At 42.8% G+C, this 115,343-nt stretch carries 94 protein-coding genes, 1 tRNA gene and 2 pseudogenes (2 of these 97 cut by a window edge); 22 read left to right on the plus strand and 75 right to left on the minus strand.

From position 1 onward, the window contains the following. The 9 genes and pseudogenes from IGJ74_RS13695 to rpoN form a co-directional block, all read right to left on the minus strand. On the minus strand, positions 1-1,776 hold the 5' portion of the coding sequence (locus IGJ74_RS13695; RefSeq protein WP_430608761.1) for an LPXTG cell wall anchor domain-containing protein. Its footprint begins 1,212 nt before the window's first position; 1,776 of the gene's 2,988 nt are visible here — the first part of the coding sequence; it begins with the start codon at positions 1,774-1,776; its stop codon lies beyond the left edge, outside the window. Positions 1,777-1,812: 36 nt separating this feature from the next. Next, positions 1,813-12,714: pseudogene (locus IGJ74_RS13700) on the minus strand (KxYKxGKxW signal peptide domain-containing protein); the annotation flags it as partial. 159 nt (positions 12,715-12,873) lie between these two features. Next, on the minus strand, positions 12,874-13,986 hold the full coding sequence (glf, locus tag IGJ74_RS13705) for a UDP-galactopyranose mutase (protein ID WP_086316476.1): 1,113 nt from the start codon (positions 13,984-13,986) through the stop codon (positions 12,874-12,876). A 230-nt stretch (positions 13,987-14,216) separates the two neighbouring features. After that, positions 14,217-15,518 carry a surface-displayed alpha-enolase gene (gene eno, locus IGJ74_RS13710; protein WP_005234360.1) on the minus strand — a complete coding sequence of 434 codons (1,302 nt, stop codon included), beginning with the start codon at positions 15,516-15,518 and terminating at the stop codon, positions 14,217-14,219. A 112-nt stretch (positions 15,519-15,630) separates the two neighbouring features. Next, positions 15,631-16,386, minus strand: a complete 756-nt coding sequence (gene tpiA / locus IGJ74_RS13715; protein WP_008380860.1) for a triose-phosphate isomerase — start codon at positions 16,384-16,386, stop codon at positions 15,631-15,633. A 63-nt stretch (positions 16,387-16,449) separates the two neighbouring features. Then, positions 16,450-17,640 carry a phosphoglycerate kinase gene (locus tag IGJ74_RS13720; RefSeq protein WP_005234355.1) on the minus strand — a complete coding sequence of 397 codons (1,191 nt, stop codon included), beginning with the start codon at positions 17,638-17,640 and terminating at the stop codon, positions 16,450-16,452. Positions 17,641-17,739: 99 nt separating this feature from the next. Further along, on the minus strand, positions 17,740-18,741 hold the full coding sequence (gap, locus tag IGJ74_RS13725) for a type I glyceraldehyde-3-phosphate dehydrogenase (RefSeq protein WP_008380858.1): 1,002 nt from the start codon (positions 18,739-18,741) through the stop codon (positions 17,740-17,742). A gap of 40 nt (positions 18,742-18,781) precedes the next feature. Continuing rightward, entirely contained in the window at positions 18,782-19,819 is a 1,038-nt protein-coding gene (locus IGJ74_RS13730; RefSeq protein ID WP_005228675.1) for a sugar-binding transcriptional regulator, read from the minus strand. Between the two features lie 247 nt (positions 19,820-20,066). Continuing rightward, on the minus strand, positions 20,067-21,386 hold the full coding sequence (gene rpoN, locus IGJ74_RS13735; RefSeq protein ID WP_176257008.1) for an RNA polymerase factor sigma-54: 1,320 nt from the start codon (positions 21,384-21,386) through the stop codon (positions 20,067-20,069). Between the two features lie 51 nt (positions 21,387-21,437). Here rpoN and IGJ74_RS13740 point away from each other — a divergent pair. Then, positions 21,438-21,509, plus strand: a tRNA-Arg gene (locus IGJ74_RS13740). Positions 21,510-21,673: 164 nt separating this feature from the next. On the opposite strand, the gene rpoE is transcribed toward IGJ74_RS13740, so the two are convergent. Both rpoE and IGJ74_RS13750 read right to left on the minus strand, forming a co-directional pair. Next, positions 21,674-22,282 (minus strand): DNA-directed RNA polymerase subunit delta, encoded by a 609-nt coding sequence (gene rpoE, locus IGJ74_RS13745; protein ID WP_005234347.1) that lies wholly within the window; start codon positions 22,280-22,282, stop codon positions 21,674-21,676. An 84-nt stretch (positions 22,283-22,366) separates the two neighbouring features. Then, positions 22,367-22,804, minus strand: a complete 438-nt coding sequence (locus IGJ74_RS13750) for a DUF1934 domain-containing protein (protein ID WP_005234346.1) — start codon at positions 22,802-22,804, stop codon at positions 22,367-22,369. Between the two features lie 221 nt (positions 22,805-23,025). Here IGJ74_RS13750 and IGJ74_RS13755 point away from each other — a divergent pair, with 221 nt between their 5' ends. Genes IGJ74_RS13755 through yidA form a run of 3 tightly spaced genes read left to right on the plus strand, consistent with a single transcriptional unit; the run spans position 23,026 to position 26,029 of the window. Further along, positions 23,026-23,847 carry a lipoate--protein ligase family protein gene (locus IGJ74_RS13755; RefSeq protein WP_430608762.1) on the plus strand — a complete coding sequence of 274 codons (822 nt, stop codon included), beginning with the start codon at positions 23,026-23,028 and terminating at the stop codon, positions 23,845-23,847. Further along, positions 23,831-25,201, plus strand: a complete 1,371-nt coding sequence (locus tag IGJ74_RS13760) for an HD domain-containing protein (RefSeq protein WP_008380856.1) — start codon at positions 23,831-23,833, stop codon at positions 25,199-25,201. The genes IGJ74_RS13755 and IGJ74_RS13760 overlap by 17 nt, the downstream gene beginning before the upstream one ends. 9 nt (positions 25,202-25,210) lie before the next feature. Next, positions 25,211-26,029: a sugar-phosphatase gene (yidA, locus tag IGJ74_RS13765; protein ID WP_016619757.1), complete on the plus strand. Its 819-nt coding sequence runs from the start codon at positions 25,211-25,213 to the stop codon at positions 26,027-26,029. Between the two features lie 42 nt (positions 26,030-26,071). On the opposite strand, the gene IGJ74_RS13770 is transcribed toward yidA, so the two are convergent. Next, positions 26,072-26,515 (minus strand): NUDIX hydrolase, encoded by a 444-nt coding sequence (locus IGJ74_RS13770; RefSeq protein ID WP_005234342.1) that lies wholly within the window; start codon positions 26,513-26,515, stop codon positions 26,072-26,074. Between the two features lie 147 nt (positions 26,516-26,662). On the opposite strand from IGJ74_RS13770, the gene gloA reads away from it, so the two are divergent. Further along, entirely contained in the window at positions 26,663-27,037 is a 375-nt protein-coding gene (gene gloA / locus IGJ74_RS13775) for a lactoylglutathione lyase (protein WP_005234340.1), read from the plus strand. 76 nt (positions 27,038-27,113) lie between these two features. Then, positions 27,114-27,827 (plus strand): gamma-glutamyl-gamma-aminobutyrate hydrolase family protein, encoded by a 714-nt coding sequence (locus tag IGJ74_RS13780; RefSeq protein WP_008380852.1) that lies wholly within the window; start codon positions 27,114-27,116, stop codon positions 27,825-27,827. Positions 27,828-27,899: 72 nt separating this feature from the next. Here IGJ74_RS13780 and IGJ74_RS13785 read toward each other — a convergent pair whose 3' ends face one another. From IGJ74_RS13785 to zapA, 9 genes are all read right to left on the minus strand, one after another. Then, positions 27,900-29,153 carry an ABC transporter permease gene (locus tag IGJ74_RS13785; protein ID WP_008380850.1) on the minus strand — a complete coding sequence of 418 codons (1,254 nt, stop codon included), beginning with the start codon at positions 29,151-29,153 and terminating at the stop codon, positions 27,900-27,902. After that, on the minus strand, positions 29,146-30,045 hold the full coding sequence (locus tag IGJ74_RS13790) for an ABC transporter ATP-binding protein (protein ID WP_005234329.1): 900 nt from the start codon (positions 30,043-30,045) through the stop codon (positions 29,146-29,148). The genes IGJ74_RS13785 and IGJ74_RS13790 overlap by 8 nt, the downstream gene beginning before the upstream one ends. Positions 30,046-30,062: 17 nt before the next feature. Further along, the gene (locus IGJ74_RS13795) at positions 30,063-30,743 is read right to left on the minus strand and encodes a DUF2812 domain-containing protein (protein ID WP_005234326.1); all 681 of its coding nucleotides are present in this window, start codon (positions 30,741-30,743) and stop codon (positions 30,063-30,065) included. Next, positions 30,730-31,056 (minus strand): PadR family transcriptional regulator, encoded by a 327-nt coding sequence (locus IGJ74_RS13800; RefSeq protein WP_005234324.1) that lies wholly within the window; start codon positions 31,054-31,056, stop codon positions 30,730-30,732. Before IGJ74_RS13800 ends, IGJ74_RS13795 begins: the two co-directional genes overlap by 14 nt. Before the next feature lie 123 nt (positions 31,057-31,179). Beyond that, the gene (locus IGJ74_RS13805) at positions 31,180-33,414 is read right to left on the minus strand and encodes a L,D-transpeptidase (protein ID WP_087665032.1); all 2,235 of its coding nucleotides are present in this window, start codon (positions 33,412-33,414) and stop codon (positions 31,180-31,182) included. Positions 33,415-33,593: 179 nt separating this feature from the next. Further along, on the minus strand, positions 33,594-33,908 hold the full coding sequence (gene trxA, locus IGJ74_RS13810) for a thioredoxin (RefSeq protein ID WP_005228645.1): 315 nt from the start codon (positions 33,906-33,908) through the stop codon (positions 33,594-33,596). A gap of 96 nt (positions 33,909-34,004) precedes the next feature. Next, the gene (locus tag IGJ74_RS13815; RefSeq protein ID WP_087665033.1) at positions 34,005-36,368 is read right to left on the minus strand and encodes an endonuclease MutS2; all 2,364 of its coding nucleotides are present in this window, start codon (positions 36,366-36,368) and stop codon (positions 34,005-34,007) included. Positions 36,369-36,446: 78 nt separating this feature from the next. Beyond that, on the minus strand, positions 36,447-37,001 hold the full coding sequence (locus tag IGJ74_RS13820) for a CvpA family protein (RefSeq protein WP_005228642.1): 555 nt from the start codon (positions 36,999-37,001) through the stop codon (positions 36,447-36,449). Positions 37,002-37,024: 23 nt separating this feature from the next. Beyond that, the gene (zapA, locus tag IGJ74_RS13825; protein WP_005228634.1) at positions 37,025-37,465 is read right to left on the minus strand and encodes a cell division protein ZapA; all 441 of its coding nucleotides are present in this window, start codon (positions 37,463-37,465) and stop codon (positions 37,025-37,027) included. 216 nt (positions 37,466-37,681) lie between these two features. On the opposite strand from zapA, the gene rnhC reads away from it, so the two are divergent. Next, entirely contained in the window at positions 37,682-38,608 is a 927-nt protein-coding gene (gene rnhC, locus IGJ74_RS13830; RefSeq protein ID WP_087665034.1) for a ribonuclease HIII, read from the plus strand. A gap of 88 nt (positions 38,609-38,696) precedes the next feature. Here the strand turns inward: rnhC and IGJ74_RS13835 are convergent, their stop codons facing one another. Further along, positions 38,697-39,677, minus strand: a complete 981-nt coding sequence (locus IGJ74_RS13835; protein WP_086297807.1) for an ROK family protein — start codon at positions 39,675-39,677, stop codon at positions 38,697-38,699. A gap of 170 nt (positions 39,678-39,847) precedes the next feature. Between IGJ74_RS13835 and IGJ74_RS13840 the strand changes: the two genes are divergently transcribed. From IGJ74_RS13840 to IGJ74_RS13850, 3 genes are read left to right on the plus strand one after another with little or no spacing between them, the layout of a single operon-like run. Then, complete coding sequence (locus IGJ74_RS13840) at positions 39,848-40,240, plus strand: VOC family protein (protein WP_016619764.1); 393 nt, start codon at positions 39,848-39,850, stop codon at positions 40,238-40,240. A 13-nt stretch (positions 40,241-40,253) separates the two neighbouring features. Continuing rightward, complete coding sequence (locus tag IGJ74_RS13845; RefSeq protein WP_086372304.1) at positions 40,254-40,895, plus strand: sugar O-acetyltransferase; 642 nt, start codon at positions 40,254-40,256, stop codon at positions 40,893-40,895. A gap of 19 nt (positions 40,896-40,914) precedes the next feature. Next, positions 40,915-41,751, plus strand: coding sequence for a histidinol-phosphatase HisJ family protein (locus IGJ74_RS13850; protein ID WP_016612656.1), 837 nt, complete (start codon positions 40,915-40,917; stop codon positions 41,749-41,751). A gap of 103 nt (positions 41,752-41,854) precedes the next feature. Here the strand turns inward: IGJ74_RS13850 and IGJ74_RS13855 are convergent, their stop codons facing one another. The 6 genes from IGJ74_RS13855 to IGJ74_RS13880 form a co-directional block, all read right to left on the minus strand. After that, positions 41,855-42,553, minus strand: coding sequence for a DUF624 domain-containing protein (locus IGJ74_RS13855; protein WP_016612657.1), 699 nt, complete (start codon positions 42,551-42,553; stop codon positions 41,855-41,857). A gap of 64 nt (positions 42,554-42,617) precedes the next feature. Further along, positions 42,618-43,487 (minus strand): carbohydrate ABC transporter permease, encoded by an 870-nt coding sequence (locus IGJ74_RS13860; protein WP_016619769.1) that lies wholly within the window; start codon positions 43,485-43,487, stop codon positions 42,618-42,620. Beyond that, the gene (locus IGJ74_RS13865; RefSeq protein WP_223347117.1) at positions 43,488-44,405 is read right to left on the minus strand and encodes a carbohydrate ABC transporter permease; all 918 of its coding nucleotides are present in this window, start codon (positions 44,403-44,405) and stop codon (positions 43,488-43,490) included. It lies immediately after the preceding gene. A gap of 71 nt (positions 44,406-44,476) precedes the next feature. After that, the gene (locus IGJ74_RS13870; protein WP_233499057.1) at positions 44,477-45,763 is read right to left on the minus strand and encodes an ABC transporter substrate-binding protein; all 1,287 of its coding nucleotides are present in this window, start codon (positions 45,761-45,763) and stop codon (positions 44,477-44,479) included. A 17-nt stretch (positions 45,764-45,780) separates the two neighbouring features. Continuing rightward, entirely contained in the window at positions 45,781-47,268 is a 1,488-nt protein-coding gene (locus IGJ74_RS13875) for a glycoside hydrolase family 30 protein (protein ID WP_087665036.1), read from the minus strand. Further along, positions 47,265-49,679, minus strand: a complete 2,415-nt coding sequence (locus tag IGJ74_RS13880) for a glycoside hydrolase family 2 TIM barrel-domain containing protein (RefSeq protein WP_087665037.1) — start codon at positions 49,677-49,679, stop codon at positions 47,265-47,267. The genes IGJ74_RS13875 and IGJ74_RS13880 overlap by 4 nt, the downstream gene beginning before the upstream one ends. Positions 49,680-49,849: 170 nt before the next feature. Here IGJ74_RS13880 and IGJ74_RS13885 point away from each other — a divergent pair, with 170 nt between their 5' ends. Beyond that, the gene (locus tag IGJ74_RS13885; RefSeq protein WP_016612664.1) at positions 49,850-50,680 is read left to right on the plus strand and encodes a helix-turn-helix transcriptional regulator; all 831 of its coding nucleotides are present in this window, start codon (positions 49,850-49,852) and stop codon (positions 50,678-50,680) included. Positions 50,681-50,724: 44 nt separating this feature from the next. On the opposite strand, the gene IGJ74_RS13890 is transcribed toward IGJ74_RS13885, so the two are convergent. The 5 genes from IGJ74_RS13890 to IGJ74_RS13910 form a co-directional block, all read right to left on the minus strand. Beyond that, positions 50,725-52,485 carry a family 43 glycosylhydrolase gene (locus tag IGJ74_RS13890; protein ID WP_087665038.1) on the minus strand — a complete coding sequence of 587 codons (1,761 nt, stop codon included), beginning with the start codon at positions 52,483-52,485 and terminating at the stop codon, positions 50,725-50,727. A 327-nt stretch (positions 52,486-52,812) separates the two neighbouring features. Then, positions 52,813-54,537: an ABC transporter permease/substrate binding protein gene (locus tag IGJ74_RS13895; RefSeq protein ID WP_087665039.1), complete on the minus strand. Its 1,725-nt coding sequence runs from the start codon at positions 54,535-54,537 to the stop codon at positions 52,813-52,815. Further along, positions 54,530-55,744, minus strand: coding sequence for a quaternary amine ABC transporter ATP-binding protein (locus IGJ74_RS13900; RefSeq protein ID WP_005228609.1), 1,215 nt, complete (start codon positions 55,742-55,744; stop codon positions 54,530-54,532). Before IGJ74_RS13900 ends, IGJ74_RS13895 begins: the two co-directional genes overlap by 8 nt. Positions 55,745-55,879: 135 nt before the next feature. Beyond that, positions 55,880-56,533, minus strand: a complete 654-nt coding sequence (locus IGJ74_RS13905) for a GntR family transcriptional regulator (RefSeq protein ID WP_005234303.1) — start codon at positions 56,531-56,533, stop codon at positions 55,880-55,882. A 54-nt stretch (positions 56,534-56,587) separates the two neighbouring features. Next, the gene (locus tag IGJ74_RS13910; RefSeq protein ID WP_218192914.1) at positions 56,588-57,781 is read right to left on the minus strand and encodes an NAD(P)-dependent oxidoreductase; all 1,194 of its coding nucleotides are present in this window, start codon (positions 57,779-57,781) and stop codon (positions 56,588-56,590) included. 94 nt (positions 57,782-57,875) lie between these two features. Here IGJ74_RS13910 and IGJ74_RS13915 point away from each other — a divergent pair, with 94 nt between their 5' ends. Next, a complete protein-coding gene (locus tag IGJ74_RS13915) occupies positions 57,876-58,499 on the plus strand; it encodes a DapH/DapD/GlmU-related protein (protein WP_218192915.1) in 624 nt (207 codons plus the stop codon). Between the two features lie 194 nt (positions 58,500-58,693). Continuing rightward, positions 58,694-60,232, plus strand: a complete 1,539-nt coding sequence (locus IGJ74_RS13920) for an AMP-binding protein (RefSeq protein WP_218192916.1) — start codon at positions 58,694-58,696, stop codon at positions 60,230-60,232. Positions 60,233-60,305: 73 nt separating this feature from the next. Here the strand turns inward: IGJ74_RS13920 and menC are convergent, their stop codons facing one another. The 6 genes from menC to menB are packed head-to-tail and all read right to left on the minus strand — an operon-like array spanning position 60,306 to position 67,646. Next, entirely contained in the window at positions 60,306-61,433 is a 1,128-nt protein-coding gene (menC, locus tag IGJ74_RS13925; RefSeq protein ID WP_218192917.1) for an o-succinylbenzoate synthase, read from the minus strand. Positions 61,434-61,448: 15 nt separating this feature from the next. Further along, complete coding sequence (menH, locus tag IGJ74_RS13930; protein WP_218192918.1) at positions 61,449-62,288, minus strand: 2-succinyl-6-hydroxy-2,4-cyclohexadiene-1-carboxylate synthase; 840 nt, start codon at positions 62,286-62,288, stop codon at positions 61,449-61,451. Beyond that, positions 62,285-63,997, minus strand: a complete 1,713-nt coding sequence (gene menD / locus IGJ74_RS13935; protein WP_218192919.1) for a 2-succinyl-5-enolpyruvyl-6-hydroxy-3-cyclohexene-1-carboxylic-acid synthase — start codon at positions 63,995-63,997, stop codon at positions 62,285-62,287. The genes menH and menD overlap by 4 nt, the downstream gene beginning before the upstream one ends. After that, complete coding sequence (locus IGJ74_RS13940; protein WP_086332646.1) at positions 63,990-65,354, minus strand: isochorismate synthase; 1,365 nt, start codon at positions 65,352-65,354, stop codon at positions 63,990-63,992. Before IGJ74_RS13940 ends, menD begins: the two co-directional genes overlap by 8 nt. Further along, on the minus strand, positions 65,332-66,831 hold the full coding sequence (gene menE, locus IGJ74_RS13945; RefSeq protein WP_218192920.1) for an o-succinylbenzoate--CoA ligase: 1,500 nt from the start codon (positions 66,829-66,831) through the stop codon (positions 65,332-65,334). Before menE ends, IGJ74_RS13940 begins: the two co-directional genes overlap by 23 nt. Continuing rightward, positions 66,831-67,646: a 1,4-dihydroxy-2-naphthoyl-CoA synthase gene (gene menB / locus IGJ74_RS13950; RefSeq protein ID WP_005228595.1), complete on the minus strand. Its 816-nt coding sequence runs from the start codon at positions 67,644-67,646 to the stop codon at positions 66,831-66,833. The genes menE and menB overlap by 1 nt, the downstream gene beginning before the upstream one ends. Before the next feature lie 188 nt (positions 67,647-67,834). On the opposite strand from menB, the gene IGJ74_RS13955 reads away from it, so the two are divergent. Together IGJ74_RS13955 and IGJ74_RS13960 are read left to right on the plus strand one after the other, a co-directional pair. Further along, positions 67,835-68,203, plus strand: coding sequence for a PaaI family thioesterase (locus IGJ74_RS13955; protein ID WP_016612672.1), 369 nt, complete (start codon positions 67,835-67,837; stop codon positions 68,201-68,203). A 201-nt stretch (positions 68,204-68,404) separates the two neighbouring features. Next, positions 68,405-69,604 (plus strand): AI-2E family transporter, encoded by a 1,200-nt coding sequence (locus tag IGJ74_RS13960; RefSeq protein ID WP_008380813.1) that lies wholly within the window; start codon positions 68,405-68,407, stop codon positions 69,602-69,604. A gap of 46 nt (positions 69,605-69,650) precedes the next feature. On the opposite strand, the gene IGJ74_RS13965 is transcribed toward IGJ74_RS13960, so the two are convergent. The 6 genes from IGJ74_RS13965 to IGJ74_RS13990 form a co-directional block, all read right to left on the minus strand. Continuing rightward, on the minus strand, positions 69,651-70,595 hold the full coding sequence (locus IGJ74_RS13965; protein WP_005234281.1) for an ROK family protein: 945 nt from the start codon (positions 70,593-70,595) through the stop codon (positions 69,651-69,653). Continuing rightward, positions 70,592-71,230, minus strand: coding sequence for a GyrI-like domain-containing protein (locus IGJ74_RS13970; protein ID WP_060792813.1), 639 nt, complete (start codon positions 71,228-71,230; stop codon positions 70,592-70,594). Before IGJ74_RS13970 ends, IGJ74_RS13965 begins: the two co-directional genes overlap by 4 nt. A gap of 146 nt (positions 71,231-71,376) precedes the next feature. Next, entirely contained in the window at positions 71,377-72,729 is a 1,353-nt protein-coding gene (celB, locus tag IGJ74_RS13975) for a PTS cellobiose transporter subunit IIC (RefSeq protein WP_087665047.1), read from the minus strand. Continuing rightward, on the minus strand, positions 72,722-73,240 hold the full coding sequence (locus IGJ74_RS13980) for a hypothetical protein (protein WP_087665048.1): 519 nt from the start codon (positions 73,238-73,240) through the stop codon (positions 72,722-72,724). Before IGJ74_RS13980 ends, celB begins: the two co-directional genes overlap by 8 nt. After that, the gene (locus IGJ74_RS13985; protein ID WP_016612677.1) at positions 73,230-73,586 is read right to left on the minus strand and encodes a PTS lactose/cellobiose transporter subunit IIA; all 357 of its coding nucleotides are present in this window, start codon (positions 73,584-73,586) and stop codon (positions 73,230-73,232) included. Before IGJ74_RS13985 ends, IGJ74_RS13980 begins: the two co-directional genes overlap by 11 nt. Positions 73,587-73,599: 13 nt before the next feature. After that, positions 73,600-73,935, minus strand: a complete 336-nt coding sequence (locus tag IGJ74_RS13990; protein WP_086316491.1) for a PTS cellobiose transporter subunit IIB — start codon at positions 73,933-73,935, stop codon at positions 73,600-73,602. Positions 73,936-74,190: 255 nt separating this feature from the next. Between IGJ74_RS13990 and IGJ74_RS13995 the strand changes: the two genes are divergently transcribed. Continuing rightward, entirely contained in the window at positions 74,191-74,511 is a 321-nt protein-coding gene (locus IGJ74_RS13995; RefSeq protein WP_005228576.1) for a helix-turn-helix domain-containing protein, read from the plus strand. Between the two features lie 126 nt (positions 74,512-74,637). On the opposite strand, the gene IGJ74_RS14000 is transcribed toward IGJ74_RS13995, so the two are convergent. The 13 genes and pseudogenes from IGJ74_RS14000 to IGJ74_RS14060 all read right to left on the minus strand — a co-directional run bounded on the left by IGJ74_RS14000 (position 74,638) and on the right by IGJ74_RS14060 (position 85,024). Further along, entirely contained in the window at positions 74,638-75,318 is a 681-nt protein-coding gene (locus IGJ74_RS14000) for an amino acid ABC transporter permease (RefSeq protein WP_086316492.1), read from the minus strand. Beyond that, positions 75,318-76,169, minus strand: a complete 852-nt coding sequence (locus IGJ74_RS14005; protein ID WP_077451842.1) for a transporter substrate-binding domain-containing protein — start codon at positions 76,167-76,169, stop codon at positions 75,318-75,320. Before IGJ74_RS14005 ends, IGJ74_RS14000 begins: the two co-directional genes overlap by 1 nt. A 12-nt stretch (positions 76,170-76,181) precedes the next feature. Beyond that, the gene (locus IGJ74_RS14010; protein WP_087665049.1) at positions 76,182-77,633 is read right to left on the minus strand and encodes an amidase; all 1,452 of its coding nucleotides are present in this window, start codon (positions 77,631-77,633) and stop codon (positions 76,182-76,184) included. Between the two features lie 258 nt (positions 77,634-77,891). Beyond that, positions 77,892-78,734, minus strand: coding sequence for a DUF368 domain-containing protein (locus IGJ74_RS14015; protein ID WP_010749839.1), 843 nt, complete (start codon positions 78,732-78,734; stop codon positions 77,892-77,894). A 122-nt stretch (positions 78,735-78,856) separates the two neighbouring features. After that, positions 78,857-79,366, minus strand: coding sequence for a GNAT family N-acetyltransferase (locus IGJ74_RS14020; RefSeq protein WP_016612680.1), 510 nt, complete (start codon positions 79,364-79,366; stop codon positions 78,857-78,859). Positions 79,367-79,478: 112 nt separating this feature from the next. Beyond that, entirely contained in the window at positions 79,479-80,105 is a 627-nt protein-coding gene (locus tag IGJ74_RS14025) for a glycosyltransferase family 32 protein (RefSeq protein WP_010749841.1), read from the minus strand. Positions 80,106-80,281: 176 nt separating this feature from the next. Beyond that, complete coding sequence (locus tag IGJ74_RS14030; RefSeq protein WP_008380802.1) at positions 80,282-81,385, minus strand: alpha-hydroxy-acid oxidizing protein; 1,104 nt, start codon at positions 81,383-81,385, stop codon at positions 80,282-80,284. A gap of 151 nt (positions 81,386-81,536) precedes the next feature. Next, a pseudogene (locus IGJ74_RS14035) lies at positions 81,537-81,953 on the minus strand (NUDIX hydrolase). 106 nt (positions 81,954-82,059) lie between these two features. Continuing rightward, positions 82,060-82,377, minus strand: coding sequence for a DUF1292 domain-containing protein (locus IGJ74_RS14040; RefSeq protein ID WP_005228559.1), 318 nt, complete (start codon positions 82,375-82,377; stop codon positions 82,060-82,062). A 22-nt stretch (positions 82,378-82,399) separates the two neighbouring features. Further along, positions 82,400-82,831 (minus strand): Holliday junction resolvase RuvX, encoded by a 432-nt coding sequence (gene ruvX, locus IGJ74_RS14045; protein ID WP_005234242.1) that lies wholly within the window; start codon positions 82,829-82,831, stop codon positions 82,400-82,402. Continuing rightward, entirely contained in the window at positions 82,831-83,097 is a 267-nt protein-coding gene (locus IGJ74_RS14050; protein ID WP_005228556.1) for an IreB family regulatory phosphoprotein, read from the minus strand. The genes ruvX and IGJ74_RS14050 overlap by 1 nt, the downstream gene beginning before the upstream one ends. Positions 83,098-83,242: 145 nt before the next feature. Then, a complete protein-coding gene (locus IGJ74_RS14055; protein WP_008380795.1) occupies positions 83,243-84,073 on the minus strand; it encodes a TIGR03943 family putative permease subunit in 831 nt (276 codons plus the stop codon). A gap of 3 nt (positions 84,074-84,076) precedes the next feature. Further along, positions 84,077-85,024 (minus strand): permease, encoded by a 948-nt coding sequence (locus IGJ74_RS14060; protein ID WP_008380792.1) that lies wholly within the window; start codon positions 85,022-85,024, stop codon positions 84,077-84,079. Positions 85,025-85,244: 220 nt separating this feature from the next. Here IGJ74_RS14060 and IGJ74_RS14065 point away from each other — a divergent pair, with 220 nt between their 5' ends. Beyond that, complete coding sequence (locus IGJ74_RS14065) at positions 85,245-85,607, plus strand: thioredoxin family protein (protein WP_008380790.1); 363 nt, start codon at positions 85,245-85,247, stop codon at positions 85,605-85,607. Between the two features lie 92 nt (positions 85,608-85,699). On the opposite strand, the gene IGJ74_RS14070 is transcribed toward IGJ74_RS14065, so the two are convergent. Then, the gene (locus IGJ74_RS14070) at positions 85,700-86,374 is read right to left on the minus strand and encodes a redox-sensing transcriptional repressor Rex (RefSeq protein ID WP_005228549.1); all 675 of its coding nucleotides are present in this window, start codon (positions 86,372-86,374) and stop codon (positions 85,700-85,702) included. Positions 86,375-86,591: 217 nt separating this feature from the next. Here IGJ74_RS14070 and IGJ74_RS14075 point away from each other — a divergent pair, with 217 nt between their 5' ends. From IGJ74_RS14075 to add, 4 genes are all read left to right on the plus strand, one after another. After that, positions 86,592-88,523 carry an ABC-F family ATP-binding cassette domain-containing protein gene (locus tag IGJ74_RS14075; protein ID WP_087665050.1) on the plus strand — a complete coding sequence of 644 codons (1,932 nt, stop codon included), beginning with the start codon at positions 86,592-86,594 and terminating at the stop codon, positions 88,521-88,523. A gap of 100 nt (positions 88,524-88,623) precedes the next feature. Further along, positions 88,624-89,346, plus strand: a complete 723-nt coding sequence (locus IGJ74_RS14080; RefSeq protein WP_087665051.1) for a C39 family peptidase — start codon at positions 88,624-88,626, stop codon at positions 89,344-89,346. A gap of 147 nt (positions 89,347-89,493) precedes the next feature. Next, positions 89,494-90,600 carry an alanine dehydrogenase gene (ald, locus tag IGJ74_RS14085; RefSeq protein ID WP_008380781.1) on the plus strand — a complete coding sequence of 369 codons (1,107 nt, stop codon included), beginning with the start codon at positions 89,494-89,496 and terminating at the stop codon, positions 90,598-90,600. Between the two features lie 151 nt (positions 90,601-90,751). Then, positions 90,752-91,768 (plus strand): adenosine deaminase, encoded by a 1,017-nt coding sequence (gene add / locus IGJ74_RS14090; protein ID WP_042890230.1) that lies wholly within the window; start codon positions 90,752-90,754, stop codon positions 91,766-91,768. 65 nt (positions 91,769-91,833) lie between these two features. On the opposite strand, the gene IGJ74_RS14095 is transcribed toward add, so the two are convergent. The 16 genes from IGJ74_RS14095 to IGJ74_RS14170 form a co-directional block, all read right to left on the minus strand. Then, positions 91,834-92,601, minus strand: a complete 768-nt coding sequence (locus tag IGJ74_RS14095; RefSeq protein ID WP_086316497.1) for a histidinol-phosphatase — start codon at positions 92,599-92,601, stop codon at positions 91,834-91,836. 273 nt (positions 92,602-92,874) lie between these two features. Further along, the gene (locus IGJ74_RS14100) at positions 92,875-93,858 is read right to left on the minus strand and encodes a LacI family DNA-binding transcriptional regulator (RefSeq protein WP_242691972.1); all 984 of its coding nucleotides are present in this window, start codon (positions 93,856-93,858) and stop codon (positions 92,875-92,877) included. Between the two features lie 284 nt (positions 93,859-94,142). Next, complete coding sequence (locus tag IGJ74_RS14105; RefSeq protein ID WP_430608533.1) at positions 94,143-94,982, minus strand: sugar phosphate isomerase/epimerase family protein; 840 nt, start codon at positions 94,980-94,982, stop codon at positions 94,143-94,145. Beyond that, entirely contained in the window at positions 94,954-97,626 is a 2,673-nt protein-coding gene (locus tag IGJ74_RS14110) for a beta-galactosidase (protein WP_087665053.1), read from the minus strand. Before IGJ74_RS14110 ends, IGJ74_RS14105 begins: the two co-directional genes overlap by 29 nt. A 193-nt stretch (positions 97,627-97,819) precedes the next feature. After that, on the minus strand, positions 97,820-100,030 hold the full coding sequence (locus IGJ74_RS14115) for a helix-turn-helix transcriptional regulator (protein ID WP_008380767.1): 2,211 nt from the start codon (positions 100,028-100,030) through the stop codon (positions 97,820-97,822). An 86-nt stretch (positions 100,031-100,116) separates the two neighbouring features. Continuing rightward, on the minus strand, positions 100,117-100,995 hold the full coding sequence (locus IGJ74_RS14120) for a carbohydrate ABC transporter permease (protein WP_086297880.1): 879 nt from the start codon (positions 100,993-100,995) through the stop codon (positions 100,117-100,119). 11 nt (positions 100,996-101,006) lie between these two features. Then, complete coding sequence (locus tag IGJ74_RS14125) at positions 101,007-101,954, minus strand: ABC transporter permease (RefSeq protein WP_005234199.1); 948 nt, start codon at positions 101,952-101,954, stop codon at positions 101,007-101,009. Next, positions 101,939-104,452, minus strand: coding sequence for a hypothetical protein (locus tag IGJ74_RS14130; protein ID WP_005234198.1), 2,514 nt, complete (start codon positions 104,450-104,452; stop codon positions 101,939-101,941). The genes IGJ74_RS14125 and IGJ74_RS14130 overlap by 16 nt, the downstream gene beginning before the upstream one ends. Beyond that, positions 104,427-105,101, minus strand: a complete 675-nt coding sequence (locus tag IGJ74_RS14135) for a YesL family protein (protein ID WP_008380762.1) — start codon at positions 105,099-105,101, stop codon at positions 104,427-104,429. Before IGJ74_RS14135 ends, IGJ74_RS14130 begins: the two co-directional genes overlap by 26 nt. Continuing rightward, positions 105,101-105,769 (minus strand): DUF1961 family protein, encoded by a 669-nt coding sequence (locus tag IGJ74_RS14140; protein ID WP_087665054.1) that lies wholly within the window; start codon positions 105,767-105,769, stop codon positions 105,101-105,103. The genes IGJ74_RS14135 and IGJ74_RS14140 overlap by 1 nt, the downstream gene beginning before the upstream one ends. A 264-nt stretch (positions 105,770-106,033) precedes the next feature. Continuing rightward, a complete protein-coding gene (locus IGJ74_RS14145) occupies positions 106,034-107,548 on the minus strand; it encodes an extracellular solute-binding protein (RefSeq protein WP_005234195.1) in 1,515 nt (504 codons plus the stop codon). 419 nt (positions 107,549-107,967) lie between these two features. After that, the gene (locus tag IGJ74_RS14150) at positions 107,968-109,221 is read right to left on the minus strand and encodes a glycoside hydrolase family 28 protein (protein WP_016612693.1); all 1,254 of its coding nucleotides are present in this window, start codon (positions 109,219-109,221) and stop codon (positions 107,968-107,970) included. A 424-nt stretch (positions 109,222-109,645) separates the two neighbouring features. Beyond that, positions 109,646-111,259 carry a glycosyl hydrolase family 28 protein gene (locus IGJ74_RS14155; RefSeq protein WP_016621591.1) on the minus strand — a complete coding sequence of 538 codons (1,614 nt, stop codon included), beginning with the start codon at positions 111,257-111,259 and terminating at the stop codon, positions 109,646-109,648. A 75-nt stretch (positions 111,260-111,334) separates the two neighbouring features. Next, positions 111,335-112,168, minus strand: coding sequence for a carbohydrate ABC transporter permease (locus tag IGJ74_RS14160; protein ID WP_005234188.1), 834 nt, complete (start codon positions 112,166-112,168; stop codon positions 111,335-111,337). Between the two features lie 3 nt (positions 112,169-112,171). Continuing rightward, positions 112,172-113,131, minus strand: a complete 960-nt coding sequence (locus tag IGJ74_RS14165) for a carbohydrate ABC transporter permease (protein WP_016621592.1) — start codon at positions 113,129-113,131, stop codon at positions 112,172-112,174. Between the two features lie 189 nt (positions 113,132-113,320). Further along, positions 113,321-114,631 (minus strand): ABC transporter substrate-binding protein, encoded by a 1,311-nt coding sequence (locus IGJ74_RS14170; protein WP_016612696.1) that lies wholly within the window; start codon positions 114,629-114,631, stop codon positions 113,321-113,323. A 264-nt stretch (positions 114,632-114,895) separates the two neighbouring features. Between IGJ74_RS14170 and IGJ74_RS14175 the strand changes: the two genes are divergently transcribed. Continuing rightward, positions 114,896-115,343 carry the 5' portion of a DUF624 domain-containing protein gene (locus IGJ74_RS14175; RefSeq protein WP_218192921.1) on the plus strand. Its footprint extends 209 nt past the window's final position, so only the first 448 of its 657 coding nucleotides appear in the window; the start codon lies at positions 114,896-114,898; the stop codon falls past the right edge of the window.

The following is a 115,343-nucleotide window of genomic DNA, read 5'->3' on the forward strand; positions in this document are numbered from 1 at the left end:
TTGACTCAAACTTGTACTGTCACTTGAACTAACCGATTCGGAATCTCGGACACTTTCACTTGTACTAATGCTTTCGCTAATGGAGGTTGATTCGCTAGGTGTAACTTCCGTACTATTCCGCTCGCTTTCGCTAGTACTGATGCTGACGCTAACTGATTCACTGGTGCTAGAGCTTTGTGAATCACTTGTCGAAGCACTCACACTTTGAGATTCAATCACTTCTTGTTTTTCGCTAAGCGATGTGCTGATTGATGCCGATTCGCTTAGACTTGTACTAGTAGATTGTGAAATGCTGGTGCTCTCACTAGCACTTGCTGAGACAGAATCATTTGTACTTGTACTGTCACTGGTTGAAAGGCTAGAACTGTTCGATCTTGAATATAGATCGCTTAAGCTATCACTTGCACTATCGCTATTGCTGAGTGATGTGCTTGCACTATCACTCGTACTGAAACTACGTGATTCGCTGGCACTTTCAGATCTAGATAGTAAATCACTTAGACTCGCGCTTAAACTTAAGCTGTTACTTACGCTCGTGCTACCGCTATAGCTTAGGCTATCACTTCTAGATTCACTTGCACTCTCTGATCTAGAAAGTAAATCACTTACACTCGTACTAGAACTTAAGCTGTCACTAGTTGATGTGCTCATGCTATTGCTTACACTATCACTCCGTGATTCGCTCGCACTGCTAGATTGAGAGTTCATTTCACTTAAACTTAAGCTAGAGCTGTTGCTGCCACTCAACGAAGTACTTGTGCTTTGGCTCAAGCTATTGCTCCGTGATTCACTGGCACTGGTTGAACGAGATAGTAATTCGCTCAAGCTAGTACTGCTACTTTCACTCGTACTAATTGATGTGCTGCTACTATAGCTTAGGCTATCACTCCGTGACTCGCTGGCACTGACTGATTGAGATAATTGTTCACTTAGACTTGTACTTGAACTCAAACTCGTGCTAGCTGAAGTACTTTGACTGAAACTATTACTTAGGCTATTACTTAAACTAATACCTTCGGAAAGTGAGTCACTTGTCAATTGGCTCAAACTATTACTCAAACTGTAGCTGTCGCTCGCACTAGTTGACGATGAATCACTTAATGAACTGCTAGTACTTGTGCTGAGACTTAGACTCGCAGAAGTACTACTACTGTAGCTTTGACTTTCACTTGCTAGTGATCTGCTTTCTGAAAGACTATCGCTATTGCTCAAGCTAGCACTGATTGACGATGAGTCGCTCATTGATGTACTGATACTCAAGCTTTCACTCATACTTTCAGAAGCACTATTACTAATACTTGTACTATCGCTAGTACTTGTACTTATGCTTGCTGAGGTGCTGCTACTGTAGCTAGTACTGTCACTAGTACTTAGACTAATACTTGCTGAGGTACTGCTGCTAAAGCTTTCACTCATACTTGAACGCGAATCACTAATTGACGTACTCAAACTATTCGATTCACTATTACTGTTGCTTGTACTAATTGAAGCAGAGTCACTAACCGAAGTACTGACACTAGTACTCATGCTCAAGCTGGCTGAAGTACTGCTGCTATAGCTTTGACTTTCACTAGTCCGTGAATCGCTCACAGACGTACTAATGCTTGTTGATTCACTATTACTTGTACTTGTGCTACCGCTGTAGCTTGCAGAGTCGCTTGCACTTTGTGACATTAAACCACTAGTACTCAATGATGATGAATCACTTAGTGAAGTACTAATACTTGCTGACTCACTGTTACTAATGCTTGTACTTACTGATAATGAGTCACTCAATGACGTACTCGTACTTGTTGACTCACTGTTGCTTACACTTGTGCTGCCACTAAAGCTTGTAGAATCGCTCGCACTTAATGACAACGAAGTACTTGTGCTTAGAGATAACGAGTCACTGATCGACGTACTTGCACTTGTCGAGTCACTGTTGCTTACACTTGTACTTAGCGATGATGAATCACTGATTGATGTGCTTGTACTTGCTGATTCACTGTTACTGATGCTTGTACTTACAGACAATGAATCGCTGATCGACGTGCTAGTGCTTGTTGACTCACTAATACTTGTAGATGTTGATTCGCTCACTGACGTACTTGCACTTGTCGATTCACTAGTACTTACGCTTGTGCTACCACTAAAGCTTGTAGAATCACTCGCACTTAGGGATGCTGAAATACTTGTGCTCAATGATGATGAATCACTGATTGATGTGCTCGTACTTGCTGATTCACTGTTACTGATGCTTGTACTTACAGACAATGAATCGCTGATCGACGTGCTCGTACTTGTCGAGTCACTGTTGCTTACACTTGTACTTAGCGATGATGAATCACTTAATGACGTACTTACACTTGTGGACTCGCTACTGCTAACACTTGTGCTTCCGCTAAAGCTTGCTGAATCACTCGCACTTAGAGATGTCGAAACACTTGTACTCAATGACAATGAATCACTGATTGATGTGCTCAGGCTTGTTGATTCACTGTTACTAATGCTTGTACTTACAGATAATGAATCGCTGATCGACGTGCTCGTACTTGTGGAATCACTGTTGCTTAGACTTGTGCTGCCACTAAAGCTTGTAGAATCGCTCGCACTTAATGATGTCGAAATGCTTGCACTTTGTGATGATGAGTCACTGATCGATGTGCTCAAGCTTGTCGACTCACTAACGCTTGTAGATGTTGATTCGCTCACTGACGTACTTGCACTTGTCGATTCACTAGTACTTACGCTTGTGCTACCACTAAAGCTTGTAGAATCACTCGCACTTAGGGATGCTGAAATACTTGTGCTCAATGATGATGAATCACTGATTGATGTGCTCGTACTTGCTGATTCACTGTTACTGATGCTTGTACTTACAGACAATGAATCGCTGATCGACGTGCTCGTACTTGTCGAGTCACTGTTGCTTACACTTGTACTTAGCGATGATGAATCACTTAATGACGTACTTACACTTGTGGACTCGCTACTGCTAACACTTGTGCTTCCGCTAAAGCTTGCTGAATCACTCGCACTTAGAGATGTCGAAACACTTGTACTCAATGACAATGAATCACTGATTGATGTGCTCAGGCTTGTTGATTCACTGTTACTAATGCTTGTACTTACAGATAATGAATCGCTGATCGACGTGCTCGTACTTGTGGAATCACTGTTGCTTAGACTTGTGCTGCCACTAAAGCTTGTAGAATCGCTCGCACTTAATGATGTCGAAATGCTTGCACTTTGTGATGATGAGTCACTGATCGATGTGCTCAAGCTTGTCGACTCACTAACGCTTGTAGATGATGATTCGCTCACTGACGTACTTGAGCTTGTCGACTCACTGTTGCTTACGCTTGTGCTACCACTAAAGCTTGCTGATTCACTCGCACTTAGGGATGTCGAAATGCTTGTGCTCAATGATGATGAATCACTGATTGACGTACTTTCACTTGCTGATTCACTGTTACTGATACTTGTACTTACAGACATTGAATCGCTAATCGACGTGCTGGTGCTTGTCGACTCACTATTACTTACACTTGTGCTACCACTAAAGCTTGCTGAATCACTCGCACTTAGAGATGTCGAAACACTTGTACTCAATGATAATGAATCACTGATTGATGTGCTCAAGCTTGTTGACTCACTAACGCTTGTAGATGTTGATTCGCTCACTGACGTACTTGCGCTTGTCGACTCACTGTTGCTTACGCTTGTGCTACCACTAAAGCTTGCTGATTCACTCGCACTTAGGGATGTCGAAATGCTTGTGCTCAATGATGATGAATCACTGATTGACGTACTTTCACTTGCTGATTCACTGTTACTGATACTTGTACTTACAGACATTGAATCGCTAATCGACGTGCTGGTGCTTGTCGACTCACTATTACTTACACTTGTGCTGCCACTGAAGCTTGCTGAATCACTCGCACTTAGAGATGTCGAAATACTTGTGCTCAATGATGATGAATCGCTGATCGACGTGCTCGTACTTGTGGACTCACTGCTGCTTACACTTGTGCTACCACTGAAGCTTGCTGATTCACTCGCACTTAGGGATGTCGAAATGCTTGTGCTCAATGATGATGAATCACTGATTGACGTACTTTCACTTGCTGATTCACTGTTACTAATACTTGTACTTACTGATAATGAATCGCTAATCGACGTGCTCGTACTTGTGGAATCACTGTTGCTTACACTTGTGCTGCCACTGAAGCTTGCAGAATCACTCGCACTTAGAGATGTCGAAATACTTGTGCTCAATGATGATGAATCACTGATTGATGTGCTTGTACTTGTCGACTCACTGTTGCTTACACTTGTGCTACCACTGAAGCTTGCAGAATCACTCGCGCTTAGAGATGTCGAAACACTTGTACTCAATGATGATGAATCACTGACTGATGTGCTCAGGCTTGCTGATTCACTGTTACTGATGCTTGTACTTACTGATAATGAATCGCTGATCGACGTGCTCGTACTTGTGGACTCACTGTTGCTTACACTTGTGCTGCCGCTAAAGCTTGCTGAATCACTCGCACTTAATGATGCCGAAATGCTTGTACTCAATGATGCAGAATCGCTGATTGACGTACTTTCACTTGCTGATTCGCTGTTACTGATGCTTGTACTTACTGATAATGAATCGCTAATCGACGTGCTCGTACTTGTGGACTCACTATTACTTACACTTGTGCTGCCACTAAAGCTTGCTGAATCACTCGCACTTAGAGATGTCGAAATACTTGTGCTCAATGATGATGAATCACTGACTGATGTGCTCAGGCTTGCTGATTCACTGTTACTGATGCTTGCACTTACTGATAATGAATCGCTGATTGACGTGCTCGTACTTGTGGACTCACTGTTGCTTACACTTGTGCTGCCGCTAAAGCTTGCTGAATCACTCGCACTTAATGATGCCGAAATGCTTGTACTCAATGATGCAGAATCGCTGATTGACGTACTTTCACTTGCTGATTCGCTGTTACTGATACTTGTACTTACTGATAACGAATCGCTGATCGATGTGCTGGTGCTTGTCGACTCACTAATACTTGTAGATGTTGAATCACTACTTGACGTACTTGCACTTGTCGAATCACTGTTACTTACACTTGTGCTACCGCTAAAGCTTGCTGAATCACTCGCACTTAGAGATGTCGAAATACTTGTGCTCAATGATGATGAATCACTGACTGATGTGCTCAGGCTTGCTGATTCACTGTTACTGATGCTTGTACTTACTGATAATGAATCGCTGATCGACGTGCTCGTACTTGTGGACTCACTGTTGCTTACACTTGTGCTGCCGCTAAAGCTTGCTGAATCACTCGCACTTAATGATGCCGAAATGCTTGTACTCAATGATGCAGAATCGCTGATCGATGTGCTGGTGCTTGTCGACTCACTAATACTTGTAGATGTTGATTCACTACTTGACGTACTTGCACTTGTCGAATCACTGTTACTTACACTTGTACTCCCACTGAAGCTTGCTGAATCACTCTCACTTAGAGATGTCGAAATACTTGTGCTCAATGATGATGAATCACTGATCGATGTGCTCAGACTTGCTGATTCGCTGTTACTGATACTTGTACTTACTGATAACGAATCGCTGATCGATGTGCTGGTGCTTGTTGACTCACTAATACTTGTAGATGTTGACTCACTACTTGACGTACTTGCACTTGTTGATTCACTTGTACTTACGCTTGTGCTTCCGCTAAAGCTTGCTGAATCACTCGCACTTAAGGATCTCGAAATGCTTGTACTCAATGATGATGAATCACTGATTGATGTGCTTGCACTTGCTGATTCACTGTTACTGATACTTGTACTTACTGATAACGAATCGCTGATCGACGTGCTGGTACTTGTCGAGTCACTGGTGCTTACACTTGTGCTGCCACTAAAGCTTGCTGAATCACTCGCACTTAGAGATGTCGAAACACTTGTGCTCAATGATGATGAATCACTGATCGATGTGCTCAGACTTGCTGATTCACTGTTACTGATACTTGTACTTACAGACATTGAATCGCTAATCGAAGTGCTGGTACTTGTTGACTCACTAACACTTGTAGATGTTGATTCGCTCGATGACGTACTTGCACTTGTCGAATCACTGTTACTTACACTTGTGCTACCGCTAAAGCTTGCTGAATCACTCGCACTTAAAGATATCGAAATACTTGTGCTCAATGATGATGAATCGCTGATTGATGCGCTTGTACTTGTTGACTCACTGATACTTGTAGATGTTGATTCGCTCGATGACGTACTTGCGCTTATGGAATCACTGTTGCTTACACTTGTGCTACCACTGAAGCTTGCTGAATCACTCGCACTTAATGATGTCGAAACACTTGTGCTCAATGATGCAGAATCGCTGATTGATGTGCTTGTACTTGCTGATTCACTGTTACTGATACTTGTACTTAATGACAATGAATCGCTAATCGATGTGCTCAGGCTTGTCGACTCACTAACACTTGTAGATGTTGATTCGCTCGATGACGTACTTGCGCTTGTGGAATCGCTGTTGCTTACACTTGTGCTACCACTAAAGCTTGCTGATTCACTCGCACTTAGGGATGTCGAAATGCTTGTACTCAATGATGCAGAATCGCTGATTGATGTGCTTGTACTTGCTGATTCACTGTTACTGATACTTGTACTTAATGATAATGAATCGCTAATCGATGTGCTCAGGCTTGTCGACTCACTAACACTTGTAGATGTTGATTCGCTCGATGACGTACTTGCGCTTGTGGAATCGCTGTTGCTTACACTTGTGCTACCACTAAAGCTTGCTGATTCACTCGCACTTAGGGATGTCGAAATGCTTGTACTCAATGATGCAGAATCGCTGATTGATGTGCTTGTACTTGCTGATTCACTGTTACTGATACTTGTACTTAATGATAATGAATCGCTAATCGATGTGCTCAGGCTTGTCGACTCACTAACACTTGTAGATGTTGATTCGCTCGATGACGTACTTGCGCTTGTGGAATCGCTGTTGCTTACACTTGTGCTACCACTAAAGCTTGCTGAATCACTCGCACTTAATGATGCAGAAATGCTTGTACTCAATGATGCAGAATCGCTGATTGACGTACTTTCACTTGCTGATTCGCTGTTACTGATACTTGTACTTACTGATAACGAATCGCTGATCGACGTGCTGGTGCTTGTTGACTCACTAATGCTTGCAGATGTTGATTCACTGCTTGACGTACTTGCGCTTGTGGAATCACTGTTGCTTACACTTGTACTACCACTAAAGCTTGCTGATTCACTCGCACTTAGGGAAGATGAAACACTTGTACTCAATGATGATGAATCACTAATTGATGTGCTTGTACTTGCTGATTCACTGTTACTGATACTTGTACTTAATGATAATGAATCGCTAATCGATGTGCTGGTGCTTGTTGACTCACTAATACTTGTAGATGTTGATTCACTACTTGACGTACTTGTACTTGTCGAATCACTGTTGCTTACACTTGTGCTGCCACTAAAGCTTGCTGATTCACTCGCACTTAGGGAAGATGAAATACTTGTACTCAATGATAATGAATCGCTGATCGAGGTGCTTGTGCTTGTGGATTCACTAATACTTACAGATGTTGATTCACTACTTGACATACTTGTACTTGTCGAATCACTGTTGCTTACACTTGTACTACCACTGTAACTTGCAGAATCACTCGCACTTAGGGATGTCGAAATGCTTGTACTCAATGATGCAGAATCGCTGATTGACGTACTTTCACTTGTTGACTCACTAATACTTACTGAAAGTGAATTACTTGCAGATATACTTTCGCTTGCCGAATCGCTATTACTTACACTCGTACTGCCGCTATAACTTGCTGAATCACTCGCACTTAGGGATGTCGAAACACTTGTGCTCAATGATGATGAATCACTGATCGAGGTGCTCAGGCTTGTTGACTCACTAATACTTACTGAAAGTGAATTACTTGCAGATATACTTTCGCTTGCCGAATCGCTATTACTTACGCTCGTACTGCCGCTATAACTTGCAGAGTCACTTGCACTTAATGATGTCGAAATGCTGGCGCTCAATGAGGATGAATCACTAAGCGAGGTACTCAAACTCATTGACTCACTGTTACTTAATGATAATGAATCGCTAACTGATGTGCTGGTACTGATTGACTCGCTAATACTTACAGATGTTGATGCACTAGCTGACGTACTTACACTTGTGGAATCACTGTTACTTACACTTGTGCTGCCACTGAAGCTTGCTGATTCGCTAGTAGACTCACTATTGCTTTCACTAATGCTCAATGACATCGACCTACTAATTGAATTTGAGATCGAGTCTGATTCCGATAAACTTTCTGATAAACTCATGCTAGCACTCAATGAATCAGAAATAGATTCGCTGAAACTAATGCTCTCACTAAGCGAAGAAGAATCAGATTCACTAATTGCGACAGATAATGATTCTGATGCTGAAATACTTTCTGATACTGAATCACTCTCTGACAATGATAGTGAAGTGGATTCACTGAGTGATTGCGAGAGTGAAACTGATACTGACTCAGATAAAGATAAACTTTCAGAATCACTTGTACTGTTGCTCAATGATCCAGAAACAGAGGCACTAAAGCTAGAACTATCACTTTCTGAATCTGACTCAGAAACACTAGCTGATATGGATAACGATTCTGATGCTGAAAGACTTTCTGACATTGAATCACTATCCGACAATGAAATCGATGTTGAAATACTTTCAGATAGGGATTCTGATAAAGATTCTGAATCACTAAGCGAAATTGAAAGAGACATTGATTCACTTTCTGAGATAGAGGTCGATGACGAGCCACTCTCTGAGTCCGACACTGAAATAGATTCACTTGTTGAAAGAGACGCTGATTCTGAGTCACTCAATGAGATCGAAACCGATTCTGAATCACTTAAAGAAGTTGAAGTAGAGATTGATGTTGATAATGATTCAGATGTCGAATCATTCATATCAGATTCACTTTCTGAAATAGACGATGACAATGAGTCACTCTCTGATTCTGAAACTGAAACAGACTCACTCATTGATGTAGACATTGATTCTGAATCACTAACAGAGATCGATTCTGATAAAGAGTCACTTTCTGAAATCGATTGAGAAAGAGAAACACTTTCTGATTCTGAAGTAGAAGTAATAATGGATTCTGATAATGATTCACTTCCCGAAACAGACTCTGAAGTAGACAAAGATACCGGATCTTGTTCATAATTGACCGTGAACATCTGAGGTGAAGAATCCATTTGAGATGCTCCATTGCTGGTGGTATCAAAAGTTTGATTGGCAGCCATAGCTTCCGCTAATGTATTGTAGACTACTCCATCTGGTCCTGTAACCGTATAAATATATCCATTTCTCTCTAAATCTGCATCTGTTACACCAAGAGTGATACTTTCGTTTGAAACGCCAGAAGTACCATATTTTCCAACAGTGACTGTTCCCGGGATTTGCTCAAATGCTTCCCCTGTAGCAGGATCTGATTCCGGTTGATTATTTCCAACGACACCGACTTCTTGATAAGACGGATAGAGAGTGATCGTAATAAACTGTTGATCACTATCTGTCGTACTACCATTATTGCTAGTATTATCAAAAACAAATGTCCCTGTTTGATCTGCATAATAACCGGTTTGAGTGAGGTAATCCGCAATTAAATCCTCATAACTTATTTCTTGGCCGGTCGTCCCATTGATGGCAACTGTGCCAGTTTGGTTTTGTAATGGACGACCATCTGAATTAACAAATGTTACATTGACTGTTTGTGTATCTGCTACAACGTAAATAGTGGTTAGACTCGCACCTGTTCCTACTGTAGTAGATCCAGGCTGTACATTGCCATTTAATACTGCACCTGTTGCATAATAGTAACCAGGAGGTAAATTCGTCGAAGTATAGTAACTATTGGTCCAATCAATAACATTCCCGTAGTTTGCAGGAACTCTATCTGTTCCTGAAGCTTCGGTACCAGCATTCATGTACTCAGAAGAAATCACTTGACCTGTCTTAACGTCAACATATTGGTACTGAACCGAATTATTAGCAACACCGTATACATAAATATTATAGGTATAATTGGTGTTTTCCATCGGAACGATCGCAACTGTCGCTTGTCCATAACTATCCCCATTATCGGCATTAGTCGTACTATCTCCGCCACTTTGGCCATCGTTTTTCGCAGAACTAGCGACTTGAGTACCAATTGCCCACATATAATTATCAGGCATTAGATCATTGGCATACTCCAACGTTTGCAAATCAAGATACTCACCAATGTAATTAACGTCTGGATCAATTGGCATATCAACAGTTTTGATAATATTGCCATACTGATCAACATAGTTTACAGTTACAGTTCCTGGTGCAATAGCAACAGTCGCTAATTCACGGGTAGAAGTATCTACAATATTAGATGTAGTAACATTTCCAGCCGTATCTTTAATGGTGGTTGTCGTACCTGAAATAGTCATCTCTACGAATTTTAAGTTACGGTTTCCTTCTGGAGCAGCGGTTTGGCTACTGCTGCCTTGCCATGTACTAATCTGAGAATTATTCATGACAAATGTTCCCGAACCTGTAATCAATCGGCCAGCCGAAACAGCTCCTGAAGAAGTTAAACGTGCTAAGTGCAATGCTCGCGGTGAAATAAAGCGAATGGTTGCGCCAGAATCAACGTTTACAACAGTATTGGCATTCCATTGTTGCAAATCAAGTACCGTTCCTGCATTAAATGTAACAACCGCTCTATTTGTGACATTCAGCGAGTTAGAACCTACTGTACGCGTAGCCGTCATTTGTAAATTTTGTCCAAAAGTTGCAGTTCGGTCATTTGATTGACTTCCTGAATAACGAGAAAAATCAAGGAGCATTTGGAAGCCGTCTTGTTTCCAGGTTACGTCATCTCCAACAGTGATTGAGTTAAATCCATAATAGACAAGGGGATAGTTGTTACTATTATAGGTACTAAGTTCGTTCCCAATAATTGTCGCTCCATCACCTACTTTAAAGGTATGGTTGAATCCTGTATCACTCGCATTGTTCCCTCGGATGGCCATATAGTAAAACATGGAATAACCAGTGGTACCAGCTGTTCGATTCAACTCTACATGGGATCCGTTAGCGATAGCTACTTCCCCAATTTGCATCAATTCTTGTTTTACATTGGCAACGATTTTGCCTGATAAAGTCACTTGACTATCCTCAGCGTCCAGTAGTCGTCGTGGTTGATAAGCAGTATCTGTTCCGCTAACACCATCTCGTCCTTCGAGAGTGACATTATCGATATTGAAGTACCAGTATCCATAACCACCTGTTGCCGACCTTGAATCGATCACAGCGTCCGCTGTACCTGTCCCACTGTCTCCTGAGTTGGTGCCTGACTGCCAATGAATCAAGTTAATATTTGTGATCGTAAAAATAGAACCGCGAACCGTAGAACTTGCCCCTACATTAAACGCTGCTCCTGCCATATTGACTGTAAAACCATTCCCGTCAATAATCACACTCGTTTCGCGCCAACCCAAATCACGAGTTGCCACATTGGTAGCCGCTGTAATATTGGCGGTTACCTCGATATAGGTAATCGAAGAATTTCCATATGCTGCTTTTAAGGTAGCCCAGTCAGTAACTGCGGCATAAGTGCCATTAGCAATAGCGGTTTGCTTATATAAATCTTTATTCTTCACTTGGTCTGGCACATCAACTGTTACCCCAGAAGGTGAATTGGTTTTATTTCCATCATTGATTGCCTGCTCAAATTCTTCTCGACCCATATCCGGATCTGCAGAAACATTGATTTTAATGATCTGCCCCGATTGGGTGGTAATTGCAAAACTTGCAATCAAATTATTGGCACTAGCATATTGTTGCGCTGCCCGTATCAAAGATGTACTTGGTGAATTGCCATCTTTGACTACTATCTCTAATGAATTCGTTGTAGTGTCAACCGACGCTTGTACTTTCTTCGGCACTAATTGATCAAAGAGATCTTGTGCTTTTTGCGATTCTACTTTATTTTTTTCGGAGACTGTTTGTTTTGGTGGGTTCTTTTGACTTACTGACGTTGAATGAGAGACGCTGGTAGATCGTGACATCGATAGACTAGTCGATTCTGATGCACTTGACGACAACGAACCACTTTCTGAAATAGAGGTACTTTCTGAGATACTCAAACTCTCTGATTCAGACACACTCTCCTCCTCGGAAAGGCTCATTGATTCAGAAGTGCTTTGGGATTCTTCAATAGTGGTAACATTGTTTTCAATTTCTGAATCACTCACACTCTGGGATTCGGTTAAACTAGTTGACTCTGTTGCACTTTGTGACTGGGTAATACTTTCGGATTCAGAAAAACTATCCGATGGCTGTGTGCTTTCAGATTGAGAAGTAGCTTCACTTTCTTGTGTCGATGAAGCCGGTATTTTGGTCGTCGTTTTATTTGCCAAGACATTCTCGGCATTTGCTTCTTTACTTGCATCTAATGGCGGTGTGATTTCTGAAGCATGTGCCACGATTGGCGCGATACTCAATCCAGCAATGCCAGTAAAAGAAGTGATCGTTGCATAGACCCAATGTTTTCCGCTTTTATACATCTTGTAGCGTTCACTTTTATTGGAGCGTAACAACTTTCGATAATTATTCTTTTTACTCATTACGTTTATTTTTCTCCCCTTTCGTAAAAATGTTTTATAAACTTCCCCAAGTCCTATTTATTTAGAAGATAGGATAACTAATTATTTCATAGCTAGTAAAAAAGTTACGTTTTGTCCCAGAATCGGGACAAAAAAAAGCAACCTCTCCAATAGAAGAGGTTACTCCACTTGAAATTCCTGTTGGACAAGCTTTAAAGCAGCTGCGATCGTATCGTCCATATCATAATAGCGATAGCTGGCTAGGCGCCCACCAAACAAACAATTTTTTTGCTGTTGCGCTAATTTTTCATACTTGCGATACAATGCATTATTGCTTTGATCGTTAATTGGGTAGTAAGGAATATCTCCTTTCTTCCACTCTTTCGGGTATTCTTTAGTGATAACTGTTCTTTTTGACACCACTGGACAAAAATGTTTATGCTCAATGATTCGCGTATAGGGCGTTTGACTGTCTGTAAAGTTCATGACGGCTGTTCCTTGGTAATTATCCGTGTTATAGACTTCAGTTTCAAAATGTAAAGACCGATAGGCCAACTCGCCATAACAATAATCGAAATATTGATCAATCATTCCAGTATAAACAATGTTCTTAGAAGAGGATTCATGTCGTGTGCGATCTGCAAAAAAATCAGTCTCTAAAGAAACATCAATCAGTGGATGTGTAAGCATTTTTTGAATCATTTGTGTATAACCCAATTTAGGTATTCCTTGAAAAATATCCGTAAAATAATTGTTGTTAAAGGTATACCGGATCGGCAGCCTTTTGATAATAAAAGAAGGAAGAAGATCACATTCTCGTCCCCACTGTTTTTCAGTGTAGCCTTTGATCAGCTTATGATAGATGTCTGGTCCGACTAAAGAAAGAGCCTGTTCTTCTAAATTTCGTGGTCTTTTTATTCTTGTCTTTTCAATTTGAGTCATTATTTTGGTACGAGCTTCAGCAGGATTTTTGGTTCCCCACAGTTGGTAAAATGTGTTCATATTAAAAGGAAGATTATATAGCTCGCCTTGATAGTTTGCAATAGGAGCATGAATGTAGGGATAGAATTCAGTAAACTGATTGATATAGTCCCAAATTTTTTTACTCGATGTATGAAAAATATGCGCACCATATTTATGTACGTCGATTCCTGCTTGTTTTTCTGTATAACAATTACCGCCAATATGTGTCCGTTTTTCCAACATTTTCACTGTATGTCCCCGTTTCGCTGCTTCATGAGCAAAAACTGAGCCAAAAAGACCTGTACCAACGATCAAATAATCATAAGCCATTTTTTTCTCCTAAAAACTATTTTCTTTTATTATAGGATTTTGATAAGTCAGAACTATAATTTCTTTTTTTTGAAAAAGAAAATATAGAAGAAATGACTACCTTCTGTTATCTTAAATGATTGGTCATTGTCTGCACTGAATGAATCGAGGCAACAAAAAAGCTCTGAAATCGCAGCAGCTGACTGTTAAATCAACCGCTGCTCTTTCAGAGCAAAGCAATAATCGAAAGATTATTTATTTTTTAAGTTGTAGAAAGCTTGCAAGCCTTTGTATTCAGCAACTTCACCAAGTTGGTCTTCGATACGTAGTAATTGGTTGTATTTTGCAATACGGTCAGTACGTGAAAGAGAACCAGTTTTGATTTGGCCAGCGTTTGTTGCAACAGCGATATCAGAGATTGTTGAATCTTCTGTTTCACCTGAACGGTGAGAAACTACTGCAGTGTAACCAGCTTCTTTCGCCATTTCGATAGCATTGAATGTTTCCGTCAATGTACCGATTTGGTTAACTTTGATAAGGATTGAGTTACCGATACCGTTTTTGATTCCTTTTTCAAGGATTTCAGTATTTGTAACAAACAAGTCATCCCCTACTAATTGAACTTTGTCGCCTAAGCGTTCAGTTAATAGTTTCCAACCATCCCAATCGTTTTCATCCATACCGTCTTCGATAGTGATGATTGGGTATTTGTTAACTAATTCTTCTAAGTAGTCAACTTGTTCAGCAGCAGTACGTTTTACGCCGTTTTCGCCTTCAAATTTAGAGTAGTCGTAAACACCGTTTTCGTAGAATTCTGATGATGCACAGTCAAATCCTAGGTATACATCTTTACCTGGTTCTAAACCAGCAGCTTTGATTGCTTCTAAGATTGTTTCAACACCGTCTTCAGTTCCTTCAAAACGAGGAGCGAAACCACCTTCGTCACCTACTGAAGTTTCTAAACCACGTTTAGACAAGATTGATTTCAAAGCGTGGAATACTTCAGTACCCCAACGTAAGCCTTCTTTGAATGTAGGTGCGCCTACAGGCAAGATCATGAATTCTTGGAAAGCGATTGGTGCGTCAGAGTGAGAACCACCGTTGATGATGTTCATCATAGGAGTTGGCAATACTTTTGTATTGAATCCGCCTAAGTAGTGGTATAAAGGTACTTCTAGGTAATCAGCAGCTGCACGAGCAACAGCGATAGAAACACCAAGAATCGCGTTTGCGCCTAATTTGCCTTTGTTAGGAGTTCCGTCTAAAGCGATCATTGCTTTATCGATAGCCATTTGGTCACGTACATCGTAGCCGATGATAGCTTCTGCAATGATGTTATTTACATTGTCAACTGCTTTCGTTACACCTTTACCGCCATAACGAGCTTTGTCGCCATCACGTAATTCAACTGCTTCGTGTTCACCTGTTGAAGCTCCTGAAGGAACCATTCCGCGGCCGAAAGCACCTGATTCTGTGTAGACTTCTACTTCGATAGTTGGGTTACCACGTGAGTCTAAGACTTCGCGTGCGTAAACATCAGTAATAATTGACATGTTTTGTCTCTCCTTTGAGTTTGTTTTATCTTAAGGGGAATGCCCCTTGCGAACAACTTAATTGTAGTGAAAAAATGACGATTCTGCAAATGTTATTTTCATGAAAATGAAATTATTTTACAGCATCTAATAATGCTAGGAATGAATCAGCTTGCAAGCTTGCTCCGCCAACTAATGCTCCGTCAACATTTTCTTTTGCCATGTATTCAGCAATGTTTTCAGGCTTTACAGAGCCGCCGTATTGAATACGTACGCTGTCTGAAACTTCTTTGCCGTATAATTTTTCAACGGTTTTGCGGACAACGCCACAAATTTCGTCTGCGATGTTTGCATCCGCAGATTTACCAGTACCGATCGCCCAGATTGGTTCGTAAGCAATCACAAGATTACTTACTTGACCGTCTGTTAAACCGTCTAAGCCAGCAGTGATTTGTCCTTCGATCCACTCCGCTGTTTTGCCAGCTTCATAGGTTTCTAAAGATTCACCACAGCATAGGATTGGGATCATGCCGTTTGCAAAGATTGCTTTGGCTTTTTTGTTGATGTCTTCATCTGTCTCATGGAAGTATTCACGACGTTCTGAATGACCAATGATGACATAGTCAACACCTAGATCTGCTAAAGCTGCTGGTGAAGTTTCGCCAGTAAAGGCACCTTCATTTTCCCAGTAGCTGTTTTGAGCAGCAATTTTTAATTCTGTTCCTTCAGCAGCATTCACTAATGTTTCTAAGAATAAAGCTGGCGAACCGATCACAGAGTCAACTGTCTCGTTGCTAGGAATTTTTGTTTTGACTGCTTCAGCAAATTCTTTTGCTTCTTTCGCAGTTTTATTCATTTTCCAGTTTCCGGCAATAATTGGTTTGCGCATGTTCTGGCACTCCTTTTCGTTATCAAGCGTGCAAAGGAGATTCTTTGCACGGCTTGTCATTGATTATTTATCGTTGATCGCAGCTAGGCCAGGAAGTGTTTTTCCTTCTAGCAATTCAAGGCTGGCACCGCCACCTGTTGAGATGTGGGTAAATTTGTCAGCAAACCCTAATTGTTCTGCTGCAGCTGCAGAGTCACCGCCACCGATGATCGTTGTTGCATCTTCAAGGTTGGCAATTGCTTCACAAACACCGATCGTACCGTTTGCGAAGTTAGACATTTCAAACACACCCATAGGTCCGTTCCAAACGACTGTTTTTGCGCCTTTTAATGTTTCAGCAAACAAAGCGATGGTTTCAGGTCCGATATCTAAGCCCATTTGTCCTTCAGGAACATCACCAGTATGTTCTTCTGTTGGGACATCATTTGAAAACTCAGCAGCAGTGATTGAATCAACTGGTAATACTAATTTATCGCCAGCTTTTTCGATCAATTCTTTTGCTAATTCTACTTTATCTGCTTCCACAAGAGAATTACCGATTTCCATGCCTTTTGCTTTGTAGAACGTATACGTCATTCCGCCGCCGATCAAGATTTTGTCTGCTTTAGGAATCAAGTTTTCGATTACGCCGATTTTGTCAGATACTTTTGCTCCACCAAGAATCGCGATCATTGGACGTTTTGGTTCTTCGACTGCTTCACCGATGAATTTGATTTCTTTTTCCATTAAGAAACCAGCAACTGTTGGGATACCTGTTGAAGCGATCCCTACGTTTGAAGCGTGTGCGCGGTGTGCGGTACCAAAGGCATCATTTACAAAAACATCGCCTAAAGAAGCCCAGTATTTTCCTAGTTCAGGATCGTTTTTGCTTTCTTTTTTGCCATCGATGTCTTCGAAACGAGTGTTTTCAAAAACAACGACATCGCCATCTTGCATGTTGTTGATCGCTGCTTCTAATTTTTCGCCGCGGGTTTCATCAACGAATGTTACTTCTTTGCCTAACAATTCGCCTAGACGTTTCGCAACTGGCGCTAAAGATTTTCCAGCTTTATCTGCTTCTTCTTTCACACGACCTAAGTGTGAGAAAAGAATTGCTTTTCCGCCGTTTTCGATCACATAATTGATTGTTGGTAATGCTGCTTTGATCCGTGTATCATCTCCGATCACTCCATCTTTCAATGGAACGTTGAAGTCCACACGTACAAGAACTTTTTTATCTTTTAAATCGATATCTTGAACTGTCATTTTAGCCATGAACAGATTCCTCCTAGCATAATTGTTAAAAAAAGCGGAGAAGCGCGATGCTTCCCCGCTTTCTCTTGCGATGGTTTAAATTAAAGTCGTTCGCAACTCTTATAGGTTAGCGAAGTATTCTAAAGTACGTACTAATTGTGCAGTGTATGACATTTCATTGTCGTACCAAGCAACAGTTTTAACTAATTGTTTGTCGCCAACAGTCATAACTTTTGTTTGAGTTGCATCAAATAATGAACCGTAAGTCATACCAACGATATCAGAAGAAACGATTTCGTCTGTGTTGTAACCGTAAGATTCGTTTGAAGCTTCTTTCATTGCTGCATTGATTTCATCAACAGTTACTTCTTTGTCAAGAACAGTAACTAATTCAGTTAATGAACCAGTTGCAACAGGAACACGTTGAGCAGCACCATCTAATTTGCCGTTCAATTCTGGGATTACTAAGCCGATCGCTTTAGCAGCACCAGTTGAGTTAGGCACGATGTTTGCAGCAGCAGCACGGGCACGGCGGAAGTCACCTTTAGGGTGTGGTCCGTCTAGAGTCATTTGGTCACCTGTGTAAGCATGGATTGTAGTCATTAATCCTTCAATCACACCAAATTTGTCGTTCAATGTTTTCGCCATAGGAGCTAAACAGTTTGTTGTACATGAAGCACCAGAGATAACTGTTTCTTCACCTGTTAAAGTTTCATGGTTTGTGTTGTAAACGATTGTTGGAACATCGTTTCCACCAGGAGCTGAGATAACTACACGTTTTGCACCAGCTGTTAAATGTTTTTCAGCAGCTGCTTTAGAAGTGAAGAATCCAGTACATTCTAACACGATTTCAACACCTAGTTCGCCCCAAGGCAATTCTTCAGGGTTGCGGTTAGCTAAAACTTTGATTTCGTTTCCGTTCACATTGAATGAACCTTCGTGAACTTCAACTGTACCGTTGAAACGTCCTTGTGTTGTATCATATTTTAACAAGTGAGCTAACATTTTAGCGTCTGTTAAGTCATTGATAGCCACAACTTCGATTCCTTCTACTTCTTGGATACGACGAAATGCTAAGCGTCCGATACGTCCAAATCCATTAATACCTACTTTAACTGTCATTTAAGATTTCCTCCTTATGAAAATCATAAAAATATTTATTTTAAAGGGTTGCCCCTTTTAAAATCTCATTTGCGCAAGCTTCATCGGTGATGAGCCAGGTTTGTTTTGGTGCATTTTTCATGTATGCATTGACCGCTTTGGCTTTTGATTGTCCGCCAGCGACCGCAAAAATGATTGGGACTTTTTGTAAATCTTTTAATTGAAGTCCGATTCGAGGAACTTTGTAAACGACCTCGCCTGCTTCGTTAAAGAAATACCCAAAGGATTCTGCAACTGCATTTTTTTGTTTCAACATCAGAATTTCTTGTTCTGACATTTTTCTTCGAGCCGCCATATGCAACGCCCGTCCAATACTATGAATAACACAATTTGCTTGACTTATCAAGTTTAAGACATCAACGATGGCGGGTTCTTTCAAGAGAAACTCGTAGGTGTTCATGCTTAATTGTTCTGGTACAAACAAGGAGCGATAATCGCCATTTGTCTGCATTGCCATCACCGAGCTGACAGAGTTTGCTTGCACGTTGACTGATTCTCCGATACCACCACGGGCTGGAACAAACAAGTTATGACGTTTGGCGGTTTCCAAATTACCCAATTCCTCGGCAACTTTCGCCATTGTCGTCCCTCCCATTACTGCGATGGTGTTTTTGCCTTCTGGCAATAAGAGATCCAACGATTCATTCAGCAACTGGCCAAATTCAGCAATAACTTTCGGTTGTCGATCACCATCGCCGCTCGCAATCAAACAACGTTCGATGCCAAAGGTCTCTGATAATCGTTTCTCGATTTGGTGCATTCCGAACAGCTGATCCATCAGTGCACCAATCTTCGTGTACACTTCTTCTCCGTAGGCGGTCAATTGCATGCCGCTTTTTGAAGAGTCGATCAGTTTCAGCTTTTTAAGGATATCTGTTTCCGTCCTCAACACGCGTTCCGTCATTGATAAACTTTCCGAAAGTGTCCGGCGGCCAACGGGCTGCATCCAATAAATATTTCTTAAGATACGGTAACGTTCCTGGAGTACAGCGAGAATATCCGGGGTGATTGCCTCAATCAATTTTAATTCATCGAGCATTTTATATCCTCCCGTTGGACAATTTTCGTCCTACAATGACTTAAAATGACCCATCGATTGCAAAAAAAATTTAAATCTGTTTCCTACACCAATAATAGTAGCACTTATCGCCTTGATACGCAACTATTTCAGTCAACAAAATCTTGCTTTTCATAAAATCGTCATAATTTGAAAAAGAGGAAAGGATCGATAAAAAAAGGAAAGGCTTTGCTGCCTTCCCTACTCATCGTTAATAGTAAGTTTTGCTTTACTCGAATCGTTTCCGCTTGGAAGAACCAGGGATATTCATGGCTTCACGATACTTTGCCACCGTTCGTCTAGAAATATCGATGCCTTGGGCTTTGAGGGCATCTGTCAACTTTTGGTCTGACAATGGTTTGTTTTTATTTTCTTCATTGATCAGTGCTTTTAGCTGCTGTTTGATCGATGCCGTCGTCAGGTCATCACCGCTTTCTTGCGTCGAAACTTTCTGTCCAAAGAATAGTTTTAATTCAAACACCCCAAAGGAGGTCTCCAAGTATTTCCCATTGACTGCCCGGCTGACCGTTGATTCATGAATTCCTAATTCTTCGGCAACTTCTCTTAAAACCAATGGCTTTAATGGTCGATCTGGTTGAGTGAAAAACTCCTTTTGCCGCGCAACGATCTGCACCCCGACACGATAGATGGTATCCCCTCGTTGCAGCAAGGTCTTCTTTAACCACTCGAACTCTTGGGCTTTATTGTCTAAATAACTTAAGACTTCTGGATCACCGCTTTGCTTCAATTGGTCAAAGTACTGCTGCTGAAAGCGAACCTCTGGTAAGGCGCGTTTGTTTGATTTCACGATCGGTTGTCCTTTTTCAACCGTCACTCGCAGGTCAGGAACGATGTAAAGCCCATCGGTCGACCCAAACGCCGCCCCTGGTGTGGGGGTCAATGTTTGAACATAATCAAAGACCTTTTGAATCTCAGTTAATGGAATCTGCAGCGCTTTGCTGATTTTGTCCCACTTGCGCTCTGCCATTTCCGTGAAGAATTCTTCTAAAATGAGATAAGCCATTGGCGGCGCATAGTCATCTCTTTCCGTTTGCAGCATCAAACACTCTCTTAGATCACGAGCACCGACTCCTGCCGGATCCAGTTGCTGGATCAAGGTTAAAGCATCAAGCATTTGGATCGGCGTCCCCCCGACAAGCTTCCCAGCTTCTTCCAAATCAATCGTCAAAAAGCCGTTTAAATCAATGTACTCGACTAAAAATAAAACGATCGTCCGCAAAAAGGTGTCGCGGTAATTTAAATGGACTTGATCAATGAGGTGTTCGAATAAAGACGTGTGCTGATCAGGGATCTGGCTTAAGTAATCCATTATTTGTTCTGACGAGCCGCTGCTCTTGCTTGGTGTGATGGGCGAATCATATTCCCCCAGATCAATCAACGGATTTTCTAATGCCTGGTTATCTATGAAGGACAATAATTCATCTGCAGAAAATTGCAGCACTTGGATCGATTGCTGTAATTTCTGCGTCATAGCAAGCTTTTGCGTCTGTTTTTGTTGTTGTGAAAATTGCTGTTGAAATTTCATCATTCTACCTCTTGTTTTTTTCACTGAAATTGGTTAAACTAATATTTGTGCTTCGCGCCTTTAGTGTAGTGGATATCACGTAAGATTCCGGTTCTTGAGACGGGGGTTCGATTCCCTCAAGGCGCGTTTTTTCTTTTCGTTACAAGTATACTCGATTCAAATCAATAATTCAAAAGCACTTAGGGACCGCTGATGCGGTTCCTTTTTTATTTGTATCTATGTAAGAAGGCGAACTCGTCCTTCAACGATTAAAAGCTGCTTACAGCCATAAGGCGAAAAAAAGAAGAGGATTACTCCTCTTCTTCCTCTTCATCCGCAAAATCATCTTCATCATCGTCATCGATAATGGTTAGATCTTCCTCAATGCTGTCAGGTAATTCTTCTTCATCATCGGTGCTATTGTCGGCGCCGATTTCTTGCAAGTCTGAATTGTATGCCGAGATTTCTTCATCCTCGTCATCATCATCATCAAAGAGATCATCTTCTTCGTCATCTGACAAATCAGTATCCTCAGGATCATCATCGTTATAATCGATTGCATCTTCATCATCGTTGATAAAGGCATTGACTTTTTTACGTTTGCGACGACGTGGTGTATCTTCATCCTCGTCTTCGATGCCATGGTTGACTTCTTCATCGATCGAATCAATGGCGTACCATGAACGTAAGCCCCAACGATTGTCGCCTAAAGAAATAAAACTACCGTCGATATTCAAGTCTGTATAAAACTGCGCCAATGAATCACGAATCTCGCTGTCTGAAGTTTCAAGATAGTTTTGAATTTGGTTGACCAAATCAGAAAAATCCATCACGTCACCGCGCTGCTCTAAAATCGCATGGGCAACTTCAATCATCGACAATTCGTTTTTATTTACACCTTCAAATACATTAATTTCCAAACGGGACACGTCCTTTCACAGTCTACTCCTAATCATACAAAATTACGTCTCAAATTGCAATTTTTTCTTTCAATTTCCCTTTGATTAAGCGGTAAATTCTAAAGACAGTTTGTATTCGCCGACTTTGTCAGCAGCCATGAACAAGTCATAATCGATATCGATCTTTCCCGAGTATGGACGGTCTTTCAAGCTAACGTGCAAGTGATTGGTGAAGGTGTGGAACATCATCAAGCCATACGGGGTTTGATAACTCGTCTCTAAACGTTCCTTATAAGAAAATTTCAAGCGCATGCGCATTTCCCCTGAGCGAATCAATTGAATCAATCCGTCTGGCATAATTTTCATCGTAACAGGAATGTCGGTGCCGTCTGGCTGGATCTCTTTGTAACGGAGATATAAGGTATCACCGATCTTGACTGCTTGTCCTTGCAGATCAAACAGAAAGTTCTCTGTTTCCCCTGCTTGACGTACATTGGTTGTTAAATGAATCGAGATTGGGATTCCTTTTGATAATTCTTGCATGTACGAGTGCCTCCTTTGAAGATTTCAGTTTCATTCTTGCTTTTTTTCATTCGTTTGTCAATCATTTCAGTTGATTCTCCTTGGTCTATTTCTTCATTGAAAATAAAAAACGAAAACAAAAGCAAGTTTTCATTCTTTTCTCCAAGTAATTTTCCAAGAATCGTATATAATAAGGATAACAGGTATTTTAAAGGAGTTTAACCGATTTGACTATCTATGTAATGGATCAAACCTTACCACGTATCCACAATCCTTATGAGCCGTTTGCCTTCACCGATGTTGCCACCGAAGTTGCTGGCAAAAAGGAACAAGTTTATTGTCATTTTTGGCAGTTGTCCGATACGATGATTTTAGGAATGAAAGATACCCGGCTGCCTTTTTTGACAGATGGTCTGCAGGTTTTGAAAGAAGCTGGCTATGCCTCGATCATCCGCAACTCAGGGGGGCTTGGTGTAATTAATGATGCCGGTATTTTGAATGTCTCCCTCATCTTCCCTAAACATTTGGCTGCCACCACAGATGCAGCCTATGAAATGATGACGACATTGCTGCAAACCGCCTTTCCTGAGCGGACAATTTTGGCTTATGAAATTGCTGACTCGTATTGCCCAGGCACCTATGACCTGAGTATTGATGGGAAAAAAATTGCTGGTACAGCACAACGACGAATCAAAGACGGCGTGGCTGTCATGATGTATCTGAGTGTCAACGGCGACCAACCAGCCCGCGGCTCTCTCGTTCGTCGTTTTTACCAAGCAGGTTTGAAAGAGCGCTTTGGTACAGATGGCTATCCAGTCGTCAATCCTGCGAGCATGACCACTTTAGAAGCGGCCCTCGGCCGTAAGTTTACCACACACGAGGTGACTGACCGCTTGCAAAAAGCCCTGCTTTCCTTGATCACAGACCAATCCCTATATCCGCTTGAATCACTGGATCAATGGCTGACAGAAAATAACCTTAGCGAACAAATGCAGCAACGCTTAGCTGGCATGGAGAAGCGAAACCAACCAATAAAGGAGTTTAGCGATGAGCCTACCATATAAATATCAAACCTTAGCGATAGAAAAAGTATTTCGTGATCCTGTTCATAACTATGTCCATGTACAGCACCAAGTGATTTTAGATTTGATCAATTCCAAAGAAGTGCAGCGTTTGCGGCGCATCAAACAGCTGGGAACTGCTTCCTTTACCTTTCACGGAGCAGAACATAGCCGCTTTTCTCACTCCTTGGGCGTTTATGAAATCAGCCGTCGCATTTGCGATATTTTCCAACGCAATTATTCCCTTGAAAAAGTCGGACCAAACGGCTGGGATGATAAAGAGCGTTTAGTGACCTTGTGTGCAGCATTGCTTCATGATGTGGGCCACGGACCATACTCCCACACCTTTGAGCACATTTTCCATACAGACCATGAAGCCATCACAGTGGCGATCATTACTTCTCCTGAAACGGAAGTTCATCAGATATTGAACCGAGTGGAAGCTGGATTTCCTGAGAAAGTCGCAAGTGTTATCACTAAAACTTATCCAAATCCTCAAGTCGTTCAAATGATTTCTAGTCAAATCGATGCTGATCGGATGGACTACTTGCTGCGCGATGCTTATTTTACCGGCACTGAATACGGCACGTTTGATCTGACCCGAATTTTACGAGTGATTCGTCCGTACGAAGGCGGTATTGCTTTTTCTATGAATGGCATGCACGCTGTGGAGGACTACATCGTCAGTCGTTACCAGATGTATGTGCAAGTTTATTTCCATGCGAGTTCTCGAGGGATGGAAGTGATCTTAGCCCATTTGCTGGATCGAGCTGCAGAACTGTATCAAGTGGATTCAGAATTGTTTCAAGGCCATTCGCAGCTGCTTCTCCCATTTTTAAAACAAGAATTCACCTTAGATGAATACTTGAAACTCGACGATGGCGTTCTGAATACCTACTTTACCCAATGGACGGAAGAAAATGATCCGATCCTCAGCGATTTGGCCAAGCGGTTCTTAAATCGTAAACCGTTGAAATCCGCCCGCTTTGACGATGAGACGCAGTTGCCGATGATTGAAGAAATGCAGGGACTGGTGGAAAAAGTCGGCTTCAATCCCCGCTATTATACTGCCATCAATTCAAGCTTCGATCTGCCTTATGATTTTTATCGGCCGACTTCAGGCAAACATCGGACACAAATCGAATTACAGGAAAAAGATGGTTCCCTTGTGGAATTATCCCAAGCCAGTCAGCTAGTTGCAGCTTTAGCGGGACAAACCCAAGGTGACCAACGCTTTTATTTTCCAAAAGAAATGATTGACCCCAACATCCAAAATCACTATGATTTATTTGGAGAGACGTATCAAGAGTTTGCCAAGCACATTCGCAATGGTGCTTTGATCAAACCAAGCCACTAGGAGGAACTTATGAGTATCAAATTGATCGCCATCGATATCGATGGTACCCTGTTGAACAACGACCGCAAGATCACCCCAGCCGTTTACAAGGCATTGAAAGACGCTGAAAAGCAAGGTGTACGCATCGTTTTGTGTACGGGACGCCCTTTAACTGGTGTCCAAGATTTATTAAAGGAACTAGACTTATTTACGGACAATGATTTCGTTATTACTTATAATGGCTCTTTGGTTCAAAAAACCAAAAACCAAGAGATCATCTCTGAATTCGGCTTGTCCCAAGATGACTATCTCTTTGTTGAGATGACTGCGAGAAAATTAGGGGTTCATCTTCATGTAGAAACCGAAGATACCATGTATACCGCTAACCGCGATATCAGTCCTTATACGATTTATGAAGCCTTCTTAGTCAACATGCCATTGAAATATCGGACACCAGAAGAAATGACTGCTGACTTGAATATCATCAAAATGATGATGATCGATGATCCCGAAATACTTGATCAGATCATCCCACAATTGCCGAGCAGTTTGACGGACAATTACAATGTGGTCAAAAGTGCTCCTTACTTCTTGGAAGTTCTAAATAAACAAGCCCATAAAGGGGCTGCTGTCAAAAAATTGGCGGAGCACTTAGGCATCAAACAAGAAGAAGTCATGGCGATCGGCGATAACGAAAATGATTTAACCATGGTGGAATACGCTGGTATCGGTGTGGCGATGGCCAATGCCACTGAAAACGTGAAAAATGCCGCAGATGTCCTAACTGCATCAAACGAAGAAGACGGTGTGGCAGAAGTAATCAACAAGTATGTTTTAGCAAATAACTAAGTGTAAAAGGCAGGTTTCCTTTTTATCGGAAGCCTGCCTTTTTTATTTTGCCAACCATTGTTCAACTGCCCATTTATGGCTGCCGCGTTTCAATCGCTGAATCGCTTCTTCTGGCGTATGCCATGACAACTGATTGGTTTCTTCTGTCGGTTCACAGACTTTTTTCCATTTGGTCATTAAATAGAAATAGCCGGGATGATGGTAAAATGTATCGCGATGGCGTGAATAGAAGTATTCAACTGCCTCCCCTAAATAGGCAGCGATCTCCCCTTCAAATCCAAGTTCTTCTATTAATTCTCGCTGGATCGCTTCTTCTTTGGTCTCATTTGGTTCAATTTCACCGCCTGGTAAAAAATAGGCGCCATTGGGTGCTTGTACCAAGATCACTTCATTTTTTTCATTTGGAAGAACGACATACGCGCCATATCTTGATTTGTATGGTTTCCCCGCTTCTTTTTCCCCGAACACAATTTCCTTTTCTGGCATGATTCCCTCCACCAACACTTTCTTTCCATTTTACCCTATGCCAATAGTCTGGACAAGCTGGAAATAACGCTCTGTTGTCTTTTATTCGTTATAAAATGAGAAAATATGTTATCATACAACTATCAAGATCGAAAGGATGATTTACCCATGAAAATGGCTCACACTTGTGTCCGCGTCAAAGACTTAACGGCTTCTCTAGATTTTTATCAAACTGCCTTTGGTTTTGAAGAATCTCGCCGTCGTGATTTTCCTGAACATCAATTTACTTTGGTTTACTTAACATTGCCTGGAGATGACTACGAGCTAGAGTTGACATATAACTATGACCATCCTGGCTATGAGTTAGGCGACGGCTATGGCCACATCGCCATCAGTACCGATGATCTAGAAGCGCTTCATGAGAAGCACCAAGCTGCCGGATTTGACGTCACTGACTTGAAAGGACTACCAGGGACTTCTCCATCTTACTATTTTGTGAAAGATCCTGATGGTTATAAAATCGAAGTTATTCGCGAAAAATAAAGCGAAGATGCTCGAAAAAAGGACCTCGTGTCCTTTTTTCTTTTCGTTCCATTTACTTATAGAAAGGTTTGATCAAATGAAACCCATTATCGGCATCGCTGCTAATGAACGGCCAATGATTGAAGAAGCAGAACATTGGTTGTCCTATACACCCAAAAATTTTGTCACCCATATCCAACAAGCCCAAGGCATTCCCCTAATATTACCAATGGGTGTCGTGGAAGATGCTGCGACTTACATCAGCAAAATCGATAAACTCTTGTTAGCCGGTGGTCATGATGTCTCCCCTGATCATTATGGCGAAGATCCTCATCCTTTGATTCAAGGCATTCATCCTGATCGTGATGTCTTTGAATTGGCATTGATCAAAGAAGCAGTGGCTCAAAACAAACCCATCTTTGGAATCTGCCGCGGCATGCAGTTACTAAATGTCGCATTTGGTGGGAGTTTGTACCAAGATCTCTCTTTGATCGATCACCCAACGATCAAACACGTGCAATTACCAACGTTCTTTCAATTCCCTACACATCGGGTGGAAATCAAGGCAGACAGTCGTTTGGCTGCTCTTTTAGGCACAACCTATCAAGTCAATTCTTTTCATCACCAAGCAGTCAAAACAGTTGCAGATGATTTCAATGTGACCGCCACCGCTCCTGATGGTGTTGTTGAAGCCATAGAATCCACCGCCTATGGCGCACCGATCTTAGGCATTCAGTGGCATCCTGAGCTAGCCGCTCACAAGCTGCCTTCTGAGCAATCGATCTTCGACTTTTTTGTGCAGGAATTCTAAAGGCCTGCACCTTGTTTTCTAGATTCTAGCCAATAAAAAACGCCCGATCACAAAAAGGATCGGGCGTTTTTTTTATTTCTCATTTTTCATTAACACCAGTGATTGTTTCAACGTTGCCAAGATGCCATTGTCGTTATAGATCAAGACATTTGATTTGTACATTTTTGCAGAAACCAGCATCAGGACGATCGTGGTAACAGCAAGGATCCCTACTGAAATCAACGCTCCGCCAATCCCCACTGTATCATTAGCAAGCCGTACTGGCATAATATACGAGGACAAGAATGGGATATAAGAAGTTACTCGTAAAACAACGTTATGCGGATCCATACCGCCTAGTACGATTCCTAGCATATACCCGCCCAACGAAAGATACGTCACTGGAATAATGGCTTTCGCCGTATCTTCTGCTTTGTTCACTAACGACCCGCAAAGGGCTGACAAGACAGAATAGATCAAGATTCCTAAGAAGACGAAAACGATCGCAAACACGAGGAAAGGACCAAAAATGCCATCTGATGAAAAACTTGCCAATAAGTCTTTTACCATGGAGTTGTCCTTGATCCAGAAATAACTCCCGCCAAAAATCGCAACATACGCAACTAGCTGGGTCGCTGCAACCATGATCACCCCAGTTAATTTGGCGTAGTAATGGGTTTGTGCTCGCGTACTAGACAAAATGACTTCCATAATGCGCGTTCCTTTTTCAGAAGCAATTTCTTGCGCAATGATTTGTGCGTAAGTGATGATAAAGAAAAAGAGAACGATTGTTGCGATGGTACTAACTGCTGCTTGCATCGCGGTATTATCTTCTCCATAGGTCATTTCGCCACCTTCACTGAAGGAAACTTTTTGCCGGTCAAGTGGTGCAACTTCACTAAGAACTGCCACTTGCTCAGCAGTCAAACCAAGCTCGCTAGCTCGAAAGGATGACTGCAAGCCCGTCAATAATTGTTGGATCGTCAGCTCTAAAGCTTGCCCCATCGAGGACTCGCTTAATAATTCCCCTTGCAGCGTATCCCCTGAAGCAGTAATAACTAACAAGGCATCAGCATCTTTGTCAGCCAACTGTTGTTGTCCTTGTTCTTCGCTTTCCACAACTTCAAATTCATAATCATCGCTACTTTGCTCCACAAAGGTCTGCGCAATGGCTGGTTCATTCGCATAAACGACAATTTTATCCACACTGCTCATACCATCGGCAAAGTAACTAATCAGATAAAATCCGCCCATTGCAATGAATGGAACCAATATCATAATCAAAAACGAAATTGATTTGATATTTTTCTTATAAACATCTAATGCGATTACCCAAAACTTATTCATTTGTTTTTCCTGCCTTCCGCTTAAAGATTTCTTCTAACGTTGGCGGTTGTTGATTGAACATAGGGATATAACCATCCGCCGTCGCTAAATCAAATAAGGTTTTTCCTACTGCAGGATCAGCGATCGTAATATCATAGCTGCCGTCTTCTCTGGCAATGACTTCCTCAACACCTGCCACTGCCAAAAGCTGTTCTTTCGTCAAATTAGACTCCAAATAAACTTTCGTTCGTCCAAAGGATTCACGAATTTCATGGACCTTTCCGTTTAAGACAGTTTGACCATCCCTTAGCATAATCAAGTGGTCACAGATTTTTTCTACGTTATCCATATTATGACTGGAGAAGATGACACAAGAGCCATTTTTTTTCAGTTCAATGATCCCGTTTTTCAACAGTTCCGCGTTGACTGGGTCTAAGCCACTAAACGGTTCATCTAGAATCACTAATTTTGGTTCATGGATCAACGTTGAAATTAGCTGAACTTTTTGCTGATTTCCTTTTGATAAAGATTTGACTTTATCAGTTTTCTTGCCTTTGACTTTAAACTTGTCCATCCAATAGTCGATTTTGGGTACGATGTCTTCTTTCTTTTTACCACGTAAACGCGCGAAGTAGATCAATTGATCTTCAATCGTGACTTTTGGATACAAGCCGCGTTCTTCTGGCAGATAGCCAATAAGATTGTATTCTTTTTCACTAATTTTGTGACCATCCCATAATACTTCTCCTTGATCGGCTTTCAAAAAATCCAAGATCAATCGGAATGTCGTCGTTTTTCCTGCTCCGTTTTGACCAATTAATCCCATAATCTGACCATCATTGATGGTAAAAGACAATTGATCGACTGCTGTATAATCCCCAAATGTTTTTACTAGCTGTTTTGCTTCTAACACATGCTCACCTTCCCTGTCTAATAAAATATGTCACTAAAGAAAAAACCGATAATGGCACCAACGATTGCTCCTGCAACCATCAAGATGATAGAGTCGCGGATCACCCGTTGGCGTTTCGCCAGTTTCTCTGGTTCATTGTAATAACTTGCTCGATTTTTGTATAAAAATTTCATCAAAATCGTGGTCAATCCTACCCCTATCGGAATAAATACTAGCCCAGTAATCAATCCTAGCCCAAAGGACCAAAAGGGATTTGTACGAATATTGAAATAACGAATGGAAAAATAAATCACTGCTAAAATTGCTAAACTGACCACTGAAAACAGAATCGATTTTTTCATCAAATAGCGCGTCTCATTATCGATTCGTTCTTGATAGCTTTCTTGATCGCTGAAAATCGCTGGTGTATCCGGAGATGCTTTAAAATAAAAATACCGATCTTTATAATTGCTGATATAGGTCCAGCCCCCAGCTTGATACATCGCTAGGTAATCAACGATCTCAGAAGGATCTCCTTCGAAAAAGTCCACTGCATATTTGGTCGTTTCCGATTTTCCTTTGATAAACTTCAAAAACCCTAACCGATTCATCTTCACAAAATGCCAGCCCATTGACGCTTGTTTTTGTAAACGAACCATTTCCTTTTCCGGATAATAGGCGACTCCAAGAGAAAGAAGATATTTCTTATTGATGCCCATCTTGTTCCCCTCCTAACGCTTCGAAGACCTGTTCTCCGATTTGATAAAATAGTTTGCGTCGCTGAATATCTTTCTCCAGAACCTGTCTTCCTTCTGGTGTAATCTGATAGATTTTTTTTCGATCGACGCTTTCTTCTAAATCGATCCACCCCTTTTTCGTCAGCTTTTTCAAAATCGTATACATCGTCGCGGGGCCAATCTCAAATGTTCCTTGGCTTAGCTCATGGATTTGTTTCATAATGACATACCCATGTTTTGGCTTTAAAAGCGCTAATAAAATCAAATAGGTTGAATCTGTCAATGCCTCATCCATTTGATTCCTCCATCCCACTAACTATATCACTTAATGATATATTATCGAATGATATAGCCAGCGTCAATCTTTTTTTTTGGGAAAATAAAAGCCGTCTCCGTTGACGGAAACGACTTTTGATCATTAATTAGCAATTTTGACAGGCGTATTATAAGGCATGTTATAGTAAAACCATTTGGCATCCGGCACTGCTAATCGAATACAGCCATGAGAAGCCCGAGTGCCTAATTTTCGTCCTTCAACGGAACTAAAAGCATTGGTGGACCAAGCGATACTCGTTGGGATCGTATGGAATAAATAGACCCCATGGTCTTTAAAGGAACGGTAGTAGGCGGCTCCTGAAAAAGCTAAGCCTTTTTCTGCTTGGATGCGAAAATTCCCTAAAGGTGTTGGTGTATTGAAGGCACCGGTCGAGCAAAGCATCGTATAAATCACTTTATTCCCTGATTTGATATAAACCCGCTGTTTGCTGATGGATACTTCAATATTTAAGTTTTGAACGTTTAATGAAGGATATTTTCCTCCAGTAGTATACATCCAAAAGTTACTATTTACATTTGTGGTTTGATTTTCCTTGACCCAACCGATTCGACCGGCTGGCGAAACGAGATACAGGTAGTTGCCATCACTCGTTTTTGCTAGTTTGGTCGCTTGTGCCATATACCCTTTGTAGGCACTCTTTTTCCCAAGTTTCGTACTATTTGGATCAGCTTTTTCAAAGAAATTGCCATCCCCATTCTTGACGACCACGTAGCGGCTAATGTTGCTTTGAGAGGTGATCGTATGGGCATTAGTCACCCCACTTGCATTGATGTAACCCAGCCACTTGTTATTGAGATAAAGTGAATAGTAGGTGGAGCCGTTGAAATGTTGATATTTCCCAGTAACTTGAATATTCTTGTTCATATAATCAGCGCTGCTGCCTTTTTTCTTCGCAAAAGCTAAATCTTGCCATAAGGTATAATTCTTACTTTTTAGGCGGACTGTGCGTTTTTCACTTTGCCAAGTACCGCCTTGATTGTTGGCAACCGTTGCTGCATCGGCATTTAAGTAGCCGATCCATTTTCCGTTAGCATCATAAAGGGACAAGTAGACACCGCCATTGACATGGTTATATCTTCCTTTTGCAAGATAGGTTTTTCCCGCTAATTTCGTTGTAGTATTTTTCTTACTCGACCAGCGAAAATTGCCCCAAATCGTGTAATTTTTCTTGGTCAATGTCACATATTTTCCGTAGGATTGATAGGCACCTTGTGCATCCGTCGTTAACTTAACACCCGAGGCATTGATATAGCCTAGCCATTTATTGTTATTTGTATAAAGGGAATAGTACGTCGACCCATTCAAGTGACGATATTTACCAGTAACTTTGACTGTTTTGCCATTTAAAGCGGCTGTCGTTCCTTTCTTCGCTGTCCAATTAAAATTTTGCCATAGCGTATAATTCCCGCTGATGATCGTGGCATATTTTGATTCAGACTGCCATGCACCACCAGGAGTTGTCGCTAACTTAACACCGGCGGCTTTTATCCAACCGATGAGAACATTTTTATTTGAATACAATGCGTAATAGACTACGTTATTATTCGTCGTGAATACTTCTTTGATTTCAAAGGTTTGACCATTAATGCTTGAAGAGGTGCTCGTTTTTTTATCTAAAAACACATCTTGCCAAAGCGGTTCTTTCGCACTTGTAACGGTTGCATATTTTTTCTCGGTTTTGAAGGTTCCGCTGGCAACTTTCACTGCTGCTTCTGCTACGACACCGACAACCTTTTGATCGTCACGAATTTCAAGATAGGTCCGCTTATCGGCACCTTGATACCGTTTGACACTACGGTATACCTTGCCAGCTAATTCATTGATCGTTCCTTGCTCGATCAATTGATCCTTCTCAAAACGGTAAAGGATGTTTTGCGTTTCAGGATTGGCTGCTGCAACCGGATTGATTTTTACATATTGATTTTTATCTGCAATTGATTCAACATCAATGATCCCTAGGTCTGGTTCTTCAGAAGATTCTTCCGTCGATTGAGTAGATGAGTCTTGGGTGGTCTCGGTCTGACTGGTCTCAGTCGCAGCCGTGCTAGTACTTGACGTTGTTTCTGATGAAGAGGTAGACGTTGATGAAGACTCAGTTGCCGTGCTTGACTCTGTACTCTCTGTACTTGCCTCTTGAGATGATGCTGCGCTCGCTTCTGAAAAACTTTCTGACGTCGTCTCTTGCGCAGCGACAGACGCTGCTGTCGGATCCCCTTCATTTGCTGCATAAACTTGTGTGATCGTTCCTACGATGGGTGCGACCAGTACCCCAACAATCGCAACGCCTTGAAGCAACCCACGTTTCAACTTTTTCATTTTTATTCCCCCTTTAATCCTATTTTGGTATCACTTTCTTACTATATTAACAAGATATTTTTTAGTGCCACTCCCCACTTTAAGTATACCACTGCCTAATAGAAAATTTGAAAAAAACGTCCCCAAAATAAAAAAAGCAATAGCCACTTTCGGCTATTGCTTCAAAAACGTTTCTTCTATTACATATGTTCCGCAACTAAAGCTTTCAATTGATCTTTTGTATGCACCCCAATTGCTTTATCAACGACTTGGCCGTCTTTTTTCAACAACAAAGTTGGAATAGACATGATCCCGAATGAAGCTGGTGTTTCAGGATTTTCATCCACATCCATTTTCACGATCTTCAATTCGTCTTCCTCATATTCATTCGCTAATTGTTCCAAGATCGGCGCTTGCATCCGACATGGACCACACCAAGTTGCCCAAAAATCAATAAGGACTAAGCCTTTATCGGTTTCTTCTGAAAAAGTTTTATCAGTAATTTCTTTTGCCATCGTACTTCCCCTCCATTTTTAAAACTAAAAAAAGTATACCACGTATCGGAAGTTTTTTAAAATCGTCTGCTTACAAAAGGTAAGGGTTCTTAAAGGTTAGTTAAACTTCACAATGGTCGCCCCATTGCCCCCTTGATTTGCTGGCGCAAATTCAAAACTTTTCACCGAGCGATGATTTTTTAGGTAGTCAGTGATCCCTTGACGCAATGCGCCGGTTCCTTTTCCGTGGACGATCGTCACTTGCGGATAGCCTGCCAAAATCGCTGCATCTAAATACTGATCCACTTCATTGAGGGCTTCTTCGTACCGCTTACCGCGTAAATCCAACTGATTGACCACTGGACTGCTGTCAGCAGAACGAATCGTATTGACGATACGCTGTGTAGGCTCCTTCACTGGCGCTGCTTGTTGGAGATCTGTTTCTGGCAAATTCATTTTCAAAATACCGATTTGGACTTGCCATTGATTTTTGCCTGCTTTTTTCAATAAGACCCCGCGCTGCCCATAAGATGTTACAAGCACTTCGTCTCCTTCTTTCAGCGTCTTGGCTGCTTTGGCTTTTTGCAGAACCTTGTTTTTTTGCAGATGTTCTTCTTGTTGCAGTCCTGATAACTTGGTGCGCGCGTCGATCAGCTCGTGTTCTTTGACCTTCGTTTGACCGCCGGCTAACTGCATTTTACGAATATCGGCAATGATTTTTTCAGATTCTTCTTTGGCTTCTTCAACGATCTGATTGGCTTTTTGCCGAGCTTTCGCCAATTCTTTTTCACGTTCTTCAAAGAAATAACTATAGGCTGCTTCTAGCTCTTGGTGCAAGCGGGCCGCTTCTTTTACATGATGACGGACTTCAAGATACTCGGTTTCCGTCATTTTTCTTCGATTTTCTAAATCAGCGATCATTTCATTCAGGTCTTGGCTTTCTCCATCCATGATCTCTTTGGCTTGATCAATGATCGTATCTGGCAAGCCAAGTCTTTTCGAAATCTCAAACGCATTGCTTCGTCCTGGAACCCCGATCAACAAGCGATAGGTCGGACTTAAGGTATCAACATCAAATTCCATAGAGGCATTGATCGTATTGGATCGGTTATAGCCATAAACCTTCAATTCAGGATAATGGGTCGTCGCCATGACATAAGCCGACTTAGCCCCAAGTTCGTCCAAAATCGCAATCGCTAGTGCCGCCCCTTCTTGAGGATCGGTTCCTGCGCCTAATTCATCAAAGAGAACTAAGCTTGTCTCGTCGACTTTTTTCAACACTTCAACGATCGTTGTCATATGAGAAGAAAAGGTCGATAGACTTTGCTCAATGGATTGTTCATCCCCAATGTCCGCAAAAATCTCATTGAAGACACCCATTTGGCTTTCTTCTTCTGCCAGAATTGGTAAACCAGCTTGGCCCATGATCTGCAATAGCCCTAATGTTTTTAAGGTGATGGTTTTCCCACCGGTATTCGGCCCAGTAATGACAACGGCTTGATAGTCTTTTCCAATCGTAATATCGTTAGGAACGACTTTTTCTTGATCGATCAATGGATGACGTGCTTGCTTAAAAAAGACATGGTTGTCTTGATTGATCGCTGGTACGATTGCCTTCATCTCTTTTCCAAAACGAGCCTTGGCATTCATGAAATCCATGATCCCGATCACATACGCATTATGGAGAATCTCTCTCTGATATGGGGCTAACTCTGCTGACAATTCTGCTAGAATACGTGTAATTTCATCCCGTTCCGCAATTTGATGCTGGCGCAAACGGTTATTTTGTTCCACTACTTGTTTCGGTTCGATAAACAAGGTTTGACCAGAGGAACTTTGGTCGTGGACTACCCCGCCGAAAACACCTCGGTACTCTTGTTTGACTGGAATCACATAACGCTCATTTCGCATGGTTACGATCGTATCACTTAGATACTTTGCATTGCCACCTCGGACGATGCCATCCAATGTCTCGCGAATCGTCCGTTCTGCTCGTCGGATCGATTGGCGAATTCCACGTAGTGCTGGAGAGGCATCATCTGTGACTCGGCCATCCTCATCGATAGCTTCTTTCAAGCGTCGATTCAAGGTTGGCAAAGACACCAACTGTTCTTCCCAGTGATACAAGCGGGAAAATTCAATCTCGCTTTCAGACAAATCAGCAAAAAAGCGTTTCAATTCCTGCGTAGTTGATAAGACACGGGCAACTTGTGCCAACTCAATGCCGTTTAAATCGGCGCCAATTTCGATCCGTTTCATTTGGGGACGAATATTCTCAATCTTTGGTACAGGGATTCCGCCTCTTAAACGTTGGATCTTGATCGCGTCTTCTGTTTCTGCTAGCCAAGAGGAAATGACTTGCGCATCACTTGATGGCGCAAGCTTTGCTAAGGCTTCTTTTCCTTGGGCTGTTACAATATACTGACCGATTTGACTCTTTACTTGTTCAAATCCTAAAACATCAAGGATCTTAGTATTCATTCTTTTCTCACCTGCTTTGTTTTAACTTTTTGTTCCTAAGAAAAAGGCAGAATGGCTCTGCAACCATCTGCCTGCTTTTTACCCAATCACATCTGTGATCCACAATCGATAGAAGTAATCTGAGAGAATCGGCGACCGATCAACGATGAAATTCGCAGTTCCGCTCGTTTCAAACAGATTTTGAATCGTGGCAAACGGGATCATTGAGAGAATCATGAAAAACATGTACAAATTGATATACATCAAGATAACATTCAAAACACCCGCAACTGCCCAGTCATAACCACCTAAAAAACGTAGGCGTTTGTAACGCAAACTGTCTGCAAAAATCACCACTAGTTTTGTGATCAGCCATCCAGCAAAGAGCACCATCACAAAAGCAATGGCTGCATAATAGGCTTTGTCTAAATCTAAAGCCAGTTCCATATCGTAGTATTTTAACTTTGAGTCCGCCGTTACTGACATATAAGGAACATAGAGCTCAATTTTCTTCGCAATTTCTTGGTAATTTGCAACTGCAAAGAAAAAAGAGATCAAATAGCCCAAAACTGAGACCAATTGTAAACTGGTTCCGCGCCGTGCGCCGCCGTAAAAGGCTGCCAACAACAAAACCAAGACAAATAATCCAATCATTTAGGTATCCTTTCTACGCCGCACTACCCATGGGCTGTCTTTTCTTGAATTTTTCGTTTCCTTTGTTCATTTAAGATCTGTTGTGCTTCCACATGATTATGGATCTCCACATCACTGCGACCTGTCTCATCGAGAACTTTCCGTGCTTCGGATTCAATCGCTTCGATCCGCTTAATGCGATTCTCAAGCTCCGTTGCTTTAATGGCTTGTCCTCGCAGCTCGTCCACCTTTTTTTGTAGGACCAAAAGCTGTTCTTGTTTTTTCAGCTGGTCGGAAACAGCGTTGATCGCTAATAAGATCGACGCTTGTTCTTGATCGGTTTGTGGCGATAATTGCATGATCTCAAGCAGTTGGTCATTGACCAATCTTGTCACCATATCCATGTGTTCTTTGCTTTCGCGTCCAATAATCGTGTAACTTTGATTCGCGATAACTGCTTTATAACGTTTCTTTTGCTCCGTCATAGGAATATTTCCTCCCATTGCTTACATTCTGCTCTATTCTATCACTTATTGAACATGTGTCGCAAACTCTTAACTATTATACGTGATTTTCTTATGAATTTCCATGCCAATCGTTTGTTTGCTGATCGTCTTAGTAAAAAAGAATAAGAAGTATGGTAAAATCTTAAAGTATCCTTTTGTCTACCTAAGAAAAGACAAAAAAACAGGAGGAATCAAATGAGTACGATCGTTATCAAAGTACCAACTTCAACTATCCAAAAGATGCAGCAATTTTACCAACGAGAACTGCTGGCTAAGAAAGTTCCTTATACAGTGTTTGTCGCCAAAAAAGGGCCAACGACGATCACTGCTTATACGTCTGGAAAAGTCATGTTTCAAGGAGCGACTGCTGAAAAAGAAGCTTCCTTATGGGGCGATACGGCAAGTGCTGTACCGGATAAGAAAAAAGCGACTGTTTCAACCACTGCGTTGCCAGCAGGATTTAGCGAAAAAAGCGTCGTCGGCAGTGACGAGGTCGGCAACGGCAGTTATTTCGGTCCTTTGGTGGTCTGTGCCGTCTATGCCAAAAAAGAGCAATTGCCACAGCTGAAAGCCTTAGGTGTCAAGGACTCAAAAATGCTGACAGATCCAGAGATCCGTAAGATGGCGCCGAAAATCAAAGAATTGGTTCCTTACCAATTGCTCACTGTTACACCCAGCAAATACAACGAGATCCAACCAAAATACAACACGGTCCGAATGAAAGTTGCTTTGCATAATCAAGCCATTCGTTTGCTTTTGCAAAAGATTGCTCCTGAGACACCAGATGCCATTTTGATCGATCAGTTCACAAGCGAAAAAAATTATCGCACTTATTTAAAGTCGGAACAAGCAGCGGTTACCGAAAAGCTCTATTTTGCGACGAAAGGTGAACAATATCATCTAGCAGTAGCGGCAGCCTCTATTTTATGTCGTACAGTCTTTTTGGATGAATTAGATGCAGCCTCTAAAGAAGTCGGTTTGCGCTTGCCTTCTGGCGCCCACGCAGCTGCTGACCAAGTTGCCGCAAAATTACTGCAGCAAGGTGGCATAGCACTATTGGGCAAATATGCCAAACTGCATTTTGCGAATACCGAAAAAGCACAGAAACTCGCTAAACTGTGAGTTCTCGTATTTTCAAAAAAACTGCCACTGCTTCTGATAAAGGAAGCAGTGGCAGTTTTTGTCCTCAGTACCAGTTGAATGCTGCGAATCAAAGCCCTAAGCCCGCTGCTTCGATTCCCATCGTGATCAACCCAGCCAAATAGTTTTCTGAAAACCGATCTGAAAAGTGTAACTTTGGTAAGACGCCATAATGAAACACTGCTGCCAGCTGCTTTTCCAAAAAAGAGCGCGGCACAAGCGCCTGCCACTCAGAGGGCAAAAACAAAATGACTTGATGCGGGTCCGTGACTGCCACGATCGCTTGAAGAGTGGCAGTCACTTGCTCTTGGATCGCCTCTGTTGCCAAAGGGTAAGAAACTTTGTAAAGATGCGGCAAATGCTTGATTTCGCCACTTAAATGGTTGGCTCCTTTAAAGAGCTGTTGGTCGATGACCAGTCCCGCACCTGGCGGATAATTTTTCGGAAAATAAATGCCAGCCACGATTTTTTTCTCTTCTTTGAAATGGAATACCGCTGCATTCACGTCATTCTCAATAAGCGTTTTTACCGCGATCTCCTTTTCAATCAATTCCCCTAGCGCCATGTCCTTAAATGCTGGAGCATCCATGATCTTCAGTCTTCCAGCAATTTCCACACCAGGAATTCCCACGACTGCCAAGCTGATTTTCGGGTATTCCTGTTTTATCTGACGAATCACTTGCAAGAACTGCGGCAATCGGCCCTCTGCTGACTGCTCATGATGCAAAATGTTCCCGACGAGATCGACGACTGAAAAACGAATCACGATCTGCTGGTCTTCTTCGATAAACTGAATGATCAACAACAGTGTCCGTTGCGCATTGTACTGGTAAGCCGCAGCTTGACGTCCTCCCGTTCGTTGCGGTTGATCCGTCGTCAAAAGCAACTGCTTTTCTATCAATTCAGGAAGCAGCTTGTTGATCGTTACCACGCTTAATTGAGAGGCATCTGCCAGTTGGCGCTTGGTCATAGGCGCTTGCTGCTGTTTTAGCAAATCCAGCAATACTGCCTGATTATGTAATTTAATGGTCGTTGGCTGATAAGCTTTCATTTTTCTCCCCCTCAACGCTCCTATTTTAACAGATAAAAAGCTGGGAATATACCTTTATTAATTTTGTTAACAAAGGTATAATAGAAGCAACTTATTAAACAAAGTTTACTAAGTTCAAAAAGGAACGAAGAAAGAACGACGCATGTTGCTTATTAAAGGAGTTGTCAATAATGAAAATTGAACACATCGCACTATATGTCAATGATTTAGAAAAAATGAGAACATTTTATGAAACCTACTTTCAGGCGGTCAGCAACCCAAAATACCATAATCCGAAAACAGGCTTTCAGTCCTATTTTTTGACCTTTGATTCTGGAAGTCGGTTAGAATTAACGACCAAGAAATTTTTAAGCCCTCGTGTCAGTGAGAGCTTAGGCTACACTCACCTTGCGATTGCAGTAGGTGATCAAGCTGACGTTGATCGATACGCTCAACGGTTTGTTGAAGATGGCTACCCTCTTTTAAATGGTCCTCGTACGACAGGCGATGGCTATTATGAAGCAGTTGTCCAAGACCCCGAAGGCAATTTGATTGAATTAACCACCGACGATTTACCGTCTTAGAAAGGATTTTGCAATGAAAGAAGATTTTGATTATCAAGCGATGTTGGCTGGTCAACTGTATCAAGCTGCCGGTATTCTCCCTGAGAATGGCTCAGTGGAGGGGAAAAAACGTGCCCAGGAAATCAACCTTTTACCAGTCGATGACCGAGAAGGAATCATCGCCAAAGAAAAAGCACTCTTTGGCAAATTTGGGCAGCATTGCTTTATCCAACCACCCCTTTTTGTCGACTATGGTCGCCATGTTGAGATTGGTGATCACTTTTATGCCAATATGGATTGCATTTTTTTAGATGTCAATAAGATTCTGATTGGTGATCATGTGATGGTGGGACCACGGGTCAGCTTCTATACAGCCGGCCATCCGATCGATTCTGTGATCCGCAGTCAAGATTTGGAATTTGGCCTACCGATCACCGTCGAAGATTACGTTTGGATCGGAGGCAATAGTACGATTTTACCAGGTGTCACGATCGGCAAACATGCCATCGTCGCTGCTGGTTCCGTCGTCACAAAAGATGTGCCGCCGAATACGATCGTCGGCGGCAATCCAGCCCGTCTGATCCGTGAGATTCAGCCGACTGACAAAGAGCATTGGGAAACGGCCGCCCAGCTTTATTATCAAAAACGAGCAGACTGGCAGAAGCAGCAAAAATAACGAAACAAAAGGAGACGCCATGATTTTTACAGACTATCACGTTCATAGTGATTACAGCGATGATTCTTGGTATTTGATGGAAGATGTAGTCAAAGACGCCATTAACCTAGGCTTAGCAGAAATCTGCTTTACCGATCATGTGGATTATGGGGTCAAAGAAGACTGGCAAGCGACGGATGCGTACCTCGTCGGAGCCAATAAAGTCGTAAAAAATGTCTACTACGACTTGTATTTTACCGAACTGGCACGCTTAAAGGAAACATACAGTGACCAAATCAAGCTAAAAACTGGGCTGGAATTTGGGATGCAAATGCACACGATCCCACAATTTACCCGTCTTTATCATTCGCATCCCTTTGACTTCATTTTACTTTCCGTTCATCAGGTAGACGATCAAGAATTTTGGACTGGAGAATTTCAAAAAGGACGCAGCCAACAGGAATGCTACGAGCGCTATTATGATGAAATGTATCAGCTGGTCACGACATATAAAGAGTATTCCGTCTTAGCTCATATGGATTTGATTCGTCGTTATTTAGATAAAGAGAAGGATGCTTTTGAACAAACGAAAGAACAAATCGCAGAGATCTTGAAAGTCGTGATCAAAGATGGCAAAGGCATTGAACTGAATACCTCTTCCCACCGTTACGGAATCAATGGGTATACGCCATCGATCGAGATCCTCAAGCTTTATCGTGACTTGGGGGGAAGCGTGCTAACCATCGGCAGCGACAGTCATAAACCAGAGCAGCTCAGGTTTCAAATCAAAGAGGGACAAGATCTTTTACGATCATTAGGATTTACTGAACTCTGTACGTTTGAACAGATGCAGCCGATTTTTCATCGTTTTGCTTAACCTAAAAATCACCTGATAAAACGCATACTGAAGCTACCTCGACTCGTTAGAGTTTTGGTCTAACTGTTCGAGGTTGCTCCATGATCAGGTGATTTTTTGTTGCTCAACGAACCGAATGCTTTCGCGCAAACTCCATGACTGGCGCAAAGTTCAGTAATAATAAGATGGCAATCAGCCCTACGCCAAATAATGCCAGATAAATTGGAACCAAGGCTAACAGCAGCCAACTACTAATGATGATCATAAAACTTAACATATATCGGCTGGATTTCAAAATAAATAATTGGAGATTAAGCAAAAGAGCTTCCTTGATTGAAAGAGACGGTGCCGTTGCGACCACTAAAAAATAATTGATCGCAAACGTCAAGGCGACGATCAGCAGAAACAGATTTAGCCATTTCAATTCAGTGATTTGGATCGTGACCCTCAGTAACAATAAATTTGCACTACATAACCCAATAACGACTAAAACAGGAAGCCACCCTAGAAGACTATGCTTAAATTTCCTGCGATAGGCCAATAAAAATACTTTTGGGGTACCATCTTTCTCCTTTGCTTCTTTCAAATAGATGAGTAACGCTGTAAAAGCTGGGGCTACTGGCAAGAAGGACAGGAGAAACAATGGTAAGGTGCTAAGTTTGATTTCCATTGTTAGCAATAAAAAAAGAAGGGGTAAATTGAACAACCAAAACAGCAGCGTCCCTAGAAAAGTATAGATAATATAATTTAAATAAGATAGATGATGAAACAGTTTGTAGCTATCTTTTTGATTGATCTCCGGTTGTCGAATATTTTTTTCCATCTGTCGCTCCTTGTAACTCTATTTTTCTATATGCGATCGTCAGTTTTTTCATAAGCTCTTCAACTTATTTTGTCCCGCTATTGCCAATCCCCAAATTGATTTGGAACAAATATTTTTGTCCTAAGAAATAGATAACGATCTGTGGAAGTGTCAGCAGCAATGACATTACCATTAACATCGACATATTGACGGTACCCGCTGGATTGGAGGTGGCGGACATAGATTGTGCGCCTAAAGCTAAGGTCATTTTGCTCGTATCTGATACATAGATCAAAGGACCCATGATGTCGCTCCAAGCAAAGTTAAAGGTAAAAATAGCAATGGCAGCCATCGCTGGTTTGATCAAAGGTAAGACTATTTTGGTAAAGGATCTAAATGGTCCTAAACCATCCATTTCTGCCGCTTCAAATAAGTTTCCCGGAATCGCCGTAATAAATTGGCGAGTAAAAAAGATATTATAGGCAGAGCCAAAGAATTGCGGGATGATCAGTGGCCAAAGAGTGTTATAAAGACCTAAGTTTCTAAAAATCAAAAACACAGGAATCAAGGTGATTTGACCTGGTAACATCATTGTTCCTAATACCAATAGAAACAATTTATTTTTATGTTTATACTTCATTCGGGCAAAGCCAAAAGCAACCAGTGTCGAAGAAATAATTTGTCCAACAATGCTAAGAACGACGATCAGCATCGTGTTGAAAAACCACAACAAGATTGGTCGCTCTCCTGAAAAGGAATCTCTAAACAAATTGGTGAAATTGGACAAATAGAATTCCATCGGCAGTAAAGTGAACTGTTCTTTGATATTTGACTCCGGCGAAGCTAGTGCAATCGAAATCATATAAACGAATGGAATGATCAAAATTCCCGCAAACAAAATCAAGGTCAGATAGATCAATAATTTAGATACTTTGGATAGATTTTTATCTAACACTTACTTCACCTCCTCTTCATAAAATACCCATAAGCTTGAGCTCTTCAGCACGATCAAGGATAAGACCATCACGATCATAAACAACACCCAAGCCATTGCCGAAGCATAGCCCATCCGATAAAATGAAAAGGCATTTCGATAAAGGTACGGAACAATCATTTCGCTGGCATAATCAGGCCCACCACCGGTCATCATATATACTTGAGTAAAGGTTTGAAGGGAGCCAATGACTCCGGTAATCAGGTTGAAAAATAAAATCGGCGAAATTTGGGGAATGGTTATACTAATAAACATCCTGAATCTGGATGCACCATCAAGAAGTGCCGATTCATACATTTCTTCCCCCACACTATTGATAGCAGACAACATCAAAATCATTGTTCCACCGACACCCCATAGAGAAAGGAATACGAAGCTCCAAAGCACATGGTCCTTACTCAACAGCCAAACTGGTCCGTCGATACCAAATAAGGCTAGTGCCTGGTTGACTAGTCCTTTGGAAGAAAGCAAACGGGTAAACAGCATCGTGCTCGCAACGATTGGTACAATGGAAGGTAAGTAATAGATGGTACGAAAAACACGCATCCCTTTCAAATGAAAGCTCAATAAATAAGCCATACCTAATGAAAGTAACAAATTGATTGGAACACTGATCAAGGTATATTGAAAAGTATTTGCTAAAGCTTTTAAAAAAATATCATCCTTAAAAAGACGCAGATAGTTATCAAATCCGATAAAATTAAATTCCGAAAACATATCCCAATCAGTAAAACTCATGATGATCGAAAAAATCATTGGTCCAATGGTAAAACAAACAAACCCAATGATCCAAGGTGAAACAAAGGCAAAAAACCAGCGGGACTGAGTCCGCTTACGCTTTTTTTGATTTAGTTGAAGTTGTGTCGCTGAAATGTCCAATAGGAAACCCTCCTTAACTAAGGTGCTTAAGGAAGAAAATTTTTTCTTCCCTAAGCTATCCTTTCTCTGAATTAATATTGTTCCATGATTTTTTCGCCAGATTCTTGCATTTTCTCAAGCGCTTCTTCTGGTGTTAAACGGCCAAGGAGCATTTCTTTTACTTGATTACTGAACTCACCGGTCAGTTCTCCATAGTAAGGACCTTCGAAAATACCATCGATCACAACACGTTCTGTCGAGATTCCTACGACGTCCAAGCGAAGATCTTTCCCATTTACTTGTCTATTGGTAAATTCTTCAGAGTTCAATACTTTGATATTGGCAGGAGAATCCACTAAACTTTCACCAAGAATTTTTTGTGCTTCTTCGCTCGTCATATATTCAATGAATCGAAAGGCGGCATCTTGTTTGGTCGATTGCTTAGAAATCGCTAAGGCACTTCCGAAAGGCCATGTAACTTTTTCATTGAAGAAAGGCATCGGTGCAATATCAAAATTTAAATCATCCAGTTGTGTGAAGTTGCCAATATTCCAAAATCCTGTCGTCAACATACCAATTCTACCTTGTGAGAACATTGAATCCGCACCAGACTGCGCAACAGATTCATAAAATTCATATGTGCCAACATAACCGTCTTGGTATAGATTATTAAACCAAGTAAGAACTTCTAAGTTTTCGGGAGAATTGATCACAACCTCATTATTTTCCACAAGGGAACCACCATTGGACTTGATAAATACTCCCCAGTTTGGCACCCAATCCATTCCACTAGCACCATACTGAACCGTTTCGCCGTTTTCTATTTTTGTTAATTTTTCGGCAGCAGCTGTGTATTCTTCAATCGTCCAATCATTTGTCGGGTATTCGATCCCTGCTTCATCAAATAAGTCTTTATTGTAGTAAAGAATTTCCGGGCCCCCTCTATCCGGCAAACCAAATGGTTGGCCATCATAGGTATATTGGGTTATTGCCTCCCCCCAATTGCTTTCTACGTCAATCGATGATTCCTCAATATATTCTGAAAGATCAATAAACAATCCCTTAGAAGCAAAGTTTTGCCCATTTTCTGCCACTTGGACAACGTCAGGTGCTTCATTTCCGGCATACATTGTTTGCAGTTTGGTGTCATAATCACTTGGCACTTGAACGAAGTCTACTTTTATGTCAGGATTCGCTTCCTCAAAGGCTTTGATGCGTGGCTCATAGATGGGAAGGTCACCTTCACCTCCCCACGTATAAAACTGGATCGTTGTGATTTCTCCATCCGAATCATTATTGTTGTTTTCTTGCCCACAAGCAACAAATAAGACTACTGAAGACGCCAATAAAGATGTTTTAGCAATTTTCCCAAAGTTCATAGCCATTTCCCCTTTTCTTATTCATTCGTTGTAACGCTCTTCAAGGTAACGATCGATTGCCGAGGGATTGTCAGTTCCTGAGAAGTGATGCTCTGCTCTTCTAAATCAGATTCACCATCTGTCGTATAGCTGATGATTTCACCAAATCCGACTCCTTGAAGATCAATCTCTTTTTCCTGAAAACTGTTATTGATAAGCACTGTAATAAGTTCTTCTTCGTTTGCTTCATTTTTTCCCAAAAAGCTTACGACATTCACCTCTTTGTCGTCGCTGATTGCGGAAACTCTCGTGTACCCTGGTCGAATAAACTTGCTGAAATTCCCCATTCCCCAAAGTCTTTTTGTCGGAATAATTTCTTTTGAACCTAAGTTTACATAGATCAGACCATCCCGATAATCGTAACTACTGACTGCGATCCAATATTGCCAAGCAACCACATCAAGGATCGTTAAATCATCGTGTATCTCGTTGGCTAAATTTAGGGCAGAATCCATAGTGTAGTCGCGACCATTGATCATTTCTGTCCACTCAGACATTTTTAAGGTAACATCGATTTCCTTTTCTTCTAACCACTCTTTAAAATTCATTTTCTCGACGTAAGTTGTCCAATATGAATGGACTTCCCACGTGTCAAAGTAATTCATCAATGTATCATTTTCGATGATTGCTTCGAAATATTCCTTGCTGGTGTTTGCCCATTCTCCTAATTCAGGCATCGATAGCGCTATTTGTTTCAGCTCTGGTCTTTTTTGTTTTTCTTCAATAAATACCTCTAAGAGTGCGACTACTTCAGCTGGATCGTAGTAGGTTCCCTCCTGACCACCAGTCCAATCCCATTGTGGTTCATTGATTGGCGACACATGCGTGACGGGAATGTCTTCTTTTAAGAAGTGTTCCGTTACATCATAGACGTAGTTGGCAAATGCTTGATAATTCTCAGGAGCTAGATTACTGCGTTTTTCTTCCAGCTGATCACCATACGCAGAACCATTTTTCGTTAGCCTCGTCAATGGACTATTGACGAATAAATAGATATCATCAATTCCATAATCAACCGCTGTTTTCAGCATCCATCGTGCATTTTCATCCTTCGACCAATCATAGACTTCGGGTCCTTCTTCAAAGTTTTCTGCTCGTCGCCAGGGATCTTCAATGCGAGGACTATTTTGTAACGTACTTCCGGCGCCTAAGTTGTAGCGATAAGACGTCAAGCCAATCCCTTCAAGCGGATCAAATAATAATTCTGCGATATATTCTCGCTTCGAAAGTTCTGCTGTTTCTTCTTCGATCCAGCCACCAATATCTTGACTCCACCAAGCACCACTTGCGCCAAAGCTTTCAATTGTCTGGTAGGTTTCTGCCGTATTTAAGGTGATCATCGCCGTATCAATGACTTCATCTGTCTCTGGCTCTTTTTCTTTCTGTGTATTTTCCTCGACCGTTCCACACGCTGTCAGTATACTCAATAAGACCAAAGGAATAAGGAGTGTCCGCTTTTTTATCATGTACTTCCCTCTCTATTCTCTAGAATCAATCGTGTATCTGGTAGTCCAGGTGAGCGCAGCGTCACAACTGTCTCTTTCTTGCGCTCTCCTGCTACAAAGCAAAGCAACTTTCCTTGCATCGTTCTACGGAATGACTCTGTATAAGCGGTAGTATCTGCTAGATCACCATTCTCCAAACCTAATAATGTCCCATTTTCGACTTCTAGATAGACCATCACTTCTGCTGCTATCGGATTTTCAGCATAATCCAAGACTTGGCATTCGATTTGATGAAGGGTCTTATCTAGCGTTAAATCGGTAGCAGCTAATTTCTCCCGCCATCTTTGAGGAATTTCGTAATTCATAGCTGCCAAAGCAGTTGGCGCTGCTTCGGGTTTTATTTCATCATGCAGAATCGTTTCTTCAAATACTGCTTCGACCGACAAGTTTTTTGGCTGATAGTTGATCCGTGCAACATAATAACCAAAGGTATCATCATAACGAACATCGGGTACTTCCAAGTCGCCAATCTTCAATCGAATCTCTTTTGCATTTGTATAACACCTTACTTCAATTTCTTGCTCAGCTGGGTAAGACCATTTTCGATAGGTGGGTTCCCATTCTGCTCTTCGTTTGTTTTTCTCGTAAGGAATCGTTGTCAAATAAACAGTCGGTTCTTGACTCCACCAGCTCTTTCTCTTGTAATAACTAGCCTTTTCAATACCAGCCAATGTCAATAAGCCTGCCCCAGATCCGTGAATAGGCCAGCCATGGGCTTCCCCTAAATAATCAATGCCCGTCCATAAAAATTGTCCAGCGATATACGGAAGAGTGTTTGCCGTTTGCCATTCTTTAAACCCGTGACTGTTCTCACTCCCAATAAAAGGTTTATCTGGGAATTTGCGATGATCTTCTTCGTATAGATGTTCTTTGTAGTTATAGCCAACGACATCCAAGTGATCGATCAAGCCAATTTTCGTAGATAATTCTGGAAAAGCTGCTGCCAAGGTAACTGGTCGAGTCGGATCGAGTGTTTTGCTCAAATGGACCAGCTTTTCGGCTATCGTGCGTAACCTTCTCATATCAGGTCGATGTGGATTATAGATGCGCTCAGCTTCTGGTTTGCTATTGTCATTATTCCCTGTCATTTCAGCAAACAATGGACTAGCATATGGATCATTGGGATAATCAATCTCATTGCCAATGCTCCAAGCAATGATCGATGGATGGTTTCGATTGCGTAAAATCATATTTTCCAAATCTTTTTCATACCAAGTTGGAAAATGTTCTGCTGCTCCTTCTAACTTGGGTGGATACACATTATGACCTTGCCACCATTTATTTTTAGGATTTTCCCATTCATCAAATGCTTCATCAAAGACTAAAAATCCCATGGTGTCGCACAAACGATACAAAGCAAACGAATGAGGATTGTGTGCCATTCGTATAGCATTTGCCCCCATCTCTTTTAACTTTATTAAACGCCGTACCCATACCTCGCTCGGAACAGCTGTACCGAAAGAGCCCGCATCTTCGTGCAAGCAAACACCTTTGATTTTCAGCTTTTGCCCATTTAAAGAAAAGCCCTCATTGGCATCAAAATGAAAGGATCTGATCCCGATATACTCGTTGTATACGCTCTCAATTCTATTTAAGGACGCATCTTGAAAACTCACCTTTGTTCGTAGCTGATAAAGATTCGGCGCTTCAGGTGACCATAGCTCTGGCTTTTCAATTTTTGCTTTCAATGTGACCGTGCGGCGTTCCCCTGCGTTAAGTTGGATTTCCTCACTTATGTTCATCACTTTTTCCGTTTGTAAACTTTCCAGCACTTGTTCGATCCTAACAACACGGTCTTGTTTTAAGGTATTTACTAGCCGATGTTCGATCATGATCTCCGCTTGCCCCTCTGTAACACTTGGCGTTGAAAAACTCGTTCCGTATTCGTCGATATAAATAGAATCATGAATTTCAAGAGAAACAGGACGTGTGAGTCCATTTCCGTTATACCATCTTGAATCTGCCAAATCTGTGTGCTCGACACGGACACTAATAAGCAAGCTATCATCCGAATTGTAAGTTAAAATCTCTGTCAAATCATAATAAAATGAAGCATATCCTGAAGGTCTAATCCCCATATGATAGCCATTGATCCAAACCCGTGCATTTTTATAAACACCTTCAAAATGAATTTTTACGACTTTATTCGTAAGGTCACCCAACTCTTGCAGCGGCTGTTTGGTTCGATACCAACCTATTCCTCCGGATAGATACCCTGTTCCGCTTGAAAAATGTTTTTCAAAGGGATAAGAGACACCCCAATCATGAGGAATCGTTACCTTTTCCCAAATAGAATCATCAAAATCTTTTTTCCATGCTTCTTTTTCTTCTTGTTTTGAGAATCGCCATTCATTCAAAAAACGTTTTTCCATTTAACCCCTAACCTCCCTTTTACCAATACTCACATAAAGAAATCGCTTTCTTTCACTTAATTTTACTAAAACATTTAATGAAGAACATAGTCTATCCGATTCATTTTCATGTATTATATGATATGAAGAAAAAAAAGCGCCTACTTTTTCGTAGGTAATAGGAGGGAACTATGTACCACATCCATTCGAATATATTTAATCCTGAAATTATTTATGTCGTTGACTTTTGGAATAAAAAGAAAAATCTTCGGGGCTACCACCATCATGATTTCATTGAGATCAGCATCGTATTAGAAGGAACCGTTGATTACGAATTCAATGAAACCCGCACAAGGCTATATACTGGTGACACGCTCCTTTTTAACCCTGGCCTTCCCCATACCGAAATCCATCCAGCAGGGATGGAATCCCATGAACTTCATATCGGCCTTTCTAATATTCTGATCGAAGGACTTCCTTTTAATACCTTCCCTAATGAAGATCCCCTGCTCAATTTGGGGATTTATCAAGAAGCGTTCTTCAAAAAAGCATGGCAGCTGACCCATGAGTTTAACAGCCATAATATTCATCACGATTTGATGGGCAAAGGAATCATTCTCGAAATGCTAGCTTTGATTTTAAGAAGTTTGACGCCCTCCGATCCAAACAATAGCCTGTCAGTAATTTCTGAAAAAGATAAACAAAAACAAACGCTAGTAAACCATACGATTTATTATTTGGAGAATCATCATCAAGAAGACATCACTTTGGAAATGCTAGCGGACATGCTTTATATTAGTCCTGCCCAACTTTCAAAAGTTTTTCGGAAAATCACTGGTCGTAGTCCGATTAAATATTTGATCGAGATTCGTCTCAAACATGCCTATGAGCTGTTGCTTCATACCAATTTGACCGTCAAAGAAATCGCAGAAAAAGTAGGCTATCATGATCCTTTTTATTTTAGTAAACTATTTAAAAAGCATTATGATCTTGCTCCTTCTAATGTTCGTAAAAGAAACTAACTGAATTTGCAGACAAAAAAGGATGCATCGCTGCACCCTTTTTCTTATACGACTACTTGCTTCATATAGCCTGTTTTGTCAAAATCTAATGGGGAAATGCGAACCTGTCGATGAAATCCGCGGGCTTCTTCTGGATACTTACTAAGTGGAACAGCAAAGCTGTGATAAGCAATATAATATCGATCAAAATGTTCCAAAATGCTGTGATGACCGGTTCCTAAAATGCCTTTCTCAACATTTTTTTGTAAGATAGGATAATGATACTGAATCGGTCCATACAATGAAGATGAGGTACCATAATTCACATGATAGTCTTCACTGCGGGTATCTTCTCCCGACCAGGTAAAGTGATACAAATCATCTTTTTTCAAAACAGTAATGGCTTCTCGAAAATCTTCCAGCCCTTGATATTCTGTTAGCGTATCAAGTTTGACAGTCCGCATGTCATCTCCCAACGCTACGATGGCAGCAGTCCCTCCCGCAGAATTGCCAAACAATAGATAATACTTTCCAGCTTCTACGTAAACAGATGGATCAATGACTTGACTCATGTTTAACCCATAGTCATCGATAAGATCAGGACTCAATAGCGGTTTCTCATCTGCAATAAAGGGACCTGTTGGATGATCCGCATAAGCGACACCGATTCCTGAGCGTCCATCCGCCATTTTTCCAGTAAAGTAAAAATAAAACGTTCCTTCTTTTTCTGCTATACAGGGTGCCCACGCACCACCGATCGTCCACTTCACCTGAGCGGATGCTAGATCAAGGATCGTCCCTTTATTTGTCCACTGAGTGAGATCTTCTGATTCAAATACCGAAAAGCTTGTCCCAGACCAATCCGTAAAACCATCTGATGTTGGATATAAGTAAAATTTCCCATTAAATGAAACCAAATCAGGGTCAGCATAAAGTCCCTCTAAAACCGGGTTTTTTTGTTGATAATAGGTCAGTAGTCGTTGATACTCCTCATCTGTGATCGTGATCACCCCACCATGGCGCTTGATAGATTGACCGAAGTCGAAGGCAGAAACAGGTTCGAAAACGCCTGTTGTGAGATCATCACTTACTGCGATCCCATATCCTGTGCCTTTTTTAAAGTGATCTACGATCAGCGCCCATTTGCCATCAGGTAATTGGTACACTTGCGGTCCTTCAACCCCTTCTAATTGAGCGAGGTATTCAGAAGTTACTTCCTGATAGTCTCCTGTCAGCTGTTGACTGCGATCTAAAAAAATGCGACTATTTTCTTCGTTTTTTGTAAAACGATAATAATACCCCTGACTAAAAACAATCGTTGTATCGATCACATCCATCGTTTTTTCAATAAATAGCACAGGCTCAGTAAACGTCTGAAAATCCATAGTAGAAACAGAATAAATCTTATGGTTTCCATTAACCTTTGCAGCAAAATAGACAAAAAATGTCTCTTTTTCTGCGTCATAAATTGCCTCTGGCGCCCACAAATTCCCTGCACCTTCTGGAGCAATCGTTGCGGTCCATGGGTTTGTCCAATACACAAGATCCGTTGATGACCAGATAACCATCTGGCGGCTACCATTGGTTTGAGCATGTGCCCAGCCAAGTCCCTTTTCAATACGCAAATCTGTCGCAATGAGATAATACGTGTCCTTCCCCTTAACCAGAAAAGGATCTCTGACTCCTTTTTCCCCAAGATCACTTTTCAAAACGGGATGGCCTTGATTTAAATCTGTAAAAGTCAATCCATCCTTGCTCACACTAAAGTATACTTGCTCACCATTTTTTTGCTCGCCAGTGAAATGACAAAATAAATAAGCTGTCATTCAATCCCTCCTAATTCCTTCTCTATGCACTCGACTTCCTTCTCTCTCATTTTATAGAAGTCCCCGTGAATTTGTATAAGTTGATGAACGAACTTTTATAAGATTTTGAAACACTTGCTTTCCTATTTTCTTACACGAGCGATTCCATTGACTTGCCATTTTTTGCTATCTCTTGTCAAAAATCGTCGGCCATTATTCTTTCATTTTCTTTATACCTGAAGTTTGTGCAGCAAATAAACGATCAAAAAAAGCACACATCCACTTTCGGATGTGTGCTAACTCAACATTAAAATCGATTGAAGATTTAATACACTTATTTGAAAGAAGTTAGTTCGTCCATGCAGCAACTTCTTCTGGGTGATTGGCTACCCAATCTTTGGCTGCATCTTCGGCTGATGTTCCGTCATTGATTGCTAACATGACTTCTTCCATATCTTCTTGTGTCCAGTTGAAACGATCAAGTACTTCGTAAACTTCTGGCATGTCATCTGCTAATCCTTGACGTACAACAGTATTGATGCTTTCTGCTTCACCCATTGTTCCTTCTGGATCATCCAGATATTTCAGATCATATTTCGCAAACATCCAATGTGGAGACCAACCAGTAATAACGATCTCATCTTGGTTCTTGATCGCTTGGCCCAATGCCACTGTCATCGCTCCAGAAGAAGAGGTAGCGACATTCCAATCTGAAAGATTGTCATACGTCGCAACCGTATTCTCCGCTGCATTCACGACACCAGCGCCTGGTTCGATACCAGTGATGGTTTTTCCAGCTTCGTCAGAAAGGTCAGCGATGGAATCTACATCCATATAGCTTGGGACAACGATCCCCAGTTTTGCCCCTTCTAAGTTAGGACCTAAGTTCTCGACTTGATCTTGGTACTGTTCATACTGGGATTGATGCGTAGATGGCAGCCAAGCAGCGACCATCCCGTCAACTTCCCCTTTTGCCACCGATTCCCACATGATGGCATTATCCAAAGGCGTCGTGTTGACTTCGTAGCCCATTTGCGACAAGACTTCTGCCACCACATGGGTAGATGCGACTTCCGTATCCCATTCGACATACGCCAAGTTCACCGTGCCTTTGCTGTCAGAAACATTTCCAAAGGCAAACGATGCGCCAATCAAAGCAATGACTGCCGCTGCAGCAATCCCGCCAAAAAGACGTTTTTGTTTGCGACTTGTCTTGCTGGCTGCTTTTTGATGTGCCGAACGATTCAAATTCTGGGTAAAGCGATCCATGATGATCGCCAAAATAACTAAGGATACCCCACTGACAAATCCGTTACCGACTTGTGCTCGTTGCAAGGCGGACAAGACGCCGCGCCCTAACCCAGGAGCACCGATCATTGACGCGATCACGACCATTGATAATGCCAGCATCGTGGTTTGGTTGACCCCAGCCAAAATAGTACTTTTGGCTAGTGGCAATTCTAATTTGATCAGTTTTTGCCAGCCAGTCCCACCGAAGGAATCAGAGGCTTCCACCAATTCACGAGAAATTTGGCGAATCCCTAAGTTCGTCATCCGAACGGTTGGTGGTAGAGCAAAGATCACTGAGGCGAAGACCCCAGGAACCATCCCGATCCCAAAGAAAGCAACCGCAGGAATCAAATAAACGAAACCAGGCATCGTTTGCATAAAGTCTAAGATCGGCGTCACGATACTTTGCGCTTTTTCGCTTTTCGCCATTAAGATTCCTAGTGGAATCCCAATGATGATCGAAACCAAACTCGACAATAAGACCAACGTCACGGTGTTCATCAAGTCTGTCCATAACCCTTGGTTATAGATGAACAGCAACCCGACAAAAGTAAAAGCTGGCAAGCCGAATTTTTTACGTGAAACGAAAAAGGCAGCAGCCGTCAATAAGACGATCATTAATAACGGTGGTACAAACAGTAATACATTTGTAATAGCGTCCATGATAAATTGTCCGAAAGACTGTAAGGCTGAAAACAATCCACTGAAAGTTCCTGTTAGCCAATCAGTAAAGTTTTCGACCCAATCAGCCACCGGAATCGTATGTTGTAAGAAATTATCCATTTGTCACTACCCCTTCCTCTGCTTGAGCGGCTGAATCAGTCTCAGCCAATGCTTCAATCACACTTCCGCGGATCACGACTCCGATCAAACGATCGTTTTCTACCACGGCTAAAGGTGTAGGCGAATCATAGATCAAATTGAAGATATCCGTTACCAGCATATCTTTATCGATCTTTTTAACATTTTTATCAATAACTTCCTTCAAGGTCAGATTGTTTTTCCGTGCCTCACGAGCAGACTCGGCTGTCAGGCTTCCTTTTAGGTGACGACGTTTGTCGACGGCTAACAGCATGCTGACTTCTTCTTTCCGCATCCGGTTCAATGCTACGCTTGGTCCATCGATCTCGATGTTCGTCGTCAATGCTGGGACCATGATGTTTTGCGCAGTCAAGACTTTGGAACGATCGACATCTTCCACGAAATCACGCACGTATTGGTTGGCAGGATTCGTCAAAATATCTTCTCCTGTACCGATCTGCATGATCTGACCATCTTTCATTAAAGCGATCCGGTCACCGATCCGCAAGGCCTCGTTCAAATCATGGGTGATAAAGATAATCGTTTTTTGAACATTGGCTTGCAATTCTAAAAGTTCATCTTGCATTTCACGGCGAATCAGCGGATCTAATGCTGAAAAGGCCTCATCCATCAAGAGGATCTCTGGATCATTGGCTAACGCACGGGCAAGTCCCACACGCTGTTGCATCCCTCCAGACAGCTGATCAGGGTATTGGTCTTTAAAAGAAAGCAATCCTGAGTTTTCTAACGCTTTTTCCGCTTTCGCTGTTCGTTCTTCTTTCGAGACCCCACGGACTTCTAGTCCGTATTCTGTGTTCTCTAAAATTGTCCGATGAGGGAAAAGGCCAAAGCTTTGGAAAACCATGTTGATTTTGTGACGGCGAACTTCTCGTAGTTCCTCTTTACTCATTTTGGCAACATCCACGCCATCTATGTAAATATCTCCGCCAGACGGCTCGATCAATCGATTCAATAGTCGAATCAATGTTGACTTCCCGCTTCCAGAAAGGCCCATGATGACGAAAATCTCGCCTTCGTTGACTTCAAAGTTCACATCATAGACCCCGACGGTGGCACCCGTTTTTTCTAAAATCTCGTTTTTGCTGCGTTGTTCTTTGACCATGGCAAGAGCTTGCTGCTTTTTCTTACCGAAGATTTTGGTTAAGTGTTCCACTTTAACTTTACTCAAATGATTAATACTCCTTTTTCTGAAAAATTTCACGAAAGTGACCATACTATCTTAACAAGATGTGGTCACTTTGTCAAAAAAAATTTCCCAATGCTTTTTCTTTTGCAAAAAAAGCATGGGAATCAGGAAAAAGAATTACGCTGAATGGTCCGTTGGATAGAAGAAATTGGTCATGCGCTGCAACGCCAGTTCATTTCCGACAAAATAAATCGTATTGCCTGCACTGAATTTCGCATAAGGTCCTGGTGACAACAACAATTCTTCGGTTGTTTGGATTGCGATGATCGTCGCCCCTGTGGCTTGCCAAATATTCAATTCATTGATACTTTTTTCCAAATGCTGCGCTTGTTCCGTCAACTGAAGTTCAAAGGGTACAAACGGACTCATATGGTGTACCTTTTTGGTCTGCTGCACTAACGTGTTCAACAAGTCAGAAAAATTATCCAGCTCTTGCTGCTGCCGCTCCACACTGTCTAAAATGTCTTGTCTGATTTCTTGGATCGACTGCACATCTTGGTATTGTTCAACAAAGGCCTGTGCTTTTTCCTTTGAAGCGATATAGGCGCCGCTGCCATGACGGACATCCATGATTTCTAAATCAACTAATACATTGATCGCTTTGCGGGCTGTTTCAGGAGAGACATTGAAATTGCTGGCTAACGTTGAGCGCGCATGGATCTTTTGCCCAACTTGGTAGCGATTTTCAACGATTCGTTCCGCGATCGCCACGGCAATCTGCTGATAACGAGGCAAAGCGACCTTCTTTTTATCTTGAAACTTATTCGTCATGATGAACTTCCTTTACTTTTTTTTCATCATAACAAGAAACATTGTTGGTGGCAACTATTCACTGGTTCGCGGATTTTTGATCAAGCGGGCACGGATGATCGCTGTTTCTTGCCGTATCTGCTTTTGTAGATCTTGCAGCAGTATTTCATTTGTCTCATCAAGATCAATCAAGGTATAGGCGACTCCGGCTTTTCTCTCACTCGCCAAATTATCGATATCTACGCCTGCTTCAGAAATGATCCGCAATAATGGGGCAAAAGCACCAGGCTTGTCGTGATAAAACAGCGCCAGGCGATACGGTGCCAAAAAAGGCAACTCTGCATGAGGAAAGTTGACCGATTCTTGAATCGTCCCAGCGCGCAAATAGGCATGCATGCGATCAAAAACTACGTGATCCCCCTTTTCCAAGGCATTGGTAGTACTGCCGCCGATATGCGGATAACACAACACTTTTGGTTGTCCGATCAAGCCGGCACTAGGAAAGTCGGTGATGTATTGTTTGAGCTGATTTTTGGCTAGTGCTTCTAAGACGGCTGCTTCTTCCACGATCTCCCCGCGCCCAAAATTCATCAACACTGCATTTTTTTTCATCTGCTGAATCGTTTGGCGATTCAGCATGCCTTTGGTTTCCTGACTTAAAGGGAGCAAAACCACTACAAAATCTGATTCGGCCAACAGTACGTGCAAGTCACTGACTTGTTCGTAATCGTGTGCCGCTTTTTTCGTACGGGCATAGCCGAGGACTTCCATCCCTAGCTGATGACAGGCTTTTGCCACCCGTTCACCGATCTCTCCTAAGCCTAAAATACCGATGGTTTTTCCAGCTAATTCTTCGCCGATCACTTCTTTTCGCCGTTCTTCAGCTACCTTCAACACATCTTCTGCTTCAATTTGACCTGACGTTACCTCTTCTTGCAAATCGGCTACCGTCTGGATCGCTTTGAATAAGGGGCGAACGCTGAGAAACAAATTGGAGAGCACCAATTCTTTGACTGCATTGGCATTGACACCGGGACTATTGAAGACTACTGTGCCATTTTGAGTACACCGTGCCAAATCGATCGTATTGGTGCCTGTTCCTGAGCGAGCGATCACAGCTAATTCTGGTGTGATCCATTCGTTAGGAACCGTTGAACTGCGTACAAACAGCGCCTCTGGGGCCGCTTGATTTTTTAACGAGTATCCTTTTTTGATTGCTCGCTTACCTATCGTTTCGGTCATCTTATCTAACTGATAAATCGTCTCCATAAAGCAGACCTCCTTTTGTCTTTAGTGCGTATTAGTCAAATAGTACAAAAAAGTGCGGTAAAATGATAGCAATACGCAAGAGAGGATGATTACTATGCACCTATCGATCACAAATTTTCCAGATGAACAGCCGATCGTTGGCAAAGACTCGCAGCTTCAAGACACAACTTTAGGAGACTCTGTCGAAATTGGCGAAGCCAATCACATTGATCATTCTTCCATCGGCAATTATACCTATACGGGGCAATATTGCTTTATTCAGAACAGTCAATTAGGACGTTTTATCAGTATCGCAGCGATGGTCCGCATCGGCCCCACCAATCATCCCTATGAACGCCCTAGTCAGCATCTTTTTGCCTATAATGGCGAAGGCTATGGATTTGCGCCAAAGGACGAGTCCTTCTTAGAAAAACGCAAAGCAAAAACGACCGTCATTGGCAATGATGTCTGGATCGGCCACGGTGCCGTGATCCAATCTGGTTTGACCGTCGGTGATGGTGCCGTGATCGCCTCAAACGCAGTCGTAACCAAAGATGTGCCGCCTTATGCGATCGTCGGCGGGGTTCCAGCAAAAGTGATCAAATACCGCTTTGATCCAGAAACGATCACTGCTTTACAAGAAATCGCTTGGTGGAATTGGAGTCGTGCAGAATTAGAAGCACGCTATCTGGATTTCCGGCTCCCAATCGAAGATTTTATAGTAAAATACACCCGTTGATTATGCGCTTTTTCCGCTTAGTACGAGGAATGAATGATAACACATCACAGTCATTCATTCTTCGAAAGTCTTTGAGGGAAGGATTTTTTAGAAATAAATAAAAAACACTGAAAATCTATTGTATCGAGAAATTCCTGTGCTAAAATGGAGAAATCAAATGAAGTTTTTCACGAACTTTTAAAGGAGTGTTCTATTTGACCATTTTAGACTATCGTCCATTAAATCTTTACACCAATTACCGCGAAGCTGCCGAGGCATTTCCTGACACAACCATCATCCACGATGAAGTGCTGCCAGCATTTCCTGAACTTGGCTATCGTAGTACTTACCGTTCGAGCCATGAAATGATTTTAAAACGTGCTTACCAACTTGCTGCACTAGGCGTGCAAGCCGGCGATAAAATCATTCTTTATAAATCTTCAAAATTCGATACCTATTTATTAGCAACGGCTGCTTCTTACCTTGGCGCAGTGCCTGCTATGATCTCTTACCATTTCCCTGCTGAAACCATCGAAGTGTTTGTGGATCGCTTAGAAGATCCATTCATCTTATTTGATGAAGAAACCGAAGGCCGCGTCGCACAAGTGAAAAATAGCAGTACTGATAAACAGATTTCTGTTCGTCATCTGCTGCAACAACCAGCGGAACCCGTGGCACAAACTGAGTTACCGGCGGATCAAATTTCCTATATGACCCACACTTCTGGAACAACGGGTATTCCAAAATTGATTTGTCATTCGGCAAACTCCATGGGCTGGCGGACAAAATGGCAAAAAACGATCTTCACCAAGATTGATCGCACCAAGGCAGACTCTGATTTAATTGCGTTCCATATTTCACCGGTGCACTCCCGCTTCAATATCGGCATCTCATCCTTGATGGCGATGGGCTTTCCGATGATGCCATTAGCCAATGCCAACGGCGCTCATGTCGTAAGCATGCTAAAAGAATATCCACCAATCGCTTTGGAAACTCATCCAAACAATTTTGTCCAATGGAGCTTTGTGGCAAAAGAACAACCAGATGCTTTCGCCAATATTCGCTATTACCATTCAACCTTTGATGCCATCAACAACCAAACAATGGCCACTTTTTTAAATACTTCAGCAACAAAAGAAGCAATCTTTTTGCAAGTCTATGGTCAAAGTGAATGCGGGCCAATGATCCTAAAAGCACATACCTTAGAAAGCATCGCTACCAACGATGCCCGTGATATGGGTGTGGGTCTCGAGGACTTAACGAGAGCACGGATCGCCGATGCAGAGGGCAACGAGCTGCCAGCCAATACCGATGGGCACATCCATTTCCTTTCAAAAGGACGCGCGTTGACCTATTATAAAGAAGATCAGCGTTTTGCTGACAATGTCTATGGCGCTTGGTGGGACAGTGGTGACAACGGCATGATGGATGATCAGGGACATCTTTACTTAAAAGACCGTCAAGTGGACTTGATCAAAAATATTGAAAGCAATCTTGCTTTGGAAGACCTTTTGCTGGATCATTTAGACTTCCTTGCCGAAGTTGTGATCGTTCGCGACAAAGAGAACTCACCACAACCTATCATTGCTTTAGCGCCAAATCGTGAAATGGATTGGGATGCTTGGTGGAAAATGGTGGAAGATCTCCCTCACCTCAATCAGCCAATTTTACGCGACTACGAAGATATCCCACGAACAGCAACCATGAAAGTTCAACGACTACAAATTGAAAAAGAATTCAAAAACGCAGACTAAAACAAAAGAAACGGCCAGCAGATTTCCCTGCTGGCCGTTTCTTTTGCTTTCGCTGTGTTTTCTTTCGCTGCGGTTATTCTTTCGCTGACCGTTTTCTTGAGTAGATACGTTCTTTAGATTGCCCATATTGACTTAGCTTTGTTTCAGCTAATGTGATACCAAAGCCCTTTCCATCAGGTACCAGCAGCTTTCCTTCATGCAAAGTTGCAGGCTGTGTAATGACATCATCATAAAAGTAACGGTCAGAAGCGGAAAGGTCCCCGGGAAAATGGAAAATATCTTGACTCGCAAATTGCAAATTCATGGCTCGTCCTACACCAGACTCAAACATGCCGCCTAACCAAACGAGTAGTCCATGGGTTTGACATCGATCAAGGATTCGCAAAGCTTCGGTGATCCCACCGACACGAGGGATTTTCAGGTTGATCGCACGGCAGCTGTCCAGTGCTGCGACTGTATCGACGTCTTCTGCCGTTCGAATATCTTCATCCAAACATAGAGGCGTCTTCATCTGTCGCTGTAGCTGACTGTGCCCCACCAGATCTCGTACCTTAAGGGGTTGCTCGATCATCACCAAGCCTAAGTCATCAAGTGCCAAAATGCGTTCAGGCTCATTTTGATAGGCCCCGTTCGCATCTGCCATCAAAAGCAATTCTGGAAAGGCTTGTCGAATCGCTCGCAAGGGTGCCACATCTTGCCCCGGCTTGATTTTTAACTTGATTCGTTGATACCCTTGGGCGACATAAGCGGCAACAAGAGCCATTAGTTTTTCGACAGAGTCTTGTATGCCGATACTAACGCCAACCGCGACACTCGGTCGGGTCGCGGTATACAGCTCTTTCACACTTTGATGCGTTTGCTTGCCATATAGATCCCAAATTGCTGTTTCCAAAGCCGATTTTGCCATGTAGTTTCCTTGGACCGTTTGAAACAATTGCCAAACTTCTTGCGGATGCTCGATCTCCTGGTCAATCAATAATGGGATCAGTGCTGTTTCAATCACTTGTCGAGCAGAAAAGAGGGTTTCTTCAATGTAATCTGGCTGCTCAAAAGCGACCAATTCACCGATGCCCACCGTTCCCTCCTCTGCCGTCACCAAATAAAGATCAAAGGCTTTTTCTGTTAATTGTCCGTAACTTGTCACAAAGGGTTGTTTGAGGGGCAAGCGACAGGCGATGCGTTCAATTTTCTCAATCTTCATTGCGTTCTCTCCTTGTCAATCAGCTGACTGTGGCCTCGATCCTTTTACAAACCATTGATCGATTTCATGACGAACCTGTGTCGGCTGTTCTAAATGGATACAATGTCCAGCATTAGCAACGACTTTGATGGTCATCTCTGGTTGCAGCTGCTTCATTTGGTGGGCGATTTTCCGAAACTTTAAATCTTTTTCCCCCGCTAAATAAAGAATTTCACAAGCTAGCTGCGGAAGTGCCGACCAACAGCTTGGCTGTTTGCCAGTACCACCGTAAACCAAGCTTACTGCCAAGCCAAATTTATTTTGCTGCAAGCGTCCTTGCCGTACAGCAGCCTGCTGCACTAAGGGCAGCTCCTTTTGACTAGCAAACAACGGCAGTTCTTGCCAGTAATCGACAAAATCGACCAAAGGCTCCCTTAGTAAGCGCAATCCTAAGCAGCGATCGTGCCGCTGACGAGCGAGTCGTTCTCCTGGATCAGCCAACCCGGGGGAACCACTCTCAAGCAAAAGATGGGTCACTGCAGCTGGTTCCTTGACTGCCCAGACAAGTGCGATTCGTCCCCCCATCGAGTAGCCATAAAGGCCATAACGTTCAATCCCTAGCTTCGCTAAAAGCTGTGCAAGATCCTCTACCAGTAAAGGAAGTTCATAACGCATGGGATGGACATAAATCGATGACCGTCCATGTCCAATCAAGTCGACTGCCAATACATTATAAGAACCTTCCTCTGCAAAAACCGGTCGAAAACTTTCCGAAGAACCCGTGAAGCCATGCAATGCCACAAGGGTTGGTAAGGCTGGTCGATACGGCTGCAGCCACTGATAAAAATAACTGACGCCATTTATCGTGTCCTTCATGGCTGCGCTCCCGCCTCGCTAAACTGCTGTTGCAGTGCTTGCCAAGTATTGACCGGATCTTTTTGCTCACCTTTCACTTCGATTATTTGAAAGCACGGCCGTTGGCTTGTTTCCGTTAAAATCGTTTGAAACTCTAGCAAAGAGGTCGGTGTGTGCCAATCTGCCTCATATAAGGCCGCCACTTTTTGAAACTCAAGGTCTAACGGCGTGCCAAAGAGCGGGACAAAGTCGTTTGGTTCTAAGGTGTTTTGTGACAAAAAGGAAAAGATCCCACCACCGTTATTATTCAGTAAAATGATCGTTACTGGCAATTGATACTGACGCAGTAGTTGTAGGCCGTTCATATCATGGTATAACGCTAAATCACCAATCAACAAGTAGGTAGGCCTTTGACTGGCTGAAGCAATCCCAGCTACGGTCGAGACAAGGCCGTCGATCCCATTGACGCCCCGATTTCCATACACTCGATAAGTGGAGGAAGTTTTGCTGCCGTAGCGATCAAAGAAACGGATCGCATTGCTGTTTGCCAAAAGAATTTGCGCTTCTTCAGGTAGACATTGTTGGAGCATGCGCACAGCGCTGCTCTCATCCCATTGTTTCAACTGCGGACTTGCAGCAATCACCTGATCTGCCCGCGCTTGAAGTGCTTGCCATTGTTGTTGCCACGCCGTATGTTTGACGATCGGCAACTGGGTGATGGCCACCACGAAAGTGCTGATCGCTGCTTCGATCAAATAGTTTGCCCGATGCAACTGGTCTTGCCACTGCCCCGATGGATCAACAAAGAGCCACGTCGTCGTATCCGCTGCTTTGTTCAACCATAACAGGACATTTTTAGTGACTGGTAAGCGACCAAAACGCACGACCACCTCTGGTTGGAAGGCAGAAGTCAATTGCGGGAAAATAAGATCGGCTTGACTGATAAATGTTCCTACTTTGGTACCGGCTGTCGCCAAATTGGTCAATGGATCGCCGACAATCGGCCAGCCTAATTTCTCTGAAAAAGCCAGCAACTGCTGCGCTTCTTCGATCGTAAGGCTTTCTCCAGCAATCAGAATACCTTTTTTATCAAAGTAAGGGGCTAGCTGGTTGATCATCTCTGCTGACAGCTCTTGTTGTGGTGCCAGATAGCTCACGTCTTGCTGAATACTGCATTGGCGACTAAAGTCAGGCAACAGCGGCTCCCGTAATGGAAAGTTGATTTGGACCGGGCCTTTCGGCTGTTTTTGCGCTTCGATCGTGCAAGTTGCAGCTTGCCAAAAACTATAACGCAACAAAGCAGGATCGTTTTCTGGCACGGTCATCTCTACCATCTTTTTGACGTGAGAGGCATACAAATTCTGTTGGTCCATCGCTTGTGGCGCCCCAACGCCCCGCAGTTCTGGTGGACGATCAGCCGTTAAGACGATCAGTGGCAAGTTGGTGGCTTCTGCTTCACAAACGGCTGGATAATAATTGGCTGCTGCAGTTCCAGAAGTACACAGTAAGATTGTTGGCTGGAGATCAACTTTGGACATCCCTAAAGCAAAAAAAGCAGCCGAACGTTCATCGACAGCCACCGTACAGGTGATCTCAGGATCACGATGCAATAGTAGCGCCAATGGCGTTGAGCGTGAACCGGGACTAATAACCGCTCGCTTCGCACCCGCTGCTTTTAGTCCCTGGATGGCCGCTAATAAATAGTCTGTCATGACTGTCTGATTATTCATCTCCTAAGATCCCTCTCCTCATCGGTTGAAATTTTAACCGTGTTTCTTGACGTTCAGATTCTGCGTCTGAATCGGCAACGATCCCACAGCCCGCATACAGCGTTGCTTGATTGCCGCTAAAGAATCCTGAGCGGATCGCCACAGCAAACTCGCCAATATCTTCTTGAATACCCAACCAACCGATCGGTCCACCGTACATCCCTCTGCTGGCTGGTTCATGGGTACGAATCCATGAGACGGCTGCTTCTTTCGGTTCTCCCCCCAATGCTGGGGTCGGGTGTAGTTTTTGCACGGCGCTCAGAAAATTGACTCCTGCTTTTCTTTGCCCTGCTAAAGGAACAAACAAATGCTGAATGTCACGATTCTTGATGACGGAGCGGGCTTCTGATTGAAAGCCGTCAGCTAACAAAGTAGCCAATGCCGTTTCTAAGCGATCGACAACTACTTGATGTTCATGGGTATTTTTTGCGTCCGCTAAGAGGGCTTGTGCCAGTGCCTCATCTTCTTCTTTGGTTTTGCCTCTTGGCGCGGAACCTGCGATACTTACCGTTTCAAATTGATCGACAGTCGCTTTTAGCAAGCGTTCTGGCGTCGCACCAGCAAAAACATGGCCCCCATGTTCGATGGCAAAAAGATAGGTATTCGGCTGCTGTTGCGCCAACCGTTGCAACACCGCAGCACTAATGATCGACTGCTTCGTTTCTATCTTCATTCTCCTTGCCAGAACCACTTTTTTCAACGGTGTTTCAGTCGAGCGAATGGCTGCCACTGTCTCTTCGACCGCTTGCAGCCATTGGGGCACCTCTAGTTCCTCTTGTGCCTGAAAAGCAGGCGTTTCTGCTACAAGACTCTTGTCCGGGTTGGCATTCAACCAGCTTGCGACTTTTTCCTGTAAGACAGCGACTTTTTGTTGTCGTTGTTCCTCGGAAGAAGCGGCTACTGTATAAACGACGCCACACTGATCGCCAGTTTTGCGGACCAGTATTTCTGGCAACGCAAAGAGACCGGCACCTAGCTCAGCCCAATCCTGACTGACTTCTGCCTGTTCATCAAAAGCAAAGCCCCCAACCAGCTGCGCCTGAAAAGGTGCCTCTGGTTGATAATGGGCTTGCTTTAAGAGAGAGCGGACTTCTGAAAAGTCTGCAAGTTTGGGTTGCGAAAAAGTGACTAACCAACCCAACCCTACCAGACTAGTCGTTTCATCAGGAGTACGCCAGAAATAGCGTTCCCCTTGATATTCTTGTGCCGCTGCATAAAGAGCCAGTAAGTCACACCTTTTTAAAGGCTGATACTCACTCAAATAGGTTTTCCCGGCAGCGATCGCTGCTTTATAATTACTTGATGATTTGCTGTTCAATGTAGTTCACTCTTTCTTCACTCAGCAATAGCCGTTTTAAAAGTTTGCCGCTTGCTGTGCGCGGCATTTCTCGTACGTGATAAAAACGGCGCGGAAATTTATAATGGGCGATCTGCCCTTCTAATGTATCCAACAACGCTTGGAGTCGGACGGACTCATTTAACGTTAAATAAGCCGCGACAGATTGTCCCCACTCCTCGTCTGGTTCCCCCACCACAGCTGCCTCTTTGACCGCTGGATGCTGCAACAAGGCTTGCTCCACTTCTGCGGGATAGATGTTTTCTCCACCAGATATGATCAGTTCGCTTGCACGACTGACTACATACAAAAAGCCCTCTTGATCAAGATACCCTAGATCTCCTGTGGCAAACCAGCCCTCTTGATCCCACTGCTGTGGACTGCGATCGTTTAAGTAACGGGTCGTGATCGCCGGTCCTTGCAGTTGGATCTCTCCGATCGACTGGGTACTTTCAGCAGTCTGATGATCTGCCATTTTCGCATCAACCGCAATTCGTAAATGGACACCTTGCAGGGGAACCCCTGAGGAGCCGATTTTTTCTGAAGCTTTTTCTGGCGGCAATGCCACCACTTGTGAACAGGTTTCTGTCATCCCATAGGATTGGATCACAGAAAGCTGTTTTTGCTGGCATTTTTCCAATATACTTTTGGCAATCGGACCGCCGCCTAGCAGTACATAACGCAACGAATCAAAGCCTTGTTGGGGCACCAACGGCAGCAAATCTGTCAACATTTTCGCCACCAAAGAAACGATCGTCCCTTTTCCTGCCTCAAGATCTTTCGCCATTTCTCCAGCATCAAAGCGCTCATACAAACGAACACTCATTCCAAGTCGCAAGGAACGCAAGAGAATTGATAATCCACTGATATGATACAGCGGAACTGCACAAAGCCAACAATCCTCACTAGTGATCGTTAAGTTCTTTTGAGTCGCTTCGGCACTTGCTAGATGATTCCTAAAGGTTTGCGGCACACCCTTGGGATTGCCCGTCGTACCGGATGTATACATAATCGAAGCTACTTGTTCTGCTTGATAGATTGCTTTATTAGGAACAAACGAAGGATCAATAGAACTGGCAAGAGCCTTCGCCTGTTCCATCGCTTGTCCAAAGGTCATGCTGCGAACACCCGAGACCGCAATCTTATCTGCCGTGATCACCCAGTCGCAGTGGGCATCTTGCAATTGGAAGGTGATTTCAGCGGCTGTCAATCGCGTATTCAACAGCTGGACTTCGATCCCCAACTCCCACAACGCAAGGATCGTAAAAACCAATTCAGGGGAGTTATTGCTAAAAAGGGCTACCCGGTTTGGCAGAACAACGAATTGGGCTTGATAATAAGCAGCATAAGCATAAACCTCTTTTTGCAAGGCAGCAAACGACCAGCTTTTTTCATGCCAATAAAAAGCTGGTCGTTCTGGATGAAGTTGTGCTTGCCTTTGCAGCCAACTCCCAGTCATTATGGGAATTTAGGGAATTGGTCGAAGTCTGGTTGACGTTTTTCTTTAAACGCGTCACGACCTTCTTTGGCTTCATCCATCGTGTAATACAATAAGGTCGCATCGCCGGCCAATTGCTGAATGCCAGCTAATCCGTCCGTATCGGCATTCATTGATGCTTTGATCATACGTAACGCCAACGGGCTCTTTTGCAGCATCGTTTCGGCCCATTCCATCGTTTCATCTTCTACTCGATCAAGAGGAACGACCGTATTGATCCAGTTCATTGCCAATGCTTCTTCGGCGGTATATTGTTTTGTCATGAACCAAACTTCCTTGGCTTTTTTATGTCCGATCGTCCGTGCAAGATAGCCCGAACCATAGCCACCATCAAAACTACCGACATTTGGTCCTGTTTGACCAAATTTAGCGTTGTCAGCGGCAATCGTTAAATCACAAACCAATTGTAAAACATTTCCGCCGCCGATCGACCAGCCTTTAACCATGGCGATCACCGGTTTTGGCAACGTTCGGATCAAGCGTTGCAGATCCAATACGTTTAAGCGAGGAACCTGATCTTCCCCAACATAGCCACCGTGACCACGGACTTTTTGGTCTCCGCCTGAACAAAAGGCTTTGTCGCCGGCGCCTGTCAAAATAATCACGCCGATGCCTGGTTCATCGCGACTGATTGAAAACGCATCAATCATTTCAAACACCGTTTTTGGTGTAAACGCATTGTGGACTTCTGGGCGGTTGATCGTGATCTTCGCCACTTTTCCATGTTGTTCAAATAAAATTTCATCATATTCTTTTAAGGTTTTCCATTCTCTCATTTCTTGTTCCTCCTCAATTCACATAGCTCTATTATACACATATCTAGTCGCTTTTCGTTAGAAATTGCTTTGGTTAAGGGAATTTCTTAAGACTTCTCCCCCTGTTGCCGACTTTCTGAGAACTTCGGCTATTTCTACCAAAACTCGTGCTATAATCATGGTAACTTTCTTAGAAAAAGGAGCAAAAAATGAACTTACTAGAAGCCTTAGAAATCGAAGTAGAAGCAGCAACAGCCGATTTTGTTCGTTTACGGATGCCAATCAAAGAACAGCACAAACAGCCTTTTGGTCTCGTTCACGGTGGCATTAACGGCGTTTTGATCGAGACTGCCTGCAGCATCGGCGCCAATCAAGCTTTGGCTCAAGAAGAAGCCTTCGCCGCCGGCATTGACCTACAAGTCAACCATCTAGCCGCCGCTCAAGAAGGAACCCTGATCGTAGAAGCTAGTCCTGATCGTATCGGCGCTCGTATCCAAACTTGGCAAGCCACTATTTGGTTAGCTAGCGGGTTAAAAACTGCCGTTGGTCGCTGTACCTTGACGACAGTGCGCAAATAATTCTTTTCGCTCCTGTGTTGTAAACACGGGAGCATTTTTGGCCTGCTTTGAAGAAAGATGCCACCAGTTAACCCCTTATCAAAGATATTCTTTCATTATAAAGATATTGAGAATATGAGCGTAGTTTTTTCAAAAGGTACGTTGTTTTTTTACAGAATAGGGGTCTTTCGTTATAATGTAGCTAAGAAAGCGAGGCTTATTATGAAAAATAACCGATTGATCCACTTTTTAGGCGGCAAAACAAGCTATTATGTCTTAGGACTGATTATCTTGTCAGCAGTTGCTGTCTTTTTGCTAAATCAGATTTCTTTTTTATTTACACCCTTTTCAGCCATACTTACAGCTATTATCCCCCCCTTTTTATTTGGGCTGATCCTTTACTATCTGTTTAACCCGGTGGTCGATAAATTGGAATCGAAAAAAATTCCCCGCAGTGTTTCGATTGCTGGGATCTATCTTTTGATTCTTTTGTTGATCGTCTTTGCTGGTTTCCAGCTTTACCCGATTTTGGAGCAGCAAACCACCGATCTGATCAACAGCTTACCAAGTTTGGTCAGTGACTTTGAGAAAAACGCGACCGCCTTTTTAGAAAATACCCCGTTTCAAGATGAGATGGCACAAATTACAGACACATTGCAAAATATCACCAACAACATCATGAGTTTTATTGGGGACTATTGGGAAACTGGTGCTGCTGGGCTCAGCAGTTTGTTTTCAACGATTTCGACCTTGTTCATCGCTTTGTTTACGGGACCGATCATTGCCTTTTTCTTATTGCGCAACCCCAACAAGTTTTATTTTTCAGTTCTCTCGTTAGTGCCACCACGTTTTCGCAAAGACTTTAATGAAATCGTCAAGATCTCTGACATACAAGTCGGTGCCTTTTTGAAAGGACAAATCATTTCTTCCTTGATTTTAGGGGCGATCTATTGGGTCGTTTTCCTATTGATTGGCTTAGAGTATGCCAGTATTCTGGCGATCGCCGCTGGTCTGCTTTGCATCATCCCCTATATTGGTCCTTTTATCGTCTTTTTCCCGGGACTTTTCATTGCCGCACAAGACTCCACCGGGATGTTGGTTAAATTTTTGATTGCTTGGTTTGCTGTACAGTTGCTTCATGGGGATTTAGTCGTGCCCCGTGTGATGGGTGACCGATTGAAAATTCATCCTATTACGATTCTGGTTGTTTTATTAGTGATGGGTGATTTGATGGGGATCGTTGGGGTGATTTTCGGGATCCCAATTTATTGTCTGCTAAAAGTTCTTGTCGTTTACGTGTTCCGCAAATTCAAGCAGCGCTATAACCGCTATTACGGTCAAGAAGGCAAATACTTCCACAGTGCCTTCACTAGCAAAGATTACCTAGGTGACGAAGACAAAGACCCCAAGAAAAAAGCCTAAAAAAACTGTCGCGAATCGTTGGTTCGCGACAGTTTTTTGGTCTATTTTATTTCATCTCATGTTCCAAAAAGAAATGATAGAGCGCCCCTAATAAGTTGGCATCGTTTTGAAATTTGCACGCTTGGATCTCCGGCTTCGTCAAAGTCTGCTGCAAAATCGGTAAACTAGCTAGCAGTTGCTGATACTGACGGTCGATTTCTTCCACCACGATCGCTTGGGCACTGATGCCCCCGCCAATCACGAAGCGCTCTAAGTCGATCACGGCTTGAACATTGAGCATGACACACGCGATTTCTCGGCAATACGCTGTAAACAGCGCCCAGACCTGTGGTTGTTTCTGATTGATGGCGTCAAAAACTGCTTCACCATCCGCAAGATCAGCTAAGCCTAGCAGTTGGGCGCTGCGACGAATCATGGCGACCGCTGAACCGCTAAAACCTGCCAATTGCTGCAGGGTCAATCCCTGATTGACTGGTTGCTCAGCGTTTTCTTGAGTGTCACTTCTCTTAGTGGCATTTAGTAGAAAACTTAATTCCCCGGCTTGAAAATGTGCACCTTGGATCAGTTTTCCCTCAACGATTACGCCACCGCCCAAACCAGTACCTAATGTTATGGCAGCTCCGTTTTGAATCCCTTTAAGGTTTCCTAGCCACCATTCAGCTAATGCGGCTGCTTTGCCATCGTTGGTCACAGCAAGCGGCATTTGATACTTTGCCAGCAGCTGTTTTAAGGAGACCCCATCTAAAAAAGGCAATGCCCCGCCAAACGAGATTGTCCCTGTCTCTGGGTTGACTTTTCCCGGGGTACTAACCGCAATGCCCCGAATGCTTCCATGAACGTCCTCAACGATCGTTTCAATCCCTGTCAGAAATTCCGCAAGACTTTTCGGCGTATCCATCCGTCCTCGTGTCAGAATATTCCCCGAACGATCAATGACAGCCGATTTGATTTTCGTGCCGCCGATGTCGATGCTTAAATAGTTTTTATTCACTGAATCCCACCTTCTACTTCTACTGCCCATCGCAGGACGGTTTTGGCTTTATCTGGTGAGACTTTTCGCGGATCAGACAAATAGATTTCTCGATGCTGGAACGTGTCCATCGTTGGACGGATCACTAACTGCTCTTGTTTTAACAGCTCCTTCATTTGCGCAAATGTTTCCGCTTCAGTATCAAAAGAGCCTGTATGCATTGCTTGCAGACACAGTCCTTCTTCATAACGTTCAAAGATGAGCTTCTCTAGATTTGGATTGTCTTTCTTCTCTTTGACGGCCAAGAGCTGTTCTTGAAACAGTGTTTCCGTGACTGGTTCTGGTTGGCGAATCATGATTTTGTAGATCAATTCTTCTTTGTTGACGGCACCGTCTGGCTTTTTCAGAGAGGTCCACACACCTTCTAAAGGAAAGACCGTGTATTCAAAGGGTTCATTGCCAAAAGCCCCTTTTTTTAACCCCATCCTGAGTGAATAAGAAATCGTATATAAAGCGGCGATCTCTTCGCTGAATTCAGGTCGATTCGGATTGCCGCTGCCGCTCAAACTGATAAATTGATACGTTGGCACCTCGATCACTGTTGGTTTTTTGGGAAGATAGAGCTCTTTTTCTAGTTTGCGCCATTCATACTTCATAAAAGACCCTCCTCGATTTGCTTTTCTTTATTTTACCATGAAAAAGAAGGGACATCGCAAAAACAGTTATCCCTTCAACTGCAAAGGGACAACTGTTTTTTTTATAGGGATAATGTAGCTACTTGCTGTTTCCCCAACTGCTCGTCTTATGCGGCTTCTTGTTCTTCTTTCAGCAATTTTGTGTCATAAAACTTCGCAAATGGAAAATAGATCAAGAAAGAAACAACTGCACAAACAATGGCAACGACGCCTGCACGCCAGTCTCCACCGGTGCCAATAAAGCCACCAAGTCCAACGGGTGTTGGGAAAGGAATATTGGCGATCATGGGACGAATCAATTCCATCCTTGTGGCAAAATACGCGATCGTGGCGGATGCCATCGGTGCTAACAAGAAAGGAATTGCTAAATAAGGATTATAGATGATCGGCACGCCGAAAATGATCGGTTCATTGATATTGAAAATCGACGGGACGATGGCAGCTCTCCCTAATACTTTCATCTGTTTCGATTTAGCAATGTAGATCATAAATAAGGTAAAACCAAGGGTTGCTCCCGAACCACCTAATGTCACGTACCCGTTGGTAAATTGGCCTGCTAATGGGAAACTCGCCCCTTCAACATTGGCAGCTAAATTAGCTAACATGATCGGGGTGATCAGTGGACTAATGATATTGAATCCATGAATCCCTACCAACCACAAGGCATGCGCGAGGAAATAAATCACCATGATTCCCAACCAGCTATCCGTAAGGTGGGTAACAAACCCGAACGGAATTGCTACTAGTTGAAAAATATCCGTCCCTAAAACAACTAAAACACCATTGATGGTCAGAACCACGACTGCCACCACAAAGGCTGGTATCAGTGCCGTAAAACTACGAGCCACACCTTCAGGCACTTCTTCAGGCATTTTGATGACCCAGTTGTTTTTTACACAGAGACGATACAGCTGAACGGCAACGACCGCCATCACGATCCCAGTGAAAATACCAACAGTTCCTAAACGTGCGACCCCATCGGCACCAATCAACCAACCATTGATCAGCCCTTCTTCCATATCATTCATCCGTGTCATTTTTCCGCCGTCAAAAACAAGCTGAGGAATCGACATCAATGTAGCAAAAACACCTAACAACGCCCCATTGATCGGCGTCAGGTCGAGATTCTCCTCGACTTGAATGATCTTGGAATACTCATAGCCCAGAACGATACAAAAATATAATGCCAATAACCCCATGGTCGTACTATTTGCTAACATATACAAATCACTGAAATTCAAAAAAGTCGCTTCAAAAAAGTCAGCTAAAAACGGAAACGTGATCGGTAAAATGTTGAATACTAAAAACATTGAGCCTACGATCGTAAAAGGAATCGACGCCATCCCTGCCGCCATGATGCTACGAACGATTTTGTATTGGGAAATCTTTCCCATCGGACCCATTACTGCTTTTTCCAAAAGTTGAAATAGTTTATTGTTCGATTCTGTCAATTCAATCACCCTTTCTTTCTATCTCTTCAAATTCACGTATCCATTGCCATTGTCGATCTTTATTACGAAAAATTTTCTTCAGTTTTCTGATACCACTCCAAGCAAAGACGCCACTTATCCAGAGAACTATGCGAACATACTCGGTACTTTGCGAGGTGAAATAGGGGAAAATAACTTCTGTCACTCCAAAAAAAGTCAATAAAAAAAGAATGGTCATTGTCCCCATTTGAAGGCGTAAATACCAAGTAGTAAAAAAGAGTTGCTTGCGGACGATGGTTGCGTGGTGTCCATATAAGCGGATAAACTCACTGATCGCTCCCATTGAAAAAAGCAACAGGCTCAGTGGAACCACACGCAGCCATTGCCCTGCCAAAGAAGCAGCTAACAGCCAATATAGGTTAAAAAAGAAAGAGAATGCGACTAAGTACCGCAAAAACAACAGACGTTGAAAATAGAGATTTTTCTTCGTCAGTTTTTGCGATGCATCTCTTTGCGCGACTTTTGCTTGCTTACTCGCCATCTGCACTCCTGCATTGGATCGCTTCTTCAAGGCGATTCATCTTTTGATAAATCCTTAGCATTTCTAGTGCAACCTCTCTGAGGGTCATGGTTGTCATCAAATGATCTTGTGCATGGATCAACAAGATATCGCAGGTAAATGAGGTCCCTGAAGCATATTCTTGCAGCATTTTTGACTGGATGCGGTGGGCTTTGACTAATGAATCATTGGCTGTGTCCAACAACTCTTGCGCTTCTTGACAACTACTGATTCGCATCTGTTCAAAGGCTTGATGAATCATCGTGCGGGCATCACCGCTTGCTAAAATAAGTTCAAAGGATATTTCTTGTATTTTTTCACTATCCATAGCCAGCCTCCATTTATTTCGTACTTTTTTCTAATGCAATGCTTTCTTTGACTAACTGTGCTAATTTCTCGATTCCGATTGGGATCGGAATATACGCTTGCGGGGGAATATTCACGATTGGTTTGCCGTATTTATCGGCGCTTTTCTTTAAATTGGCAAAATGCATTTTCGTTTGCGGGCTAACTAGATATAAATCGTAGTCATCCTTGGCGATCGTAGCGATCCCCTCTGAAGCAGAGATGGCATCGATCCTCACTGACCAACCTTCTGTGGTTAAAAAGCTTGTTCCTTTTTTGGCGATCAACGATGAAGACATGCCTGCTGCACAAATTATCAATACTTTTTTCATTTCCCTTCCTCCTTCTATGAAACGCTTCCATTTTGTTGTATCTGTTCCTTTTTTCTCCCCTCCTTCGTGCTATAAAAAATCCTTGAGAACGATTCACTATCTGCTGATTCTTACAGGTAGTAATCCTTCTTCACATAAATAGTATTACACATCGAGTACTTTGTAAATGCAATAAAACTCTATTAGTGATATAAAACATTAATTTCTTTCTGCTTCTATCGTGTCATAGTAGAATAATTTTGTGGAGGGGATTTCATGTTTAAAGATCGTTTAAGACAGTTGCGGAAAACGCGATCTGGTTTAACACAAGCAAAAATGGCAAAATATTTAGGAATCGCCAAAACAACCTATGCTTCGTATGAGCAAGGCAATCGGATGCCCGATATTGAGATCCAAAAAGAACTTGCTGATTACTTCAATGTCAGTCTCGATTATTTACATGGACGTCCGAATGATTTGGAAGCCCTCTCTATGAAACAGATTCGTGTGGCTTCAAGAATCAATGAGGACTTTACTGAATATCAACTATCTGAAATCATTACCTTTATCGAATTTATAAAAAACCGTCCAGAGTAAACGCGATACTATTCTGCCTTTTTTCTCTGGCTAACTTGTGGTGCTGCTTCATTACCTAAAGAAAAAACTGCTGTCAATGTCTCACAAGGAAACATTGACAGCAGTTGAAGGGCCTCGGCTCTTTTTTTATTGTCTTACAGTATCATTAGCAGCAAAGCGTTTTGAAAAATGTTGTTCTAATCGCTTTTGCCCGGCTTCAATCAAAATGCACAACAGCCAATAGATGATGGCAACTAGCACGTACATGGACATGTAATCAAAAGTTCGTCCGCCAACGATCTTAGCTTTTTGAAAAATATCAGGAATCGTGATCATTGCTGCCAAGGAGGTCCCTTTCAACAAATCCATTGCCACATTACTCAAAGCCGGTACAGAAATACGAAAGGCTTGCGGCAAAATAATCAGACGCATCGTTTTCGTAAAGGATAACCCTAACGCATAGGCAGCATCAAATTGCCCACGATCCACACCAGCAATTGATCCTCGGTAGATTTCCCCGATAAATGCGCTGCTGGTCAATGTAAAACAGATGATCGCAGCACTAAGCGCCGACAATTGATAAGGCAAGCCAAAATACAGTAGGAACAACAAGACCAACGCTGGGACGCCTCTTAGAAATGAGAGATAGCCCCGCACGAACCCTCTAATGATGGGGTTTTCCAGCATCCCTAAGAAGGTGAGCATGATCCCTAAGAGGTTGCCACCTAGAAAAGAAACGACAGCAATGCCGACCGTATAGGACAAGCCCGACAGCAAATAGGGCAATGAGTCCCACATCAACGGCAAATCAAGGGTTGGAATATACATTAGTCTGTTTCAACCGTTTGGATCGCTTGATCAGATTTTACTGAAATATCGGTTTGAAAATACGTTTCTGCAAGTTCTTTTAAACGGCCGTCTTCTTTCATTTCTGCTAAAACAGCATCCACTTTTTCCTGCAATGCTTTATGATCCTTCACAAATAAGAAGCCCGTTTCATTCGGATTAAAGTAGACATCTTCTAAAATTTTTACAGGGATATCTGGCAAAGCAGCAACCGCCATTTTTTGCAAATAGTAATCATTCAAGATCACATCCGTTCGACCATTCGCAACATCTGTCAAATACTGATCATTCGTTGCGTTGTCGTAAGTCACTAATTCTGCCCCATAAGATTCGGCTAAGCGCATGTAGCTGGTATTCGGTTCACCAGCAGCTTTTTTGCCATCCAAATCTTCTAAAGAAGCAATCCCTGAGTCATCACTTTTACGCACGATCATACTATCGAACGAGTATTTGATAGGCGTTGAGAGACTGAATTTTTCCGCCCGTTCATCCGTCAAACCAAAATCGTTGGCAGCAAAATCGGCTTCTCCACGTGTTAAAGAAGAAACTTGTCCATCGACATTGTACTCTTTAAATGTGATCTCTACGCCTAATCGTTTGGCGACTTCTTTTGCCACATCGACATCATAGCCCACTAATTCATTTTCATCGTTATAGTAAGACGATGGATACAAGGTTCCCGAAGTAGCAACAACCAATGTTTTGGCTTCTTCCACCTTACTTAGACTCGTGTCTTCTTCCGTTGGTTTGCTGCAGGCACTTAACAAGACTCCCGCAAATAAACCTAAAAAGCCAACCATTGCAACGATTTTCCCTTTTCTAACTTGTTTCATAATATCCTCCTCTTAGTCTCCTTGTTTTGGCAACAGAAATCGTTGCTGTGTTTCAAATAAATAGCCGACTTGGAAAAGTAGATCTTCTCTGCCTTTAGACGCCATAAATTGGATCCCTAGCGGCAACCCTTCCTCACTAAGAGCAGTTGGCAAGCTGATGGCTGGCTGCCCCGTTAAGTTGGCTAATTGAGTGTAAGGTGTCAGAGCATAGCTCTTGGCAAACATTTCTTCGATCAACTCACCCGCAGCACTTTTTCCAAGCGATTCGATCTCATGCAGTCTTTGGCGAATGCTATCGCTTTGTAAGTCTTCCTCGATCAAAGGGGCTGGAAAAGCCGTCGTCGGTGTTAAAAAGAGATCATAGGTCGAAAAGACTTCTTCCATTTTTTCTGCCAGCTGATCCCACCACTGCAAGGCAAGAACGTAATCGGCGGCCGGCAGTTTTTTGCCATATTGGTAAAGTGCCCAGGTCATCAATTCCATCTCTTCCCGTCTGACCGGTTCTTGACGAGCAGCATCGATCTCAGCAAACATCGCAGCTGTTTCGCCACCATTCATGGCGTAATAAGTGGTCATCATTTGCTGACCATCCACTGGATAGCCCACTTCAACGACTTCGTGCCCCTGCTTTTCTAAAAATGCGGCTGCACTTCGGACTGCTTGGATGGCAGTTTCAGACACTTGGCCACCGGTCGGCGATGCGGTAGTAAAAGCAACCTTCAACCGCGGTTTTTGACTCGCTTGCTGATGATGCCATTCTACTTGCGGTGCCTGATAAGGGGCTGCCGGCTGTGACGTCCGCAACGCATAAAACAACTGTTCCGTATCACGCATGGAAAGCGTCAACGCAAAGTTGATGGAAGCGCCTTGCCAGCTGCGCCATTCACTAGGACCCACTGGCATCGTGCCACGAGTTGGCTTCAAACCGATCAATCCGCTAAAGGATGCTGGAATGCGGATCGATCCGCCGCCATCACTGGCACCCGCAATCGGAAACATCCCCGAAGCCACTGCCGCTGCCGCACCACCACTGGAACCACCAGCTGAATAGGCAGGATTCCACGGATTACGCGTAGGCCCATACAATATTGGATCAGTGATGTTTTTGAATCCAAATTCTGGTGCATTGGTTTGCCCTAACGGCACAAAGCCCGTCTCTTCTAAACGAGAGACAAAATGAGCCGTGCGGCTGGCTCGTGCTTTAGCAAACAGTTTGGCTCCTGACGTTGCTGGCCACCCTGCTTTGGTTTGGCCGAGTATTTTTAACGGCATGGGTTGTCCCCCAAAGACCGTTTTTTGAAGATGCTGCTCGTAATGCTGGATCGCTGCTTGCGGATCAAATGTTACAAGCGCATTCAAAAGCGAATTTTGTTGATTGACTTTTTCTTCGATCATCGCCACCCGCTCTGCAAAGCTGATTTGTCCTTGCCGCAATTGTTTCGCCCAATAGGTCGCATCTTGCATGCTTGCCCCTCCTTTTCCTCAAAACCTCAAACAATTATCTAAACTGTAACACATGAAAAATTCTTCTTTATATAGACTACAATATACCAAACACTAGGAAATCTTTCAACAAAAATAGAACAGTTTTTAAACCTGTATCATATTGTTATCAAACGTTCCCATCTTTTTACTACCAGTTGTCGACCAATGCTTCTTCTTAGCTGTCCCCATCATTACCTAACAAAAACGGCACATCGCCAAACGATGTGCCGTTTTGATTTACTTGTATTTTTCTTCCAGCTTGCTCATCCAAAGACCTAACCAAGCCCCCAAGACAAACAAGATAATTCCGATGACGGCTGTTACCCAAGTAAAGCCGCTATAGTTTGCCACCGGAGGAATCACGATCAATATCGTTGAGGCAATAACGATCCCTAAAATGAAGTGATAGACTTTTGAATGATAATGGCTCAATAGCCACTCCATCAATTTCGAAAACAGCAGCATCACTGCCAAGCCGCCAATGGCGATCGGTAGAAAGACCCCCATGATGTCAAAGCTCTTAAAGCCTTTCAACATCGGATCATAAAGGCCCAAAACGAGCAAAAGGTTTGAAGGACTCAAGCCGGGAACCAAAACACCTAACGCGATCAGACCGCCGGCGATCACAAAACCAATGAAATTGGCAGGGATCGTTCCTAAGATATCGCCCATAAAATAGAGGAACAAGAAGCCGATGACCATACTGCCGAAGAACCAAAGCAGGTCGCCGGTTGTCCGTTTGCTTTTCAAGGTCGATTCTTTAGCAAGTGCTGGTAACGTCCCAATAATTGCCCCCGCAAAGCCCCACAAAACGATGATTTGATAGTTTTGCAGCAGCCACTCTAATGGCTTTGATAAAAGCCCGATCCCTACGATTCCCCCGATCCCTACTGGCAGGAAAAAGAGGAGATTCTCTTTAAAATTCTTCGTCAGATGTGCCATAAAGCGCAGCATCCGCTCATAAATGCCTAAGATGGCTGCCAATACGCCACCTGAAACACCAGGCAAGATAAAGCCCAAGGCAATCACCACGCCTTTAAGAAAACGTGACAAAATACTTTCGTTTCTCTGTTTTTCCATTTACAATTGCTCTCCTTAGCGATGGTTTTCACCAATCGTTCTTTTTTCATCAATCCCTTTAACTATACTTGATTGCCAAAAAAATGGAAAGTAATTTCTAATTCCTCATACAAAGGCAGATTTCAAAGTTCTTTCAGCATCAAGAAATCCGTCTGCTCATCATCCCCCATAAAAAAGGAATGACTGCCAACTCTTACAAAGCCCATCGTATGATAAAAAGCCAACGCATTGTCGTTAAATTCCCAAACACCTAACCAGATCGACTTTTTCTGCAGCGCTTTGGCGGTCTCTTGAGCAAACAGCAGCAGTGTTTTGCCATAGCCTCTGCGCTTATGTTCTTTTTTGATATAGATTCGTTCAATTTCCAACCCCTCTGGGGCAATCGCTTCCGTTTGCGCCTCACCCCAGTTAAGTTTGATATATCCTACGGTTTGATCATTTTCTTGTAAAAAATAAAACGCCGATTGCGGATTTTCTAACTCTCGGGTCAGTTTCGGCAGATTGTAGGCTTCTTCTAGATAGATACGAGTATTTTCCTCCGTATTGAAAGGAGCAAATGTATCGTAATAGGTGGATACGCTGATTTCTCCCAATTCTTCTAAATCTGCCAAAGTACATCGTTTGATAGCCATCAAAACGCCTCCTTTTTTATCAAGCTATTCTATCACATCTCCATTATCCCTTGCAAAAGCAAAAAGGGCGGACAGCTTTCCCCACTGTCCGTCCTTTCATAGACTTACTCTTTTATAACCAAGAGCCAGAAAACTGATGGATCACCATCGTACTCGGATCTTCCTCGACCTCACCCGTGATATAGCTTTTTGGTGAAAACGTCATTTGCGGGAAGATCTCTACGCCCTTAACGGTTTGTCGTTGATTATTCAATTCTAATCCGTGGTTTTGCAGCAGTTCCGTCACTCGGATCACATTGGTGACGACATCTTCCGTTTTTTCTGCCCGGACAAATTTTCGGTCATCGTAATCGTGGTACCATTCTTCCATAAAGGGATGGTGCGGAACCGCTCCAATGATCCCAGTAGAAATCTTGGTTTCGATCTCAAAGCCCATAAATGCCTCCAGTGTCAAGAGCTCATCTAAAGGTTTGACCACCTCGATATCAGTATCCATATAAATACCGCCTTCTGTCACTAACGCATACAAACGAACCACATCTGACACAAATGCCCATTCTTCTTGGTCATAGGCCTCTTTTAGATAAGGACCGAATTTTGAAAGGTCGATCGTTGATTCATCCCAACGTTTGATCTCATAATCCGGACAATATTTTTTCCAGGTATCCATATATTTCTTTTCTTGTTCACCTAATGGATTGCCGCCAAACCAGCAATAATGAATAATTTTTGGAATCATCAATCTCTCTCCTTTAGTTTATTGGTCTCTTTTAAGTGTAGCGGATTTTGCAATTGTTTCAAAATCATATACACTTTTTACGGCGAAAAGAACTGTTGGCTCTGCTCTTCAGGATCAGAAAGGATCATTGAAAAAAGCACCTGAGTCAACGACTCGAGTGCTTTTTGAGGGATTGCTTATAAATAATGATTGTCCCGTAAGACGGCTTTTTTGATATCTGCCACCGTTTGCGTCCCCGCAAGCTGCATGACCATTTCCAATTCTTTTTTGAAGAAATCAAAGACTTGTTGAACACCGGTGGCACCACCTAGAGCCAACCCATAAATCACTGGTCGACCGATTGCCACCAGATCTGCTCCGCAAGCAATCGCTTTAAAGACATGTTGTCCTCGCCGTACCCCGCTATCAAAGACGATCGGCGCCCGACCTGCTACTGCTTCAGCCACGATCTGCAAGGAATCAAAGGAAGCTGGACCACCATCCAATTGGCGTCCCCCGTGATTTGAGACCCAAATCCCTTGTGCACCTGCCCCTAATGCTCGTTCCACATCTTCTTCTGATTGCACCCCTTTGACATAAACCGGCAAATCAGATTCTTTGGCGATAAAAGCGACATCCTGAGGACTTAATTTTTGTTTTGAGGAGCCGTAAACGGCATCCATCGTTTGTCCGATCCCTGATTGATAAGCCTGAACGATCGGCATTGCCAACGGAAAGGTGAAGCCATTGCGGCGATCCGTTTCTCGATTGCCCCCCACGGTTGCATCTGCGGTCAAAACGATCGCTTTGGCGCCATTGCGTTTTGCCATCGCCAAGATGTCTTTGTTAATACCATCGTCTTTACTCATATAAAACTGGAACCACTGCGGTGCTTCTTGACCTCCAGCCGCTCGGATTTCTTCCAACGTACAAGAGGCATACGAACTCGCCGTATAGATCGTGCCAAAACGTGACACACCTTTGGCTGACGCTTGCTCTGCCGCAACATTTGCTAAGCCGTGGGCAGCCACAGGCGCCATAATGATTGGCGCTGACAACGTGTCACCGCCAAAGGACAACGTTGTGTCCGGTAATTCAATGTCCTTTAAGACATGAGGAATGATCAATTTGTGATTGAAGGCGCGTTCATTTTCTTGATAGGTAAAAATATCCCCCGCACCACTGCTGATATAGCCATACCCACCTTTAGGAATCACTTCCTCTGCCGCGATCTCCAAATCGCGCATATTGATAAAATCGATTGCTCCTTCTGCGGTACTTGCTTGATAAATTTTTTCCATGCCTTTCCCTACTCTCCAATAAGATAACGTTTACATTTTCATCCTACCCCTGATTGCAGGATCACGCAACTCATTCGCTCACTCCTACTCAACACGCTGCTTTTACTTTTCAACTCAAGCCAGCCCTCCATTTGAACTGGCTGAATTATTTTTATGTTCGTGAGAAATATTCTGCCAATAACAACGGCTGAATCGTTGGATATGTCCAACTGGCAGGCGGCTCTGCCCTTACATAGATTGCTTCGATCTCTGAAGTCAACTCATCCTCCAAGTCCGTGATCTGGGCTTCGAACACCAAGCCGTAATCGGTCTCTTCGTCTTTTTCTACCCCATAGATAAATAACGGCTCTAGAGTAAAGTGCTTGGCTCCTGTTTCTTCTTTTCATTCACGGGCGGCACACGCTGTGATGCTTTCTCCTGATTCTCGCTTACCTCCGGGTATTTCTAATGCGTCTCGTTCTTTGTGTTTGACATAGACGAGCTTTTCTTGATACTTGCTGATGATCACCGCAAAAACTAGCTGCTCTTCTGCGATCTTTTCAAGCTCAAAAATCGTTACGTGATTCATTTTCCTCATTCCTTTCAAAAAAGCAGGCTTGCTTCTATAATAAACAGTCGTTAAAAATCAAAAAAAGTGCTGATCCCTTATGGAAAGGATCAGCACTTGCAGCTTGTTATTCTTCTTCTTCCGCCATGAATGTGTTGAAGACTTCTTCAATCATATCCCATTCTGCTTCTGTTTCGATCTGTTCTAATTCACCTTCAGAACCGTCTTCGTTTTCAATATAAGCGTACGCTTGTAATTCAACGTCTTCTTCTTCCGGTACGCCTGCTGGATAAAGCAAGACGTAGTTGCGGCCGAATTCTTCCGTACCGTCAACCGTTAATAGAATTTCGTATAAGGTTTCATTTCCTTGGTCATCGATCAAAGTAATGTGTTCATGTCCTTCATGATCGTGATCGTGGTTATGATCGTGTGTATGTTCTGACATTTATTTTCCTCTTTTCTGTAAATTAAAACAGCTGTTTCCCAGCACCATCTAAATAATTCTGCAAAATCATGACTGCTGCTAATTTATCAATCACTTTTTTTCGTTTGGCACGCGATGTATTCGCCTGTTCTACCAGCATTCGTTCTGCTTGAACGGTCGTCAGACGTTCGTCTTGGTAAACGACAGGCAAACCGAATTGCTGTTCGATCGCTGCGCCGTAAGCCATAGAAGCTTCCGCTCTAGGTCCGATCGTATTATTCATATTTTTAGGTAGTCCTACCACAAAACGTGAGACTTCATATTCTTTCACCAATTCAGCAAGTCGATCATAACCGAAATTGCCTTCATCTTCATTGATGCGAATGATCTCGATCCCTTGTGCTGTCCAGCCCATTGGGTCACTGACCGCCACGCCGACTGTCCGCGAACCAACATCCAATCCCATGATTCTCATTATAGGTTGATCCCGTGATTGCCTAAATAATAACGGATCAGAACTTCCATGATCTCATCCCGTTCGTGACGACGAATCAAATTCCGGGCATCCCGATAACGAGGAATGTAAGCCGGGTCGCCAGAAAGGAGGTAACCGACGATTTGATTGATCGGATTGTATCCTTTTTCCTCTAATGCTCGGTAGACGATAGCTAATGTTTCGCTGACTTCTTTTTTACGGCTATCATCAAAATCAAAGCGAACTGTTTCATCTGTAAAACCCATTTCACGACACCTCTCTTTTGTATAGATTTTAGCATATGTTCCTACTTTATTGTACTAAACGTTTGATAAAACTACAAACATATGCTTAGATTTTCTTCATTATAACAAAGGTTTATGATGTTTCTATGAACTTTCTTAAAAAAAGCTAGAAAGCGCGATAGACATACTGGTTTTCTGGTGCTTCAATCGTCTTCTCTTGGTCTGCTACCACCATCGGCAAGTCTCGTTTGAAGGGTTGATAGTACTTCGATTGGATCGTCCCTTCCACGTGGAGCCACTGGTTATTTTCTGCAGTCGCTTGCTGCGGCAATTCCACCCGTAAACCGAAAACGCCTGAATCAGCCACACAATGGATAATGCCAAAACGAAACAAAAAGATTTCATTGGCATCATCTTGATCTGCATGGTACACAAATCCATCATAGGTGATTTTCTTACCAATGAATTCACTCGGGTACGTATAGATCAACTCCATGACTTCCAAGTAATTTTCTTCCGTTACCGCAATCGTCTCATCTTTGGCGTAACGTGCCAAGGCTGCATCCATCTGAGTGTCATAATCTTCTTTGTTAAAATAAAGACTTGTATCGGGTTTCAGATATTGGGTCGTCATTTCTGGATCCCCCACAGATTCTTCACTTAGGGGGAAATTAAACCCTTTTGCTTCAACGATCGTCGTATCCAAGCTAACGGTGGGAAAAAAGAGACCCACGATGATCGGTAAGGCTAATAGAAAATACGCAATCACTCGTTGGTATTTTTTCTCTAATCCATGCTGGTGCTCGTCGTCATGATGATGCTCGGGCTCTTGTTTGACCCAAAAGTACAGCTGGACCAAAGCCAACAATAAAGAAATGATCATAGATAAAATAGCGAGATAGCGATAATGAATGTTGATAAACTGATTGAGTTTGCCCGTCACTTGCAAATACATCATTAATTCAAAATAGCCTGATAAGATCAAAAAACGAATCATTCTTTACACCACCCATGCATAAATTGAAACGACGATTGCGACTAAACCAACCAGAGAAGCGATAAAACGCCCCGAAAAGTACCGCTTCATCATCAACAGGTTTTTAATATCTACCATTGGACCAAAAACCAGGAAACCGACGACTGGTCCAGTGCCGAATAAACTCAACAACGAAGAGCCGATAAAGGCATCTGCTTCGGAACATAGGGATAATGTCAGTGCCAACAGCAGCATGACGAAAACCGCTAACAGCTTCGTGGAGCCTAATGTCAGCATCAAGCCAGTTGGCAGATAGGTCTGCATCGCTGAAGCGATCAACGCACCAATGATCAAATAACGCCCAGTATCGAAAAACTCATCCAAACTATGCTGCAGCAAATGACGAATCTGCCGAAGAAGCGGATGACTGGTCTTTTCTGTTTGATGGTGGGCGTGATCATGCCCATGATGGTGTGGGTGAGCTACTTGCTCATTCCCGCCACTTAATTGATTGGCAAGCCGTGTTTTTAAGACCTCTTGTTTGTTAAAATACGCCAGCCAGATCCCCACGACCATTGCGACCAATAAGCTGCCCAGTACACGCAAAAAGGCGAACTTCGCGGAATTTCCAAAGGCAATGAATGTCGAAAAAATCACGATAGGATTGATGATCGGTGCAGTCAGCATAAAGGCAAACGCCGTATACACTGGCACTTCTTTTTTTACGAACTGATTAACGATCGGTACGATCCCACACTCGCAGGAAGGAAAAAATACCCCCAGGCCACAACCAACAGTGATCGATGCCAATTTGTTTTTTGGTAAGAGTCTCGTGACTCTTTCTGGCGTCAAGAAGACTTGTAAAGCACCTGATATCAAGCAGCCCAATAGGACAAAGGGCAAGGCTTCAATGACGATAGATAAAAAAATAACACTCATTTGCAGGACAGAATTCGGTAATGCCTGAAACATAACTTTAACCTTCTTTATCAATAAATTCGAAACGCTGGAATTACTATACGTTTTTTCCTTTTTTTATACAACGTTTTTTTTAAAGCAGTCTGTTTTTTTAATCGTTGCTTTAGATTTTCCTTATCTTTAAATCCTTCTTGTTCACCTAAATGATCAGCAACTAGCAGATATTTTGACTTTTCCTCAAGAACAGCGTACATTTTCCATGGAGGAATGACTTATGCAAAAAAATCAACCGATCCAAGAGAGGCTCGCCCAACATCCGTTGGCACTACTCTATCTCTCTCAACCAAATTGCAGTATTTGTGTTGCGGACAAACCACGCATCCAAACACTGGCACAAACCCAACAACTCCCACTATTTACCATCAACACGCTGACAGAGCCAGAAGCAGCCAGTTTATTTTCGGTCTTGACGGTTCCCGTCGTCCTCTTGTTCGCAAATGGGAAAGAAGTGCATCGCGAAGCCCGCATCATCGATTTCACACGTTTGACTCAACAAATCTTGCGGTATCAAGAAGCACTCACAAGCGTTGAAGAGCAAGATTCCTACGAATCACTTTTTGACCAGTTAGACGAGTAAGTTCAGTGAATGAAAGCAAAAAACAGCTGTCAGATCCTTGTATATACTACGATCTGGCAGCTGTTTTGCTGGTTCCTATTTATGTGATGCGATTATTCGCTTAGTGATGGTTCTTCTACTGGTTCTTCATGGGACAAGACGTTGCCTGAATGCAAGAAATAAATCAATGTTTGCAATTCATTGGTTAAGTCAACGTTTTGAATGAGCACGCCTTTTGGTGCAGTGATCCGTGCAGGTGTAAAGTTCAAGATCCCTTTAATGCCAGCTTTCACAAGCTCGTTCACTAAATCTTGTGAATGTTGTGCGGGAACCGTCAAAATAGCCACATCGATCTGCTGGATCTTCACTTGTTCCTTCATGTCATCCATTGGATAGACCGGCACACCATCTACGATTCGACCAACTAGATCTTCATTGACATCAAATGCAGCACTGATCCGAATGCTGTTGCTTTGGTGAAATTTGTATTTCAACAAGGCGCTCCCCAAGTTTCCGACACCGACTAAAGCTACATTCGTCATGTGGTCTTCGTTCAATGTCTTCGCAAAGAACTGCATCAAGCTTTCAACGTCATAGCCATAGCCGCGTTTTCCTAATTCACCAAAGTAGGAAAAGTCGCGGCGGATCGTCGCACTATCAACTTGAACAGCTTCACTTAGTTCGGTCGAAGAAACTTTTAATTTGCCAGCTTGGTGCAAAATACGCAAGTAACGATAATATAAAGGCAATCGCTTCGCTGTTGCCTTTGGAATTTGATGATCTTTCAAAGAATACTCCCCCATTGTGAAAAATTCACTTGTGATGAAGCTATCATAACAAATACATTGTTCAAAAATCAATTTGAATGCTCATAATTTGAAATATAAATTTTATAATGGTAAAATCAAACTTTTTCCCAATCGCTGTTTTTCATAAAATATGATAGACTTGTAGTATTGCAACCTTGATACAGACAAGTTTCTTAAAGATAGGAATGACATACACATGATTTTATTACAAGCCAACCAAATCGCCCGTCTTTTCGGAGCCGAGGTTTTATTTGAAAATATCCAATTAGAGATTGCCAGCAATTCCCGAATCGCGCTTGTTGGGCGCAACGGTGCTGGTAAATCAACGCTGCTGAAAATTATTGCTGGACTCGAAAGTCCTGATAAAGGAACGATCGCTAAAAACAAGACCGCTACGATGGGCTACTTAGCTCAAGATACCGGACTTGCTAGTCAGGCCACCGTTTGGGAAGAAATGCTAGGAGCTTTTGCAACGGTTCGACAGATGGAGCAGCGCATGCGTACCTTAGAGATCGCCATCTCCGAAGCAGATCCTGTTGCTGACTCTGGCAATCTTCTGAAAGAATACGATCAATTGCAACATGAATTTGCAGAAAAAAACGGCTATGGCTATGAAAATGAAATTCGCTCCGTCTTGCACGGTTTTCAGTTTGATCCTTCTTTTTACACACAGCCGATCGATACCCTTTCCGGTGGTCAAAAAACCCGCTTGGCATTAGCAAAAATGCTGCTGCAAAAACCTGATATCTTGATCCTCGATGAGCCGACCAACCATTTAGACATCGAAACGTTATCTTGGTTGGAAAACTATCTACAAGGATATGCCGGTGCGTTGCTGATCGTTTCCCATGACCGTTACTTCTTAGACAAAGTTGTCAACGAAGTCTACGAACTGAGTCGGCAAAAAATGCGCCACTACAAAGGCAATTACAGCCGCTATTTGACCTTGAAAGCTGAACAGCTGCAAAGCGAATGGAAAGCCTTTGAAAAGCAGCAAGAAGAAATCAATAAACTGGAAGACTTTGTTGCCCGCAACCTTGTCCGTGCCTCTACCACCAAACGCGCGCAAAGTCGCCGTAAGCAATTAGAGAAAATGGACCGGTTGGATCGCCCGCAAGGAGATGAAAAATCCGCCCACTTCCTTTTTTCCATTGAAAAACCTTCAGGAAATGTTGTGATGCAAGTAGAAAATGCCGCTATCGGTTATTCTGAAGAAGAAGTTTTATCGGCGCCCATCGACTTAGATGTTCGTCGCAAAGATGCGATCGCTTTAGTGGGGCCGAATGGGATCGGCAAGTCAACCTTACTGAAATCGCTGATTCATAAAATCCCCTTTATTCAAGGAAAGGTGCATTTTGGCGCCAATGTTTCAATCGGGTACTATGACCAAACTCAATCCGATCTGCACTCAACAAAAACGATCCTCCATGAGCTTTGGGATGACCACAGTACCACACCTGAAGTCGAGATTCGCAATATATTAGGCAGCTTCTTATTTTCGGGAGAAGATGTTGAAAAGCCGATCACGCTGTTAAGCGGTGGCGAAAAAGCCCGTGTCGCTTTGGCAAAATTAGCCATGGACCATGACAATTTCTTGATTTTGGATGAGCCAACCAACCATTTAGACATCGACAGCAAAGAAGTCTTAGAAAATGCCCTGATCGATTATGAAGGCACGTTGTTCTTCGTATCTCATGACCGCTACTTTATCAATCGAATCGCCACCAAGGTCGTGGAACTGTCTGAAAACGGCAGCAAGCTCTATCTAGGCGATTACGATTATTATTTAGAAAAGAAACAAGAAGAAGCTGAGATCGCAGCAATGTTGGAAGCAAAAACAACCGAAACCACCATCTCAGCGGGCAAGCAAAACTTTGTCCAAAGCAAAGAACAGCAAAAAGCCGTTAGAACCTTACAGCGAAAAGTCGCCCAAATCGAAGAAGAGCTTGCCACGATAGAAGAAACGATCCAGCAACTGGAACAAGACATGACCGCACCAGAAGCGTTGAATGATCATGTAAAATTGACCGCGTTGAATCAAGCGTTAGAACAAGCCCGCACTGAACATGAAGCCCTATTAGAAGCATGGGAAAATACTAGCTTAGAACTAGAGGCATTTGAAAGTTGATCGTGGAATCGGTCTGTAGGCCGATGACAAGCTCCCCCTCCTTTGTTTTACTTAAAAGAACAGGATGAATACGTACGATTCGTAAAACAAGGAGGGAAAAATGCAAAAACAGACAGATGTTTATCGAAAGCGTCGGCCAATGGTTGTTTTGGCAGGATTGGTGTTGATTTGGATAGGGTTCAATCGAATCTCTCATCACGTGTTGTACGGAGAGTTGTCCGAACACGTGCACACCGTCGATGCCTATGATGAGAGTTATGACGACGAATATATTTACTCTCAAGCTATTTTTAGTGAAGATATCAATGCTTACTTAGGGGAAATGGACATCACAACACCGATTTTCCTGCAGACGAACGAAGAATGGGCCGATAGATCCTATGGCAATGACGGCAGCCAAACCTTAGCAGAAAACGGCTGTGCGATCGCTTCTCTTGCGATGGTTCAATCCTATCTTGAAGGCTATTACATTACGCCACCGGAAGTCCTTGATTGGGCAGGAGATCATTATTACGTTGACGGCCAAGGAACGGACTGGCGGATTTTTTCTGACTTTGCCGATGCAAACGGCTACAACTATTATGATCTTAGTACTGACCTAGCTAGCGTTGAAGCCTACTTGCAACAAAATCATCCCGTCATCGTTTCTATGACCCCAGGGGAATTTACAGATGGCGGCCATATCATGGTCTTAGGTGGAATGATGGGCGATCAAGTGTTTGTCTTAGATCCCAATGATGATCCGGAAAAATCCCACTACGCTACTTACTACACACTAGATGAAATCGCTGATCAAAGCTTACGCTTTTGGACCTTCAGCTGATTGTTCGAAAAAAGTCCCATTGTGGGGCTTTTTTCTTTGTCGTCCCGAAAGCAGCAACTGGATCTTATTTTTTAATAAAAAAACCCTTTTTTCTCCCTTTGGGAATCCGCTTTCTATTATAATGGAAGAAAGAAAGGTGTGAAATCTATGAAAATCGGTATCCCCAAAGAAATTAAGAACAATGAAAATCGTGTGGCATTGCCGCCCTCCGGAGTCTATGAGTTAGTCCAAGACGGACACGAAGTCTTCGTTGAACAAGGCGCTGGTGCAGGATCAACCTTTTCTGATCAAGCGTATCAGGAAGTCGGCGCTACGATTGCTACCGTTGAAGAGGTTTGGGCCTCTGAATTGGTTATGAAAGTCAAAGAACCTTTACCAGAAGAATACCCCTTTTTGCATGAGGGACTGGTTTTATTCACCTATTTCCACGTAGCCGCCAATCAACAGCTTGCTCAAGCGTTGATCGACAGCAAAGTGATCGCTGTTGCTTATGAGAACGTCCAGCTGGCGAACGGCACCCTGCCTTTACTGTCTCCCATGAGTGAGATCGCTGGAAGAATGTCTGTTCAAATTGGCGCGCAATTTCTCGAAAAAATTTATGGCGGAAAAGGGATCCTGCTCTCGGGTGTTCCCGGCGTCCGTCAAGGTCGGGTAACGATCATTGGTGGTGGCGTTGCCGGCGAGAATGCCGCGAGAGTCGCCGTAGGTCTAGGCGCACAAGTGACAATTTTAGACGTTTCAATCCCACGCTTACAAGAGCTGGATCGACAATTTTCTGGTCAAGTCCAAACTTTGTATTCCAATCGTTTGAATATCGAGCGAACGATCCAATCCGCAGACTTGGTGGTAGGAGCCGTTTTATTGCCAGGACAAAAAGCCCCGTGCTTAGTGACCCGCGACATGGTGAAACAGATGCCTGAAAAATCCGTGATCGTCGATATTGCCATTGACCAAGGCGGAATTTTCGAGACCGAAGACAAAGTCACCACCCACGACGAGCCAACCTATATCCGGGAAGAAGTTATTCACTATGCAGTGGCGAATATGCCGGGAGCTGTGCCGCAAACGGCAACCATCGCATTGAGCATTGCCACATTACCGTATGCCCAGCAGCTAGCGAAAAACCCTTTAGCAGCGTTGCGAGAAAACGAGGCCCTTGCCAAAGGGGTCATCGCCTATGAGGGCGCATTTACTTCAAAAGAAGCCGCGCACGATCTGTCATTGCCTTTTACCGATCTATCGGAATTGATTTGAGCCACTCTCCCACAATAAAACCAGCAGCCGCACAAGTAATTCGCGGTTGCTGTTTTGCTTTCTATGAGAATTTCCTTTTTTGGGTAGCATGGGCTTTGGAAGTATGCTATATTCATACTTAAAAAAATTCGACCTAGACAGGAGGAACACTGTGCTTACTCAACAACAAATCCAAGCATTTCCCAAAGTAGAACTTCACTGCCATCTCGACGGTTCCATTCGTCCAGAAACATTGATCGCCATCGCCAATCAGCAAGAACTACCGATCGAGCAAGACATCGAAGCTGTGAAAGCACAGATGCAAGCCCCCAAAGATTGTCATGACCTGAGGGATTATCTTAGCTGCTTTGATTTCGTTCGGCCGTATTTGCAAACACAAGAAGCGTTAGCAGCTGCTGCCTATGACGTGATGGAACAAGCCGCTCAAGATGGGGTCGCTTATATTGAGATCCGCTTTGCCCCCAGCTTATCGATGGACAAAGGACTCACTTGCAGCCAGACCATCCAAGCCGTGATCGAAGGCATCGCACGAGCAGAAAAACGCTACCCAATCAAAGGCAATGTTTTGGTCATTGGGATGCGTCAAGAAGACCTACCAGCTATTACGGCGATTTTTGATGAAGCGATCGCTCTTACCGATGAAAAAGTAGTCGGTATTGATCTAGCAGGCCCAGAAGAAGACGGGTACGTCCCTGATTTAGCTGCTAGCTATCAAGTGTTCCTCAAGAACCAAAGTGTCCAGCTGACCTTACATGCAGGCGAATGCGGCTGTGTGCAAAACATTTATCAAGCTATCGAAAGCGGTGCTCAGCGGATTGGCCACGGCATCGCCTTAAAAGGAGATCACACTGCCCAAGCGTTTGTTCGAGAACAAAATCGCTGTATCGAAGGCTGTCCTACCAGCAATGTTCATACGCGTGCGATTCCCACATACTCGGCATACCCATTCAGAGAATGGCTGGAAGCCAAGGTCCCTTTTTGTTTGAACACCGATAACCGAACGGTCTCAAATACGACATTGACCAATGAATACCTGCAAATGGCTCATCATTGCGACATGACCGAATCAGAGATGCGCTTCTTAAACGTAACTGCCGCTCAGCATTCCTTTGCGAAAGCTTCCGACAAAGCGGTACTCTTGAAAAAAATTCAAGAATGGCAATTCTAATAAACATGGACGCTAATGATCCCCACTTGCGTCCATTCTTTATTTCCGAAACGATCAACTTTCTTTCATGCAAAGAAGAGCCGATCGATCCGTGTTAACCCCAAGGCATCGATTTCTAAAAGAGCTCTTTCGTAAATTTCTGTATTCGTGAAAGCCGCACTCTCGTGGGCATCGATCCCAATAATACAAGAGCAGCCGACTTCCTTGGCGATCTTCCAAAATTCAGGATGCGGATAGCCACCGTTCGTATAGCCTGCCAAATTATACTCCAATGGCAGCTGATACTCTTTGGCTTTTTCGCATAAACGGTAAGCAACTTCTTCGCAATGGGAATCGAAGGTTTTATAGCCCCGCATAAACACATCTGGGTGTGCCATATAAGCAAAAATTTCTGATTCGATCCCTTGTAAAGAAACACGGAGATAATCTTTGATCGCTTTTACCGAATCCCCGGGTGTATGGTCGTAATAGTGATTGCTTTCGATTTCAGGAAAATGATTGCCAAAAATCAAATAGTCGATCGACAGCCTTTCTTTCTCTGCAACTAGCCAAGGGATCATTGTTTCAAAATATTCACACTCTAATCCTAATTTCACATCGATTTGTCCTTGGTATTTTTCCCTTAAGCTTTTCACCGATGAAACGTAATCTTCCAATTGCGCAACATCCATCCGCATGGGGGAGACATACCCATCCTCAAAGGGCCAGGGACAATGATCAGCGAAGCCAATTTCCTTAAAGCCAGCTTGGATGGCTTTGATCACATAGTCTTCATCAGAATCCCGTGCATGTTTGCATCGAGTTGTGTGGGTATGATAGTTTGCTTTCCACATGGTTATTCACTCCTTCTTATTACATTTAGGTTAATTTGTTTTTGTGATCGCATTTTAGGTACACTCTTCTTGAGGCGTTATCCTTCAAACCGTTCGCTATTTTACAGAATCTTTTGTAAACGGAACCATTTTTTCGAAAAAATAGTACTAGCTATCAACACCTATCACTTAGCAACTTCATCAGTCTGGATTTATTCCAGTCCATTTCATTATAGAATTGCGGCTATCCCAAGACAATCAAAAGAAAGCTGCAAGCGGTTGCTTCTTTTCCCATCACTTCCATTGAGTCGTTTCTCTTGGGACAAATGAATTTTTCAAGAGGACGTGTCTTGGTGCGGTTTTGTCTCCTTGTACCTCTTGAAAAAGTAGCTGGGTCGTCCAATCCACCATCTCCTCTAAAGGTCGTGCGATGGACGAAAGCAAAGGGTTAGTACAAAGACAAACATTGGTGTTTTCATAACCAATCACTTGAATCGCTTCACCAACCTTTTTATCCAGTGAATGAAGGGAACGTAAAGCGCAGGCTGCCAAAAAATCGCTTGCCGCAAAAATGCCATCGATAGAAGGCCATTGACGAAAAAGTTGATCAAAGGAAGTTTGCGTGACATTTACAAAATCGAGTATGACCTCGTGAACATGGATCTCTGGGTATTGGTCCATCACTTGATAAAAACCAGCTGATTTTTCTTGAACGGAATGTAATGTCTTTGGTCCATTAACGAAGAGGATCTCGCGACAACGATTTTGGATTAAGATCTGTGCTGCCAACTGTCCACCTGAGGTATTATCCGCAGAAACGGAGGATACTTCATCGCTAAGGACTCTACCCACACTCACTAGAGGTAATTTGAGAACCTTTTGCAACAATGGACCTTGCGTACAAAGGTTGGTACATAAAATTACCCCATCAATATTATTTGCGAGAAACAAGTTCAAAAAATAGGTTTCTCTTTCAGGATTCCCTTGTGTGGTACCAATCATCAAACTATAGCCTTTCTCAATCAGTTGCGACTCGATTCGGGTGATAAATTGATTATAAAAATCATTTTTCAAATCATAGATCAGCAAGCCGATCATCTTTGAGGAATTGTAATAAAAGGACCGTGCTAATTCATTTGGTACATAATCAAGTGCTTGAATTGCTTCTAGCACAATCTGCTTTGTTTCTTCATTCACGTATTTTTTATTGTTGATCACTCGTGAGACGGTAGTCACGGATACATTGGCAAGTTTTGCCACGTCTTGCATGTTTGTCATTGGTCCCTCCTTTCTCTCTTTTACATGTCTCGTAATTGTTAAATCCTTTTCCATTTGATCTATTATCCGAATGCAACACTCTAAAATGCTTTTTTTATTCTATAATAACAAACCTTGCATCATATTTTCTGTTTTTATGAAAATAAAAAAGCTGTTTAGATGAAATCTCACCATAAACAACTTTTCTATGCTCGATAAAAGTTTGCATTAATGTCAGCGTCTTTGAAGAAAACAAGAAAATCACTCCCGTGTTCTCTTAAACAATCATTTACAAAAGCACCCAGCTAATTTTTTAAATCTAAGCCTTCAATCAACGCCACCGCACGATCGATCCCAGCGTCTTTTGTTTCTTCTAATACCACGTAACAGTATGGCTTGTGTTTGATCAGAAGCTGTAAAATTTCTGGATACCGTATTTGTCCTTCACCTAACGGGACAGGGATCACTTCTTCTCTCGAGAGTTGAAAATCCTTTAGGTGCAAGCAGACGATTTTCTCGCCAAAAAGAGTAAACGCTTCTTCTACCAATGCAACTTGATCAGCAGCCGTTTTTGCGGTGATCAAATTCGTTGGATCGTAAATGATCTCTAGATAATCAGAAGGAACACGTTCAATCAGCTCGGCGATGCGCTGATTCGAATACAACGGATGATTCATTCCTGCTTCGATCCCTACCATGGTTTTATGTTTTTCTCCTACTCGAACGAGTCGCTGGATCACATGGATCAAGTCTTCAAAAACCTCATCCGAAAAATTCTCTTCGCTATATCCCAGCGCGGCAATGACTGAGCCTGTTTCTGAAGCCACCATGCTGGCACCAAAATAACGGGCATGGAATAAGTAGCGCTCAAATTTCTGTAAGATTTTCTCTCGTTCCTCTGGTTCGGGATGAATCAAGTTACTATAACAACTTAACAAAGCGATTTGAACGCCTTGTTCTTGGAATTCATTCTTGAAGAAGGTCCCCATACCTGGACTCATTTTTTCAGGAGCACTTAGGTCTGGAAAAGACGCATTCAAGGCAAACTGAACGTTTCTTATTTTCTTTGCTCCTACCGCTTGTGCTAGCTGCTTGGGTGTATATTCTCCTGAGAGGTCATGCCCTCGGATGGCTAAATGAATCATCTGACTCCTCGCTTTCTACTGTTTTTTCCCATTCAATAATCAAATTTTCATAAGGTTCTAGCCTATGGTTACCCCGCGCCAGCGCTTCACCTGATAAGCGTTCGAAACCGGGGAGATGTAAGGTAAAGTCAGCTGTCGTCATCCCTAAGTTACTGATCCAGAGTTGGACATGGGTCGCTGACTCTCGGCGATACTTCATCACACCTTCCGAACATTTGATCAACAGGCGCTCTGATTCATAAGGGAAAAGTTCTTTGTGACAAAACGACTGCCATATCAAACTGTCTGGTAAATTGCTAGGTAGCGCACCTAAATAGATGATCTCTCCTTGAGCCAGTTGTTTCTTAGCTAGTAGCGTTTGGTCATTCCCTCGTCCGATCGTTTCCCAATCTTCTGGGCAATGAAAAACTGTGACCAAATGATCCAAAGGTTCTTTTAGGCCGTCATAGGTTAGCTGATAAGTCAGTCCTTTCACCGTAAACTGCTGGATTTGGTCAAACCCGAGCCATTCTCCTAAACGATCTAAGCCATTCGTCGCTGGCCACGCTAGCTCTTTTGTCCGATCCCCCGTCATCGGGCCTAAAATCAGCTTGCCTCCTGCTTCAGTAAAGGCGGCAAATTTTTTCAGCAAGGTCGGACTGATCCAACGAACAAATGGGGCAAGAACAACATCATACTCTTCTAACGGACTATTTTCTTGAATTATTTCTACACGAATCCCTTGGCGAATCAGACTGCCGTAAAATTCGGTAAACAGGCTGCGATAATCATAAACACCCCCATGATCGATCGTGTAAAAGCGTTTCGAGTAATCCGAGTAGATGATGGCTATTTTTGACGATACATACTTCGTTTCCGCTAAAAGTGGTGCGATCTGTTGTCTTAGTTCGCCAATCCGAACTACCTCTTCATACCCACGATCTGGCTCTCCCCAAGCAGTTAACACGGCGCTATGGGGTTGCTCCACACCATAGCGATGTCCACGAAAATGCCAAAAACAGAAGGATTTCAAATGACCAGCATAGCCAATGAACGCTTCACTTGTGACAAACCCATGAGGACGAGGTGCCGCATAGTTTTCAATATGACCGGCATTGGCGGTACAAGTTTCTAACAATAACATTTCCTTGTTGCGCGGTTTGACATTCCGCCAACGATCCAAGTTCATGGTATACGCTGGATAGTTGTCTGCCGGTGCATACGTATCAAAACCGGCAATATCTAAATCAGCAAATAGCTCATCATTTTGCAAGTTAAACCCAAAAGCGGAGTTATGGGTAATGGGTAACGCGGTCTCCATTCGGATAAAATGACAAAGATCATGCGCAAACTCATTCAACGTATCGGTGGTAAAGCGGCGAAAGGCATTCATCAGGGAAGAATTATGCAAAAACGGGGTCGTTAGTGGCAAGACGACATCCTCAAATGCGTCATACCACTCACTCCACACCTTCGTGCCCCAACACTCGTTGAGGTTGGTCACGGATTGATAGTTGTCTTTTAAATACGTATGCCAACGCGTTTGGCACGTCGTACAGTAACATAGATCGACATGACATTTAAACTCATTGTCCAATTGCAACATAACGACATTTTCATGTTTTTCGGCAATCTCAGCGATTTTTCTCGTCAAACGATAGGCATAGCGGCGAAAGTCCTCGTTGTTGGTACAGACATGCTGTCTTGAGCCATGATGCATCTTCGTCCCATCTTGATTAGTGATTAAAGCTTCTGGGTACTGTTTTGTAAACCAGCGGGGCGGAGTTGGCGTTGGAATACATAAGCAAACATCGATGCCATTTGCTTGGTACTGTTCTAGCGCACGTTCCAACAACGCAAAATCATATTCTCCAGGTTGAGGCTCCAAGTCACGCCACATGAATTCCCCAATTCTAGCAAAATTCATGCCCAACGTTTTCATCGTTTGACTATCACTTTGCATGATTTCTTCCGACCAGACTTCTGGATACATGCAGGCGCCGTAATAAATATCAGGAAACAGTGGTTGCTCATGGAAAAACGCCTGTAAACGAATCGCTACATAGCGAGCGATCATATGCGCCCCGACCTTTGAAAAGTGGGTATCATCTGCGAGACCTGCAGGATAATTGGGGTGCTCATCCGGTGCTAACCAAACAAAGAGCGCTTTGGAAGCTTCTAGTCCTAATGTGTCATAATAATGATAGGTATAGCGATTTAAATCAAACAAATCCACTTCTTCCGTTCGACTAAGTTCTCTTAAGACAGGTAAAAATGCTGACAACGTATGCGCCAGTCGTCCCTCTTCCCCTACACGTCGTTCAACAGGTGTACACAGGATAGGAATTCCTGCTTTTTCTTTGATTTGACGGATCATGTCTGTCAAATGAGCAATGTACGCCTCCATCGTGACATGATTTTTCTCTTTTTGGTCATTATGTCCAAATTGCAGTAGGACGACTGTATTCGGTTCGACTTCTTGCAGGAGTTGCTTAAACAACCCTTCTTCGATAAACGAACGAGTCGTACTGCCGTTTTTCGCAAAATTGTGTACGTCTACTTCTGGGGACAGATAGCTTGGTAAAGCTTGTCCCCAGCCCATCATTGGCTGTTGATCAAGGGGATAATCCGCCACGGTTGAATCTCCGCCTAGAACGATTTTCATTTCTTTTCTTCCTCCATCTATTTACTATCAGATTTCCAACAACTTCGACAAGTCCACTGGTTTTCTTGCTGAACATAAGCTGCATTAGAAATCGCTTTCTTTTCTATTATACAAAACATTTGCTGACGAAAACATGGAAAAATCAGAGCAAAAGCTGCGAAAATACGAGCTTTTCCGCAGCAACCAACAGTGATCAGCTCTGACCTTTTCGATATTGTCCTGGGGTCATTCCCGTGCACTTTTTAAATAAACGATTGAAGTAACTGGGATTATACCCAAGGTTTTCTGCAATTTCATTGATTTGGTGATCAGTTTCGAGCAACTGCCGTTTTGCTTCTACGATGCGAACATTGGTTAAATAATCAATAAAGTTGACCTGCTTGGCACGCTTGAACTCCTTACTCAAAAAGATTGGGTCTACTTCGAAACGATCCGCAACGTATTCTAACGAAATTTGTTCATTGCGAAAATCAGATTGGATGTACTCCGCTACTTTTTGGATCATTTCACTATAAGAATTAGCGACATTTTCTTGCCAGAGGATGGAGACGGGTTTTAAGAAATGATGGTACAAAAAGGCTTGGATCTGATTGATGTCCAAAAGTCGTTCGATTCGCTCTAACACAACCGTTTTCGATACATAATCCGTTCGTGAGACCCCATTTTCATTTAAAAGGTAATCGACTTGATCGTACAGTCGATTGACCACATAGATCACCGCAGCCTGTTGATTGTTTTCTGCCACGACCTGTTCTAAAAACCGCTGGACACTTCGTTGCAATTCTTCATGATAGCCACTTTTCAGCGCTGTTAAAATCAAATTTTCTTGCGAAAGAGAATACTTCGGCAGCGGGCGCATTTTCTCTCCTTGAAGCACTTGATTTTCGGGAATCAACCGTTGCAGATGGATTTGCTTTTTGAGACGTTGGGCAACTTCAGGCAACTTGCGAATCTCTGTTTCTTGTTGCGAACTAACGATGGTGACATAACGGCAGACGATCAAATTGATTTGCTTGGTGATCATCGTGAAGTAATCTGTCAGTAGCTGCTCTTGATTGACCACAAAAACCAAAATCCGTCCTTCATTTGAAGAAACAATGGTTGATTCAGGGAAAAACATGGCTGTGACATCCGCTATAATGTTTTCTAAGGCAAACAAAATGTGGGTTTCATCTTGTGAATTTGCTTGATTGCTTAATAGATCATTGAGTTGGAAATAAAACAGGCGATACCCTTGGTCACTTAAGCACCAGTTTTTTTGCTGCAGTAATTGTTGCGATTCTTCCTCCGATAAATAGCCATAATACCCTTCCATCAAATGTTGGATCACTTGTCGCTTCAGCGAATCTTGAAAGCGTTCCGCCTGATTTTGCAACAATCCTTTTTCCCGACTTAATTGTTGCCAACGGTCCACCAAAAACTCCAGATCGTTTTCTTTTTTCCATTGGGTATTACCAAAGAGCTGATCCATCGTTTTTTCAAAAGGTTGGTATTGTTTTTTTGCCAAAAAGAGACTCATGACTGCCACACAAGCAATAAAAAGAATGCTTACGACGATCAGCACTCTAGCCAAATGAGTGACTGGCTCGGTAATCAATGCTAAGGGAACGACGGTATAAAACGTCCATATTTGGTTGAGTCGCGTACTGTTTACGGCGATCATGCTATAATCATTGCCATTGATCGATTCGACCCAGGTTCCTTGATGCTCCTCACTCAGCGGTTGGATAACATTCGCTAAGTTCTGATCGCCAATAAAACGAAAACTCTCATGATTAAAGGAAATCGCTGCGAGTCCATTTTCAATTTGAGTATCATAAAAATACTTTAACAATGATTGCTCGTCGATCGTTGCAACTAAAAAAATTTTAGGCTGATCTTCGCCTTGGCTATCAATGTTTTGTACAAAAATCAATTCATCCTCTTCTTCAATGATCTTCCACTGATACTGCCTACCATTATCGATCCGATAGCGTTCAAATGCTGTTTTGGTTTGCTCGAGCGTTAATTCATACGTGCCGCCACTTTCAATCCCAAAGGGCGCCTCTCCGAGCGAATAAATACCGATTCGATTGACATAATTGGAGCTATTGGTTAAGTAAAACAATTCTTCCGACAGCTGGATCAACGTCTGATAATTCGTCGTTTCCAATAAATCTTCTTGGTAGCGCCTTTGAAACGATTGCCCCCAAACGCTTAAAGTCACTTCCAGCTGCGAGAACTGTTGGTTGATGTTACTAACGATTCCTTCGACTTGGCGATTGTTTAGTTCTTGATACGATCGTTGTAATGGTCCGATCAAATAGGCATGCAAAAAGATTGCAACGGCTAATAGCGGCACGACGATCCATAGACTGGCTAGCTGCAGTTTTCGATGAAAACCGCCTGTTTTAAAGTACTTCATTCCCAAACACCCTTGTAATAGATTTTATGTAACAAATTGTCATGCGAAAAAACGCATGACAACCTATCCACAACTATTGAAGTGTATCATCCTTTGACGGATCCAATCAGCATTCCTTTGGCAAAATGTTTTTGCAAAAACGGATAGAAGATCAAAATTGGTAAAGTCGCCACAATGATGACTGCAAATTTGATTCCTTGTTCAGGCGGCACATAGTTTGGGTCCATACTTGCTAACGCATTGGCACCACTGGAGGCCATCGTGATCTGTCTTAACAATAACTGAATCGGCCATTTTGCTGAATCGTTGATATAGAGCAATCCACTCATGAAGTCGTTCCAGATACCAACGGCGTAAAAAAGGGTGAAGGTCGCGATCACTGGTTTTGATAAAGGCAAAATGATTTTCCATAAGATCCCTAGTTCCGTACAGCCGTCCATCTTGGCGGATTCTTCCAACTCGATCGGCATTTCTTGGAAAAAGTTTTTGATGATCATTAAGTTGAAGGGATTGATCGCGATTGGCAAAATCAATGCCCAATAAGAATTGATCAGTCCTAAATTTTTCACCACGATAAACGTTGGGATCATCCCACCTGAAAAGAGCATTGCAAAAATCACGAGATTCAACAAGGTGTTCCGTCCTTTTAGGTGCTTGCGTGATAAAGGATAGGCAAAGGTGAAGGTACAGAAAAGCTGCACCAGCGTGCCAACGATGGTAACGCCGACCGTTACAAGCAAACTACGGATAAAGGTGTTGGTTGAAAAAATAAAGCGATAGGAGTCGAGACTGATCTCATTTGGCCATAAGAAAAACGAACGTGTGGTCAATTCTAACTCCGTAGCAAATGAACCTGCGATCACATAAATAAAAGGAATCACCATGAATAACCCAATCAATGCCAAAAATAGTGCATTAAAAATGTCAAATATTTTCCCTGCCTTCGTATTGTGTAAAGTAGCCATCTTTTTCCTCCTTAGTATAAGCCGCTTTCGCCAAAGCGTTTCGCTAATTTATTGGTACAAAGTACGAGGATGATCCCAACGATCGATTTAAATAATCCGACGGCTGTTGAGTAACTGTAAGCGCCATTGGTGATCCCCATCATATACACATACGTATCAAAAACATCTGCTACTGTTCGGTTCAACTGATTGGTCATCAAGAAAATCTGATCAAACCCAGTAGACAAAATCGACCCGATCCGCATGATCAGCATAATGATGATCGTCGAACGAATCGCAGGCAAAGTGATATGCCACACACGACGAAAACGTCCTGCACCATCCATGATCGCGGCTTCGTATTGTTCCTGATCCACACCTGATAAGGCAGCTAAATAAATAATGGTCCCCCAACCGATCTCTTTCCAAATCGATTGCATCACGATCATGGGGCGGAACCATTGCGGGTCTGAGAGAAAATCGATTTCCACGCCTGTCAACGAAGCGATAAATTGAGTGATCGCTCCATGATCGATGTTGAATAAAATATGCCAAAGACTAACGACGATCGTCCATGAAAGAAAATGCGGTACATAGACGAAGGTTTGAATGGTCCGCTGAAACAGCTTGTTGCGTAATTCATTCAGTAACAGTGCCAAAAAGATTGGTGCTGGAAACGAAAAGAAAATGTTTAAAAAGGCAATCATCAACGTGTTCCACAAGATTCGAAAGAAATCAGGATTATTGAAGAAATCCATAAAATTTTGTGTTCCTACCCATGGGCTATCTGCGATTCCTAAAAAGGGCACATAATCTTTGAAAGCAATGATCAACCCATACATCGGCGCATAACGAAATACTGCAAAATAGATGATCCCGGGAATCGTCAAAATATAGAGCCATTTATTTTGTTTAAAATGGTTGAGAAAACTCCCCCATTGCTCTTTCGTTTTCGGCACTTTTTTTATTGTTGTTTCCATTCATTCTCCTCCTCTAATTCCGCTCCAATCAGTGCTAAACAACAAATCGTATTTAGCCCCCACTGTGACAACACATTGGTCGATACCCACGGCATTTCTTTTATTTTTTTCCACGTTGTCGCTGCTTCAATGGTCGCTTCGATCGGCAATGGAACACCCGATTTGTCATTATCAAGCAATAACTGCCAAGCCCTTTGACTGATTGCTCGATCGTTACGCACTCGCCCAGCAAAGGCCATCATCGTCGACGCAAACATTGGCCAGGCAAAATGAGGTTCCGTCAGTACCTCGTTTGACTCTTCTGCTTTTATTTCAGGACTCAAGCTATAAAACCAGCCAAACTCCCCTAACATCTCTGTCCACTCTGGGTCTTCCAGCACTTGAGCAAGTTCTAACCAAACTTGCGGCGCCCCAAAGGAGATGACCATGTGATAGCCGCCAAAATTCCCTGTTCCCATATAAGATAAGGTTTTGTCTTGTGGATCAAATAACACTGTGGGACCAGACAATAGGCGCTGGGGCATGGCTTTGATGCAGGTGATGCCGGTGCGAATTCTTTCAAGGTACACAGGATCATTCGTCCGTTCCCACTGGGTAAACCAGTTCGAGACTAGCGCAGCCCAATCTGGTCCGATGCGAATCGGTATCCGCTTCGTTTCTCGTTCATAAAACTCGCGCATCGGTGGTAACGCATCAAAAGCATAGGTTTCATTGTCTTTGACTTGTTCCATAATCTCTCCAATGCGTTCATCCGCTGTCAAATAGTAGTAGTAGCGATGGAGACCCGCCATTGAAATTCGAACTTCTTTGGCTTGGCAACCCCAATGAACGACATTATGCCGTGACCCTAATCCTTTGTATTCCCCAGCATGATACTGATCGACTTCTGAAGTATGTCTCGTCATGCTTTCAGCCAGATAGTAGACGCTTGGATCACCAGTCCGTAAGAAATCTAGCCAAAGCCACATGTTAGGGACCAATTCAGTGTTTTGCCAAGCGTACCCACCAAGATCGTAGCGCCATTGGTGTCGAAACTGATCATAGGTATGCATGACATCACCATAGTTCCAATAGCCATACCAACTTCTTTGTTGGACTTCTGCTAAATAGAATTGACGCATCTCAGCCAATTGTTGCTCCAGCAACTGTTTCGTTTTCGTTGATTCGTCTGGTAAACTGATCTTGCCAAAAACCCTCGTCTCTTGATAACGCTCTGGCAATGAAACGATCTGGGCAGGTTCTTGGTTTTCTTGAGCTAAGTCCAGCAACACTTCTTCTGACGGGGCTTCCTCATAAAGATCCAACCAACAACGCGTCGTATTTGCTACGCCAACTGCCGTCGAACGAATCTCTTCCATTCCTTCGTATCCGCTAAGCACATGATCCCGTTTGGAATAGTGCTGAAAATCCATTGGCTTGGCATTCGGTGACCACTGCCACATCGTGATTCGGGTTGCTTTTTGGGTGATGCCTGCCACCTCGATCGCAGATGGTGCTTTTTCCCAAAATTTCTCCATACTGCAAGCAACGCCGCCGGTTTCTCCCCCAGCGTAAAAGGTACCTGAATAACGCTCACCATCCCCAATGGGCAACCAACAGTACCCAGGTTCTGTCTGTTTTTCTAATTCAAATGACCGATGATTGATTTGATTGACCCGAAAATTGTCCCAAATAGCATTTTCCACCGCATGAGACAGCATCGGCTCGTCCGCTGGGGTCAATGAAACGAGCTGTCCACTGGCTTGTTCTTGATAGGGAATGTTTTGTTGATAGTGTCGCCGTGAAAGTAATAATTGCGCCGCTTCATGATACACAGCATCTGCAATAAATTTGACTTGTCGATTCCAATTTTCACCTGTCAACGCATAATCAAATGCTACCCCCATGCCTTCATAAGCAAGTGGTTTGATGATAATGACCGTATGAATGATTTCCAATTTGCTGATTTCGCGAAAGATACGGAACCGTAAAATAAACTCTTGCACCACTTCTTGATTGATCTCAATGACGCCCGATACTTTGATAACGGCTTTTTCTGAACCATTTTCTTCCAACATCAAGTCCGTTACTTTGGACTGCACCTTTTTGTTTTGGTATTGCAGGATTGCGTGAAGATCTTGCAATTTTTTCTGCCCATTGACCGCTACCCAGTCCAATACATTTTTCCCTTCCCCATGTTTCGGGAAGAAGCCTTTGATCGTACCGTTGTCAAAATAAATACCGTTGTATGCTTCCCTAGCAATCGCCTGTTTCTTCTGGACACGCTGTTTTCTTTGAAAAAGTAACTGCGTCGTTTCTGCCACCAGACCACTGTGTCCTGTCCATTTCACACTGCCATCTGGCCAGTAAGCCAGTACTTTCGTTTGCAGCGGCTCCTCCCCCAGCAAAAACAGTTCCTCACTTAGAACCTCAGGTTGTAAAGCTCCTTTTTCCCATGGATACCCAAAACTCAGCCCACGTTTTCCCTTAGGTTTATTTTTGAGCCATTTCAATGCCATGCTCGATTTCCTCCTCTTCCCTCTCTGCAGGTTGAACTGCATCGTTTTGTTGCTTTAGCTTTTGTTCATTTTCATCAAATAATTTCAAGTAAATCCCCATTGTGCCAATGATCCACATCCCAATACTTAAAAATGGCAGGAGACCGGGGAGAAAAAAGCTGATCGTACTACAAATCCCAAACCAAAGGACGCCTAAAAAGGTGCCAATAGGTTGAAAGAAAAGAAAGCGTAGTGAAGCGCCTAGGTACTTCTTCGTTGGGAGCACATAATATTCGTACATGCTAAGCAATGTATTAATCACAGCGATCGCGACGCATTGGCTAACGATCAATAGGATCAAGCCTGTTTGAGTCAATGCCGCTAAAAATCCTTGCTGGATCACTACCATGGGGCACAAATAAAAGAGAATGATCGGTAAGCCCAAGCGATTCGATCGCCAAAAGTTCCTGCGGTAATACCGAAAGAACGTTTGAAAAAAAGGCGGCGATTCCTGTTTAAGGGTTTTCTTTGCTACGTGGAATCCTGCTTGTATGCTAGGCGCCAGTCCAAAGATGATCCCACCTACTAGCGCACCTATAATAACGGTTACATTTATCAGCAAACAATAAAAGACAAAATCTGCTGCTTGATATACTTTCTGCCAATTCATCACCGTTCCTCCTCTAAGGAATATACCTTTAAGTCTTTATAGCGGGCCTTCATTGGCGCCATTTGCCGAAATCCGATCGCTCCTTTGGTTAATATGGGACCAAACTGTTCCTCATCAAGGTACCTTAACACCAATAAGTCGTTGATCCAAAAGGAGATCGTTGCACCTACCTTATCGATTCTTAGGTGATAAAACCCTCGGGCATCTGCTACACTCGGAAGTGGATCTGCGCCTTGGGCGACCAGATGAAACCCATGGCTTTTGCGCAAATTACACGTTTCAAACGCCCGTTCCTCCTCATACTTTCTTCGAAAATAAGAAAGGTGGTAAGCATCGATCCCTCCAGAATGATACTCGGGATATGCCCCGGTTCGTTTGGGTACTCCAGAATCGAAGATCGAGCCACCCTTGCGATTGGCTGCTGCAAAAAAGAGCATACATAAGCCTGGTTCAGCCAGTGGTTGAAACTGCCAGGTGATTCGTAGGTCCGCTGGAAATTGTTGAGGCAGCCATAAAACAAAATGTGGTTGTTTGTTTGATTCTTCAGAATACGTATTCGCCAGAATCATCCCGTCTTGGAAAGTAATCTTGGGCTCTCCTTCAGCAATAAAGTGTTGAACATCTGCTGCTTGATTCAGCGGATTTTCATAGATCAATTTCGCTAACATTTCTTCTCCTTTTATGCGTATATGAGCTGCTTTTCTCTTTTCATAGTAAACTTGACCTACATTTCTAACAATTGACTTTTTTTGAATTCTTTGATATCAAGCGTTAGATTAGGGTTTTCATTTGCTTGTTTCCATTTTTTCTTTTCTGATTTCTCACTACCTGTCTCGTCTCACTTGACTATTACTCCATTTTATTAGCTGAAAAAAATTTTTGAAAAAGAAAAAGGTTGAGAGCAAGATCCACTCAACCTTCTTCGACTGTCGTTATTGTGCTTGATGAAGGGCATTCGTTTCTTCCATCAGCTGCGTGCCTCCTTGATTCTTCCAAAGTTCGATCGCAGCTTCCCAACCCGCTTCATCGATTTGTCCTGCGATAAATTGAACCCGCGCATCACTAATGATCTGATCAAGCTGTGCCCCTTTTGTTACATACGTATCTGTATTATAGGAGGCTGCTGGGTTAAAGACAGCGTGCTCTAAATCAGCTTCCATCAATGACAATCGTTTTTCATAGCTTTCAGTAGCCGCTTCTGTATCAGGCTTAGCAATATAGTACAGGGTATCTTCCGTTACATTCATCCCAATTTGTGAGTACCCTTTGACCGCATTGGCTAACGCTTCAGCTTCTGATCCTTCTAGTGCGACGGACATTCCATCCACTACTTCAAAATTGATTCCTTCGATTCCGTTGTTCAGCAATACCTGTGCTTCTTTATCATTTAATTTATCAAGGAACGTCAACACCTCTTTTAGATGTTCCTCTGTCTGGACACTCGACTTAGGAATCGCCAAGAAACCAGAATAGCCATCTGTCGGTAACGCATTCATCGTACCGCTATTATCTTTTAAATTCCCTGTAAAGACGACGAGGTCTTCTTCTCCAGCTTGCAATAATTTATTACTGATTTGTGCTGCTCGTGAATACGTATCAATAATGATCCCACCACGTCCATTGATAAACGGCTCATCCCATTTATCTGCTGCCATGGTTGCAAAATCACGATTGACATAGCCTTGTTCCACCATATCTTTAACAAATTGCATTGATTCTAGGTATTCTGGTTGCATAAAGGATGGCTCTAAAGTGCCGTCTATTTCTTTCCAAGCATTTCCTGCCCCAAACCAAGTAGCTAACACATCGTAAGGACTATTTGAATTGATCGAGCCAGGCCATTGGGGAATAATCAAACCAAACGTATCATTTTCACCATTCCCATCGGGATCGTTCTCAGTAAATGCTTTGGCAATCTCATAAAGATCATCGATCGTTTCTGGTACCTCTAAGTTTAAGTTTTCTAACCAATCTTTTCGGATGATCACCGCCGTCCGCATCGCATCACGTTTCCGATAAATTCCGTACACTTTGCCATTCACAGAAGAATTACGCAAAACATCCTCGTTAGACTGAGAGAGATTAGGATAATCAGCTAAATAGTCGGTCAAATCCCAAAAAGCCCCATTTTCTGCTGACTTGATAAATCCTCCTGATTTTCCTTGAATGACCATCACTTCTGGAATATCATCTGAAGCTAACGTAATATTCATTTTATCCTCATAGGATGTATTGGGTGCCCAGGTAATATCAATGTTTTTGCCAGTGTAAGCTTCTAATTGTTTCAAAATCTCGTTGTCACTTGCAGGTGGTTCAGTTTCAATGTACGGCGATAAAATCGAAATCGTATCATAATCTGTTGTGGAACCTGCTTCCTCCTTCCCACATGCCGACAAAAAGGCGACTGATAGTAACCCCAAACCAAGAATCGTACTTAATTTTTTCACTACTTTTCCTCCTTAGATTTTGTTGTTGAGCTCGATTAAATAAACCGCTTTCAATACCAAAAGCATAACGAAAAGCAGGATTTCCAGCAATTGACATTTTTTGTTAATCGTTGATATATGGCTGGGTAGGGAGTTTTGCTCTACATTTGCAGGTATCGTAAATTATAGGAAAAAAGAATAAATAGTTCTTCGTGTTCTTAGTTCGCTCAATTAATTTAATTATCGCAGTTTTTCTGATTCCTATCATTCTTAAATTCTCGTTGTAGAAAAAGTAGCCTAAGTACTGATGTTCTTATTCGTGAGAGATTTGGAAACATCTTATCATGAAAAAAAGACCAACTCATTGGTCTTTTTTGATAATTCATCAGTTTTGTAGTACTAAGCGGATCACCACTCATTCATATCCGACAGAAAGAGTACTACCGCTCATACACATCATTTTGATCCAAGGTTGGCGCTAACGCAGTGACGATCGTTTCCACCATCTTTAAGTTTTCGACCCCTGCAATCTTGCCGAACTCGTCGGCATGGATGGAAAGATTTTTCATTGTTAGATTGCGGATCGGTTCTGCTGGGCTGGCCTCGATGAAGAAAGCACGCACGCTTTGTTGTCCTATTTTGGTAGCTTGCACGTTTTCAATATTAATGTCGCAGACCTTTGCTGGACCTACTGGAATAGCAGGTTGTGCCATCAATTTGTGCCAATAGTCGGGAATCTCTTCCGCATAATCAGCTGGCAGTTCTGGATAACTATAATCTGGGTACCAATTTGTTTGTAAGAGAAAAGGAAAGCCAACATCCTTCATCGTTAAATCCGAAGCAGTGACCTTGCGTATAAATCCACCTCGATTGTTAGCGGATTTGATCCGAAACCCTGCGCCAGTTTGCTCAAAGACGACTTTTTGGATTTTGATCTCTTCGATCCCACCTGAAGTTTCACTGCCAATGGCAATTCCTGAACCGTACCCTAACTGACAGTCTTTGATCGTGATTTTCCGACAGCTTCTTTGCTGGGCTAAGGCTTCTGCCCCACGTCCCGCCTTGATCGAGATATTGTCATCGTTGCAGGAAATGTAGGCATTTTGAATGGTGACTTCTTCACAGGAATCAATATCGATGCCATCAGTACTAGGCCCTTTTCCATTGTCTATCGTGATGCCGTCGATCAATATGTGGTGAGAATACGTGATTTGTGTATTCCAAAAACCCGACTGTACCGACGAAATATCTTTGATGGTTACTTGCTGACTTTCATAAACAAGGATATTTCGTGGACGCTTGCAATCATAATCTGCTGCCCAGCGTAAGCCTTTCTTTGCATAATCCGCCATCATCCCGCTGGCTTCATCTGTTCCCCAAAACGTTTGCCACCATGTTTCTCCACGACCATCAAGTTTCCCTTTTCCCGAGATCATGACATTTTCTGCGTGAAAAACATTGATCATCGCTGCAGGCCACTTCATATTGATCCCTGCGACCCGATTATCTACTTCGGGATAATCGGCCAGTTCTTGACTACCATACAGAATCGTATCCTCTGAGACAATCAAGTGCACATTGCTTTTTAAAAACAACGCGCCGATTTGATAGGCGCCGGGTGGTGTAATCACTGTTCCCTGCACAGTTGATGCTTGGTCAATTTCTCGTTGCAATAATTGCGTGATGTCTTCCATTCTTGCTTACCTCCTACGCTTTTGTTTTACGCTACAAATAGGTTTATCGATATCCATGACTTTTAAAAATTTGCGCATCGCCAACCTTTTTTCATCTATCATTTATTTGGATAGAACTAAGTGCTTCTTACTGGCGCTGTCCATCAAGTAAAGCGTTCCTCTTGGCACATCTCGTTGTCTTTTCCCATGTGCTTTCTGGCGTCCTTTTTTCCTACATTCTTTACTATAGTCCCCTTAGTGGCAAAAGAAAGTCCTTTTTGATTTCTGAGGATCGTCTTTTTTTGTAACGTCCTTTCTTGTTAGAAAAATGCGCCTTTTTGTCTACAAAAGCAAAAAGGCGCAACCTGTCAAGGAAGGAAATAAGGTGCTTAACTAACTGTTTCTCATTGGGAAAACCAACGCAGATCATTTCCAAAAGCTTGTTCTACGTGCGTTTCTTTTGCCCCACCATGGATAGTTCGACTGTTTCTTGGCAACTTATTGCGTCACTTATGGCCGCTCGATCAATGATCGCTGCCTCTTTAAAGCTGACCTCCTGACACTGTTCAAAAATCATTTTCTTTTGCCCTTTAGCTGATTCAAAGGCAACTGACTCAAAAGTAACGCGTTGGATCGGTGAAACCTGCTGTGTTTGTTCATCGACAAACCCTTTTAGCTCGACCAAAGGGTTCTGCCCTACGATACGGGTATTCTTGACCAAAATATCCGAAATGATCGGTAACTGTTGTGCTGCCTGACCATCGGCATTGTAAGCAACAGGATGAGCCATGAAACGATCCAACAGGCAATCGGTGATCGTCACTTGACGAATATAGCCACCACGATCATTCTGCGCTTTCAATTCTAGTCCATAAAGCGTATTGGTCAGTTGACAATCTCGAAAAGCGATATTTTCAACACCACCAGATTGCTCACTACCAATCGCGATGCCATGTCCCCCTCGAATAGCCAAATCAAACAGCCGAATATTTTTCGCTGGTCTATTGATCTGATTTCCTTCTGGATTTTTGCCAGATTTGATTGCGATACAATCATCGCCCGTATCAAAAACGGTGTCAAAAATCAGCAAATTTTGCGAAGAATCTGGGTCCCAACCATCGCCATTGTCGATGCCTTTGGACTGAATAGTCACCCCATGGGTCACAACGGTGTCACAGTAAATCATATGAACAGTCCAGCATGGTGGATCACTCAACGTCAGCTCTGTCAAATGGATGTTTTTGGCCTGCATCATACAGATCAAACGTCCCCTTACTCGTCTTCCAGGTTTTCCATCAGAAACATATTCTGGATACTGTTCACGGTCTGCATAAGGGTTTCGCATCGCTAGTCCTAATGGATTCCCGCCACCAATGATCGTTCCTTTGCCACAAAGACGGACATTTTCACAAACGATACGCCCTCGATCGCCCCGATCGATATACCCAATGTTGATCAATGAACGAAAACAAAACAATTCCCAGCCTTCATAACGGCTTAATGGCAACCCCTCTTGATTCACGCTTCCTAAATAATCGTGAGGGGCAACCCGATACGTTTCTATGTCGAGGCTTGCTTGCAATGTGCCATCTACCTGAAAAATCATATTGCTTTTTAGCTCCAACGCACCGGAAAGGATCACCGCCCCTGTTGGGATCCAGACTGTGCCGTTGCTAGGACAATCGTTGATCGCTTGCTGGAGAATGGCGGTACTATCTTCTTTGCCTTCGCTATCAGCATGGTATGGTGCTTGCGTAACATCTAACACAACACTTTTTTTCTTTGTACGAAAGGTCGTCGTGACTGCGGTATTTGTAAGCAGACATCCCTGAAGATCGAGGCAGATGATCGTTACTTGATACGTTTGATCGGCAGATAAGTTTGTCAACGTCCAATGCGTCTTGTTTGTTGGTCTGGTTTGGATCAAATCGTTGTCTAAAAACAATTGATAACCAAAAATAGCTTGAGCGTGCAGCGGCTTCTCCCAAATAAGGGTCGCTTGATGAGCGCCGATCGTGCTTGGTACGACATGAAAATCAATTACTTGAAATGGTTCCATCGGTTTGTCCTTTCTTCAACGAATTCATTCAATAGAAAAAAGATATTCCAAAACAGCGAATATCTTTTTCCATACTTATTTAAGACCAGTCGTGCTGATGCCTTCAACAATGTATTTTTGGAAAATAAAGAAAATGATCAACACAGGCAGCAAGGAGACCACAGACATCGCGAACATGGCTCCCCAATTGGAGGTGCTGCTAGCATCCAGGAACTGCTTCAAGGCAATCGATACCGTGTAGTTTTGCGGACGTGTGAGGTACAGCATCGGTCCGATCAGTTCTTCCCATTTCCAATAGAAAGAGAAGATCGCAGCGTTTGCCAAGGAAGGCTTCATCAACGGTAGAATCACGCGGAAGAAAATACCGACCCGTCCACAGCCGTCCATTTTTGCTGCTTCATCTAAATCTGTCGGGATCGCAGAGACGAATTGGACCATCATGAAAATAAAGAAGGCTTGTCCGAAGTATGAAGGAACGGTCACTGGACGAATCGAGTTAAGCCAGCCTAATTGATTAAACCAAAGATACTGAGGCACCATGATGATCTCTTGCGGTAGCATCATCGTGACCAAGATACAAGCAAACCAAAAGCCTTTTCCTTTGAAAGGAATCCGACCAAATCCATAAGAAATGACAGCCGAAGAACAGACCGCCCCTACCATTGAAATCAACGCGATTTGCAATGAGTTGAAAATATAGCGAATGAAGGGAATCCCTGCGATCCCTTCAAACCCCTTGGTAAAGTTTTCTAACGTCCAGCTGCGGGGGATCAACTCCGTTGCCGTTCGAAAAATGTCACTACTAGGTTTAAAGGCACTAAACAGCAGCCAGAAAATCGGATAAAGCATCAGTAATGCAGCAACTAAGATCACGGCATCAAAGAAATAATTTTGTTTTTGTTCACGCATCAATCAAACCTCCTCGTTTTCTTTAAACACCCAAAATTTCGATGTTGCGAACAACAGAATCGTAATCAACCCAACGATGACCAGTAAAATCCACGCTAAGGCTGAAGCATAGCCCATTTTGAAATCGGTAAAGGCTCGTTGATACATGTACAAGGAATAGACTAACGTGCCGTTACGGGGTGAACCCGTCCCATTCGAAATGATAAACGCAGGTGTAAAGGTCAAAAAGGCCATGATCGTTTGATAGATCAGATTGAAAAAGATGATTGGCGTCAGGACTGGGACCGTGATATTGAAAAACTGTCTGATTTTTCCTGCCCCATCAATTTCCGCCGCTTCGTAATAATCTTTCGGAATATTTTTCAAACCGGATAAGAAAATCAACATCGACGAGCCAAATTGCCACGCTGCTAATAAAATCAAGGTCATCAACGCTAAGCCAGGACTTTTAAAGAAGTAGATCGGGTCTAAGCCGATCGCCGCTAGCACGCCATTGATCAACCCTGAATCGCCAAAAAGATTCCGCCACATGATCGATACCGCCACGCTCCCACCTAAAATCGAAGGGATATAAAATAATACCCGATAAGCGCCGCTTAATTTCGATGGGCGGTTGATCAGCATCGCCACTGCTAATGCGACGATCAGCCGTAAAGGGACTGCCAACACAACATATTTCAGCGTAACAGTCAGTGACTGAACAAACTTGGGATCATTCGTAAAAATCGTTATAAAGTTATTCCAGCCAACAAATTGCGCCTCTGTCAATAGATCATAGTCATGAAAAGACATAAAAAGAGAAATCCCCATCGGGACGATTATAAAAGCAAAAAAGCCAATGATGAAGGGTGAGATAAATAAGTAGCCTGTAACCATATTCTGTTTTGATTCTGGTAATCGATTAAACCAGCTTTTGAGTTTCCCAGGTTCTTTGGCCGTGGGTGATTTTGATTGTAGTTCCATAATTTTCACTTCCTACCTCCTATAGTTGATTACGCTTACAAGTTGATTTTAACGAAGTACTTCTTAAGAATGAATAGAAAAAAAAGCACAGAAATGTGAAAAACTAGAGGACCTATATTTTTTTCCTCCAGTGCTTCTCCTAAAAAAACGCCTTTACTGAAAAAGTCAGTAAAGGCGCCGCATCTATGCTTATTGATAGTTTTCTGCAAAAATTTCTTCGCAGCGTTGCGTAAAGGCATCATAAGTTTCTTCTGGTGTCATCGTGCCATAAGTGATCTCTGCGTACAGCTCTTTAAAGTACGTGTTGATTTCAGCAAACCCAATTGGTGGGATTGGGGATGGATCACCGACGATGTCTGCAATATCATCTAAGAAATCAGAGGACTCTTGTTCTTCTGGTGTCATGTCGGCATAAAGCAATTCTTTGATGGCATCATTGGAAGGAATTCCCCGCTCAGTACCGATGATCTTATTGGCTTCTTCACTATTCACTAAAAAGTCAACAAACTTCGCAGCTGCTTCTTTTGATTCAGAAGCATTCGCGATCGAATAAAAGAACCCTGGTCGATACGCCATCGCCCCGTTTTCTGAGTCAAAAGGACGAGCCAAATTGATTTCGACATCTTCTGCGGCGGAGGCTTTATAGGTCAAGTATTGATTGGACCAAGTCATCATATAAGCTGCTTTTCCTTGTGAAAACGGATATTGATCCATACTGTTGGCATTGCTAGTCACTTCTGCGGTTGGCATTGCTTTGGCTTCCGTAAGATCTGCGATAGCCCCCATAAATTCAACCCAGTTTTCTTTGGTAAAACCGATCTCTGGTTTGCCGTCTGCATCGTATTGGTATAGATCTTCGCCTTTAGTACGTAAAAAGTATTGCAAAATCGTACTGTTGTCATTGTTATCGTTCCAACCGTAATCACCTGTTGCTTCAGCGATCGCTGCCGTACTTTCTACAAGGTCATCGAAGGTATAATTGCTAAAGTCAATCCCAGTGCCCCCTTGTTCTACCAATGATGGATTGTAGAGCATCGCCATAGTATTGACAGAAGTTGGTATGCCGAAAACGTTTCCATCTAACTCGCCTGTTGCTAAAATCGATTCTTTGATATCATCGGTTTGAATCTCATTGCCGATAAATTCCGACATATCTGCTAATTGATTTTTCGTTCCATATTGCGCAATGTACTGCACATCCATCTGGATCACATCAGGTAATTCTCCAGAAGCCGCTTTTGTCGCTAGTTTTTTCCAATGGTCATCCCAAGAACCATATTCATATTCAACTTTGATGTCAGGATTTTGTTTCTCAAATTCTTTGATCGATTCGATATACTTCTCGTGTCTGACTTCTGAGCCCCACCAGGTAAAGGAAATCGTCGTTTTCCCATCTGCATCAGCTTCTGAGCTTCCGCTACTATTGCCGTTATTGCCACAAGCTGCTAAGGTCGCACCAAGAAACAACAAGCTCGCTGCTTTTAAAAAAGTTTTCTTCATTCTTCTACACTCCTTTTTGTTTGCGCTTACAAGGTGATTGTAATGGAAATCCTCGTTAATAAAAATGAAAAAACAAGAGCAAATATGTGAAAAACTAGACTGTCGTTTTTGCTGAAGGCTAAGCCTTCACGGGCAATAGCTAGAAAAAAATAGAAAAACAGATGAAAAATGTAAAAAAACAGACATGCTCTATTTTTTCCAATATACTATGCTATACTAGCGTTGAAAAGGCTTACTTTTCAAAAAACAAGGTAGGTGGAAACAATGAAAAAAATACAAACCGGACTGTTTCGTCTTTTTACGGTAACAGCTTATTTTGCTAAATTAAACCTTTTATGGCTTTTCTTTACCCTTTTAGGGTTGGGGATTTTTGGCTTCGGTCCTGCCACCGCTGTCACGATCAAATGTTTACATGATTTTCGTAAAACTGGTCATGACTATTCAGCTGTTGCCTTCTGGCAAGCCTACAAGCAAGCCTTTCGCAGCTTTTCCCTTTTTGGCATTGGACTATTAAGCACAGTACTTCTGTTGTTGTTTAACTTACGGATCACTCATTTTTTCCCGACTGAAATGGCTTGGCTGCGTCCTGTCTATTTACTTTTAACGATTCTCCTCCTTTACACTGCATTCATCAGCTTTATGACCTATGCCAAAGCCGAACAACACGCTTGGAAACAGACCTTGTACGTCAGTGTCTTTCTAGTTTTTCGCT

It is taken from the genome of Enterococcus sp. AZ009, assembly GCF_050548785.1.
Classification (GTDB): domain Bacteria; phylum Bacillota; class Bacilli; order Lactobacillales; family Enterococcaceae; genus Enterococcus_D; species Enterococcus_D entomosocium.

Bases quoted from the DNA above. Each gene is read 5' to 3' on its own strand.
- glf (WP_086316476.1), bottom strand. From the start codon at position 13,986: ATGGCTTATGATTATTTGATCGTTGGTACAGGTCTTTTTGGCTCAGTT.
- eno (WP_005234360.1), bottom strand. From the start codon at position 15,518: ATGTCAATTATTACTGATGTTTACGCACGCGAAGTCTTAGACTCACGT.
- tpiA (WP_008380860.1), bottom strand. From the start codon at position 16,386: ATGCGCAAACCAATTATTGCCGGAAACTGGAAAATGAATAAAACTGCG.
- IGJ74_RS13720 (WP_005234355.1), bottom strand. From the start codon at position 17,640: ATGGCTAAAATGACAGTTCAAGATATCGATTTAAAAGATAAAAAAGTT.
- gap (WP_008380858.1), bottom strand. From the start codon at position 18,741: ATGACAGTTAAAGTAGGTATTAATGGATTTGGACGTATCGGACGCTTA.
- IGJ74_RS13730 (WP_005228675.1), bottom strand. From the start codon at position 19,819: ATGCTCGATGAATTAAAATTGATTGAGGCAATCACCCCGGATATTCTC.
- rpoN (WP_176257008.1), bottom strand. From the start codon at position 21,386: ATGATGAAATTTCAACAGCAATTTTCACAACAACAAAAACAGACGCAA.
- IGJ74_RS13750 (WP_005234346.1), bottom strand. From the start codon at position 22,804: ATGCAAGAATTATCAAAAGGAATCCCAATCTCGATTCATTTAACAACC.
- IGJ74_RS13755 (WP_430608762.1), top strand. From the start codon at position 23,026: ATGGATCAAACCTTACCACGTATCCACAATCCTTATGAGCCGTTTGCC.
- IGJ74_RS13760 (WP_008380856.1), top strand. From the start codon at position 23,831: ATGAGCCTACCATATAAATATCAAACCTTAGCGATAGAAAAAGTATTT.
- yidA (WP_016619757.1), top strand. From the start codon at position 25,211: ATGAGTATCAAATTGATCGCCATCGATATCGATGGTACCCTGTTGAAC.
- IGJ74_RS13770 (WP_005234342.1), bottom strand. From the start codon at position 26,515: ATGCCAGAAAAGGAAATTGTGTTCGGGGAAAAAGAAGCGGGGAAACCA.
- gloA (WP_005234340.1), top strand. From the start codon at position 26,663: ATGAAAATGGCTCACACTTGTGTCCGCGTCAAAGACTTAACGGCTTCT.
- IGJ74_RS13780 (WP_008380852.1), top strand. From the start codon at position 27,114: ATGAAACCCATTATCGGCATCGCTGCTAATGAACGGCCAATGATTGAA.
- IGJ74_RS13785 (WP_008380850.1), bottom strand. From the start codon at position 29,153: ATGAATAAGTTTTGGGTAATCGCATTAGATGTTTATAAGAAAAATATC.
- IGJ74_RS13795 (WP_005234326.1), bottom strand. From the start codon at position 30,743: ATGGGCATCAATAAGAAATATCTTCTTTCTCTTGGAGTCGCCTATTAT.
- IGJ74_RS13800 (WP_005234324.1), bottom strand. From the start codon at position 31,056: ATGGATGAGGCATTGACAGATTCAACCTATTTGATTTTATTAGCGCTT.
- IGJ74_RS13805 (WP_087665032.1), bottom strand. From the start codon at position 33,414: ATGAAAAAGTTGAAACGTGGGTTGCTTCAAGGCGTTGCGATTGTTGGG.
- trxA (WP_005228645.1), bottom strand. From the start codon at position 33,908: ATGGCAAAAGAAATTACTGATAAAACTTTTTCAGAAGAAACCGATAAA.
- IGJ74_RS13815 (WP_087665033.1), bottom strand. From the start codon at position 36,368: ATGAATACTAAGATCCTTGATGTTTTAGGATTTGAACAAGTAAAGAGT.
- IGJ74_RS13820 (WP_005228642.1), bottom strand. From the start codon at position 37,001: ATGATTGGATTATTTGTCTTGGTTTTGTTGTTGGCAGCCTTTTACGGC.
- zapA (WP_005228634.1), bottom strand. From the start codon at position 37,465: ATGACGGAGCAAAAGAAACGTTATAAAGCAGTTATCGCGAATCAAAGT.
- rnhC (WP_087665034.1), top strand. From the start codon at position 37,682: ATGAGTACGATCGTTATCAAAGTACCAACTTCAACTATCCAAAAGATG.
- IGJ74_RS13835 (WP_086297807.1), bottom strand. From the start codon at position 39,677: ATGAAAGCTTATCAGCCAACGACCATTAAATTACATAATCAGGCAGTA.
- IGJ74_RS13840 (WP_016619764.1), top strand. From the start codon at position 39,848: ATGAAAATTGAACACATCGCACTATATGTCAATGATTTAGAAAAAATG.
- IGJ74_RS13845 (WP_086372304.1), top strand. From the start codon at position 40,254: ATGAAAGAAGATTTTGATTATCAAGCGATGTTGGCTGGTCAACTGTAT.
- IGJ74_RS13850 (WP_016612656.1), top strand. From the start codon at position 40,915: ATGATTTTTACAGACTATCACGTTCATAGTGATTACAGCGATGATTCT.
- IGJ74_RS13855 (WP_016612657.1), bottom strand. From the start codon at position 42,553: ATGGAAAAAAATATTCGACAACCGGAGATCAATCAAAAAGATAGCTAC.
- IGJ74_RS13870 (WP_233499057.1), bottom strand. From the start codon at position 45,763: ATGAACTTTGGGAAAATTGCTAAAACATCTTTATTGGCGTCTTCAGTA.
- IGJ74_RS13875 (WP_087665036.1), bottom strand. From the start codon at position 47,268: ATGATAAAAAAGCGGACACTCCTTATTCCTTTGGTCTTATTGAGTATA.
- IGJ74_RS13880 (WP_087665037.1), bottom strand. From the start codon at position 49,679: ATGGAAAAACGTTTTTTGAATGAATGGCGATTCTCAAAACAAGAAGAA.
- IGJ74_RS13885 (WP_016612664.1), top strand. From the start codon at position 49,850: ATGTACCACATCCATTCGAATATATTTAATCCTGAAATTATTTATGTC.
- IGJ74_RS13890 (WP_087665038.1), bottom strand. From the start codon at position 52,485: ATGACAGCTTATTTATTTTGTCATTTCACTGGCGAGCAAAAAAATGGT.
- IGJ74_RS13895 (WP_087665039.1), bottom strand. From the start codon at position 54,537: ATGGATAATTTCTTACAACATACGATTCCGGTGGCTGATTGGGTCGAA.
- IGJ74_RS13905 (WP_005234303.1), bottom strand. From the start codon at position 56,533: ATGACGAATAAGTTTCAAGATAAAAAGAAGGTCGCTTTGCCTCGTTAT.
- IGJ74_RS13910 (WP_218192914.1), bottom strand. From the start codon at position 57,781: ATGGAGACGATTTATCAGTTAGATAAGATGACCGAAACGATAGGTAAG.
- IGJ74_RS13915 (WP_218192915.1), top strand. From the start codon at position 57,876: ATGCACCTATCGATCACAAATTTTCCAGATGAACAGCCGATCGTTGGC.
- menC (WP_218192917.1), bottom strand. From the start codon at position 61,433: ATGAAGATTGAGAAAATTGAACGCATCGCCTGTCGCTTGCCCCTCAAA.
- menH (WP_218192918.1), bottom strand. From the start codon at position 62,288: ATGAAGGACACGATAAATGGCGTCAGTTATTTTTATCAGTGGCTGCAG.
- menD (WP_218192919.1), bottom strand. From the start codon at position 63,997: ATGAATAATCAGACAGTCATGACAGACTATTTATTAGCGGCCATCCAG.
- menE (WP_218192920.1), bottom strand. From the start codon at position 66,831: ATGACTGGGAGTTGGCTGCAAAGGCAAGCACAACTTCATCCAGAACGA.
- menB (WP_005228595.1), bottom strand. From the start codon at position 67,646: ATGAGAGAATGGAAAACCTTAAAAGAATATGATGAAATTTTATTTGAA.
- IGJ74_RS13955 (WP_016612672.1), top strand. From the start codon at position 67,835: ATGAACTTACTAGAAGCCTTAGAAATCGAAGTAGAAGCAGCAACAGCC.
- IGJ74_RS13960 (WP_008380813.1), top strand. From the start codon at position 68,405: ATGAAAAATAACCGATTGATCCACTTTTTAGGCGGCAAAACAAGCTAT.
- IGJ74_RS13970 (WP_060792813.1), bottom strand. From the start codon at position 71,230: ATGAAGTATGAATGGCGCAAACTAGAAAAAGAGCTCTATCTTCCCAAA.
- IGJ74_RS13980 (WP_087665048.1), bottom strand. From the start codon at position 73,240: ATGGCGAGTAAGCAAGCAAAAGTCGCGCAAAGAGATGCATCGCAAAAA.
- IGJ74_RS13985 (WP_016612677.1), bottom strand. From the start codon at position 73,586: ATGGATAGTGAAAAAATACAAGAAATATCCTTTGAACTTATTTTAGCA.
- IGJ74_RS13990 (WP_086316491.1), bottom strand. From the start codon at position 73,935: ATGAAAAAAGTATTGATAATTTGTGCAGCAGGCATGTCTTCATCGTTG.
- IGJ74_RS13995 (WP_005228576.1), top strand. From the start codon at position 74,191: ATGTTTAAAGATCGTTTAAGACAGTTGCGGAAAACGCGATCTGGTTTA.
- IGJ74_RS14000 (WP_086316492.1), bottom strand. From the start codon at position 75,318: ATGTATATTCCAACCCTTGATTTGCCGTTGATGTGGGACTCATTGCCC.
- IGJ74_RS14005 (WP_077451842.1), bottom strand. From the start codon at position 76,169: ATGAAACAAGTTAGAAAAGGGAAAATCGTTGCAATGGTTGGCTTTTTA.
- IGJ74_RS14010 (WP_087665049.1), bottom strand. From the start codon at position 77,633: ATGCAAGATGCGACCTATTGGGCGAAACAATTGCGGCAAGGACAAATC.
- IGJ74_RS14015 (WP_010749839.1), bottom strand. From the start codon at position 78,734: ATGGAAAAACAGAGAAACGAAAGTATTTTGTCACGTTTTCTTAAAGGC.
- IGJ74_RS14020 (WP_016612680.1), bottom strand. From the start codon at position 79,366: ATGGCTATCAAACGATGTACTTTGGCAGATTTAGAAGAATTGGGAGAA.
- IGJ74_RS14025 (WP_010749841.1), bottom strand. From the start codon at position 80,105: ATGATTCCAAAAATTATTCATTATTGCTGGTTTGGCGGCAATCCATTA.
- IGJ74_RS14030 (WP_008380802.1), bottom strand. From the start codon at position 81,385: ATGGAAAAAATTTATCAAGCAAGTACCGCAGAAGGAGCAATCGATTTT.
- IGJ74_RS14040 (WP_005228559.1), bottom strand. From the start codon at position 82,377: ATGTCAGAACATACACACGATCATAACCACGATCACGATCATGAAGGA.
- ruvX (WP_005234242.1), bottom strand. From the start codon at position 82,831: ATGAGAATCATGGGATTGGATGTTGGTTCGCGGACAGTCGGCGTGGCG.
- IGJ74_RS14050 (WP_005228556.1), bottom strand. From the start codon at position 83,097: ATGGGTTTTACAGATGAAACAGTTCGCTTTGATTTTGATGATAGCCGT.
- IGJ74_RS14055 (WP_008380795.1), bottom strand. From the start codon at position 84,073: ATGATTCGTTTTTTGATCTTATCAGGCTATTTTGAATTAATGATGTAT.
- IGJ74_RS14060 (WP_008380792.1), bottom strand. From the start codon at position 85,024: ATGTTTCAGGCATTACCGAATTCTGTCCTGCAAATGAGTGTTATTTTT.
- IGJ74_RS14065 (WP_008380790.1), top strand. From the start codon at position 85,245: ATGCAAAAAAATCAACCGATCCAAGAGAGGCTCGCCCAACATCCGTTG.
- IGJ74_RS14075 (WP_087665050.1), top strand. From the start codon at position 86,592: ATGATTTTATTACAAGCCAACCAAATCGCCCGTCTTTTCGGAGCCGAG.
- IGJ74_RS14080 (WP_087665051.1), top strand. From the start codon at position 88,624: ATGCAAAAACAGACAGATGTTTATCGAAAGCGTCGGCCAATGGTTGTT.
- ald (WP_008380781.1), top strand. From the start codon at position 89,494: ATGAAAATCGGTATCCCCAAAGAAATTAAGAACAATGAAAATCGTGTG.
- IGJ74_RS14095 (WP_086316497.1), bottom strand. From the start codon at position 92,601: ATGTGGAAAGCAAACTATCATACCCACACAACTCGATGCAAACATGCA.
- IGJ74_RS14100 (WP_242691972.1), bottom strand. From the start codon at position 93,858: ATGACAAACATGCAAGACGTGGCAAAACTTGCCAATGTATCCGTGACT.
- IGJ74_RS14105 (WP_430608533.1), bottom strand. From the start codon at position 94,982: ATGATTCATTTAGCCATCCGAGGGCATGACCTCTCAGGAGAATATACA.
- IGJ74_RS14110 (WP_087665053.1), bottom strand. From the start codon at position 97,626: ATGAAAATCGTTCTAGGCGGAGATTCAACCGTGGCGGATTATCCCCTT.
- IGJ74_RS14115 (WP_008380767.1), bottom strand. From the start codon at position 100,030: ATGAAGTACTTTAAAACAGGCGGTTTTCATCGAAAACTGCAGCTAGCC.
- IGJ74_RS14120 (WP_086297880.1), bottom strand. From the start codon at position 100,995: ATGGCTACTTTACACAATACGAAGGCAGGGAAAATATTTGACATTTTT.
- IGJ74_RS14125 (WP_005234199.1), bottom strand. From the start codon at position 101,954: ATGGAAACAACAATAAAAAAAGTGCCGAAAACGAAAGAGCAATGGGGG.
- IGJ74_RS14130 (WP_005234198.1), bottom strand. From the start codon at position 104,452: ATGGCATTGAAATGGCTCAAAAATAAACCTAAGGGAAAACGTGGGCTG.
- IGJ74_RS14135 (WP_008380762.1), bottom strand. From the start codon at position 105,101: ATGAATTGGCAGAAAGTATATCAAGCAGCAGATTTTGTCTTTTATTGT.
- IGJ74_RS14140 (WP_087665054.1), bottom strand. From the start codon at position 105,769: ATGTTAGCGAAATTGATCTATGAAAATCCGCTGAATCAAGCAGCAGAT.
- IGJ74_RS14150 (WP_016612693.1), bottom strand. From the start codon at position 109,221: ATGGAAGACATCACGCAATTATTGCAACGAGAAATTGACCAAGCATCA.
- IGJ74_RS14155 (WP_016621591.1), bottom strand. From the start codon at position 111,259: ATGGAACCATTTCAAGTAATTGATTTTCATGTCGTACCAAGCACGATC.
- IGJ74_RS14160 (WP_005234188.1), bottom strand. From the start codon at position 112,168: ATGCGTGAACAAAAACAAAATTATTTCTTTGATGCCGTGATCTTAGTT.
- IGJ74_RS14165 (WP_016621592.1), bottom strand. From the start codon at position 113,131: ATGGAACTACAATCAAAATCACCCACGGCCAAAGAACCTGGGAAACTC.
- IGJ74_RS14170 (WP_016612696.1), bottom strand. From the start codon at position 114,631: ATGAAGAAAACTTTTTTAAAAGCAGCGAGCTTGTTGTTTCTTGGTGCG.